The following is a 113054-nucleotide window of genomic DNA, read 5'->3' on the forward strand; positions in this document are numbered from 1 at the left end:
CCCTTATTCGGATTGGTGGTCATAGCACAAGCGAAACACCCGGTCCCTTCCCGAACCCGGCCGTTAAGCGCTGTCGCGCCAATGGTACTGCGTCTTAAGACGTGGGAGAGTAGGTCGCCGCCAGTCCTAATAAGCGCTCTAATTCCTCTCTATAGCGATCAATATCCCAATATATGTCGGTAAGCTCCAGGTTGCAGCTAGATGGTTGTCGACCTCTCATGCCGTTGCGCAGATCCCGTGCGCGCACTCCCCCCACACAGCCCTCCGGAAACCTATCCTCCCTCTTGGGACGGCTCTTTTTCTGGCCGAAAATATCCCGGGGCAGGGCAGCCTCAGCCAGGCCGCCGGCAGGCCACACAGCCGTCCCTGAAACCCTCTGAATCCCATGAATGTGCAGCCGCCGCCTTATCCCCTCCCGGAGACGCAAGCCACCACCGCTGCCCTCCAAAAAACCGATCACGCACACCCTGACTTGCTCACAAAGCTAGACGCACTCCGCGGTCGACGGTGACGAATATCAGTTTCATGATAGATATTATGAAGAGGGAAGGACGGTCCGATCGCCATTTGAAGCCCCGGGCGCATGGTGGCCAAGGGCAATGGTCGCAGCTCGGGGATTGCCTAGCCTTACGGCTAGCAGTTCCTGGCAAGTCTTAAAGGGAAAATGGTAGCGGAGGAGGGACTTGAACCCCCGACACGCGGATTATGATTCCGCTGCTCTAACCAACTGAGCTACTCCGCCATGGGTGCACGCGATTTAGGGGAGACAGCGGAGGGGGTCAAGCGGGAATTTGTCATTTTCGACAATGTTTTTTCGCTCCGTATCTTCGGCAGCCTCTGGGCGTCATGCGGCATTTGCCGCCCTGTCTGCAACACGCCAGATGAAGTCGGCGCAAAGTTCGGGCGCGGTGATCGGCAGCATGTGGCCGCGCCCCGGCACGGCTTCATAATGCAGGCCAAAGGCGGTCATCACCTTGCCCTGGCTTTCTGGCGGCAGCAGGTTGTCTTCAGCGCCGAACAAGACCCCGCCGGGGGTCTTCAGCTCGTTCGCATAGCGCTGCTCCTGCGACAGGATGTTGCCGACCGCTTCCATATAGTCCGCCGAGGCGGCGATAAAACCCTTGGGTCGAAGCCCCAGGGCGCCGCCACCGCGAGCGAGGAAATCCTCGGGCCAGGTTTCCGGGCGAAACACCTCGGTCAAAACGGTGACGGCGGTGCGTTGTGCCAGTGGGGCCGCGATGGTGTGGCCAATCAGGTGCCGCAGTGGCACAGAACTGACGTCAAGCCCGCGGAAGGCATTCATTTCATCGGGCTGGCGGTGTGTGAGCGGGCTGATCAGCGCCAGCGCTGCGGTGCGTTCCGGGCGCTCCAGCGCCATGGCGAGCGCTACGGCCCCACCCAGAGAATGGCCGACAAGAACCGGGTTTTCAATTTGCAGCGCATCGAGACATTCATGAATCATTCGGGCCTGTTCCGGCAAGGCGGCGAGCTTGTCGTGATCGCGTTCGGAATACCCGCAACCGGGCCGGTCCAGGACGATAACACGCCATTGCTTTTCCAGCAGGGGGGCAATGCCATAGGTGAAATGTTGCAACTGCCCGGACAACCCGTGGATCAGTACCACCGGTGGGGCATCGCGCGGTCCGAGGTCCAGATAGTGGATCGCGCCGCCGCGAACCGGCTGCATCTGTCCCAGACGTGGCACCATTTTTTCGGCCTTGCGGCTGAGCGCGGCGGTCCAGATGCAGCCGCCGAGCAGCAGCAGCGCGAAGATGGCGAGTGGAATTAACAGGATGCTCAGGGCAAAGGACATGGGCTTCGAGATCCTTTCTGCGGGAGGCGTGGGCCGTGGGACGCGGTGAGCAAGTCCGACGTCGATCTGTGGGGGCGGTTGCGCCGATGGCGAGACGAGGGGCAGAGCGTGTTCGTTTGTCTGGCGGTCATTTCCGGCCTGCAGGCGGCTCGCTCGGGGACAAGCCTCTGCATGGCTCCATACTGTCCGGAGGGAATATCACCGACCTCTTGGAGCCGGCTGGCGATACCTGTGCTCCTGTCCCCGATCGCCGCGAGAATCGCGATATCGGGGGCCGCCGCGCGGACGTGTTCGCATCGCCAGGAGCTGGTCACGAAAGGCGTTGCTGACGATGAGAATATCGCTCGGAAGGGCTCCGTCATCCTGGGTTGCTTTCTCTGCGCCATGCACAACCTTACCGCTAAATCCCTTTGTGGGAAGCCGGATTCGGCATTGTGGTGAACCAGAGACTTATTCTGCCTCGAGAGCGCTCAGGTCGGGGCGCGGCAGCCAGTCCAGCAGGCGAAAGACCGCCGCGCGGCAGGCGGGGCCGGGCCAGTCGGCGGGAAAGAACGCTGTGGGCAGGTCGGGTTGCCGCAGCACGACCCGGCGCCAGCGATGGACGATCAGCATCCGCAGCGTGGCAGTCTGCAGCGGAGAGAGATCGGCGGCAGACGCCGGCAACAGCCGTTCCGCCTGGCTCAGGGCAGTGAGCAACCCCTGCGCCGCGTCAAAAAGTTCAGGCGGGCAGACCCGGGTTCGCACCCAGTCAGGCACGGCATCGGGGCAGCAGCTCAGGACCAGCAACTCTTTGCAATCCTCGGGCAGGGGGCCCGACCCCAGTGCCACGGTGCGGCTCAGGCTGAAATAATCCCGTGTCGGTAGAAGGTCGTCCAGCGGGATTTGGCCGGCGCTGTCTTCGGCGATCAGCAGATGCCAGTCCTTTGCGGCCGGGGGGGCGGGGGTATAGATGCGGGGACTGACCTCAGCGCTGCGGGCGCGGCCGAAATCGGTCAGGAAATGTTCGCTGACGCGCCCCTGGCGGGCGCTGTCGATCCAGCCGTCCTTGCGCAGCCGGTGCAGCGCCACGCGGATCGCCTCGGGTTTGATGCCGGTCGGCATGATGATCCGCGACAGCGCGCCGCCGCTCAGCCGGTCGCCGGGGGCCTGCGCCAGATCACCGAATAACGAGACGATGATCGACCAGACCCGCTGGTTTTGCGGGTCGGTGAGGGTCTGGATGGCGGAGGCAAACCAATTGTCAGGCGTATCTTTCATGCGCGACAGATTAGCGGTGCCGCCGCGCCGCCACCATCCTCAAATCGCCCGGGCTCTGACCGGGCGCACCGCGTCAGAAGGCGTTCATCGTCAGCAATTCGTATTCCGCGACCTGTTCGTCATTCTGATTGGTCAGTGTCACGGTCCATCGCACTTCACCGTATTCCTCGGTGCGCGGTGTCTTCTGCTTGACCGTCAGCCGCACCTTGATGCTGTCGCCCGGCACCACCGGTTTCATGAACCGCAGGGAATCGAGCCCGGTATTGGCCAGCACCGGCCCTTCGGTCGGCTCGACGAACAGCCCGGCCGCGAAGCTGAGCAGCAGATAGCCATGCGCCACCCGGCCGGGGAAGAACGGGTTCCGTTTCGCCGCCTCTTCATCCATGTGGGCATAGAAGGTGTCCCCGGTGAATTCGGCGAAATGTTCGATGTCCTGCACCGACACGACGCGCGGGGCACTGTGCAATGTTTCGCCGATGGCAAGCTCGCCATAGTGGCGGGTGAAGGGATGCGCCGGCCCCTTGATCTCGGTCGCGCCGGGCACCCATTTGTTGCCGATCGCCGCGAGCATGTCGGGGGAGCCCTGGATCGCGGTGCGCTGCATGTAATGCATGACGCCGCGAATGCCGCCCATCTCCTCGCCGCCGCCGGCGCGGCCGGGGCCGCCATGGATCATATGGGGCAGGGGAGAGCCGTGGCCGGTCGATTCCTTCATCGACACCCGGTCGTTGATATAGATGCGCCCGTGATAGGCCGCAGCCCCCAGCACCACCTGCCGCGCGACGGCTGGATCATGGGTGATCAGCGAGGCGACCAGCGATCCCTGGCCGCGTTTGGCGATGTCGATGGCGTGGTCCAGATCGCGATAGCCCATGATGGTCGACACCGGGCCGAAGGCCTCGGTATCATGCACGCGCTCGGCGCGGTCGGGATCGGCGCAATGGAACAGCATCGGCGGCAGGAAGGCGCCGGCATCGGCCCCCTCGACGGTGAAGTTTTCCGGGTCGCCGAACACCCGCTCGGCCTCCGCCCCGATCAGGGCGACCTTGGCCAGCACGTCGGCCTTCTGCCCGGCCGAGACCAGCGCGCCCATGCGGGTGCCCTCCAGCCGCGGATCGCCGATCACCACTTTCGACAGCCGCTCGCGCAGCGCCTCGATCACCGCGCCGACCTGCGCCTCGGGCGCCAGGATGCGGCGGATCGCGGTGCATTTCTGCCCCGCCTTGACGGTCATCTCGCGGCTGACCTCCTTGATGAACAGATCGAACTCCGGCGTGCCCGGAACCGCGTCGGGGCCGAGGATCGAGGCGTTCAGACTGTCCTGTTCGGCGACGAAACGGACTGAATTTTCAAGGATGTTCCTGTTCGACCGCAGCATCAGCGCGGTTTCGGCGGAACCGGTGAAGCTGACCACATCCTGCATGCCCAGCCGGTCGAGCATGTCGCCCAGCCCCCCGGTGACGAGCTGCAGCGCGCCCTCGGGCAAAAGGCCGCTTTCATGCATCAGCCGCACCGCCAGTTCGGTGACATAGCAGCTGTTGGTGGCGGGCTTCACGATCGCCGGCACACCTGCCAGCAGGGTGGGGGCCAGCTTTTCCAGCATGCCCCAGACCGGGAAGTTGAAGGCGTTGATATGAACCGCAACGCCCTGCAGCGAGGTGCAGATATGCTGCCCCAGGAACTGGCCGGTGCGGCCCAGCACCTCGACCCCGCCGTCGAGATAGATGGTATCATCCGGCATCTCGCGCCGGCCTTTCGAGGCGAAGACATAAAGCGTGCCGATGCCGCCATCGATGTCGATCAGATGGTCGGACTGGGTGGCGCCGGTGTCGAAGGAGATATCGTAAAGCGCCTGCTTGTGGCGGTTCAGATGTTGCCCCAGCGCTTTCAGCATGCGGGCGCGTTGATGAAAGGTCATCGCCCGCAGGGCCGGGCCGCCCTTGCCGCGCGCATAATCCAGCATGCCTTGCACGTCGAGCGCGTCGTTGCCTGCCTCGGCGATCACCGCGCCGGTGATGGCGCTGCTGATCCTATGCGCCCCGGCGCCGGGCGCCACCCATTCGCCGGCGGCAAAGCTGGCGATCTGTTGAATGCTCATGACGGTCCTCCCGTTCTCGTCCCTCAGCGCCGCGCTTCTCAAGGCGGCGATCCCTCGATTCAATATATTGACCGTCCGGTCGGTTTATGCAAGAAATTTGTCCAGGGAGAGGCCCGCATCCGGTTCGGATCGCGGGTGTTGCATGGAGAGACAAGGGGTGAGGAGAGGATGTCAGACACGATTCTGACCACGGATCACGGCACTTGGGTCGAGATCACGCTGAACCGGCCGGAACGGCTGAACAGTTTCACCGAAGAGATGCACCATGCCCTGCGCATCGCGCTGGAAGCCGCGCGGGACGGTGGCAAACGGGCGGTGCTGCTGACCGGCGCCGGGCGTGGCTTTTGCGCCGGCCAGGATCTGGGCGACCGCGATCCGCGCAAGATGGATGGGCCGCCCGATCTGGGCCACACCGTGCGGACCTTCTATGCGCCGCTGGTCAATCTGATCCGGTCGCTGCATTTCCCGGTGATCTGTGCGGTCAACGGTGTCGCCGCCGGTGCTGGTGCCAATCTGGCGCTGGCCTGCGACATGGTTCTGGCCGCCGAGAGCGCCAGGTTCATCCAGTCCTTTTCCAAGGTCGGTCTGATCCCGGACACGGGGGGGAGCTGGCACCTGCCCCGCCTGCTGGGGGAGGCGCGCGCCAAGGGGCTGGCCTTTACCGCCCAGACCCTGAGCGCCCGGAAGGCCGAGGATTGGGGACTGATCTGGAAGGCGCTGCCCGACGATCAACTGATGGCAGAGGCCCGCGCCTTGGCCGAAGGCTTTGCCAACGGCCCGACGCTGGGGCTGGGGCTGACCAAACACTGCATCCAGGCCGCCGCGACCGATACGCTGAGCCAGCATCTGGAACTTGAGGCCGATGCGATGAAGACCTGCGGCGAAAGCGCCGATTACGCCGAGGGCGTCGCCGCGTTTCTGGACAAGCGCGTGCCCGTGTTCCGGGGGGAATGAGGATGACACCGCAAGAGCGCGCCGAAAGATCGGCCAAGGCGATGTGGGCCGAGGATCATGCTTCGCAATGGGCGGGGATGTCCGTTGTTTCTGTGGCGGAGGGCCGCGCGGTCCTGGAGCTCACTGTCGCGCGGCATCATTGCAACGGCCACGGCATATGCCATGGCGGGGTGATCTTCATGCTGGCCGACAGTGCCTTTGCCTTCGCCTGCAACAGCAGAAATCAGGCCACCGTGGCGCAGCACAATCTGATCAGCTTTCTCTCCCCGGGGCGGCTGGGGGACAGGCTGACGGCCACCGCCGAGGAAATCAGCCTGACCGGACGCAGTGGAATGTATGACGTGAAGGTCACCAGCCAGACCGGGCAGGTGATCGCCGAATTTCGCGGCATGTCCCGCGCCATCAAGGGGCAGCTTTTCGACGAGGACGCCGCAAGCTGACCGCCCGCCGGTGGAGGAGCCGGCAGGGCATCAGGACAAGAGTTTAGGCGAGGAGGACGCCATGAAGGATCTCACCCCCAACAAAACCGATCTGGACCCGATCGAAATCGCCTCACGCGATGAAATCGAGACGTTGCAGCTTGATCGGCTGAAATGGTCACTGCGCCATGCCTATGACAATGTGCCGATGTACCGCGCGCGCTTCGATGCCGCCGGGGTGCACCCGGATGATTTGAAACAGCTTTCCGATCTGGCGAAGTTCCCCTTCACCTACAAGAATGACCTGCGTGATCATTACCCCTTCGGTCTGTTCGCGGTGCCGCGGGAGCAGATCGTGCGGCTGCATGCTTCATCGGGCACCACCGGCAAGCCGACCGTGGTGGGCTATACCCAGCGCGATATCGACAATTGGGCCGATCTGGTGGCCCGCTCGCTGCGCGCCTCGGGGCTCAGGCGGGGCGACATCGTGCATAATGCCTATGGCTATGGGCTGTTCACCGGCGGGCTTGGCGCGCATTACGGCATCGAGCGGCTCGGCGCCACGGTGGTGCCGATGAGCGGCGGGCAAACCGAAAAGCAGGTGAGCCTGATCAATGATTTCCAGCCCGATGGGATCATGGTGACGCCGTCTTACATGCTCAACATCCTAGAACAATTTCACAAGGCGGGGCTGGACCCGCGCGCCTCTTCGCTGTCGGTGGGCATCTTCGGGGCGGAACCCTGGACCGACGCCATGCGCAAGGAGGTCGAAGACGCCTTCGACATGCACGCGGTCGATATCTATGGCCTGTCCGAGATCATGGGGCCGGGTGTCGCCAACGAATGCGTCGAGACCAAGGATGGCCCGGTGATCTGGGAGGATCACTTCTATCCCGAGATCATCAACCCCGAGACCGGTGAGCCGGTGGCGGATGGCGAGATGGGTGAGCTGGTCTTCACCACGCTGACCAAGGAAGGTTTGCCGATGATCCGCTATCGCACCCGCGACCTGACCCGGCTGCTGCCGGGGACCGCGCGGTCGATGCGGCGGATGGCCAAGATCACAGGCCGGTCGGACGACATGATGATCCTGCGCGGCGTCAATGTCTTTCCCACCCAGATCGAGGAACAGGTGATCGCCACGGGCGGGCTGACCAATCATTTCCAGATCGAACTCTATCGCTCTGGCCGTATGGATGCCATGCGCGTCCATGTCGAGGCGGCGACCGACAGCACTGACGAGATGTCTAAAACCGCGGCTGCCCGCATGCTCTACAAACGGATCAAGGATGTGGTAGGGATTTCGACCGAAATCGACGTCCGCAATCCGGGTGAGGTTGAACGATCCCAGGGGAAAGCGGTACGGGTCGTCGATAACCGCCTGAAGGAGTGAACATTGGCCAGAACCATCGCCAAGGACCACGATCACAAACGCACCCAGATCCTCAAGGCGGCGGCCAAGGTCTTTGCCGAGGAGGGGTTCGATCGAGCCTCGATGACCAAGCTGGCCAAGGAATGCGGCATCTCAAAGGCCAATATCTACCACTATTATGACAGCAAGGATGCGATCCTCTACGACATTCTGGACAGCTACCTGTCCAGTCTGCGCGACCGTATCCTTGCAGTCGATACCGAGGGGCTGAGCCCCCAGGACCGGTTGCGCCGGGTGCTGCGCGAAATCCTGCGCGCCTATCAGGGGGCGGATCACGAACATCAGGTTCAGATCAGCGCCCTGTCCGCTCTGCCGGAGGAACAGCAGGATCAGATGCGGGCCTATCAGCGGGATATGGTCAAATTCATGGGGCAATGCCTGCATGATCTGGCGCCGGATGTTTTCTCGGCTCATCCCGAGAAATTGCGGGGGGCCACGATGTCGGTCTATGGCATGCTGAACTGGTATTTCATGTGGAATTCCGGGGCTGAGGAGCAGGAAAGAGACGATTACGCCAATCTCGTTTGCGACCTGACCCTGCATGGTGTCCCTGGTCTCTGAGTGGGGGCGGCGCGGGGGCGGCGGCTGTGCAACGGGCAATTTGATAAAAAGTCTGCGTCCGGGATGGGGCGATTGGCGGGTTACCTCTCGCTTTTTCGTCCGCAGAGGGCTTATCGTTCGGATCAGACCAGGACGGTCGATTCAGATTGGACCGTGAGGCCCGTACAACGATTGAAGGAAGGCTCTCCCATGACCCTTAAACCGAATTCGCCGGAGGCGCGCGACGCCGCCTATCACATGCACAGCTATACCAACGCCCGGGCGCTGGAAAAGGACGGCCCGCTGGTGCTGGAGAGTGGCGAAGGTATCCGTGTCACCGACAACACCGGCAAGACCTATATCGAGGGCATGGCCGGCCTGTGGAGCGTGGCGGTCGGTTTCAACGAAAAGCGTCTGGTCGATGTGGCTGCTGCGCAGATGAGCAAGCTGCCCTATTACCACAACTTCACCGCGCGGTCGCATGGTCCGGTCATCGACCTGGCTGAAAAGCTGATCAGCATAGCGCCGGTGCCGATGAGCAAGGTGTTTTTCACCAACTCCGGTTCCGAGGCCAATGATACCATCGTCAAGCTGATCTGGTATCGCTCGAACGCAATGGGCAAGCCCGAGAAGAAGAAGATCATCTCGCGCAACCGGGGCTATCACGGTGTGACCGCGCTGTCGGCTTCGCTGACCGGCCTGGTGAACAACCACCGCTCCTTCGACCTGCCGTTCCCGGGCATTCTGCACACCACTTGCCCGCATTACTGGAAAGAGGGCCAGGAGGGTGAGACCGAGGAACAGTTCGCGTCCCGCTGCGCCGCCGATCTGGAGGCGATGATCCTGGCCGAAGGGCCCGACACCGTCGCCGCCTTCATCGGCGAGCCGGTGATGGGCGCGGGTGGTGTCGTGGTGCCGCCGGCGACCTATTGGGAGAAAATCCAAGAGGTTCTGGCGAAATACGACATCCTGCTGATCGCCGACGAGGTGATCTGTGGCTTCGGCCGGACCGGCAAAATGTTCGGCACCGAAACCTTTGGGATCAAGCCGGACATCATGACGATGTCCAAGCAGATCACTTCGTCCTACTTCCCGTTCTCGGCGCTAATGATGAATGATCGCGTCTATGACCCGATCGCCGATGAAAGCAACAAGATCGGGGTTCTGGGCCATGGCTATACCGGGGCCGCGCACCCGGTCGGCGCCGCCATCGCGCTGGAGAACCTGAAGATCATCGAAGAACGCGGCCTGGTCGACAATGCCGCCGCCATGGGGGCGATCCTGCGCAAGGGGCTGGATGATCTGACCTCGAACCCGCTGGTCGGCGAATCCCGTGGCGTTGGCCTGATCGCTGCGCTGGAGCTGGTCGCTCCCGAAGGGTCGGACCTCACTGTCGGTCAGCTTGGCGCCAAGATGTCTGGCTATATGATGGAAAACGGCCTGATTTCGCGCGCGATCGGCGATGCAACGGCCTTCTGCCCGCCGATGATCATCACCGAGGCTGAAGTGAAGGAAATGCTGGACATCACCAGCAAGAGCCTGGAGCAACTGACCGCCGAACTCATCGGCTGATCCGGCGCTCCCGGTCATTCATCAGGCGGCTTCGGTTCCCGGAGCCGCCTTTTTCATGCCCACCGGATCACTTGCCCAGCTTGTCGGCGAAGAAACGGGTCAGGTTTTCCCAGGACCGGCGGCTTGCGGCCGCGCTGAAGGCCATGCCGGGGGCATTAGCGGCGGGGTTGGTGAAGGCGTGGCCTGTGTGGCCGAAGGCCAGCAATTGCCAGTCGGGACAGATCTCGGTCATCTCGGCGGCGAAGGCTTTCACCGCCTCGGGCGGTGCCAGCGGATCGTCCCAGCCATGACAAGCCAGCACCGCCGCTTTCATCTGCTGTCGCGGCATCGGTGGTGCATCGAACAGCCCGTGCAGCGACACGGCGGCGCGCAGGTCGGCTCCGGTGCGGGCCAGGTCGAGCGTGATCTTGCCGCCGAAGCAATAGCCCATGGCGCCGATCCGGGCCGGATCGACCATCGGCAGGCTTTTGATTTCGTCGAAGGCAGCGGTGATGCGCTTGGCGATCAGCGGCCGGTCGGCGTTCAGCGCCCGCATCCATTCGCTCGCCTGCTCGGGCCCGCTGGCCTGGGCACCCTCGCCGTAATAGTCGACCGCCAGCACGACATAGCCGAGCACGGCAAGCTCCTCGGCGCGTTCGACCTCGAAATTGCCAAGGCCGCCGAAGGCGGGGATGACCAGAATGCCGGGCCGCTGGCCGCTGCCGTCCTCGTCATAGACGAGCCGGCCGATGAACTGGGTGTCGCCGTCGGAATAGGTATGGGGTGTGCTGATGATCATGGGAATGGCCCTCGCCTGTGGTCTGGTTCGGGGGAACCTTAGAAATCACCGGGGCGGGGGCAAGGGGGATCGCTCGCCCAGCCCCAGCGATCGCGATAGGGGCCGGGCGTCATCGTGTTGGGTGCCTGTCGATCAGGCCGGTGCGTTCAGCCCCAGCCGCACCAGAACCGCGTGGGTCTCGGCCTCCCAACGCGCCTTCAGCTCGGCGTTGGGGACATGGCGCAGCCCCATCGCCCTGAGGCTGTCGGCCTTGGCCGAAGCGGTGGCGCCGAAGCTTGCGGCGACGCGCGGCCACCAATAGGCGAGGCTCGCCTCGATCTCCGCAGTCTCGCCGTTGGCGATCAGCTTGGCGATCCCTTCCTCGGCCAGCTCGGCATGGTGCGCCTCGACCGGGGCGATGGCGCGGAAGGCCTCGGCCAGTGGCTGATAGGAGAGCTGGGCGAAATCTGCCATCTGCACTGCTACCGCGCGGCTCATCAGCAGGTTCATGGTGACCGCATCGGTCCAGCCCATCAGCGGATAGTTGAAAACCGCCAGCCGCATATCGTGTTCGCCGCGCGTCGCGCCGATGTCGGCCTCGCGCGTCAGCCGTGCGGTCCAGGGGTGATGGGTGGCGTAGCGGTCGGTGTCGGCGCCGAAATCCCCCATGATCCGCAGCACCTGGCCAGCATGATCGGTCTTTTCCAGCACGATCCTGGCCGCCGCGATCCGTTCCTTGATGCCGGGCCCCTGGTTGATGATATCGGCAAAGCCGGCGGCCCCCGCCAGTTCGCTGTCGACGAAACTTGCCATCAGCTTCATCAGCTCGGCGCGATAGCGCGGCGGCACGTTGGCGGGATTGCTCAGTACCCCGCCCTGGGCCAGATACTCCTCGATCCGCATCTCTTCGGTCATGGTCTCACCTCCCTCGGTCTCGGGGTTACTGGTCGTAATCGACAATGACGCGGTCGGTCAGCGGATAGGACTGGCACGACAGGACATAGCCCTTCTCGACCTCGTAATCCTCCAGCGCGTGGTTGGCGATCATCTCGACCTCGCCCTCCAGCACTCGGCAGCGGCAGGTGGAGCAGACCCCGGCCTTGCAGGCATAGGGCGCATCCATCGCGTTTTGCAGCGCGGCATCGAGGATCGAGGTATCCTTGCCCATGGTCACGGTCTGGGTGGCGCCATCGAGCGTGATCGCCGCCGTGGTCTGGTTGGCACTTCTGATGGCCTCCTTGCTGACAATCTTGCGCGCCAACCGGCCCGGCTGGGCCGAGGCGAACAGCTCGAACTTGATCTGCGCGTCGCTCAGCCCGTGATCGCGCAGCGCCGCGGCGATGCCCAGCATCATCGGTTCAGGCCCGCAGATGAAGGCGGTGTCCACGTTTTCGATATCGATCCAGTGCTTGAACAGCTCGCCGCATTTCTCCCGCGTCACCAGCCCGGTGAACAGGTCGATCTCCTGCGCGTCGCTCTCAAGGATATGGATGACGTTCAGCCGGCCCATATAGAGGTTCTTCAGATCCTCCAGCTCCTCGCGGAACATGATCGTGTTCACGCCCTTGTTGGCATAGACCAGCGTGAAGGCGGATTTCGGTTCGCGCGCCAGCACGGTTTTCAGGATCGACAGCACCGGCGTGATGCCCGAGCCGCCGGCAAAGCCCAGATATTGCCGCCCGGCGCCTGCATCCAGGGGCGTGTGGAAGCCGCCCATTGGCGACATCGCCTGCAGCCTGTCGCCGACCTTCAGATCCTCATTGGCCCAGGTCGAAAAGGCGCCGCCGTCGACCCGCTTGATGCCGACCTGCAAGACGCCTTCATCCTTGCCGGCGCAGATCGAATAGCTGCGCCTGAGCTCCTCGCCATCGAAATCGCGGCGGAAGGTCAGATATTGGCCTTGGATGAAGTCAAAGGCGGCCTCGTCGCCGGCCTGCGGTTTCAGCGTGACGACCACCGCGTCGCGGATGGTCTTGTGAATATCGGTGACGGTCAGGTCATGAAAACGCGCCATCTGCTTCTCCTCAGATGCACTTGAAATAGTCGAAGGGTTCCAGGCAGTCCCGGCAGCGCCAGGTCGCCTTGCAGGGGGTCGATCCGAACTGGCTGACCTTCTCCACATGGGTCGATCCGCAATGCGGGCAGCGCTCGGGGCCGCTGGCGGGCTGCGGCGGGGCGATGCCGTATGCCTCCAGCTTGGCGCGGCCCGCCTCGCTCAGCCACTCGGTGGTCCAGGCGGGAGAGAGCTGGCGCTTCAGCTCGATTTTCTCGATCCCGTGGCCGCGCAGGGCGGTTTCGATGTCGAGGTTGATGATCGTGGTCGCCGGGCAGCCGGAATAGGTGGGCGTGACGGTGACGACCAGCGTGTCACCTTGCCAGTCCACATCGCGGATGATGCCCAGATCGGTCAGTGAGATCACCGGGATCTCGGGGTCGGGCACCTGGCCCAGCCAGTCCCAGATCTGCTGAACGCTGGGGCGGTCCTGCGTTTGGCTCATGGGGGTCTCCTCCTGCGGCGGGGCCTTTGCCCCGCCTGCCGTTTCCGCCCCCGCGTGGATGCGGGGCGCGGAGTGTTCCGAATGAACCGGCCTTACCAGCGGGCATCGGGATAGGCGCGTTGCAACCACTGCATCTGGGTCAGCAGATGGCCCAGATGTTCGCTGTGCATCCGCCCGTCGCGGCCACCCTTATGGGCGAAATGGCTGTCGGGAATGATCAGCGTCGCTTCCTTCAGCACGCGCCCCAGCAGCGCGTCATACTCCGGGCGCAGGCTGGCGGGATCGGGGGCGATCCCCTCTTCCGCCATGGCCTGATCCACCGCGTCGGCGACGAACATTTCACCCACGTAGGGCCAAAGGTAATCCAGTGCCGCCTGCATGCGGGCATGGCTTTCCTCGGTGCCGTCCCCCAGCGACACCACCGTGTCGGCAGAGCGTTCCAGGTGATAGGCGGCCTCCTTGCTGGCCTTCTCGGCGATCTCGGCGACACGGGGCTCCGAGGATGTCATCAGCCGGCCTAGAAGGATCGTGTGCCAGGCGTCGAACAGGAACTGCCGCATCAGGGTGCGGCCGAAATCGCCATTCGGCATCTCGACCAGCAGGAGGTTGCGGAAATCCCAGGCGTCGCGGTGAAAGGCGAGCTTGTCGGCATCGCGGCCTTCGCCCTCTACCTCACCGGCGAGCCCGAGCCAGAGCTGGGTCTGGCCGATCAGGTCCAGCGCGGTATTGGCCAGCGCGATGTCCTCCTCCAGGACCGGTGCGTGACCGCACCATTCGCTGACCCGGTGGCCGAGGATCAGGGTATTGTCCCCCATCCGGCAGAGAAATTCGAAAAGGGCCTGATCGCGGGTCATCACATCGCCCCCACGTCTTCGGGGATGTCGAAGAAGGTCGGGTGACGATAGACCTTCGATTCGCTCGGCTCGTAAAGCGGGCCCTTGTCGCTGGGCGAGGAGGCCGCAATATGGCGCGCTTCGACCACCCAGATGCTCACGCCCTCATTGCGGCGGGTATAGACGTCACGGGCGTTCTTGATCGCCATTTCGGCGTCGGGCGCGTGCAGGCTGCCGACATGGCGGTGGCTCATGCCGTGCTGGCCGCGAATGAAGACTTCCCAAAGGGGCCATTCGTTTTTCATGGGTCAAACTCCTCCTCGCCCCGGACGCGCGCAGGCGCCGGGTGATGGCTCAGGGCTGGGCCGGGCGGCCCGTCACCGGATTATTCCGCCGCGACCTTGGTGGCCGCTTTCTTGCGGGCATGGGCCAGCATGGCGTCGCGCACCCATTGGCCTTCTGCCCAGGCTTCGCGCCGGGCGGTCAGCCGGTCGACGTTGCAGGGGCCGTTGCCCTTCAGAACGTCATAGAACTCCGACCAGTCGGGTTCCGAGAAATCGTAATGCCCGCGCTCCTCGTTCCATGTCAGGTGGTCGTCGGGAACGGTGAGGCCCAGATAGTCCGCCTGAGGCACGGTCTGGTCGACGAACTTCTGGCGAAGCTCGTCGTTGGTGTTCATCTTGATCTTCCAGGCCATCGACTGGGCGGAATGGACTGAATCCTTGTCGGAGGGGCCGAACATCATCAGCGACGGATACCAGAAGCGATTGAGCGCATCCTGCGCCATCTTCTTCTGCGCCGGGGTGCCCTGCGCCATCTTCATCATGATGTCGTAGCCCTGCCGCTGGTGGAAGCTTTCCTCCTTGCAGATGCGGATCATCGCGCGGGAGTAGGGGCCGAAAGACGTCCGTTGCAGCGGCACCTGGTTCATAATGGCGGCGCCATCGACCAGCCAGCCCACCGCGCCCATATCGGCCCAAGTCAGGGTGGGATAGTTGAAGATGGAGCTGTATTTCATCTTGCCCGACAAGAGCTGTTCGGTCAGCTCGTCGCGGCTGACCCCCAGCGTTTCCGCCGCGCAATAGAGGTAGAGGCCGTGGCCGGCCTCATCCTGGACCTTGGCCAGCAGGATCGCCTTGCGCTCCAGCGTGGGGGCGCGGGTGATCCAGTTGCCTTCGGGCAGTTGCCCGACGATCTCGGAATGCGCATGCTGCCCGATCTGGCGGATCAGCGTCTTGCGATAGTCCTCGGGCATCCAGTCCTTGGGCTCGATCTTCTCGTTCGCATCGACGCGGGCCTGAAACCGGCGCTCCTCCTCGGTCATCTCCTCGGGGGATTTGACGCCGGTTCCGGCGGTCTTGATCATCTGGGCATACATGCCGTTCTCCTCCCGTTTGGGCGTCTCTCCTCAGACGCGTTCGAGTATCAGAGCCGCCCCCTGACCGACCCCCACGCACATGGTGCAAAGCGCATAGCGCCCGCCGGTGCGTTGAAGCTGATAGGCCGCCGTCATCACCAGCCGCGCCCCGGACATGCCGAGCGGGTGGCCGATGGCGATGGCGCCGCCGTTGGGGTTCACATGGACGGCATCATCCGCCACCCCGAGTTCGCGCAGGGTGGCAAGGCCCTGGCTGGCGAAGGCTTCGTTCAGTTCGATCACGTCCATCTGGTCGATGGTCAGACCGGCGCGGGCCAGAACCTTGCGGGTCGCGGGCACCGGGCCGATGCCCATGACGCGCGGCGCGACACCGGCGGCGGACATCGCCACCACGCGGGCGATCGGGGTCAGGCCGTTCTTGGCCGCCGCCGTCTCATTCGCCAGCAAAAGCGCAGCGGCACCATCGTTGACGCCGGAGGCATTGCCGGCGGTCACCGTCAGATCGGGGCCATTGACGCCCTTGAGCTTGGCCAGTTGTTCGGCGGTGGTGCCGGGGCGCGGGTGTTCGTCGGTGTCGACGGTCACCGGATCGCCCTTGCGCTGGGGAATAACGACCGGTGTGATCTCCTCCTTGAACACACCGGCGGCCTGCGCCGCAGCCCAGCGGGCCTGGCTGCGGGCGGCGAAAGCATCCTGATCTTCGCGGCCGATATTGTAATCGGCGGCAACGTTGTCTGCGGTCTCCGGCATCGAATCGACACCATATTGCGCCTTCATCTTCGGGTTGACGAAGCGCCAGCCGATGGTGGTGTCATAGACGGCATTCGACCGCGAAAAGGCGCTGGTCGCCTTCGGCATCACGAAGGGCGCGCGCGACATGCTTTCAACACCGCCGGCAATCGCCATGTCGTAATCACCGGCGCGGATCGCCCGGGCGGCGGCGCCCACCGCATCCATGCCAGAGGCACAAAGCCGGTTGATTGTGCTGCCCGGAACCTCGATCGGCAGACCGGCCAGCAGGGCGGCCATTCGGCCGACGTTGCGATTGTCTTCGCCCGCCTGGTTGGCATCGCCGAAGATCACCTCATCCAGGCCGGCCCAATCGACCTGCGGGTTGCGCGCCATCAGAGCGGCAATCGGGATCGCGGCCAGGTCATCGGTGCGCACCTGGGACAGAGCGCCGCCATAGCGGCCGATCGGGGTGCGCTGCGCGTCGCAGATGAAGGCATCCATTCGTTCTTCTCTCCAGTCTTCCATCTTCATAAGGCGACCGATTGGTCGGGTATTATGCTCGGACGCGATTCGAGGCAAGAAAAATGTAACGAAGTTTCCTGCTTCTGGATATTTTCGTAACGAAACATCCCTTCGCGCCGGCTGACAGCACCAGTTGTGCGGCTCTGTGCCTTTTTCGGCAAGGTGAAGGTTGCGGTGGCGGCCGGGGGGTGATGCAATTTGCCGGCGCGCCCCTTAGATCGAAGCGGGGACGGGGCCGGAAAGCCAAAGGTGAAAAGGGGCACTATGAAAGCGATAGTCCTGATCCGCGCTGCCCTGGTGCTGCTGTTGGTGCCGGCCTTGGCTTCCGCTCCGCGGGCCGAGGACGCGGAGCAGCCGGTAGCAGCGGGCGGCCAGGCGCTGGCGGCCGATCCGGGCTTTGCACGGCTGCGCTATAGCATCGCGAATGATCCCGACTGGGCGCTTGATCGGGTGGCGGCGCTGCTGGCGGCCCTGCAAAAGGACGATACGGCCGATGCGCGGGTGATCTTCGATCTCTATACCCTGGCCGCCAATCTGATGATCGAGGGCGGCAGCGTGGCGCAGGCGGCGCAGGTTCTGGCCCAGCTTGCCGATTTCAGCGCCGCCCTGCGGGATGAGGTCGGGCGCGATCCGATCCCGCTTTATGCCCAGGCGGCAGCGTTGCTGGAGGACACCGGCCAGCTTCAGGCCGCGCGGGAGACGCTGGTGACGCTACTGGCCGAACAACGGGCCGGTGGCCTCGCTGCCAAGGATGTCGCCCCGACGCGTGCGGCACTATCCCGGGTCGACCAGGCGCTGGGCGGTGTTCGGGGGGATGTCCCGGTGCCGCCGCAGGGGGGTGTTCCTGAGCTGACGCGGCTGTTCTATGCCACAGACCGGGCCCAGAGCGATGCAAGCCTGCCGCAGACCTTTTATGGCAAAGAGCGCGGCGATGCAGCGCTTGGGGTGGCTGGGGTCCTGGTGCCCGAACCGGTGGCGTTGGGGTATGCGGTACTGCGCCAGGTCGAACCGCTGGCGGCGGCTGTCTTCTACGACCGGCTGGAACAAGCGTTGGCGGCACGCCCGGAGGCAGAGATCCTGGTTTATGTCCATGGCGCCGGCATGACCTTCGAAGAGGCGGCGCGCCGTGCCGCCGGCCTTGCCCGGGCGTTGCACTTCGATGGGGTGCCGGTGCTCTATTCCTGGGCCTCGGGGGGATCGGTGGTGGACTATGTCGGTGACAGCGCCGCGGTAGAGCTGTCCGGGCCGCGGCTGGGGCGGTTCCTTGACGGGCTGCTTCAGCATGCCGGCGGCAGGCGCATCCATCTGGTGGCGCGCGGCCTGGGTGCACGGCCGGCGCTGCAGGCACTGACCCTGTTGGCGGCGGCGGAACCGGGCCAAAAGGACTTGCTGGGGCAGGTAGTTTTCGTTGCTCCCGATGTCGATGCCGGCGCGTTCCTTGAACGCGTACCGCTTATCCGGCCACTTGTTCAGCGCCTGACGCTCTATACCTCGGACCGGGAGCGAACCCTGGATGTGGCGCGCGGGCTCTACGGCGATGCACTCAGGGCCGGGGATGGTGGCGGGGTGAGCCTGGTCGATGCGGCGATGGACAGTCTCGATGTCTCGGGGTGGGGGCGTGATCCGCTGCGCCCGGTGACCGGGGCACCAGCGCTGACCGATCTGGCCGCGCTGATCCGGCGCGATGCGCCGCCCTCCGCTCGCTGCGGTTTGACAGCCTCCCCCGGCGGGGCGGGCGACGGGCTGGTCTGGGAGGTGTCGGAAGAAATGATCGGCGTTTGCGGCGATCCCGCCTGGCCGGCGCTTCTGGCCGCCTTGCCGGCACCGGGGGGCAGCGCGTCCTGGCAGCAGGTCCTGCGCGATCACCTGTCCGATCCGGATCGCCGTTCCCGGCTGGAACCGGCGTTGCGGCATCTGATCGGCGACTAGAAGGTTTCGGGCAGAGCAAGGCCATGGCCCGCTCCGCCCGAAATCAGCAAGTTGGAATAGTGCGATGGATCAGGCAGAAAGCCGGTCGGCGAAAACGTGCTCGACAATGCGATCGCGCCGGATACCGCGCGCGGCCAGTTCCTTATCGCTCAGCGATTGCAGAAATTTGACCTGATCTTGGCGTGAATTCGCTTCGGCGACGCGTTCCATCCAAGCCCAGATGCCATGGCCGAGGGCCACGATGGGGCGGGTGAACGAGAAACCGGCAGACGGTTGGCTGGTGGTATGTGCCATTTGAACCCTCATGGTGACGTAACTGGTTGTCCCTCCCATGCGCCCATATTTGGTCAATCCTGCTGACATGAGTAGGGGGAGATGCCGCATGTCTGCCTTGCGATTTCTGCAGTGCAGCATGCGTGGCCCGCTCCGGACGCTGCAAGAAATGGCGGCAAGAAAAAGGCCCTGCCGAAGCGACAGGGCCAAGTGACTCGGGCGGGCCGAGGGGAGACATTTCGGTGAAAGAGAGATTGCCTTGGATCAGCTCCAAAGCGAGTCATGCATGACAAAACGGGCAATATCGGCACGTTTCAGCCCGCGATCGGCCAGTTCAGCGTCGCTGAGCTTGGAAATCTCGACCACCTGACGGCTTTGTGACGGAGACTCGGAACTGCTGCCGAACAGCTCGGTCAGGATGGAGTAGAGGCTGGGGAAGGGGGCGGACAGGGCCGCCGGAGTGGTTGAATGGGCCATTTGGCTCCTCCTCATGGAACGGTGTTTCTGCAGTTGCATTGTCAATTATGCTGCGACTGCATTGTGTGCCAGAGGGGCTGGGGCATATCCCGTCTGCGCATTGTGCATGACTGGGGCGTGACTGGGGCATGGTTGGCGCCGGGCGGCGGCGGTGCGGGCCGGGACCCGCGCCACCGCCTGCGGTCTCAATCGGCGCGGAATTGCGGATCGACCGGCACCTGCAGCCCGGTGGCCAGCGCGTTGGTCTGGCTCGCCATCCCGACCACGGCCAGCAATTCGCCATACATCTCGGGGCTCATCCCCTTCGCCCGCGCAGCGGCACTGTGGGAATGGACGCAGTATTCACAGCCATTGGCGATCGAAACCGCGACATAGAGCATTTCCTTGACCACCGGATCCAGTGCCCCGGGGCCCATCACCGCCTTCAACCGGTCCCAGGTGGCGCGCAAAAGCGCCGGATCATGCGCCAGGGCGCGCCAGAAGTTGTTGATGTCATCGGTGCCGCGGGTGGCGCGGATGTCGTCGAATACGGCGCGAGCCTCTGGGCCGGCTTCGGTATCGCTCAGCAGTTTGACGGTGGCCATGGGGGTCTCCTCTTTGTGTCGCCCAGGAGGCTAGCACCGCCGCGTGGCCGTCGCCATGCGCCCGATTGCGCGCGTGACGCGCTTGCCTTCCGCGCGGCCAGAATTCAGGATGCGCCGAGCGTAACGAGAGAGCCGGGGTACCCCCATGACCGAGCAGACCGAACTTCCCGACATCGCCGCCGAATGCCTCGGCATCAAAGTGCCGGCCTCGCGCTTTCTTCACGACAAGCGGATCGAGCGGATCAATGCCGCCGAATACGAGGGGCTCGAAATGGCCGGCGCGTTGCATGTGGTCGGCGAAGGTGATGTGGTGCTGGAAATCGGTGCCGGTATCGGTCTGGTCGGCGCGGTGATCGCCGCCAATGCGAAACCGCGCCTGGTGCGCTCGTTCGAGGCCAATCCCGAATTGATCCCGGCGATCGAGGCGCTCTATGCCGCCAACGGTCTGGGGGATCGGATCTCGGTGCAAAACAAGGTTCTGGTCAGCGCGCCGGATCGGCCCGAGACGATGACCTTTCACATTCACAACAGTTATCTCGGCTCCTCTCTGATCGCGCCGGAAAACCGTGAAACCCGCAGGGTCGAGGTGCCCACCGTCAGTTTTCACGATGTCTGCGCCGATCTGAAACCGACGGTGCTGGTGATGGATATCGAGGGCGGTGAACGCGATATCCTGCTGCACGCCGATCTCAGCCCGTTCCGCGCCATGGTGCTGGAATTCCATCCCAACGCCTATGGCGTCGGCGGTATGCGCGAGTGCAAGAATGTCCTGCGCGAGGCCGGGTTCGAGAGGGTGGCCGAAAAATCGACCCGCACGGTCTGGACCTGCGTGCGCGAGCCCGCTCAGGTGGCATAATTCGCGCCTGGTCTTTTTCTGGCCCTAAATATCTCCGCCGGAGGCAGCGCCCGGAACGGGCGCTTCCGCTCCGGGACGACGGGCCGGTCCCGCGTCGGCAACGGGACGCGAGACGGAGAGGGATTTTATCATGAAATCAATGCTCAAATACCCCGTTCCGCAATAATATTTCGTCCGAGGCCTTTGGTCTTGATCTTGCTTGCCGCTTGCGCCTAGTCTGCCTCACCAAAGTGGAATGAAGTTCCGCATTGCGAAATTGGTCTTGGGGGGAGTGCCGGCCGGGCAGCGCAGGGGCCTGAAGTGACGCGATGTCCTGCGTCACGGGTTTGCGCCACCGTCATTTTCACCGTTAGAAGTCCGATAGAACGGGAATGGAACCGGCACAAGCTCGGCATGCGGGCCGCCGGTCACAAGGAGGGGAGGGACGGATGTCCGAGGTCATCAGTTACGAGAAAATTGGCGATATCGCGGTTCTGGCGGCGAACAACCCGCCGGTGAACGCGTTGGGTCTGGCGGTGCGCCAGGGTCTGGTGGACGGTATCGAGCGCGCCGAGAAAGAAGGCGCCAGGGCGGTGCTGATCTATGGCGAAGGCCGCACCTTCTTCGCCGGCGCCGACATCCGCGAATTCGGCAAGCCGCCGGTCGGCCCCTTCCTGCCGGACGTCTGCTCCCGCATCGAATCCTCGCCGCTGATCGTCGTTTCCGCCCTGCACGGCACCGCGCTGGGCGGCGGGCTGGAAATCGCTCTGGCCTCGCATTACCGAATCGCCGTGCCGAAGGCCCGCATGGGCCTGCCCGAGGTTCTGATCGGCGTCATGCCGGGCGCCGGTGGCACCCAGCGCCTGCCGCGGCTGATCGGCATCGACAAGTCGCTCGACGTGATCACCTCGGGCCGTCAGGTCGGTGCCAAGGAGGCGCTGAAGCTGGGCATCCTCGACAAGATCGTCGATGGCGAGCCGCGCGAGATCGGCCTGGCCTATGCGCAGGAGCTGATTGATGCCAATGCCCCGCGTCGCCCGGTCAGCGAAATGCCGGCACCCGCGCCGGTCGATTTCGACGCGCTCTATGACGCCGTGCTGAAGAAGGGCCGCGGCCTGCTGGCCCCCGCCGTCGCCGTGCGCGGCATCCAGGCCTGCTGTGAGCTGCCCTTTGACGAAGGCATGAAGCGCGAGCGTGAGTTGTTCGCCCAACTGATGAACACCGATCAGCGCCAGGGCCTGATTCATGCCTTCTTCGCCGAACGCGCCGTAGGAAAACTGCCTGAACTGGAAGGCGTCGCGCCGCGCGCGCTGAACGCCATCGGCGTGATCGGCGGCGGGACCATGGGGGCGGGTATCGCCACTTCGGCGCTGCTGTCAGGGCTCAAGATCACGCTGATCGAGATGAGCCCGAAGGCGGCCGAGGCTGCCAAGGGCCGCATCGCCGGCAATCTGCAGGGCGCGCTGAAGCGCGGCAAGATTTCCCCGGAGACATTCGAGGAACTGACGGAAAAGGCGCTGACGCTGGCCACCGATTACGCAGCGCTGAAAGACGCCGATCTGGTGATCGAGGCGGTCTTCGAAGAGATGAGCGTGAAGAAGGACGTTTTCACCAAGCTCGATGCCATCTGCAAGCCGGGTGCCGTGCTGGCCTCGAACACCTCTTATCTCGATATCAACGAGATCGCCGCCGTCACCTCGCGCCCGGCGGATGTGATCGGGCTGCATTTCTTCTCGCCCGCGCATGTGATGAAGCTTCTCGAGATCGTCGTTGCCGACAAGACCGCGGCGGATGTCGTCGCCACCGGCTTCGCGCTTGGGGGCAAGATGGGCAAGGTTTCGGTGCGCGCCGGGGTCTGCGACGGTTTCATCGGCAACCGGATCCTCAGCACCTATCGCACCTGCGCCGATTACATGATCCTCGATGGTGCCTCACCCTATCAGATCGACAAGGCGCTTGAGGAGTTCGGGTTCGCCATGGGGCCCTATGCGGTGGCCGACCTGGCCGGCTTGGATATCGGCTGGGCGGTGCGCAAGCGCAAGCGGGCCGAGGGCATGAACCCGCAGGCGCGCGACTTCACCTATGCCGACAAGCTCTGTGAAGACGGGCATTTCGGCCAGAAGACCGGCATGGGCTATTACGACTATTCAGCCGGGCCGAAATCCCGGGTGCCGAACCCCGAGGTCATGCCGCTGATCGAGGCTGATCGCGCCGCCCAGGGCATCACGCCCCGGGTTTTCACCGACGAGGAGATCGTGCGCCGCTATATGGCCGCGATGGTGAACGAGGCCGCCAAGGTGGTGGGCGAGGGGATCGCCAAGCGTCCGCTCGATGTCGATGTGACGCTGCTCTATGGCTATGGCTTCCCGCGCTATCGCGGCGGCCCGCTGAAATGGGCCGACATGCAGGGCCTGCCGGCGCTGCTGGACGACATCACGTCCTGGGCCGAGGCCGATGGCTATTTCTGGGCGCCGGCCCCGCTGCTGGAGCAGCTTGTCGCCGAGGGACGCAGTTTCGACGACCTGAACCGGGATTGAAGAACAAAGACGGACATATCGGACTGAGGAGGAGAAGTTCCGATGAAACAAGCAGTGATCGTATCGGCGGCCCGTACCGGGCTCGCCAAATCCTTCCGTGGGTCGTTCAACGCGACCCACGGCGCCACCATGGGCGGCCATGCCGTTCAGGCCGCCGTGGCGCGTGCCGGCCTTGACGGCGGGGAGGTTGAGGATTGCATCATCGGCTGCGGTACGCCCGAAGCCGAGACCGGCAGCAATGTCGCCCGCCAGATCGCCCTGCGCGCCGGCCTGCCGGTGACCGCCTCGGGGATGACCGTGAACCGGTTCTGCTCCTCCGGGTTGCAAACCATCGCTCTGGCGGCCAATGCCATCGTTGCGGGCGACGCCGGCCCGATGGTCGCGGGTGGGGTCGAAAGCATCTCCATGGTGCAGCCGAAGGCGCGCCATGCACCCGAGCAATGGCTGATGGAGCATAAGCCCGCCGTCTATATGACGATGATCGAAACCGCCGATATCGTTGCCGATCGCTATGGTATCAGCCGCGAGGCGCAGGATGAATATGGCCTGCGCAGTCAGCAGCGGATCGCCAAGGCGCAGGCTGCCGGTCTGTTCGATGACGAAATCGTGCCGATGCAGGCGACCATGGCGGTCAAGGACAAGGAAACCGGCGAGATTTCCTTCAAGGAAGTCACCGTCGATCGCGACGAATGTAACCGTCCCACCACCACGCTGGAAGGTCTCGCCGGGCTGGAACCGGTGCGCGGCGCCGGCAAGTTCATCACTGCCGGCAACGCCAGCCAGCTCTCCGATGGCGCCGCCGCCGTGGTGCTGATGGAGGCCAAGGAGGCCGAGAAGCGCGGGCTTGATCCGATGGGCGCTTTCAAGGGCTTTGCCGTCGCCGGTTGCGAGCCCGACGAAATGGGCATCGGACCGGTCTTTGCCGTGCCGCGTCTGCTGGAACGCCATGGGCTTACTGTCGACGATATCGACCTGTGGGAACTGAACGAGGCTTTCGCCTCCCAGGCGCTCTATTGCCGCGACCGGCTGGGGATCGACGACGAGAAATGCAACGTCAACGGCGGTTCCATCGCCATCGGCCACCCCTTCGGCATGACCGGGGCGCGGATGACCGGCCACCTGATGCGTGAAGGCAAGCGGCGTGGCGCCAAGCTGGGCGTCGTCACCATGTGCATCGGCGGTGGCATGGGCGCCGCCGGCCTGTTCGAGATTTACTGAGGAGGATCACCATGGATCTGAGCTACTCCCCCGAGGAGCAGGCCTTTCGGGAAGAGGTGCGCGCCTTCTTGCGCGACGAGCTTCCCAAGGACCTGTCCGACAAGGTCCGCTCCGGCGCCGAACTCGGCAAGGCGGATATCGAACAGTGGCACGCGATTCTGAACAATCGCGGCTGGCTGGCGGCGAACTGGCCCAAGGAATTCGGCGGCGCCGAATGGAACGCGGTGCAGCGCCACATCTTCGAAGAAGAGGCTGCGCAGGCGAACGCGCCGCGCATCGTGCCCTTCGGCCTGTCGATGCTGGCGCCGGTGCTGATGAAATTCGGCAATCAGGCGCAGAAGGATTATTATCTGCCGCGCATCCTGAATGGTGATGACTGGTGGTGCCAGGGCTATTCGGAACCGGGCGCGGGCTCGGATCTGGCCAGCCTCAAGACCCGCGCGGTGCGCGAGGGCGACCATTACATCGTCAACGGTCAGAAGACCTGGACCACGCTGGGCCAGCACGCCAACAAGATCTTTTGTCTCGTGCGCACCAACCCGGACGTGAAACAGCAAGAAGGTATCTCCTTCCTGCTGATCGACATGGACACACCGGGCATCGAGGTGCGCCCGATCATCCTGCTCGACGGCACGCCCGAGGTGAACGAGGTCTTCTTCGACAACGTCAGGGTGCCTGCCGAGAACTTGGTCGGTGAAGAGAACAAGGGCTGGACCTACGCCAAGTATCTGCTGACGCATGAGCGCACCAATATCGCCGGCGTCGGGTTCTCTCGCGCTGGGCTCGATGCGCTGAAGCGGATCGCCAAGGTCGAGATGTCGGGTGGTCGCCCGCTGATCGAAGACCCGCATTTCGCCGCCCGTGTCGCCAAGGTCGAAATCGACCTGATGGCGATGTCCACCACCAATCTACGCATCATCTCCCAGGCCGCCGCCGGTCAGGCGCCGGGGGTGGAAAGCTCGATGCTCAAGGTCAAGGGCACCATCATCCGGCAGGAGATCAACGATCTGACCCGCCGCGCCGTGGGCCCCTATGCGCTGCCCTTCCCGTCGGAAGTCCTGGCAGGCAATAACGATCCGATCGGCCCCGATTATGCCGGACCGACGGCGGCGGAATATTTCAACAACCGCAAACTGTCGATCTTCGGCGGCTCGAACGAGATCCAGCGTGGCATCATCGCCAAAGTGAAGATGGGAGGCTGAGGGACATGGATTTCAACCTGACCGAAGAACGGCAGATGCTGCAGGACACCCTGCGCCGCTATCTGTCCGACAAATACACCACCGCCGCCCGCAACAAGATCCTCGACTCGGACGAGGGGATGAGCGCGGATATCTGGGCCGGTCTCGCCGAATTGGGGGTGATCGGGGCGCTGTTCTCTGAGGCTGAAGGCGGCTTCGGCGGCGCCGGCTTCGACATCACCACGGTGTTCGAGGAACTGGGCCGCGCCGGCGTGGTCGAACCGATGCTGGAAACCGCCGTTCTGGGTGGCCGGCTGCTGTCGGCGCTTGGCGACGACAGCCAGACCGCGCTGATCGAAGAGGTGATCGGCGGCAGCCTGCATCTGGCCTTCGCCCATGGCGAACCGACCAGCCGTTATGATCTGAACCGGGTCGCCACCACGGCCAAGACCGACGGCGGCGACATCGTGCTGACTGGACGCAAGGCGGTGGTCGCCAATGCCGAAGCCGCCGGTTACCTGATCGTCTCCGCCCGCGAAAGCGGCGCGGTGGATGACGAGGCTGGGATTTCCCTGTTCCTGGTGCCGGCCGGCACCTCTGGCGTGACCCTGCGGGGCTATCCGCTCTTCGCCGGCGGTCGTGCCGCCGAGGTGACGCTGGACGAGGTGCGGCTGCCGGCCTCCGCCCGTCTGGGGGCCGCCGGTGAAGCCTTTGCTGCCATTGCCGATGCGGTCGCCGCCGCCAATGTGGCGCTCTCCGCCGAGGCGCTTGGCGCCATGGTCACCGCGACCGAACTGACCCGGGGCTATCTGATGACGCGTCAGCAGTTCGGCCGGCCGATCGGCACCTTCCAGGCGCTGCAGCACCGGTTCTCCGACCTGCTGATAGAACTGGAACAGGCCCGGTCTGCGGTGATCAATGCCGCCGGCCATCTGGCCGACCCGCTGGCGGAACGCGATCGCCAGATCGCCGCCGCCCGCAACCTGATCGGTCGCGCTGGCCGTCTGGTCGCCGAAGAGGCGATCCAGATGCATGGCGGTATCGCCATGACTCAGGAATATGAGCTGGCCCATATCGCCAAGCGCATCGTGATGACGGATCATCGCTTCGGCGATACCGATTATCATCTGGAGCGGTTCATTGCCCTCAGCGCCGCAGCCTGATCGCCTCCCCGTCGCCCCCGTCTCCGCCGAAGAGGTGGAGCGGAACGGCAGCGGGGCGCAGGCGCTGATCGGCTATCACCTCGATCTGACCGGCGCCGATGGGGCCGGTCGGGTCATTCTCGATATCGAGGACCGCCACCTGAACCGCCACGGCAGCCTGCACGGCGGCATCGTCGCGATGATGCTGGATGCGGCCGGGGGCTTCGCGGTCTCGCGCGCCAGCGAAGGGGAGGGGTTGCCGAATGTGGCGACGGTGTCGCTCAATACCAATTACGTCGCGCCGGCGCGCGGCGGCCATCGGGTGACGGCGGTGGGCCATGTCACCGGCGGCGGTCGCAAGGTGGTGTTCGCCAGCGCCCAGTTGCTGGACCAGGACGGCACGCTGCTGGCCACCGCCTCGGGCGTGTTCCGCTGTATCCGCGCATGAGCGGGAAAGGATGACCATGACACGTATCGATGATCTGGGCGACCGGCTGGTCGTCGTCAACGGCAACGCCGCCCGCCGCGGCGCGCTGACGCCGGAGTTCCTGGAGGCGATCACCGAGGCGGCGGAGCGCGCCATCGCCCCGCGCATCAAGGCGGTGATCCTGAGTTCCGAGGGCGAATTCTTCTGCGCCGGCGGCGATCTCAACGTGCTGATCACCCGTCAGAGCATGGCCGAGGACGAACGCTGCGCCCAGATCGACCGGCTGCACGCCCGCATCCGCGCGATCCGCGCCTGCCCGGTGCCGGTGATCGCCGCCATCGAGGGCGGCGCGGCGGGCGCCGGCCTTTCCATCGCGCTGGCCTGCGACATGATCGTGGCGGCCGAGGATGCCAAGTTCACCGCCGCCTATGTCAAGGCCGGGCTGGTGCCCGATGGCGGGCTGACCGCCGCATTGGCGCGCATCCTGCCGCGTCCCCTGGCGATGGAGATGTGCCTGCTGGGCCGCCCGGTCACCGCCGACCGCATGGCGGCGCTGGGGGCGATCAACCTGGTCACCCCCAAGGGCGGTGCCGAGGCCGGCGCGATGGAATTGGCCGAGGTGTTGGCAAAGGGCCCGCGCAGCACGCAAGGCGCGATTCGTACCATGGTGGCGCGCGCCTATGACAGCACCGAGGCCGAGCAGCTCGATATCGAACGCGACGCCATGGGACGGGCCACCGGCAGCGCCGAGGCTGCCGAAGGCATCGCGGCCTTCCTGGAAAAACGCGCCCCCGACTGGCCATAACGCCGCCGCGTCGTCACGGCGGCGCCGTCTTTTTCTGGCTGAAAATATCCCGGGGGAGGCGCGGCGTCAGCCGTGGCGGGGGCAGAGCCCCCGTCCGTCGGTCAAGCGTAAACGCCGTTCGCCGCCTCGCGGATCGCGCGGATGTTCTGGCCGTAGATCTCGGGGGTTTCCACCGATCCGCCCTTGAACACTGCCGATCCCGCCACCAGCACGTCGGCACCGGCATCCGTCATCAAGGGGGCTGTGGTCGGGTCGATGCCGCCGTCGATCTCGATATGAATCGGGCGCGAGCCGATCATCCGGCTCAGCTCTTTCACCTTCTCGACCTGGGAATGGATGAACTTCTGGCCACCGAAACCGGGGTTCACCGTCATCACGCAGATCAGATCGACCATATCCAGCAGGTATTCCACCGCCGAGGCCGGGGTGCCCGGGTTCAGTGCGACACCTGCCTTGGCGCCATTGGCACGGATCGCCTGCAGGGTGCGGTGGATATGAGGGCCGGCCTCCACATGGGCGGTGATCACATCGGCGCCGGCCTCGGCGAAGGCCTCGATATAGGGATCGACCGGCGCGATCATCAGATGCACGTCCATCACCGTCTTGATATGCGGGCGGATCGCCTTGCACATCGCCGGGCCGAACGTCAGGTTCGGCACGAAATGCCCGTCCATCACATCGACGTGGACCCAATCGGCCCCCTGTGCCTCGATGGCTTGGATTTCCTGCCCGAAGTTTGCGAAATCGGCGGAGAGGATCGAAGGGGCAATCTTGATGGTGCGATCAAAGGACATGGCAGCGTCTCCGGGTTGTCTGCCCCGCATATAGGCGCCGGTGGCCGTCGCGCCTAGGGAAAAACGCCGCTTTCGCGGCGCTGGGTGCGTTACAAAAGTTTCACGCCCCTGACATATCGCGTTTGGACATTGAGGGTAGCACGGCGCCGACACGGACGGGGGTGGCTTGTGCTACGCATCGAAAAACTGACTAAGCGCTTCGGCGCCAATACGGCCGTCGATACGGCCAATCTGGATATCGACAAGCCGGTGATGATCGGAATCATCGGGCGTTCGGGGGCCGGCAAATCGACGCTGCTGAGGATGATCAACCGCCTTGCCGACGCGACCGAAGGGCGTATCCTGTTCGAAGGGCGTGATGTCACTCAGCTCACCGGCAAGGCCAAGCGCGCCTGGCAATCCGACTGTGCGATGATCTTCCAGCAGTTCAATCTGGTGCCGCGCATGGATGTGGTGTCCAACGTGCTGCACGGTACGCTGAACCGGCGGTCCACCTTTGCGACGATGTTCAACCTGTTCCCGATGGAAGACATCCATCGTGCCATCGACATTCTCGACCGTCTCGGCATTGCCGAACATGCCCCCAAGCGGGCTGAGGCACTGTCGGGTGGCCAGCAGCAACGCGTCGCCATCGCGCGGGCGCTGATGCAGGATCCGAAGATCATTCTGGCCGACGAACCGATCGCCTCGCTCGATCCGATGAACGCCCAGACGGTGATGGAGGCGCTGCGCCGCATCCATGAGGAAGACGGTCGCACCGTCATCGCCAACCTGCACACGCTGGACACCGCGCGGCGCTATTGCGACCGGGTGGTGGGCATGCGCGATGGCCGCATCGTCTTTGATGGGTTGCCGGAACAGCTCACCTCCGGGGTGGCGCGTGAAATCTATGGCGCCGGCGAAGAATTCTCCGAGGCGGCCACCTCGACCCAGATCGAGACCCTGGATGCCTCGACACATGCGCTTCGTCCAACACGAAGCGAAGCGCTGCTCTGACAACAGATCTTTACTTACGTCCCCGGCGCGCGGGCGTCGGGGTCTAATCCTCAGGAGTGTACGACCATGAAGAAACTGCTTGCGGCCCTCGTGGCCACCACCGCCTTGGCCGCGCCGGCCATGGCGCAGGAAATCACCGAATTCCGCATCGGTATCCTTGGCGGCGAAAACGCCCAGGACCGTATCAACAACAACGAATGCCTGCGCAAATACACTGAGGAAACTCTGGGCGTTCCCGCCAAGCTGTTTGCTCCGGCCGATTACAACGGTGTGATCCAGGGCCTGCTGGGCGGCACCATCGACATGGCGATCCTCGGCGCCTCGGGCTATGCCAAGACCTGGCTGTCGGACCCGGAAGCGGTCGAGCCGGTGCTGGTCAAGGTCAACACCGATGGCAGCTTCGGCTATTACTCGATCGGGTTCGCCCGCAAGGACAGCGGCATCACCTCGATCGCCGACCTGAAAGGCAAATCCTTCGGCTTTGGTGATCCGAACTCGACCTCGGGCTATCTGATCCCCTCGATCGAAATCCCGCAGATCGGCAAAGACATCACCATGGAGTCGGGTAAATACTTCGGTGAGGTGAAGTTCACCGGCGGTCACGAACAAACCATCGTCGCGGTCTATAACGGCGACATCGATGCCGGCGTGACCTGGGCCGACGGCTTGGGCGAATGGGAAGACGGCTATAACTCGGGCGCGCTGCGCAAGGCGGTCGATGCCGGTCTGGTCGACATGAACGAGCTGGTCCAAATCTGGCAATCCAAGCCGATCCCGGAAGGCCCGCTGGTGCTGCGCAAGGCGCTGCCGGCCGAGGTCAAGGCGAAGATGACCGCGCTGATGGATACGCTGGACGAGAAGGATAAGGAATGCTTCTACGGCGTCGCTTCGGGTGAGGCCAAGAGCTTCGATCCGATCACCCATGACGCTTACCTGAGCATCATCGAAGCCCGCAAGCTGAAGTCCAACTGAGACTGAGCTCTGACCTAGGCGGGGTCCGGCCTGTGCCGGGCCCCGTCCGTCTGAAAGGAACACCGCCATGGCAGATCTGACCGCAGGACCGGATCGTATCGACGAAATCCGTGCCTCCTATACCATGTTGACGCGGAAGAAGAGGATCTATGGCGGCATCTTGCTGGCGCTGTTCGTGGCGCTGATGGCGGCGGGGTTTCGGACCGCTGACATGCGCAACGCCGGCAGCTTCGGTGACGGTATCACCCATGTGTTCGACTATCCGGCCGAGGTTCTGGGCGAGGCGGTCGAGAAGGCGGCGCAATTGCCCGGCAATCTGCTGCGGTTCCTGCCGTCGCTGGTCGAGACGCTGAACATCGCCGCCGCCTCCACCCTGCTGGGGGCGATCGCCGGCATTGTGTTGTCGCTGCTCGCCACCCGGGGGCTGGCACGTTGGCCGGCGCTGATCCCGCTGTTCCGGCGGGTCATGGATATCCTGCGCGCGATCCCCGAAATCGTGATCGCCCTGGTGCTGATCTTTATCCTGGGTGGCGGTCCGGTGCCGGCGATGATCGCCATCGCGCTGCATACCGTCGGCGCGCTTGGCAAGCTGTTTTCCGAGGTGAACGAAAACGCCTCTCTGAAGCCGGTGGAAGGGCTGCAATCGGTCGGCGCTACTTGGCCGCAGCGGATGATCCTGGGGGTGATCCCGCAGGTCGGGCCGAATTATGTCAGCTATGCGCTGCTGCGGTTCGAGATCAACATTCGCGCCTCGGCCATCCTCGGTTTCGTCGGCGCCGGCGGCATCGGTTATGATCTGCGCAACGCCATGTCCTGGGGCCAGGGCCGCTACGACGAGGCGGCGGCGATCTTTGTCCTGCTGTTCCTGACCATCGTTCTGGTCGATCAGCTTTCCGGCTATTTCCGCGACCGGTTGACTCATGGAGCCCGCGCATGACCACCTTTTCCACCGATCTGGGCGGCACCCAGGGAACCGCGGCGCTCAAGGCGCAGGCCGACCGATTGTTCCAGCGCAAGCGTCTGTTGAACTTCGGCCTGCCGGCAGTGGTGCTGGCCTATCTGACCTATGTCTTCTTCGCCTTCGATGTGCCCGGGCTTTATGGCCGCGCAAGTCTGGAGCATGCCAGGACGTTGGTGGCCGACAGCTATAGTTACAAGACCCATGTGACCCGGGACGCGCGCAGCGCTGAGGTCACGGTCGCCATAGAGGGTGAGCGCAAGGGCACCTATCCCGCGGGCATGTCGCCCGATTGGGTCGCGCGGGGAGAACCCGGCGGCACCACGGTGATCGAACTCGGCCATGGCAACGAGGTCCGCTTTCTACCCGGTAACCGGGTCGAATACGATGTGCCAGGCTATGGGCTGATCCAGGTGGTTTCCAGCCGCGCCGGAGGGGTGGAGGTGACGTTGCCCGCCGGGCCGGTGCCGTCCTGGATCAGCGCGTCGAAAAGCCGGCTGGCGGTGACGACCGATGCGGGCCGGCTGAATGTCACCCGCACCAAGGCCGAGGTGTTCCGCTATTTCACTGGTTGGGAATTGTTCTGGTTCACCCTCGACAGCCCCTATTACGGCATGGGGCCGCTGACGCTGTTGCGCCATGCGTTCAATGGCGAGGCCGGGGCAATCTGGGATGGGTTCTGGCACAATAACATGTGGCACCATGGTGAAGTCGCCTGGGCGCTGTTCGAAACCCTCCTGATGGCTTTCCTGGGCACCTTTGGCGCTGCGGTCGTGGCATTGCCGCTGGCCTTCCTGGCGGCGCGGAACTTTACGCCGCTGCGCGTGGTGCGCTTCGCGATGCGCCGGCTGTTCGATTTCGTGCGCGGCGTCGACGGGCTGATCTGGACCATCGTCCTGGCTCGTGCCTTCGGGCCCGGTCCGCTGACGGGGGCGCTTGCCATCCTGGTGACCGACAGTGGCACCTTCGGCAAGATCTTCTCCGAGGCGCTGGAGAATGTGGACGACAAGCAGATTGAGGGCGTCTCCTCCACCGGTGCCAAGCCGGTGCAACGCTATCGCTTCGGGGTGATCCCGCAGATCACCCCCGTGCTGCTGAGCCAGCTTCTGTATTTCTTCGAATCCAACACCCGCAGCGCCACCATCATCGGTGCTATCACCGGTGGCGGGATCGGTCTGCTGCTGACCCAGGCGATCATCACCCAGAAGGATTGGGAAGAGGTCTCCTATTACATCGTGCTGATCGTGATCATGGTCATGGCGTTGGACTGGTTCTCGGGCTGGGTGCGGCGCAAGCTGATTACGGGAGACGAGGGCGGCCACTGAGGTCGCCCCGCATCGCCCCCCGGCGGGCGCATTGGGACATAACAGAAAGGGCAGGCCATGGTTGGGCCGAAGCTGAGTGCCAGGGGGCCCCTGGTGCATGAGGATTGCGTGATCTCCAACAGCGACCTGGGCCGCTTCGTCGAGATCGGCGCCCGTACGCGGATGTCGAATTCTACGATGGGGGATTATTCCTATTGCGACCGCGATTGCGATATCGCCAATACGCAGGTGGGCAAATTCGCCAATATCGCCAGCGCGGTGCGGATCGGGGCCACCGATCACCCGCTGGACCGGGCAAGCCTGCATCATTTCATGTATCGCTCGGCCGATTACTGGCCGGATGCGGATCATGATGCCGATTGGTTCGCGGCGCGGGCAGCGCGGGTGGCCCATATCGGCCATGACACCTGGATCGGCCATGGTGCCCAGATCAAGCCAGAGGTGACCATTGGCCATGGCGCCGTCGTGGCTTCGGGCGCGGTGGTGACCAAGGATGTCGCGCCTTACACCATCGTGACCGGCATCCCGGCGCAGCCGCTGCGCCACCGCCAGCCGCCCGAGATCGCCGAACGGCTGATCGCGCTGACCTGGTGGGATTGGGATCACGACCGGCTGCGTGAAACGCTGAAGGATTTCCGAAGCCTTGGCGCCGAGGCGTTCCTGGACAAATACGAGGGTTGAACGCGGTTCAGATCCCGTCGACCGTCAGCGTCACCCGGTCCCCCGCGAACCAGGTGCAGCCATATTCCACCGGCTCCCCTTTGGCGTCGATATTGAGGCCGACCGTGCGCAGGATCGGCGCCCCCTCGGCGATTCTCAGGTGCAGCGCCTGGGTGGCATTGGCAAGCTTGGCGGTGATCCGGGTGGTCGCGCGGGTGTAATCCTCGACGCCGCACCGGATCAGCGCCTGGGTGACTGAATGGGTTTCGCTCAGGGCTGCGTGGAGGTCGGGAAAGCGGTCGGCGGGAAAGGTGCTGCGGAACAACGCTATGGGGGCGCCATCGGCCAGCGACAGCCCGTCATAGACCAGAACCGCGGCCCCGGTGGGTAGGTTCAGCGCCTGCGCCTCGCGGGTGTCGGCGGCCCGGGTGCCGAGCGCCAGCAACCGTTTCGTCGGGGTCTGTCCGCCGGCGGCGACGCTCTGGTGAAAGCGGACGCGCTTGCCGATGGGATAGTCGGTGGGGCGCGCTGCGACAAAGACGCCGGCGCCGCGACGGGCGTGCACCAGCCCCTGATCTGCCATCTCGGCCAGCGCCCGGCGCACGGTGTGGCGGTTGACGCCGAATTTGGCGGCAAGCTGCGCCTCGGTCGGGAGCTGGTCGCCGGTTTGATAGCGCGCCTCGGCGATATCCGCCGTCAATGCCAGCGCGATGGATTTCCAAAGGGGGGTGCGGGCCATGTCACCAAATTTTCACAACACAAGGAATTGCGCGCAGGCGCGGCGACGTCTAATATTTGTATAGTTGTATAGATCAATTAGACAACCGGGCCAAGAGGCTTTCATGGCGAATGATGAAAAAAACACTGTCGCGGACGAGGCGCGGCGCGGCTGGATGGGGCTTCTGTCCAGGGCGCCCGAAGCGCGACTGATGGAGTTGTGGCAGGCCTATGGGCCTCAGCCCGGCTTTGACTGGTTGCGGCGGCCCGAGGTCGGCGCGGTGATGGTGCGCGGCCGAATGGGCGGCACCGGCGCGCCCTTCAACCTGGGCGAGATGACGGTGACCCGCTGTTCGTTGGCGTTGGCGGATGGCACGGTGGGGCACGCCTATGTGCAGGGGCGTGGCAAGACTAAGGCCGAGGTTGCGGCGTTGATCGACGCGCTGATGCAGACGCCGGCAGCGGCGGCGCTGCGGGTGGCCGTGCTCGACCCGCTGGCCGAGGCGATGGCCGAGGCCAAGCGCGACCGCGCCGCCAAATCGGCCGCCACCAAGGTGGATTTCTTCACAATGGTCAGGGGAGAGGATTGATGGCTGTACCTGCACAGGCCGCCTTTGGCGGTGGTTTCGCCGATCCGGCGATCGAGGCCGCCCGCGCCTTTCGGGCGGCGATGAACGTGATGGCGAAACCGGGCGAGATTCGCACGCTTGACACCGCAGTACCGCCGGCGCCGCTGTCGGCTGCGGCGGGCACGTTGTTGCTGACGCTCTGCGATCCGGAAACCGGGGTCTATCTGGCCGGTCCTTGCGATACGGCAGAGCTGCGCGGCTGGTTGGCCTTTCATACCGGTGCGCCGGTGGTTGCGGCGGCCGAGGCCGATTTCGCGGTGGGTACATGGGACGATCTGCAGCCGCTCGATCAGTTCAGGATCGGCGAGGCGGAATATCCCGACCGTTCCGCCACTCTGATCGTCGAGGTCGCGGCGCTGCAGCCCGAAGGCGCCGCCCTGCGCGGCCCGGGGATCAAGGATGTCGCGCATCTGTCGCTGCCCGACCTGACGGCGTTTCAGGGCAATGCCATGCTCTATCCCCTCGGGCTCGATTTCTTCTTTACCTGCGGCGGCCAAGTGGCGGCCTTGCCGCGCAGCACCCAAGTGGCGGAGGGCTGAACGATGTATGTTGCAGTCAAGGGTGGCGAACGTGCCATCGAGAACGCCCACGCCTGGCTGGCGGAAGAACGCCGCGGCGACACCTCGGTCGCCGAGCTGTCTGTTGCCCAGATCCGCGAACAGTTGGCGCTGGGGGTGAACCGGGTGATGGCCGAAGGTTCGCTTTACGATCCCGATCTGGCGGCGCTGGCGATCAAGCAGGCGCGCGGCGATCTGATCGAGGCGATCTTCCTGATCCGAGCCTATCGCACCACCCTGCCGCGCTTTGGTGCCACACTGCCGGTGGAGACGGGCAAGATGGCCTGTGACCGGCGCATCTCGGCCACCTTCAAGGATGCCCCGGGCGGCCAGGTTCTGGGGCCGACCTTCGATTACACCCATAGGCTGCTGGATTTCAAACTGGCGGCTGAGGGGGAGGTGGCCGAAGCCCCGCGGGCCGAACCGCGCGAAGAGGCGACGCCGCATATCACCGAATTCCTCCAGGGCGAGGATATCATCCAGCGCGAACCGGAAAGCGAGGCGGTGCCGGGCGATCTGACCCGCCAACCGATGTCCTTTCCGGCCGGGCGCGACATCCGGCTGCAATCGCTGACCCGTGGCGACGAGGGCTTCATCCTCGGCATGGCCTATTCGACCCAGCGCGGCTATGCCCGCAACCACGCCTTTGTCGGGGAGCTGAGGATCGGCACCGTGGCGGTCGAGCTGGATGTCCCGGAGCTGGGCTTCGCCATCGAGATCGGCGAGGTCGAGCTGACCGAATGCGAGACGGTGAACCAGTTCAAGGGATCGAAGACTGAACCGCCGCAATTCACCCGCGGTTATGGGCTGGTGTTCGGCCAGACCGAACGCAAGGCGATCGCCATGGCGCTGGTCGATCGGGCGCTGCGTTGGCGAGAGCTGGGCGAGGATTTCCTGGGCGCCGCAGCGCAGGACGAGGAGTTCGTGCTGAGCCATTCGGACAATATCCAGGCGACCGGGTTTCTGGAGCATATCAAGCTGCCCCATTACGTCGATTTCCAATCCGAGCTGGAGCTGGTGCGCAAACTGCGCCGCGAGGCCGGGGAGGATGAGGCGCGGGAGGCGGCAGAGTGACCGCGGTTGTTTTCGATATCGGCAACGTGCTGGTCGAATGGGATCCGTACCGCGCCTGGGAGGACAAGCTGCCCGACCGCGACGCGATTGCGGCCTTCATGGCTCGGGTCGATTTCCCGGCCCTTAACCTGCGCGGCGATCGTGGCGAAAGCTTTGCCGCGCTGGCGGCAGAGGTCGCGGACCCCGAGGATGGCGCGCTGCTCGCGGCCTATCTGGACGGCTATCACCGTACCATCGCGGCCAAGATTGAAGGCTCCTGGGGGCTGCTCAATCGCCTGCGGGCGTCCGGGGTGGCGACCCATGCGATCACCAACTGGTCGCAGGAAACCTGGCCGATTGGCCTGTCTGTGCATCCCGAATTGGCCGAGGTTTTCGGCGTGACCATCGTGTCGGGGCGGGAAAAGCTGCTGAAACCGGACCCGGCGATCTTTCGGGCGTTGCTGGACCGCACCGGGCTGGCAGCCGGCGATTGCCTGTTCGTCGACGATTCTCCGCGCAATGTCGACGGCGCCCGCGCTGTCGGCATGGACGCGGTTCACTTCACCTCTCCCCAAGCGCTGGAAAACGCGCTGACCGAAAGGGGGCTTCTATGAGCGACTACAACTTCGCCTATCTGGACGAACAGACCAAGCGGATGATCCGCCGGGCGATCCTGAAGGGGCTGGCGGTGCCGGGCTATCAGGTGCCCTTCGCCTCGCGCGAGATGCCGATGCCCTATGGCTGGGGCACCGGGGGCGTGCAGGTCTCGGCGGCGGCGCTGACGCCTGAGGATACTTTCAAGGTGATTGACCAGGGGTCGGACGACACCACCAATGCGGTGTCGATCCGCAAGTTCTTCGAGAAGACCGCCGGTGTGGCGGTGACCGAGGAGACGGAAAAGGCGACAGTCATCCAGACCCGTCACCGCATCCCGGAGGCGGCGCTGACCGAGGATCAGATCCTGGTCTATCAGGTGCCGATCCCGGAACCTCTGAGGTTCCTGGAACCGCGTGAGACCGAGACACGCAAGATGCATAGTCTGGAAGAATACGGGCTGATGCATGTGAAGCTCTATGAGGACATCAGCCAGCACGGCGCCATCGCGACCTCTTACGCCTATCCGGTGAAAGTGGCCGATCGTTATGTGATGGACCCCTCGCCGATCCCCAAGTTCGATAATCCCAAGCTCGAGATGGCGGCGATCCAGCTGTTCGGGGCGGGGCGGGAGCAGCGCATTTATGCGGTGCCGCCCTATACCCCGGTGGTGAGCCTCGATTTCGAGGATTACCCCTTCGAGGCGACCAAGGCGGATCATCCCTGCGATCTTTGCGGTGCCGAGGACAGCTATCTTGACGAGGTGATCCTCGACGATGCCGGCAACCGGATGTTCGTGTGCTCGGACAGTGACTATTGCCGCTGTCGCCGAGAGGCGGGCCACGTGGGGCGGCTGGGCGTGGAGACGGCGGCATGAGCGGAGATGCAAAATTCTTTGAAGAATTTTGCCAAGAGATTTCGAAAACTCTTGGTGCTAACCCCAAGGTCGGGGAGGAACTCGAATGACGCCTTTGTTGCAGGTCCGCGATGTGGCCAAGATGTACGGTGCCCGCATCGGCTGCACCGATGTGAGCTTTGATCTCTATCCCGGTGAGGTGATGGGGATCGTCGGTGAAAGCGGCTCGGGCAAGTCGACGCTCTTGAATTGTCTGGCGGGGCACATCGCGCCGGATCGCGGCCAGGTGATCTTCGACACCCGTGCCGACGGGCCGGTCGATACCGTCACCATGTCGGAACCGGCGCGCCGGATGCTGGGGCGCACCGACTGGGCCTTTGTGCATCAGCATGCCCGTGACGGGTTGAGGATGAACGTCAGCGCCGGCGGCAATATCGGCGAGCGGCTGATGGCGGTGGGCGCACGGCATTACGGCGATATCCGCGCCCGTGCGGTCGATTGGCTCGACCGGGTGGAGATTTCCGAGACCCGGGTGGACGATCGCCCCAGCGCCTTCTCGGGGGGCATGCAGCAGCGGCTGCAGATCGCCCGCAACCTGGTGACCGATCCGCGGCTGGTGTTCATGGACGAGCCCACCGGCGGGCTGGATGTGAGCGTCCAGGCCCGGTTGCTGGATCTGCTGCGCGGACTGGTGAGGCAGATGGGGCTGAGCGCGCTGATCGTCACCCATGATCTGGCGGTGGTGCGGCTGTTGGCCGACCGGCTGATGGTAATGAAGGACGGGCATGTGGTCGAAGCCGGGCTGACCGATCAGGTGCTGGACGATCCCCAGCACGCCTATACGCAGCTTCTGGTTTCCTCGGTATTGCAGGTGTGAGGCGCAAGAGATGAATACTTCTGCACAGATGAACAGCCCGATGATCGCCTTGGCCGGCGTCGGCAAGAGTTTCGTGCTGCACAATCAGGGCAGCGCGGTGATCCCGGTGATGGAGGACGCGGCGCTGGAGGTTCTGCCCGGCGACTGCGTGGCGCTGACCGGCGCATCGGGGGCGGGGAAATCAACTCTGATGCGGATGATCTATGGCAATTATCGCGCCAACCAGGGGCAGATCCTGGTCGGCGGTGTCGATGTGGCCCGCGCCGAGCCGCGCGAGATCATCGCGCTGCGGCGCGAAGTCCTGGGTTATGTCAGCCAGTTTCTGCGGGTGGTGCCGCGGGTGCCGACGCTGGATGTGGTGGCCGAGCCACTGCTGGCGCTTGGCATGGCGGAGGAGCGGGCGCGGGCGCGGGCGGCGGAGCTTCTGGGGCGGCTCAACATCCCCGAACGGCTATGGAGCCTTAGCCCCACCACCTTCTCGGGCGGTGAACAGCAGCGGGTCAATATCGCGCGCGGCTTCGCACATGACTATCCGGCGCTGCTGCTGGACGAGCCGACCGCCAGCCTCGACCCGGTGAACCGCGAGGTGGTGCTGGAGCTGATCGAGGCCGCCAAGGCGCGTGGAGCTGCTATCGTCGGCATCTTCCACGATGCCGAGGCGCGGGCGCGGGTCTGTGACCGGGCGGTCGATGTCTCGGGTTTCACCCCGAAGGTGGCGGCATGAGCGACAGGCGCGCCCCCGCGCCGGTGATCGCGGTGGTCGGCCCCTCCGGGGTCGGCAAGGACAGCGTGATGGAGGCGCTGGTCGCGCGGCAGCCGGGCTATTGCATCCAGCGGCGGGTGATCACCCGACCGGAGGAAGCGGGGGGCGAGGCCTTCACCGGCGTCGATCTTGTGGCCTTCGAGCGGATGGAGGCGGCGGGCGGTTTTGCGTTGAGCTGGCGCGCCCATGGGCTGGCCTATGGCATCCCGGCCGGGATCGAGGCCTTGCGCGCCGGCGCGCAAGGCGTTCTGGTGAACCTGTCGCGTGGGGTTCTGAGCGAGGCACAGGCGCGGTTTCCCGGCTTGATCGTGCTATCGCTGAGCGCCGATCCCGAGGTGCTGGCGCAGCGTCTGGCCGCGCGTGGCCGTGAGGATGCCGAAGATCGCGCCCGCCGGCTGACACGGGCTGCGGCGCCACTGCCCGAGGGGCTGCGCCGAGTTGTCACGCTGGACAACAGCGGTGCGCTGGAGGCGACAGTGACTGCCGCCTTGGCCCTGCTTCAGCCAGAGAGCGCGTAGCGGTGGATCAGATGGAAGCGGCCGGTGTCATCCTCGCCCATCAGGGCGAGATCTGGGATCGCGAAGGGCGCGGGCAGAAGCGGGCCCAGATCGCGGGCGAGCGCATCCTCGACTGCCGGCAGATCGCCTTTCGCCAGCTTGCCGGTCAGGGTGATGTGAAAGCGGAACTCCTCCATCACGTAGGGATAGCCCCAGCGCAGCAGGTTTTCCTCCTGAGCGGGGCTGAGCCCGGCGGCGCGGCGGCGGGCCAGTTCCGACTCGGGGGCCGGGGCGCGGAAGCGGTCGAGCACCTCGACCGCGCGGGCGGCCAATACGCTCAGTGCGGTTTGATCGCCGCTTGGGCGCAGCGCCAGGAACCGGCCAAGCCGCGACAGCACCAGCCCGTCGAAGGCCAAAGGCGCAAGCGTGGCGCAGAGATCGGCGCAGGCCGCCTCGAGCCCATCTCGGGTCATGCCCTCGGCCAGGCGGAATGGCGGCTTGATGGTGGCATGCAGCCCGTATTTGCGCGGCGTCGCGGTGATCTCGGCCACCGGCCGCGGCAGGCCTGCCACCTGCGGATGCGGCGCCCCGGCGCCCGTCTCCATATCCCAGCCCAGCCATCGGGTGGCGAACCGGCTCCAATCCGCCGCGACGGGCGGAGCGTAATAGATGGCGTAACGTTTGAATTCCATGTCGGCCTCGGCTGGCATCCTGTCCCCCAGAGAATGCGATGATCAGATGACAGAAGAATTACATCTTGCCAATGCCTTGCTGGTCCTGCCCGACGACGTGGTGCAGGGCAGCGTGAAACTGGTCGACGGCCGGATCGCCGCCATCGACAGCGGCACCTCGGTGCCCGCGGGCGCGGTGGACTGTGAGGGCGATTACATCGCCCCGGGCTTGATCGAGCTGCACACCGACAACTTGGAACGCCATATCCAGCCGCGCCCCAAGGTCGACTGGCCGCATGCGGCGGCGATGCTGGCGCATGACGCCGAACTGGCCGGCACCGGCATCACCACCGTCTTCGATGCGATGCGGGTGGGCTCGATCCCCAACGGCAAGGGGCGGTACATGAAATACGCCCGGCAGCTTGCGACCGAGCTGATGGAGCTGCGCGCCGCCGACATGCTGAAGATCAGCCATTTCCTGCACCTGCGGTCCGAGGTCTGTTCGGAAACCCTGCTGGAGGAGCTGGCGGAATTCGGTGAGGCCGACCGGGTGCGTCTGGTCAGCCTGATGGACCACACGCCGGGGCAGCGGCAGTTCCGCGATATCTCCAAGCTGGAACAATACATGAAGGGCAAGCACGCGATGAGCGATGACGATTTCCTTCAGCATGTCGCCCAGCTCAAGGCGCTGCGCGACCGGCTGGGGGAGGCGCATGAGCAGGGGGTCGTGGCCGAGGCGGCGCGGTTCGGTGCGGTGCTGGCGAGCCATGATGACACCACGGCGGAGCAGGTGGCGACCTCGGCCTCCTATGGCATCCGCCTGGCCGAATTCCCCACCACGGTGGAGGCGGCACGGGCGTGTCACGACCATGGCATCAAGGTGATCATGGGGGCGCCGAACCTGGTGCGGGGCGGCTCGCATTCCGGCAATGTCGCGGCGGCCGAATTGGCCGAGCTGGGGCTTCTGGACATCGTATCGTCGGATTACGTCCCGGCGGCGCTGTTGCTGTCCGCGGTGCGGTTGGGGGAGATGTGGGGCGATCTGGCGCGTGGGATCGCGACGGTAACGCGCACTCCGGCGGCTGCTGCCGGGCTCGAGGATCGCGGTGAGCTGGTGGCGGGCAAACGGGCCGACCTGATCCGCTTCCGCCTGCGCGGCGAAACTCCGGCGCTGCAATCCGTTTGGGTGCAGGGGCGTCGGGTGGCGTAATCTGAACGCGCCCCTTTCGGGGCGCGTGCCTCCGGCGGGGATATTTCGAGCCAGAAAAAGGCAGGGGCGGCGAGAGCCTGTTGGCCGCCCCGCCAATTCGGCGCTTGGGGTCAGGCGCGATAGAACATGTAACGGTCGGGCGCGATGGTTTCAGGGCCCTGAAGCTGGTCGAAGCCAACCAGCGGCTGGCCCGAGACGATTAGTCCGCCGGGGGCCATGATCCGGGCGATCAGCGGTGACAGCCGCGCTGCCTCGGCCACATCCTTCTCCTTGATGCCGAAGCCGAAGTCGTAATGCGCCAACGCGATCTTGTGGCCGCTGTCGGCCAGTTTGTTCAGCATCGGTTCGGCTTCTCCTTGCAGGAAGTCCGCCTCGGGTGGGGTGCAGGAGGGGTGGCATTGCAGCACCCGGTCGATCACCCAGATGCGGCGATCGGGAAGGATTTCGCGCAGGTGATCATAGGTGCGGCCATTGCCGAGGCCGAGGTCGACCACATCGCCGGGCAGGGGGCCGATCTGTTCGGCGGCCCAGTTCAGCCCGTCGCGTTGCGCGGCAAGGCGGCGCAGCATGGAATCCAGTCGGCTCATTCTTCGGTCTCCGGGTCTTTGGGGGCGGTCCAGGGCGTGATCGGGCCTTGCATCAGTCGCACCAGTAGGGCGGTGGTGAAGTCCCAGATGGCCGCGTCATGGACCAGATGATGGGTGAGAATGCCGTAAGGTTCGTCCGCGTCGGCGCGGCCCTCGCGGCGGTCGGTGAGCTGGCGGGCAATCTGGTCGATCAGCCGCTCGGGCGCGGCGAGCGAGCGGCTGCCGCGCCAGTCGATCGGGTCGAGATGGGTGTTGATCTGGCTGAGCCCCGGGGCGGCGAGGGGCGTCTTGCGCGGGGTGAAGGTGGAGATCATCCGGTAACCGAGCGCCGGCAGGGTGGCGGTGATCTCGGGCGCGATGCGGTTCCAGGGCGGCACGAAGAGGGGCGGCAGGGCGGGGCCGAAGAGGGTTTGCAGCCGGGCCAGCCCATCGCGCGCCTCGGCCGCCATGTCGGGCAGCGGGCGGTGGGCGCCGAATTCGGCCTTCTTCTCGCCTGCGGGGGCGTGGCTCTGATGTGCCCAGCCATGGACCACGGGGATCAGATGCGGCGGCAGTTCCTGGGCCAGCGCCGGGCTGACCCGGGCCGGGATCACCGCGAGGTGGACGGGCAGGCCGACCTTTGCCGCGAGGGCGGCGAGCTGGTCGAGCTGCGGCGTGGGGGCGATGGCATCATCGTCACGCCACCAGAGCGGCAGGGTCAGCCCCTGATCGCGCCAGCGGTCGAGTTCCTGATCGAGCGGGGTCCAGTCCGGGGTCATGTGCCTGCCTTTGCCATCTGATGGGCGATTGCCACGGATCGGGCGGCGCCGTCAAATTGCAGCGTGGTATCGTGGCGCGGGCCGGCGGCGATGACGGTGGCGAGCGCGTCGATCAGGCGGGTGGGTGTCAGTTCGGCGGCGGGCAGCACCTTGATCCCCGGCAGGGTGGCGAGGCTCGCCGCCCTGAGCCCCTGTTCGACCTCTTTCCCGGCGTCGAAGGGGATCAGCACCGCGGGGGGGCCGGCCTGCAGCAGATCCATCGCGGTGTTATAGCCGCACATGCTGACCGAGGCCGCCGCCAGCGGTAGCATCTGGCGGAAATCGGGGCGCGCCGGTTCAACCTTTGCATTGGCCGGGGCCTCGGCCCGCAGGGCGGCGATCCGGTCCAAGTCATGGCCGCCGACCAGCAGGCGCCAGGCCAGATCGGGGGTCAGCCGCGCCGCGGCGAGGGCCGCGTGAAAGATCGGATCGCCCACCGCGCCACCGCCGGCGCTGACCAGGATCTCCCCCGTGCCTGCATCCTCCGGATGGGGCCGTGGCGCGGGTGGTGCGACATAGCCGGTATAGCGCAGTTTTGCCGCCAGCGCCGGCGTCACCGGCCAGCTTCGGTCCAGTGTGGTGGCGGTCGGATCGGAATGGACCAGCACGGCGTCATAGAATTCGGTCACGATCGCCTCGGCGCGGTCGGCCTTCTTCGGTTTCGAGGGCGGGGCGAGGATATCGCGGATCGAAGACAGGATGACAGGCCGGCGGCGCAGGTCACGGCTGGTCTCGAGCAGGGTCAGGAATTCTTCCGACAGGCTGCGGCGCCCGAAGGGGAACAGCTCGGTGATCAGCACATCGGGGGCGAAACTGGCAAGCGCGCGGCGCAGCCCGGTCAGGCGGGCCTCAAGATATCCGGCACTGGCCTCCTGGTCCCGGTCGTCGAGCAGCCGGGTGAAATTCACCCCGTCCGAGGCCAGGGGCGGCAGTTGCAGCCAGCCGAGGCCCGCGCGGTCCAGATGCGGCGCCGGGCGTCCGCCGGAGACGATCAGAACCTCATCCCCCGCCGCGTGAAAGGCCCGGCCCAGCGTCAGCGCGCGGGACAGATGCCCGGTGCCGAGCAGATGGGTGACGGTGATCATCACCTTCATGCCGCGCCCTCCGCCGGGATCAGCCGGATCGGCTCGCCTTCGGGAGTGAGGGTTTCGCCCTCAAGCCGCAGGACATAGAGCCGGTTGCGCTTGATCCTGAAGGGGGCGGGGCCGGAGAAATCCCAGCCATGGGCGCGCGCCAGCAATACCCGCATCACCCCGATGTGGCAGACCGCCAGCGCGCTGCGATCAAGACGGGCCAGCCAGGGCTTGAGCCGGGTCCAGAGATTGCGCGGGGTTTCGCCCCCCGGCGCGTGATAATCCCAGCCCCACTCCTCGATATGGCGAAAGCCGCTGCCGGGGGTGGCGAGCAGATCGAGCCCGCGCTGCCCCTCCCAATCGCCCCAGTTCATCTCGACCAGTTCGGGGGCGAGGCGGGGGGCGCGGCGGGCCACCAGCTCGGCGGTCTCGGCAGCGCGTTTCAGCGGGCTGGACCAGAGTTCGGCGGCGGCCCAGTCGTTCGGCAGGCGCAGGGCGGCAAGGCACGTGCGCGCCTCGTCGTCCAGCGGGATGTCGCTGGCGCCCTGGATGCGGCCCTGGCGGTTCCAGTCGGTGTGGCCGTGGCGGAGGAGGGCGAGGCGGATCATGCGGGGGCGTCCAGCAGCGGGGCCACGGCGGACCAGAAGCAGTCGGTCGCCGCCGGTTGCAGGTGGGTGCGAGCGATCATCGCGCGGGCCTCTGCCCCCCGGGCGCGGCGCAGCGCGGGATCGTCCAGTAGGTGGCCCAGGGTGCGGGCCAGCGCCTCCGGGCCGGCCTCGGGCGTCGGGTAATCACCGGGCAGCAGCACGTCGCGCACCCCGGGGCGGTCCTGGGCGACCACCGGCAGGCCGGCAGCTTGCGCTTCGAGATAAACCATTCCGAAGGCTTCGTTCACACCGGGCCAGACAAACAGGCCGGCGTGGGCATAGGCCTTGGTCAGCGCCTTGCGGTCGAGCTGGCCCAGAAAGCGAACGCGGTCGCCGAAGCGGGCCATCAGCGCCGTGACCTCGGCCCGCGCCGGGCCGTCGCCGGCGATGTCCAACTGCCAGTCGCTGCGCAGATAGCCGAGCGTTTCCGCCAGGATGGTATAGGAGGCGAGCTTGTCGCCCGCCCGCATCATGCCCGCCGTCAGCATCGGCCCCTCGCAGGCAGAGGCCGGCGGCAGGGTGTCGGTGGGCAGGAAGGGCGGCAGGGGGATCAGTCGCTGGCCGGGGGCACGGTGACGCTCCAGCGTGATCAGGTCGTTTGCGGTGAGATAGAAGATCACCTGCGCGGCATCGCAGGCGGCCTCTGCTGCCCGGGCGAAGTCGGCCCAGGGGCCGGTCAGCCGTTTTCTTGCGCGGGTCGATTCGAGCTGGACGTAAGGCAGTTTGAGGGCGGCGCAGACCGCCGGGCCGATCAGGTCGGGCGCCTTGTAGTAATTGTGGTACGTTACCCAGAGCGCCGGGCGGTCGCGCCCCAAGTCCTGGGTCAGCCGGGCAACCTCGGACTTTGCTTGCTGGTGCAGGGTCCTTTGGCGGGCCGGATCGCCGGCCTTTTCATGCAGCTTGAGGGTCGAGACCACATCAACCCGCGCGCCCTTCGCTCCGATGGCGGCAATCAGGTTGCGCGCCATTTCCCGGTCGCCCGAAGGGGTCGGGTCCTCCGGCGGTTTCATTGGCGCGTAAAAGGCGATGCGGGTCATGGGGTGCCGAGCATGCGGTGCAGTTTCGCCGCCAAACGGTCTATGCCGGGCTGCATGGTGAATTCTGCGAGGAGCCTGTCGCGGGCGGCCCCGGCCATGCGGGCGGCCAGCGCCGGATCGCGGGCCAGCGTGGTGATCGCCTGGGCCAGCGCCTCGGGGTCGTCCTCGGCCAGCAGGCCATGGGTGCCGCTGTCGATGAACTCCGGGATCGCGGCGACGGCGGTGGAAATGATCGGCAGAAGCTGCGAGGCGGCTTCCATCAGCACGTTGGGCAGCCCGTCGCGATCGCCGTCCTGGGCGATACGGCTGGGCAGGACGAAGATATCTGCCGCACGCATCGCGGCAATCACTTCGGGCTGGTCACAGGCCCCGCGCCAGTCGATCCGGTCGGCGATGCGGAAGGTTTCGGCCTTGGCCGCCAGCCGGGGGCCAAGGTCTCCGCCGCCGATATGGGTCCAGTGCCAGTCGATATCGTCGGGCAAGAGGGCGAGGGCGGCGATCAGCCGGTCGAACCCCTTCTTCTCGACCAGCCGGCCCACCGACAGCAGGCGCAGGGGTGCCCCGGGGGCGCGCAGGGCCCGCTCCGGGGGGGCCGGAAAGCGCGACAGGTCGAGCCCGTGATAGATCAGATCGACCTTGGCCGGATCGCCCGCCAGATCGCGCAGATGCCGCGCGCCATAGGCGGTGCAGGTGGCCCCGAAGGTGGCGGCATGGGGGCCTGCCAGTTTCTCGCGCTTTTCCCACTCGGGCGAGGTCCAGATATCCTTGGCATGGGCCGAATAGCTCCAGGGCAATCCGCGCATGATCGCGGCATAGCGGGCGACCGAGCTCGGCGTATGCAGAAAATGGGAATAGAGGCCGCGAGTGCCTTCGGGCAATTCGGCGGCCAGAACGCAGGCTTGGCCGAAGCGGCGGATGCGGTTGTGGGTTTCATCCCGGCGCAGATCGGCGCGCCAGAGCGCATGGGCCTCGGCATAGCCGGGCAGGGTGCGGGCGATCTCGCGGGCATGGGCGACGCGGGCGGGATCGTCATAGAGGTATTCCGGCAGATAGCGCACCTTCGCCTGCAGCCGGTCGTGCAGCGGGTGGCGTTTCTTGTCGGTCGGGTGGCGCAGTGACCAGATGTCGAACCTCAGACCGGCCTCTTCCAGCGCGACGAGTTCCTGGGCGATGAAGGTTTCCGACAGCCGCGGCCAGCCCTTCACCACGATGGCGAGCGGCGGGGGCATGTCGGTCATTCGGCGGCCTGTCCGGGATGTTGATGCAGCAGTGCGTTGACCCGCCTTGTGATATAGTCGAGCCCGTCAAGCAGACCCGACAGTCGGCTGTTGGCCATCGCCTGAGACGGCAGCAGCTGGTTTGGCAGATCGCGGATGGCGCGGATCATTGCCGCAGTCGTCAGGCCATCACGGCCGTCTTCCAGCATCCGCACCAGCCCCAGTTCCTCGGCGCGGGAGGCGCGCAGCCATTGTTCCAACCGGGGGGTGGTGCGTGGCACGATCACCGCGCGGCGATCGAAGGACAAAACCTCGCAGAAGGTATTATAGCCGCCCATGCAGACCACGCCCTGGGCATTGGCGAACAGCGGTTCGATCCGCGATTCAAAACCCACGGCGCTGACACGCCCGCCCAGACGGGCCACTCGGGTTTCGAAATCCTCCCGCGTTTCGCCCGACAGGAACGGGCCGTAGACGATCACCGCATGCGGGGCGAGAGTTGGATCGCTTTCATAGGCCGACAACACCAGGTCGACCATGAATTCGCCATCGCCGCCGCCGCCGGGGGTGATCAGGATATAGGGCCCTTCCATCGGAGGGGGCGCGCTCTGGCCCAGATCGCGGCGCAGATAACCGGTCCAGTGCATGCGTGCCCGCACCGCGGGGCCCAGCGGCAGCTCAGCGACCGGATCATAGAACTCGCGCAGGCCATAGACCCAGATTTCATCGTAATAGCTGCGCGTGGCCTCGATTGCGCCCTTGCGCTCCCATTCCGCCGCGAGCAGTGCAGGATCGTCCAGCACGTCGCGCAGACCCAGCACCAGCTGCGCCCGGCCGGCGGCCCGCAGGGCGTCCAGCGTCGGCAGCAGCTCTCCGCGAAAACCGGTAGGCTCCTTGTCGACGATCAGGATGTCGGGATCGTATTGCCGGGCCGAGGTTTCGATCAGTGCCGCGCGAAGCTCGGTGATTTCTTCGATATCCATGCCGAGTGTCTGGGCCACATAGGAGCCGTCGCTGCGCTTGGTGACACCGGGCAGGCGGACATGATCGACCCGGTGGGGAAAGGCGAACCGTCCGGCGACCGGCGAACCGGTCAGGATCAATGCCGAGGCCTCGGGATCGGCCCGCGTGATGGCACCTGCCAATGCGCGCGACCGGCGCAGATGCCCGAGGCCAAAGGTGTCGTGGCTGTAAAGCATCACGCGCGGCGCGCGGTCTTTGCGCGGTCGCTGGCCCTGATATGTCGCGCCTTTCGTCATGGTCGTCACAGCCTCAGGTCCGCACCTGATTTGCCGAAAATCCCCTTGATATCATACAGAACCGCCCCCGGTTTCCCTAGTGCGCGAATGGCGGCGGCCCCCATGTCAGTGAATTCCTTGTGGGCGACGGCCACGATAATGGCATCATAGACACCCGTTTCCGGCGTGGCGATAGGGGTGATCCCATATTCATGCGCGATGCTGTCGGCATCGACCCAGGGGTCATAGACATCGGGGCGCATCGAATAGGCTTCAAGTTCGGTGACGATATCGGCGACGCGGGTATTGCGGGTGTCGGCGCAGTTTTCCTTGAAGGTGAACCCCATCACCAGAACCCGTGCCTGGGCCAGATTGGCGCCGCGCGCCAACAGTGCCTTGATCAGCTCGTGGCTGACGTGCTTGCCCATCTGGTCGTTGATCCGGCGACCGGCCAGGATCACCTCGGGGCGATAGCCCAGCTGTTCGGCGCGATAGGTCAGGTAATAGGGATCGACGCCGATGCAGTGCCCGCCGACCAGACCGGGGCGGAAGGGCAGGAAATTCCACTTGGTCCCTGCCGCCTCAAGTACTTCCAGCGTGTCGAGCCCGAGACGCGAGAAGATCAGCGAGAATTCGTTGACGAGCGCGATGTTCAGATCGCGCTGGGTGTTCTCGATCACCTTGGCGGCCTCAGCCGTCATGATCGAACCGGCCCGGTGCAGCCCGGCCTTGACCACTGGCGCATAGATCGCCTCGACCCGGTCGAGTGTGTCTTCGTCCTGAGCGGAGATGATCTTGACCACATCTTGCAGCGAATGTTCGGCATCGCCCGGGTTCACCCGTTCCGGCGAATAGGCCAGCTTGATGTCGTCATAAAGCACAAGCCCCGAGAGTGCGGCCAGAACCGGGCCGCAGACGTCTTCGGTGACGCCGGGGTAGACGGTGCTTTCCACAACCACCATTGCATCCTTGTGCAAATAGGGGGCGATGGTGCGGCAGGCCGCGCGCAGCGGCTCCAGATCCGGGGTCTTGGCATCGGTGATCGGTGTGGGCACCGCGATGATGAAGGCGGTGCAGCCTTCCAGATCGGCCGGGTCGTCGGCAAACCGGGTGCCGGCCGCCCGCAGCGACGCGCCAGAGACCTCACCGTTGCGGTCATGGCCCTGCCTGAGGGCCGCAATATGGGTGCTGTCGGTATCGAAGCCGACGGTATCGAGGCCGGCCCGCGCCAGCGCCACCGCTAGCGGCAGCCCGACATAGCCGAGACCGAGCACCGCGATCCTGTCTTGATTGCCTTGCTTGGCCATAGCCCGTCTCTCGTTCCGCATGGCCGCGCGAGCCCAAGCCCGGGCGGACAGCTCCGTACTAGTGAAATCGGGTCTGATTGCAAATAGGTTTCTGCGGCGCCGCAAATTCCCGAACGAGAGGTTTGCCTCCAAAAACATGCTCCTGTAGCCTTCAACGCAACCAGAAGATCGCAGGGGCGGACAGGATGATGCATATGGTCTTGCGAGGGATGCTCGCGCTTTGGCTTCTGGTGTTTATGCCGCTGCCGGGGATTGCGCAGTCGCTGTTGCCGACCCCCGGAATAAAGGCGTCCACGCCTGCGAAAACGGTCGAGGAGACTGCCGCTGAGGCCAATCTGGCCGATGCGTTGAAACAGGCGGCAGAGGCTGGTGTCAGCGTGGTGGTGGTCAATGCCGATGGGCAGCAGATAACCAGCGGCGGCGGAAGTACGCCGATGGCCTCCTCTGCCGGGGCGGGGGCGGCCATTGCCGGCGCTGGAGGCGGTGCCGCCGGCGAACCGCGCACGATGTCCGGCGATTCCTCGATGATGAAAGCGCAAGAGCGCATCAGGGAATTTCGCGAAACCCTGGATGGCCGCCTGAAGGCCCTGCCCACCTCGCTGAACGAAGTTGCCTATATTCTACGCGCCACCAGCCCTGACGGACGTATCGCGACCTATGTGGAGGTGTTCTTCCGGAGCGTTCTCTTCATCCTGCTGAGCTACGGCTTCATCAGCTGGGCCTATGGGTGGAATGTGGCGCGGCGCTTTATCGTGCCATTGGTGAAGGAAGCCCCCGATGGGTATCTCGAAAAGATGCCCTTTCTGGTCTACCGCTTTCTCGCGGGGCTGATCGGCACCGTACTCAGCCTGGCGCTGGCGCTTCTGATGATCGTCATCGTCTTTGGCTACAGCGACGACCTGTCTGTGCAATTCACCGTGACGGCGATCTTCGCGACGGTTTTCGCGGTGCGCACCGTGTCGGACTTGTGGCGCATGATCCTGTCGCCGTTCCTGCGCCAGTACCGGATCCCGCGCTTTACCGACCGGGAGGCGCGGCGGCTGTATTATTGGGCCTCGGGATTGACGGCCTATAACATCGTGGCCGGCGTCTTCAGTACCTGGATCAGGGATTTCGGGCTGAATTACAACGTCTATGCGCTGTTGTTCGGGGCGTTGTCGCTGGTGGGGGCAGTGGGCAATCTGCTGATGCTGGCCTTCAATGGCGGGGCCATCGGGCGGGCGATCCGGAACGGCCGTTCCCAGGCCGAGATCACCTGGCTGACCCGCATGCTTGTGACGCTCTGGGCGCCGGTATTGGCCGGTTATTTCATCTTCACCTGGCTGCGGCTTGCCTATCAGCTTGTGCTGGAGCTGCCTATGGGGCTGCCGCCGATTGTTTCCGCCTATGCCAGTTTCGTGGCGATCCTGATCGTCTATGCGGCGATCAACTATGCCATCGAACATTACTTCGCTCGCTCCCATTCGCGCGAGGCGCTGAACGAGGAACTGACCGAGGCCGAGATCGCCGAGGGGGAGGAGGGGCCCGCAGCCTGGCTGCGGGCGCATCGCCCGGTGATCAAGACCTATGAGCAGCTTGCCCGGCAGGTATCGGGCATCCTGGCCTTTGTCGCCGGCTTCTATGCGCTGGTGCTGATCTGGGACGCCAACAGCCGGCTGCGCAAGATGCCGGCGGTGGAAAGCCTGCTCGATGTGATGGTGATCCTGTTCATCGGCTATATCGTCTATCACCTGTTCCGGATCTGGATCGACACCCGCATCGCCGAAGAGGTCGGCGATGGTGAGGAGGCCGAGATGGGCGACGAAGGCGGCATGGCGGGGGCCAGCAGGCTGGCGACGCTGCTGCCGCTGTTCCGCGGCGCCATCCTGGCGGTGGTGGTGGTTTCCATCGTGCTGATCGCGCTGATGGAACTGGGGGTCAACGTGAGCCCGCTGTTCGCCGGTGCTGGTGTCGTCGGCCTGGCGGTGGGCTTCGGGTCGCAGACGCTGGTGCGCGATATTTTCTCGGGCGCGTTCTTCCTGATCGACGATGCGTTCCGCAAGGGCGAATATATCGACATCGGCGATGTGAAGGGCACGGTTGAAAAGATATCGGTCCGTTCGTTCCAGTTGCGCCACCATCTGGGGGCGCTGCACACCATTCCTTTCGGCGAGATCAAGGTTCTGACCAACTATTCCCGCGACTGGGTGATCATGAAGCTGCCGCTCAGGGTCACTTACGATACCGACGTGGAAAAGGTCCGCAAGCTGATCAAGAAGCTGGGCGAACGGCTGCTGGAGGATCCGGTGATCGGCGAGAACTTCATTCAGCCGCTGAAATCCCAGGGCGTGATCGAGATGCAGGACAGCGCCATGATCATTCGGGTCAAATTCATGACCAAGCCGGGCGATCAGTTCCTGGTGCGCAAGCGGGTCTATGAGGAGATCCGAGAGCTTTTCGCGCGCGAGGGGGTCAAGTTCGCCCATCGCGAGGTTACCGTGCGGTTGGCCGATGGCGAGACCAAGGACCTGACGCACGATCAGCGCGAAGCGGTGGCCGGGGCGGTGCAACGGGCGATCGACGACGGTGATCTGGATTACGGCGGTGGCAGCCATGGCGACGACCGCTAGGCGCGGTCGCCGCCCTCGTCACATCAGGGTGATATGATCGGCAAGCTGTTTGCGCAGGGCCTGGGCCTCTGTCCGCGCCACATGCAGGCGCAGCGCGTCTTGCCTGCGGCAGAGGATCACCTCCAGCCCGAAGGCCTGCCGCACCGCGGAGCGTGAGGGCAGGGCGTCGGAAATCTCCGCCCCGCGCCGGATCAGTTCCATCGCGCGCGGGCCGGTGATCTCGAAGATCGTGAGCCCGTCGGTGATATCGGACACCGCTTGTTGCCCGTCCCAACCATCGGTGCGGGCGGGCCCGTTGACCTCAAGCACCCGGTCGCGACGCAGGCAAAGGGTATAGCTGTCGCCCGCCGCCCGATCCGGCCAGCCGGCGGCCCCGGGCGTGCGGGCCAGGATATCCGGCGCGCTGATCAGGGTCTGGCGATCGGGGATGATCCGACTAATCGTCACCCCCGGCCCGGCGAGGGGGGCCGAGAAGTTCTGTGGCACGTCCCACTTGTGGCTGTCATCACGCATTCAAACGCTCTCCCTCAGGATCCAGCGCGCAGGGCGCCGAGACGGTCGCGGTGGCGGTCTGGCCCATGTGGCGCAGGGTGACCCGTTCTCCCATCCGCTCGCTGCCATGCTCCAGCAGCGCCAGTGCGATGGGGCGGTTCAACGTCGGGCTGAAATAGCTCGACGTGACGAAGCCGATTGACCGTGGCTTGGGCCCCGTCGTCACGATATGGGCGCCGGTGGCAAGAGGCAGTGCGCCCTCTGGCAGGGTCAGCCCCACCAGTTGCCGACGGTCCGGCGCATTGGCGGTGTCGCTGTGCAGCGCCCGATCGCCGACGAAGGCGGCTTTCTTCTTCTGCCGGGGGACGCCAAAGCCCAGATCATGCGGCATGGTTTCGCCATCGGTGTCCTTGCCGACCATGATAAATCCTTTCTCGGCGCGCAGCACCGAGAGCGCCTCGACCCCGACGGGTCGCAGGTCATGCGGGGCGCCGGCGGCCATGATCGCCTGCCAAAGCGCCCCGGCCTTTCCGGCGCGCAGCGACAGCTCGTAACTGGCATCGCCGGTAAAGCTGACCCGGGCGATGCGCAGGGGGGCACCGTCGAACTGCCCCTCGCGCAGGGTCATATGCGGGAAATCGTCCAGATCGACCCCGGTGTCGAGCGCCGCCACGATCTGCTGCGCCTTCGGGCCGGTGAGGGTGAGCGTCGCCCAATGCGGCGTGGTGTCATGCACGAAGATGCGGTCGGGATCGTTGCCATCCTGGCGCCAGCTTTCCAGCATCAGCTCCACACTGGCAACATGAGAGGAAGAACAGGAGATCAGGAAGCGATCCGGCCCCAGCCGGGCGACCACCCCGTCATCCAGGATCAACCCGTTTTCCCTGAGCATGAAGCCATAGCGAATATGGCCGGGCCTCAGGGTGGAGATGGTGTTGTAATAGATGAAGTTGACGAAGGCCGCCGCATCGGGGCCCATCACCTCGATCTTGCCCAAGGGGGAGCCGTCAAAGACGCCGGCGGCCTGTCGGGCGGCCAGAACCTCGGCCCTGATGGCGGTCTCCTGATCGGGGCCGTACCAGCCGGGACGCAGCCAGCCGCCATATTCGCACATGGCGCCGCCGGCCTGGCGATGCTGGGCCTCAAGCTCCAGCCGTTTCAGCGGATTGACGAGCTGGCCGCGGCGGGTGCCGTGATAAAGCTCCATCGGCACCGGCACGAAGGGCGGGCGGAAGGTGGTGGTGCCGACCTCGGGGATCGGCCGGCCCTGGATCGCTGCCATGGCCGCAAGGCCTGCCATGTTCGAGGTCTTGCCCTGATCGGCCGCCATGCCCAGCGTGGTATAGCGTTTCAGATGTTCGACCGAGACATAGTTTTCCCGCGCCGCCAGTTCGACATCCTTTAGGGTGACGTCATGCTGGAAGTCGATCCACTGCCGTCCCTTGGCGCCGGGCTGCGGCCAGAGCGGTTTGATGCGATAGCCGGTTGCAACGGTTTCGGGTGCATTGCCAAGGGCTGCCGCGCGGGCCTCGGCCAGCGCGGGGTCCAGATCGAAGGTGCCATTCGCCGCGCCTGCCGCCACCATGCCCTGAGGCGCCGCGCCGGGGACGAAGGCGGCCTTCTCGGCACTCCAGTCCAGCTTGCCGCCGGCATGGCGCCAGAGGTGGACTGTGGGCGTCAGCCCGCCGGAGGCCAGAATGGTGTCGCAGTCGATCTTGCGGCCACCGATCTGCACGCCACTCAGCCTCTTGCCGTCAAGCGCGCGCAGGGTGCCCTCGTCCGGGTCGGCCTCAATCACCTCGGCCCCGGCAGCGCGCAGATGGGCGACGATGGGGGTGGATTGCGAATTGTTGGACAGCACCGCGATCTTGCGACCCACCAGCACACCATAGCGGCCCAGAAATTCTGCCGCGCCCTGCAGCGACATCACCCCGGGGCGGTCGTTGTCGGCGAAGGTGATCGGGCGATCCATGGCGCCGGTCGCCATCAGGATGCGCCGCGCCCGCATCCGCCAGAGCCGGGGGGCGCGGGCGAAACCGCGATCCTCGGCCAGGGCAGCGAGCCCGTGGTCGTAGATGCCATAGACGGTGGTGGAGCTGAGGATCCGGCCGCCGGCGGCGCGGATCGCCGCCTCTTGCGTTGCTACCCATTGGCGGGGCTCTTCGCCCTCGACGGGCTCATCGCCCTGATAGAGCCCGCCGCCCAGGGTGGCGTGATCGTCGACCAGCACCACCGCTTGCCCGGCTTCGGCCGCCGCCCGCGCCGCCGCCAGCCCGGCCGCGCCGCCGCCGGCGACGAGCAGGTCGCAGTGATCGTGGAGCTGATCGGCGACATAGCCCTCGATCACCTTGCCGTCGACGGCGCCGAGCCCGGCCATCTTGCGGATCGAGGGTTCGAACAGATGCCAGTCGGGCCACATGAAGGTCTTGTAATAGAACCCCGCGCCCAGCCAGCGGTGGAACAGATCGAGCCCGCCCTTGATGTCGCTTTCGGCATTGGGCCAGGCGTTCACCGCCCGCGCCTCCATCCCATCCACAAGCGGGGTGGTGGTGGCCGGGCAGTTCGGCAGCTCATCGCCCTTGAGCGTCACGTTGAAGACGGCATTCGGATCGTCGAACCAGGCCCCCCAGACGCCGCGCGGCCGGTGGTATTTGAACGACCGGCCCATCACCCGCACGCCGCTGGCCAGCAGCGCCGAGGCCAGCGTATCGCCCGGATGGCCGGTGAAATCGCGCCCGTCGAAACGAAAGCGCAAAAGCGTGCTGCGGTCGATCAGACCGCCCTTGGAAATACGCGTGCCGCTCATTCCGCGGCCTCCCCAGCGGAGGCGCGCAGCGATGTGCTGCCCAGAACATTCATCGTCACGCTGTCGCGCTCCATCACGAACAGCTCGCGGCAGGTTTGATGCATCCAGATCTCGCGCACGCGGCCCTTTTCGTTCCTGGTGTCGTAAAGATAGGCGGCCCAATCCTCGGCGCTGATCTGGCTGGAAGTGTCGGGACGGAACTTGCCCGGTTCGGCCATATAGTGAAACTCGCGTTCATTGCGTAGACCGCAGAAGGGGCAGGGGAAAAGCTGCATGTCCGGTCCTTTCTAATGCGAGATGCCCGAGGCCGCGCCTTCGTCGATCAGCCGGCCCTTGGTGAAACGGCTGAGATCGAAGGGGCGCGACAGCTCGTGATGTTCTCCGGTCGCCAGGATATGGGCCAGCATATAGCCGCCCGCCGGGATCGCCTTGAAGCCGCCGGTGCCCCAGCCGCAATCAAGATAGAGCCCATCGACCCCGGAGGGCCCGATGATCGGAGAGCTGTCAGGGGTGACATCGACGATGCCGCCCCAGTGGCGCAAGAGTTTGACCTTGGACAGCATCGGCACCATCTCGCACAGCCCGCCCAGCACGGTTTCATGCACCGGCAGGTTGCCGCGCTGGCCGTAGGAGGGTATGCGGTCGAGCCCGCCGCCGATCACCAGCCCGCCCTTGTCGGATTGGCTGAAATAGGTGCCATAGGCCGGCGAGAAGGCGACCGTGTCCATCACCGGCTTCAGCGGTTCCGAGACGAAGGCCTGCAGCGCGTAGGAATGGATCGGCAGCTTGTAGCCCGCCATCTGCGCCAGCACCGAGGAATGGCCGGCGACCGCAGCGCCGATCCGGTTGGCGCGGATTTCGCCCCGGGTGGTGGCGACACCGGTGGCACGGCCGGCCTCGACGATCACGTCGGTGACCTCGCAATTCTGGATGATGTCGACGCCGAAGCTGTCGGCGCCGCGGGCAAAGCCCCAGACCACCGCGTCATGCCGGGCGGTGCCGCCGCGCGGCTGATACATCGCCCCATGGATCGGATAGCGCGCCTCGCGGCCGAAGTTCAGGATCGGCGCCAGCTTGCGCACGCCCTCGGTCTCCAGCAGTTGCGAGTCGATGCCGTTGATCTGCATCGCGTTGACCTGACGTGCGGCCATCTCCATCTCGGCTTCGGAATGGGTCAGCACCATCATGCCGCGTTGCGAGAACATGATGTTATAGTTCAGATCGCGTGACAGCCCTTCGTAAAGCCGCACCGACAGGTCATAAAGCGCGGCGCTTTCGGGATAGTAGTAATCGGATCGCACCACCGTCGTGTTGCGGCCGCTGTTGCCGCCGCCGATCCAGCCCTTTTCCAGCAGGGCGACATTTTTCACCCCGTGGTTCTTGGCCAGATAATAGGCCGTCGCCAGCCCGTGGCCGCCACCGCCGATGATGATGACATCGTATTTCGGTTTCGGTTTGGGTGACCGCCAGGCGGGGGTCCAGCCACGCTGGCCGCGCAGGCCCTCGCGGAACAGGTTCAGGGCGGAATAGGTCTTGTTCATGGCAATCCGGCGATGCGAAGCTTTGGCTTCCGGGACGTTCCTGGTGCGACTATAGAGGGACTCTGCTTTATGTTCAATAATGTACTTAATTTGACTATGGGGGGCGTGCCCAGTGACTGAAGCGGGGCAGGAACCTCCTGAAACGGAAGGCAAACGTCGCGGGCGGGGGCCGGGGCGGACCAGTCGAGAGGACTGGTTGAAGGTGGCACTGGATACGCTGGTTTCTGAGGGGATCGACCGGGTGCGGGTGCTGGATCTGGCGCGCAAGCTCGAATGCGCGCGATCGAGCTTCTATTGGTATTTCAAGAACCGGGCCGAGCTGCTGGAAGACCTGCTGGGGCATTGGCAACAGCGCAATACAGATCTTCTGATCGCCGCCGCCGACTGCGAGGCGACGACGATTAACTTCGCGGTCGGGCAGTTGATTGCGGATTGGGCGGCACCGGGGCAGTTCGACATCCCGCTCGACCTGGCGGTGCGTGACTGGGCGCGGCGGTCGGGGATGGTGCGCCGGGCGGTCGACCAATCAGATGCGCGGCGGATCGAGGCCTTTGCCGCGATGTTCCGCCGCTATGATTACTCTGTCTCGGAGGCCGAGGTTCGCGCCCAGATCCTCTATTTTCACCAGTTCGGCTATGATGCGCTCGACCGGCGGGAGAGCTGGGACGAACGGCTGCGGCGCAGCCGTGATTATCTCTATTGCCTGACCGGTCGGCAGGCCTCGGACGCCGAAGTGCAGGCGCTGTCCGATCAGGTGCGGGCCAATCTGGCGCAGCATGAGACCGGCCGCAGCCGGCGCCGACCGGGTCAGGACTGATAGGGATCGAGCGAGTCGCGCAGCCCGTCGCCGAGGAAGTTGAAGGCCAGCACCACCACGATGATCGGCAGCATCGGGATCGCCGTCCACCAGTAGATTTCGACATTGGCAAGGTTCTGTGCGTCGTTCAGCATCACCCCCCAGCTTACGGCTGGGGCCCGTAGGCCGAGACCCAGGAAGGACAGCGCGGTTTCGCCCAGGATCATCGCGGGGATCGAGAGTGTGGCGGAGGCGATCAGGTGCGACATGAAATTGGGCAGCAGGTGCTTGCGGATCACCCGGCCCGAGCTTGCCCCCATCATCTCGGCGGCGCGGACGTATTCCTCTTCCCGCAGGGACAGGAACTTGGCCCGAACAGACCGCGCCAGCCCGGGCCAGTCGAGAATGCCCAGGATGATCGAGATGATGAAGAAGACCGACACCGGCCCCCAGTTCGATGGCACCGCCGCCGACAGCGCCAGCCACAGCGGTAGTTCTGGCAGCGAGCGCAGGATTTCGATCACCCGATTGATCACCCAGTCGATCTTGCCGCCGAAATAGCCGGCGATCGAGCCGAAGCTGATCCCCAGCAGGAAGGACACGGTGATGCCGATCAGCCCCACCGTCAGCGACAGTTGCGCGCCGTAAAGGATGCGGCTGAACACATCCCGTCCCAGTCGGTCAGATCCCCACAGAAACACTGTCGCCCCTTCGGGGGCGCAAAACAGGTGGGTTTTGCTGGGGATCAGTCCGGCCAGTCGGTAGGAGCCTCCGCGGCAGAAGAACTTCAGCGGCATCGGTCGGCTGGTGTCGGGCACGATCTTCCACTGGAAGGTTTCCAGGTCGGGTTCGGATTTGGTGGGATAGACGTAGGGGCCGACAAAACGGCCCTCGTGCCACAGGTGCACCGATTGCGGCGGAGCATAGAGATGCTCGGACATCCGTTCGTTCGGCGTATAGGGGGCGATGAAGCCGGCGAAAGGTAGCATCAGATAGCTGAGCAGCAGGAAGATGCCCGAGATCAGCCCAAGCTTGTGCTGTCTGAACTTGCGCCAGATCAGCAGCCAGTTGGGGGCGTCCAGATCGCGGCGTTCGATCTGGTGCAGGCTTTCATTCGGATCATAGGGGGCGTCGTCGACAAAGCGTCCATCGGGTAGTCTGGTCATGCGTCGCGCCCCTCGTAGCGGATACGCGGATCGAGCAGGACCAGCAGCACGTCGGAAATCATCGTGCCCACCAGCGTCAGGAGCGCCACGAACATCAGCACGAAGCCCGACAGGAACTGGTCCTGGGTCTTCAGGGCGGTCAGCAGGGTGGGGCCGATGGTCTGCAGTCCCAGCACAACCGAGACCAGCACCGATCCCGAGACCATCGAGGGCAGCAGGTTGCCGATGTCGGCGACGAAGGGGTTGAAGGCCATGCGCAGCGGGTATTTCGCCAGCATTCGCGGCGGGCTCATCCCCTTGGCGATGGCGGTTTCGACATAGGGTTTACCCAGTTCATCCAGCAGGTTGGCACGCAGCCGCTGCATCATCGCCGCCGCGCCCGATGTCCCGATCACGAAGGTCGGAACGATCAGGTGGATCAGGATCGACCGCGCCTTGTCCCAGCTCATCGGCAGGCCTTCGAACCGCGGATCCATCAGCCCGCCGATCGGCAGGTTCAGGTGCTTGTGGCCATAATAGAACAGGATCAGTGCCAGCAGGAAGTTCGGTGTCGCCAGTCCCAGATAACCGAAAAAGGCTGATGTGTAATCCACCCATGTCCGCGACCGGGCCGCTGCCAGAACGCCGAGCGGCAATGCCACCAGATAGACGAAGAGCACCGCGGCGAGGTTGACCAGCACTGTCAGCCACAGGCTTTCTCCGACGATGTCGGACACTGGACGATCGAATTCGAAGGACCAGCCGAAATTGCCCTGGATCAGGCCGGAAAATCCGTTGGGGCCGGGCATCATCCCGACCCAGATCATATATTGCTCCCACAGCGGTCGGTCGAGCGCATATTCGTGACGCAGGAACTCGGCCTTGGCGACGCCGGATTCCTGGCCGCTGGCGCGCAATTCCGTGATCTGGTTTGACAGGTAGTCGCCCGGTGGCAGGTTGATGATCAGGAAAATCAGCGCCGAGACGACCAGTAGCGTCAGCAGCATGGTCGCGAAACGATAGATCGCATAGCGCAGAAGGATCATGACGGGGTCCGATCAGCCGGCATCGGCGAAAAAGAATTCATCGGGCCGGTGGATGCCGAAATGCGCGCCCGGATCCCAGGTCCAGAGGGCCTTTTCCGGCACGTTGCGCAGTCGCTTGTTCACCACAATGGGTTGCGGTGCTTCGGCCAGCAGGCCGATGCCGTAAATCTGATCCGCATGAATCCTGAGCATCTCGCGCCAGGCGTCGTCGCGCTGGGCGTCGTCCTCGGCGCGGTCCCATTGCTTCAGCAGCTCCATCAGCCGTTGCGCGGGTTCCATGTCGGGCGGCTCGCCGGCGGCGCCGTTGGTCTGATAGAATTGCCCCCATTTCGGCCAGGCGAAGAATACCTGATCGGTGGGGGCCAGATAGGAGGGCGAGGTATAGGGTTGCGGGATGCCATTGTCCCAGCCGAACCAGACCGCCGCCATGGTCGTGCCGGCGAAGACCCGGTTATAGAGGATGTCGCGATCCAGCGGCCGCATGATCAGCTTGACCCCGATCTCGCGCCAGGTATCGGTGATGATCTGCAGCGCGTTTTCGACCTCTTGCCGTTCGCCTGCCGTTTCGATCACCAGTTCCATGCGTCGCCCGTCGGGCAGCTTGCGGATGCCGTCCCGGTCGCGTTGATCCAGCCCGGCTTCGTCCAGAAGCGCATTGGCGCCGGTCGGATCGTAGCTCGCCCAGGCGGCGCGGTTGGCCTCGTCGAAGAAGGGGCTTTGCGGCAGAACCGTCATCGCGCCGGGCTTGGCCAAACGGAAATAGAGCGCCTGGTTGATGGTGTTGCGGTCGATCCCCAGCGATAGCGCGCGGCGTACCCGCACATCGCGCAGCACCCCGCGCCAGACATCATCGTTATAGTTCAGGTTGGGGTATATCGCGATCTGCGAGGCGACGCCGGTGGGCCACAGCAGGGTGCGATAATTGCCGCCGTCGGTCTCGCCCTTGCGCAGGATCGAGATGTCGCGAAAATCGAGACCGCGGCCCTGCAGATCGGTTTCGCCTGCATTGGCCTTGGCGGCGACCAGGCCGGGGGCGACGATCTCCATTTCGACCACGTCGATATAGGGCAGTTGCACGCCCGCCGTGTCGACCCGGTGGAAATAGGGATTGCGCACGAAGACCTGGCGGATCTTTTTGCCCTCTGTCGCGTTCATCCAGGGCTGCAGCGTCGGCAGCGCGCTGTTGTCGAACTTGTACATGTTGTCGAGCTTGTTGTGCAGCGCGGCCCAGCTTTTGACCCGGGCGTCGTCGACCGCTTCGGCAAGCGCTTCGATGTCGGCGTATTTCTGGTGATATCGCTTCAGGAAATGCGCAGGCCGGAATATGAACGGCGGGCGCGCCTCGGCCAGGGTCTCGATAAAGCTGGGATTGGGCTGATCCCATTCATAGATCACCGTGACCTCGTCGGGAAAGCTGACGCGCGGCAGCTCGTCCCCGACGCGCAGGAAATCCGGCGGGCCGGAGGGGCTGAGCGAACGGTTGTTGGCAACGTCCTGCCACCAATAGGCGAAGTCGGCCGAAGTAAAGGGATGGCCGTCGGACCATCTGTGCCCCGGGCGCAGCCGCAGGGTGAATTTGCGGTTGGCGTCGACTTCGTAGCTTTCGAGGAGATCTGCCTTGAGCTGATAGGTCTCGTCATAGCCGACCAGCCGGGCATAGCCATAGACCACCATCTGGCGGATGTCCTTGCTGCGGGTCACCATGGTGCGCAGCGTGCCGCCTGGGATGCCGATCTGGCGGCCCTTGGCCTCGAGATCCACCACAAGGGGAACCTTGGGCAGGCGGTCCTGCACCGGGGGCAGGGCGCCGCTGCTGACCTCGTCTTGCCAGAAGGTGTTTTCCTGCAGCGGCGGGACGGCCAGCGCGGCCAGCGGGATCATCACACCTGCAAAGGCGGCCGAGGACAGCAGAAAGGCGCGGCGGGATCGGTCAAAGGGGCAGTCAGACATGGCAACGTACCTTGTGGCCGGGTTCGAATTCGGTAAGCGACGGTATCACGCTGGCCGAAAAACGGAAGGCTTCCGGCCAGCTTTCCGGCGATCCTGCGCCAAGCGCCACCAGTTTCAGGTTGATCGGTCTGTCGATGTCGGCCAGCGGCTGGGCTGCGATCAGGGCCTTGGTGTAGGGGTGTTGGGGGTTGTGGAACAGCACCTCGGGCGGGGCCTGCTCGACCACCAGCCCCTGGCGCATCACCGCCACCTCGTCGGCGATCCGGGCAACCACGGCCAGATCGTGGCTGATGAACAAATAGCTCAGGTTCATGCGGTCGCGGATATCCTCCAGCAGGCTGAGGATCTGCTCCTGCACGCTGACATCGAGTGCCGAGGTCGGTTCGTCACAGACGATCAGCGACGGGTCGAGCATCATCGCCCGCGCGATCGACAGCCGTTGGCGCTGGCCACCGGAAAAGGCATGCGGGAAACGCTGCAGCATGTCCGCGTCCAGACCGACCTGCCGCAGCATCTCGGCGGCGCGGTCTCGGCGTTCCGCCCCGGTGCCGATCCGGTGGATCTCCAGCGGTTCTGTCAGCGCGTCGACCACCCGCATGCGCGGCGAGAGCGAGGAATAGGGATCCTGGAACACCATCTGTGCCTCGCGCTGGAATGCCATGCGCTGAGGGCGGGTCATGGCATGAACTGCGATCGGGTCGCCGGTGGCAGGGAGAAACCAGACCGCGCCGCCCGGGTCGGGCAGTTCGGCCCCCAGCGCGATCCGGGCCGCAGTGGTCTTGCCCGAACCGCTTTCTCCGACGATCGCCAGGGTCTTGCCGCGCGGCAGGTGCAGGTCGATGCCGCGGCAGGCCTTCACTTCGATATCGGGCCGCCAGGCCGGCCCGCCACGCAGGACATAGGTCTTCGACACCGCCTTCATGTCGAGGATCAGGTCGCGTTCGGGCGGGCGCTGCGGGCAGGGGGCCGCGTCGGGGATGGCGGGGGCAGCTTCGAACAACTGCCGGGTGTAGGGGTGGGCGGGGGCCTTCAGCAGGGCCGTCGCAGGGCCGGCTTCCATGACCCGCCCGCGATGCATCACCACCACCTGCTCGGCCATGTTGGCGACCACCCCCAGATCGTGGGTCACCAGGATCAGCCCCATGCCGGTTTCCTGCTGCAGCTCCTTGATCAGCCCCAGGACCTGCGCCTGTGTCGTCACATCGAGTGCGGTGGTCGGTTCGTCCGCGATCAGCAGATCGGGTTTGGCGACCATGGCCATTGCGATCATCGCCCGCTGCCGCATGCCGCCGGACAATTCGAACGGATAAGACCGATAGGCGCGTTCGGGATCCGGGAAACCGACCCGCTCGAAGGTTTCCAGTACCGTCTTGCGTGCCTGGGATTCACTGGCATGCCGGTGCAGCCACAGAACCTCGCTCACCTGGTTGCCGATCCGGTGCAGCGGCGAGAGCGAACGCATCGGCTCCTGGAAGACCATCGACACCTGATTACCGCGCACATCGCGCATCCGGCGTTCGCTGAGCGTCGTCAGATCGGTCACATGCCCGCCACAGGACAGGGCGATATGCCCGCTGCGGATCCGGGCGTTGCGCGGCAGGATCCGCAGCACCGCACGGCAAGTCACCGTTTTGCCGGACCCGGATTCCCCGACCAGCGCCAGCGTTTCGCCCGGGTCGAGGCTGAAGCTGACGTCCCGCACCACCGGCTCGAAGTCGCCGAAGCCGATGCTCAGGTTTTCGACGGTTAAAAGCGGCGTCATTCAGGCCCGCCTCTGCCGCCGCAGATGGTGCGAATTCAAGGTCATGGTCCCAACCGGTGTTTCGGCACACCATCGCGTGTGTATGGTTCTCTAGTCAAACCCCAATTAGCCCCGCCGCGACAGGCGGAGGGATTGGGCTGCAAGCCGGCTACACATTACGCGATCTATTTGGCATGAGTATGACAAACCGCAGGTGGCACAGGAGCCCAGCATGAGCAGATTGGATCTTTTCATCGACCGGATGGTGTCGCAGCGCGCGTGCCTGGACTTTGCCATCGCCCAGACCGCGGCGATGCCCGGGCCAGTATTCGAACTGGGGCTGGGCAACGGGCGCACCTATCACCACATGCGCGAGAAGATCGAAGGCCGCGATATCTATGTCTTCGAGCGCGCCATCGCCTCGCATCCCGATTCGACCCCGGCTGCAGAATTCGCCTTGCTTGGGGATGTGATGGAGACGCTGCCCGCCGCGCTGGAGCGGTTCGGCCCCACCGCCAGCCTGATCCACGCCGATCTGGGCGGGCACAATCGGGCCAAGAACGATGCATTCGCGCGCCGGGTCTCGCCGCTGATCGAGCCGCTGCTGGCCGAGGGCGGGCTGATGGTCTCCTCCGACCGGATGTATTTCGAGGGGCTGCAAGAGCTGCCGCTGCCCGAGGGCGCGGTCGAGGGGCGCTGTTTCATTTATCGCAAATGACCTGGGTGCGGCGCCTGTCCTTCGGCGCCGCATCATCCTTCCGCCGGCGCGGGGCGATCTTTGCTGCGACGCAGCGCCACCCTTGCCGTATGGGAGCCGAGCGGATTTAACTAATCTGTCACCCTCGGACTTTAGTCCCGTGGGAGCCAGCTCAGGAGGATCGGGTCTTGACCATGCCGCCCATTCAGAACGTGCCCTTCGATCAGCTCGAGATCGGGATGGAGGCGGCGCACAGCCGCGTCCTGCGGGCGGAGGATCTGTTCATTTATGCCAGCGCCTCGGGCAACATGAACCCGATGCATCTGCCGGAGGAGGATGGCGATGGCGACGGTCAGCCGGAGGCCATCGCGCCGGGCATGTGGGTGGCCTCGCTGATCTCGGCGGTGCTGGGGTGCGAATTGCCCGGGCCGGGCACGCTTTACAAATCGCAGACGCTGCGCTTTGTCGATCAGGCTCATGCCGGCGATGAGCTGACGGTCAAGGTCCGGCTGACCGGCAAGGGGCCCGACCGGCTTGCCAGCTTCGACACCTGGGTCGAAAAGGCTGATGGCACCCGGGTTCTGGAAGGAGAGGCGCAGGTGATCGCGCCGGAACGGCCGATCACCTTCCGGCCGGAGGAAATGCCGGGGCTGACCCTGCAGCGCCACGTGCATTTCGACCAGCTTCTGGCCCGCGCTGAGCCGCTGAAGGCGGTGCCCACCGCCGTCGTCGCCCCCGAGAAGGGCGAGGCGTTGGCCGGCGCCATCCTGGCGGCGGAACATACGCTGATCGAACCGGTGCTGGTCGGTCATGCCCTGCGCATCGCCGAGGCGGCGGAAGAGAAGGGGATCGACCTGTCTCCTTACAGGCTGGTCGATATCCGCGACCATGCCCTTGCCGCGCAGGAGGCCGTGCGCATGGTCCACGCCCGCGAGGCGGCGGCGATCATGAAGGGCGATCTGCACACCGACGTGCTGCTGCACGAGATCGTCAAGCGCGACGGCGGGTTGCGCAGGGGGGGACGGCGGCTCAGCCATGTCTTCGTGATGGATGTGCCCGGGCTCGACCATCTGCTGATGGTCACCGACGCTGCGATCAACATTGCCCCCGATCTGGCCGCCAAGGCCGATATCATCCAGAACGCCATCGACCTGGCCCATGGGCTGGGCATCGAGCAGCCGAAGGTCGGGGTGCTGTCGGCGGTAGAGGTGGTGAACCCCGCCATCCCTTCGACGCTGGACGCCGCCATCCTGTCGAAGATGGCCGAGCGCGGTCAGATCACCGGCGGGCTGGTCGACGGGCCGCTGGCGATGGATAATGCCGTCAATATCGCTGCCGCCGCGACCAAGGGCATCCAGTCGCTGGTCGCGGGGCGGGCTGAAATCCTGGTCGCGCCGAACCTCGAAAGCGGCAACATGCTGGCCAAGGAACTGACCTTTCTCGCCCATGCCGAGGCGGGCGGCGTGGTGATGGGCGCGAAATGCCCGATCATCCTGACCAGCCGGGCCGATGATGACAAGGCGCGGCTGGTGTCCTGCGCGGTGGCGCTGCTGGCCGCACATGATGCAGGTCTGATGGATGGGGCTGAGGCATGAGTGCGATCCTGACGCTGAACGCTGGTAGTTCGTCCCTGAAATTCGGGGTTTACCAGGTGGCAGAGGAACCCGGCCTGTTGCTCAAGGGGCAAGTCGAGAATCTGGGGCCTCTGGCGCGGATGAAGCTGCAGGGCGGCGAGGCATGGGACATCGGTCCGGCCGATCACGCCGTGGCCCTGCATGAGATCCTCAAGGCGATCGAACCGGCGCTGGACGGGCGGGTGGTGATGGGCGTGGGGCATCGCATCGTTCACGGAGGCAAAACCTATGGCGACCCGTTGATCCTGACCGAAGAGATTCTGGCCAAGCTGCGCACGCTCGAACCGCTGGCGCCGCTGCACCAGCCGCACAATCTGGCGGCGGTCTATGCGGCGCAGAAGGAATTTCCCGAATCGGTACAGATCGCCTGTTTCGACACCTCCTTCCATCGGCACCACCCGTTCGTGAACGACACCTATGCGCTGCCTTACAAATATTACGAACAGGGGGTGCGCCGGTACGGTTTCCACGGCCTGAGCTATGATTACATCACCTCTTGCCTGCGCCGCGACTGGCCCGAGCTTTACAAGGGCCGGGTGGTGGTGGCGCATCTCGGCAACGGTGCCTCGATGTGTGCCATCAAGGGCGGGCAAAGCGTCAGCTCGACCATGGGGTTCTCGGCGCTTGACGGTCTGCCGATGGGCACCCGTTGCGGTCAGCTCGATCCCGGGGTGATCCTCTATTTCATGGCGCAGGGCATGGATGCGAACGAGATTTCGAACATGCTCTACAATGACAGCGGGCTGAAGGGGCTGTCGGGCATCAGCCATGACATGCGCACCCTGCTGGAAAGCGAGGATCCTCATGCGGCGCAGGCGATCGACTATTACGTCTTCCGCATTAAACGGGAGCTTGGGGCGCTGTCGACGGTGATGGGCGGACTGGACGGGCTGGTCTTTTCCGGCGGCATCGGAGAGCACGCCGCCCCGATCCGCGCCCGCGTGGTGGGCGAGATGGAATTCATGGGGTTGTCGCTGAACGCCGAGGCGAACGCGGCCGGAGAAACCCGCATTGGCACCGGTCCGGTGGAGGTTCTGGTTATCCCGACCGACGAGGAGCGGGTGATTGCCCGCGCGGTCGCGGATGCGCTCCTGGTCTGAGGTGAGGGGCGCCCGGCCCCTCTCTTTATCTTTACCCCGTCGCTAGGCACGCTTATAAGGCGGCGCATGAGCCTTCTGCGCATCATTATTATTCGAATTACTGTCCCGGCGCTCTGATCCAGACGAGCCGCCGGGCAAAGGTGCTTGAGCCATCGCACCGACTACAGAAATTCCCCGATCAGATCACGACGAAGGACGCCGCCCCATGTGCGCCGAAACCCCCGACTACAAAGACACGCTGAACCTGCCCAAGACCGATTTTCCGATGCGCGCGGGCCTGCCCAAACGCGAGCCCGAATGGCTGGCGCGCTGGGAGAAGATGGATATCTATGGTCGCCTGCGCGACAAGGCCGTCAAGGCCGAGGGCACGGTCGAGGCGCGGACCCCCTTCACCCTGCATGACGGCCCGCCCTACGCCAACGGCCACCTGCACATCGGTCACGCGCTGAACAAGACCATCAAGGACATGATTGTGCGGTCGCATCAGATGATGGGGCACGAAAGCCGCTATGTTCCCGGCTGGGATTGTCACGGTCTGCCGATCGAATGGAAGATCGAGGAACAGTATCGCGCCAAGGGCAAGGACAAGGATGACGTCCCGGTCATCGACTTCCGCCAGGAATGCCGCAAGTTCGCCGAAGGCTGGGTCGATATCCAGCGCGAGGAATTCAAGCGGCTGGGCATCTCCGGCAATTGGGACAATCCCTATCTGACAATGGATTTCCACGCCGAGCGGGTGATCGCCGAGGAATTCATGAAATTCCTGATGAACGGCACGCTCTATCAGGGCTCGAAACCCGTGATGTGGTCGCCGATCGAGGAAACCGCCCTAGCCGAGGCCGAGGTCGAATATCACGACAAGGAAAGCTTTACCGTCTGGGTGAAGTTCAAGGTGGCCGAGCCTGCCGCCAGCGCGCTCGCCGGTGCCTATGTGGTGATCTGGACCACCACCCCCTGGACCATGCCGTCGAACAAGGCCGTGGTCTATGGCTCGGATATCGCCTATGGCCTCTACGAGATCACCGGCACGCCTGACGAAAGCTGGGCCAAGGTTGGTGACAAATACATCCTGGCCGACAAGCTCGCCGCCGATGTGATGACCCGCGCGCGGCTGGATGACACAATGTACACCCGCCTGCGCGATGTGCCCGTGTCCGAGCTCGAAGGCCTGAAGCTGACACACCCGCTGGCCGGCGTCGAAGGTTCCAATGGCGAATGGGACGACCTGCGCGATTTCCGCGCCGCCCCCTTCGTCACCGATACCGAAGGCACCGGTTTCGTCCATTGCGCGCCCAGCCACGGGATGGAGGAATTCGAACTTTACCGCGATCTCGGCATGCTCGATCAGGTCATCACCTATAATGTGATGGAAGACGGTTCGCTGCGCGCCGATATGCCCTTCTTCGGCGGCACCCGTATCCTCAAGCAGAACGGCAAGGAGGGCGACGCCAACAAGACCATCATCGACAAGCTGGCCGAGGTCGGCGGTCTCTTGGCGCGCGGCAAGATCAAGCACTCCTATCCGCACAGCTGGCGGTCGAAGGCGCCGGTGATCTATCGCAACACGCCGCAATGGTTCGCCGCCATCGACCGCGAGATCGGCGATGGCCGGGACACCTATGGCACCACCATCCGCAGCCGGGCGCTGACCTCGATCGACGAGCTGGTGAAATTCACCCCGCAGAGCGGGCGCAACCGGCTGTATTCGATGATCGAAAGCCGGCCCGATTGGGTGCTGTCGCGGCAACGTGCCTGGGGCGTTCCGCTGACCTGCTTCATCAAGAAGGGCGCGCTGCCGACCGACCCCGACTTCCTGCTGCGCGATGCGGCGGTGAACGCCCGCGTCGCCGAGGCCTTCGAGACCGAGGGCGCCGATGCCTGGTACAAGGAGGGCGCCAAGGCGCGGTTCATCGCCGATGCCGCCGATCCTGAGGCCTATGATCAGGTCTTCGACGTGCTCGACGTCTGGTTCGACAGCGGCTCGACCCATGCCTTCGTGCTGCGCGACCGCGAGGACGGCACCGTCGACGGCATCGCCGATGTCTATATGGAGGGCACCGACCAGCACCGCGGCTGGTTCCACTCCTCGCTGCTGCAGGCCTGCGGTACCATCGGTCGCGCCCCCTATCGCAACGTGGTCACTCACGGCATGACGCTGGACGAGAAGGGGCTGAAAATGTCCAAGTCCATCGGGAATACCATCGTGCCGGAGGAGGTGATCAAGCAATACGGCGCGGACATCCTGCGGCTCTGGGTGGCGCAGAGCGACTATACTGTCGACCAGCGGATCGGGCCGGAGATCCTGAAAGGCGTCGCCGACAGCTATCGCCGTCTGCGCAACACCCTGCGGTTCATGCTGGGCTCGCTCGGGGATTTCGCCGAGGCCGATCGGGTGGCACCCGAGGATATGCCCGAGCTGGAACGCTGGGTGCTGCATCGTCTGGCCGAGCTGGACAAGCAGGTGCGCGACGGCTACGCCGGCTTCGACTTCCAAACGGTGTTCCAGTCGGTTTTCACCTTCGCGACGGTGGAACTCAGCGCCTTCTACTTCGATATCCGCAAGGACGCGCTTTATTGCGACGGCGACACCGCGCGCCGCCGCGCCGCGTTGACGGTGCTCGACGCGCTGTTCCACCGGCTCACCACCTGGTTGGCCCCGATCCTGGTCTTCACCATGGAAGAGGTCTGGCTGGAACGCTTCCCCGGGGATGACAGCTCGGTCCATCTGGTCGATTTCCCGGAAACCCCGGAGGAATGGTTCGATGCGGAGCTGGCGGCGAAATGGGCCGGCATCCGCAAGGTGCGCCGGGTGGTCACCGCCGCGTTGGAAATCCAGCGCTCGGAAAAGGTGATCGGCGCCAGCCTCGAGGCCGCCCCGGTGGTTCATGTCGAAGACGCGGGGCTGCTGGCGGCGCTGCAATCGGTGGATTTCGCCGATATCTGCATTACCTCGGCCCTGACGCTTACCGCCGATCCCGAACCGCAGGAGGCCTTCCGCCTGCCCGAGATCGAGGGCGTGGGTGTGGTCTTTGAAAAGGCCGACGGCGAGAAATGTCAGCGCTGCTGGAAAATTCTGCCCGATGTCGGTCATCACGGTCATGCCGGGGTCTGCGCCCGCTGTGATGCGGCACTGAGCTGAAGCCTGTTCCTGGCGCGCTCCTGACGGGGCGTGCCAGGTCGCTTGGCCCGGGGCCCTCGCTCTCTTTCGGCAGAAAAGACGCAGACAGGCTGCTTGGTGTCGCGGCTTTGGGCTTTTTCTGGCTGAAAATATCCCGGGGAGGGCGCGCCCTGTGCGCGCCCCGGGGCAGCGCCCCGTCCGCGCTCAGAACCGGGTGCGCCGGATCAGAACCATTGCCCCGGTTCCATTAGTCCCAGATCCATCAGTTGCCGTGAATGCCACTCGAAGGGAGTGGAATTGTGCCAGCGGAAGGTGGGGATGTCATAGGTCGATCCCGGATTGGTCTTCAATGCCTTGGCGGTGCGGAAGGAACAGATCGCCGCGGTCAGATTGTGGTGCCAGGGGCAGGAATAGGTGTTGTATTCCTGATCGTTGAAGGTGTGATCGGGCAGCAGCCGCAGCCCCGGCGCGGCGCGGAACAGCGCGATGCGGTCGATCTTGCGGCTGGTCTTCGGAATATGTTCCTCGTACCGCCAGCGCAGCCCGCCGAAGAAATCGAGCTGCCGCTCGCGCGGATGGCCGGTGGCGGTATCGGGGCGGGCCAGGGCGTAATATCCGGACCGGTCCAGATGGGCGCGATCCAGTGATACGGCATTGGGGCTGGCGCCCAGATCGTCGGCATAGAGGTCGATGACATAGGTCAGCATCGCGTCGCGGCGTTCCTCGGTGTGGAAGGCCAGCATCTCGCCGACTGTCCTGCTCTCGCTGAAGGGGTAGAACAGGTATTCGGCGTTATAGCAGTAATAGAGCCAGCATCCCGGGGCAGCCTCGATCACCCGGTTGATCGTGTCGAAGACGCGCGCGGGCGGACAGTTGTCGAGGCGCACCCGGTGCACGGCTTCTTCAAGATCGGCGGGCAGGGTGAAGCTGTCGGGCATCAGGGCGACGACGGTGGGAAAGCCGCATTGCAGGTGATGGCGCAGGGTGGTGTCGACCTCGGTATCGTCCTCGACGAAGATCAGCGCCACCGGCCCCTTGGTCAGCAGCGGTTTTCCCTTCTCCAGAAACGCGTCAAGCGATATGTATTTCATGGCTTTTGTTCATCCGCCTTTGGCGCCGGCGCCGGGCCTTGGCGGCCTCGCTGGCGTTTTGCGGCAGATTCGGGTATTCCGCCCGCCATTGCAAGCCGACTGGCCTGTCCCTATGACGGGCCTCTCCCCGATCTTTTGCGAGATACCGACCGATGACCGCGCCGAAAAAACTCTTCATCAAGACTTATGGCTGCCAGATGAACGTCTATGACAGCGAGCGTATGGCCGAGGCTCTGGGCGGGCAGGGCTATATCGAGACGCAAAGCGCCGAAGACGCCGATATGATCCTGCTGAACACCTGCCACATCCGGGAGAAGGCGGCGGAGAAGGTCTATTCCGAACTCGGGCGGTTTCGCGGGCTGAAGGCGGCCAATCCGGATCTGAAGATCGGGGTCGCCGGTTGCGTCGCCCAGGCCGAGGGCGAGGAGATCATGCGCCGCCAGCCGCTGGTCGATCTGGTGGTGGGGCCGCAATCCTATCACCGCCTGCCGGAGATGGAGGCGAAGACGCGCGCGGGCGAAAAGGCGCTCGACACCGATTTCCCCGAGGAAGACAAGTTCGAGAAACTGAAAGCGCGGCCCAAGGCGAAACGCGGGCCAACCGCCTTCCTGACCGTGCAGGAGGGCTGTGACAAGTTCTGCGCCTTCTGCGTGGTGCCCTATACCCGTGGTGCCGAGGTGTCGCGCCCGGTCGATCGCATCCTGACCGAGGCGCGCGATCTGGTCGAACGCGGCGTGCGCGAGATCACGCTGCTGGGGCAGAACGTCAACGCCTATCACGGTGCCGGCCCCGATGGCGACTGGTCGCTGGCGCGGTTGATCTGGGCCCTGAACGACGTCGACGGGCTGGAGCGGATTCGGTTCACCACCAGCCACCCCAACGATATGGCTGACGATCTGATCGAGGCGCATGCCGACTGTCCCAAGCTGATGCCCTATCTGCACCTGCCGGTGCAATCGGGCAGCGATCGCATCCTCAAGCGGATGAACCGCTCGCATACCGCCGAAAGCTATCTCAGGCTGATCGAGCGGCTGCGCGCGGCGCGGCCCGATCTGCATATGTCGGGCGATTTCATCGTCGGCTTTCCGGAAGAGACCGAACAGGATTTCCAGGACACTTTGGCGCTGGTCGAGGCGGTGCAATACGGCTCTGCCTTCTCGTTCAAGTATTCCACCCGCCCCGGCACGCCGGCGGCGGAGCGTCCGCAGGTTGACGAAGCCGAGAAGGATGATCGGCTGCAGCGGCTGCAGGCGCTGCTGACCCGCCAGCAACGGGCACTGCAGGATGCCATGGTCGGCCGCGAGGTTGGGGTGCTGTTCGAGAAACCGGGGCGTTTGCCCGGGCAGATGGTCGGCAAGTCCGACTATCTGCATGCGGTGCATGTGGACAGTGATGTCGTCGTCCCGGGCGATCTGGCGCGGGTCCGGATCCTGTCGTCGGGCCCCAATTCTCTGGCGGGGGAGGTTCTTCCGCGTTGAGCGATTGCTCTGCCTGGGCGATACGGCCCGGGTGGGGCAGCTGCGGTTCCGGCGATTCGTTTGCCCGGGCGGGAGGGTTAAGTGACGGGGCGGAGCGTTTGTTCCGCTGGGTGAACATGTTCGGGTGATGCCCTGAAATTGTTTCCCATTTAAACCTAAACTTTGTCGAAAAGTTGCCTGGGTTGCGTCCTAGACTATGATGATGAAAAGCTTTCGACCGATCTCAACAGGCTGTTGGCAGGGGTGCGGCGAAGCAGTAACGCAACAGTTCCTGATTCCGGAGTAATCGAATGAAACGAGTGATGATCGCCGCCGCCCTGCTGGGCGCTTTGGCCTCGCAAGCCTCTGCCGAAGCCTACAAGCTGACCGCCGACGGAAATACCCTGATCGTGAGCTGTTTTCGCGGCCCCTGGAAGGATGTGATCTGGGATCGCCCGAATGCGAACTTCATCGATAGCCTGGTCGATTTCGGCTATGACTATCCGACCGCCCAGGCGATCGCTCAGCGCATCTGCCGCGATGAGCGTCTGGTCGACAACCTGGAAGGCATGAAGCAGGAGATGATTCGCATCTATAACGAGGCGCCGCAGCTTCACGGGAACAAGCGGCTTCAGCGCTGAGCTTGTGCAGGTCGGCAGCATGGCGGGTCAACTCCTGACCTGATCGCCGCGTTCTGTCATTCTGTCTGGCCGTCCTTCCGGGGGCGGCCTTTGCCGTTTCTGTACCTGTCGTGCGGGTGTTGAAGTGGGCAGCGCAGTTTCTGCCGCAGTTGGTGTGGTGAAAAAGCCCACACTGTGATGACGCCACTACATATGGTGGTTTTTTCTTCACAAAATACGAAATTTTACCTACCCTTCTCTCAGTTGCACCCCGTCTGATCCTGGTCTGCGGGGCGTGTGTCATTTTGGGGGTATTTGAGGTGATGAAACTTTCAAGGATCGGTCGAGCCGTCAGGGCCGTCATCGCGGCGGCGGCTCTGGTCGTCGCCGGCGTGGCCGGAGTTCAGGCTCAGTCCGCTCCCTCCACTGCCGTGGTGGGGGAGCGATATGTGCCCACGATCTGGGTCGACCCGGATGGATGCGAGCATTGGGTGATGGATGATGGCGCCGAGGGCTATATGTCCGCGCATGTGCGGCGCGATGGCTCTCCGGTCTGTCGCCGTGGCAATCTGTGTGGGTCGTTGCCGGCGGATCAGTTCTTCGCCACGGACAAATATTCGATTAACACCGCCGGTCAGAAGCGTCTGCGTGAATTCTTCCGCGATGCCGGGGCGCGCGGCTATATCATCACCGGTCATACCGATAGCCGGGCCTCGGATGCCTATAATATGCGTCTGTCGCAGAACCGCGCCAATGCGGTGGCCCGGGTTGCCCGCAGTGCCGGGGCCAATGTGGTCGAGGTGCGTGGCTATGGGGAACGCGATCCTCGGGTGCCGAACACCAGCGCCGCCAATATGGCGCAGAACCGCCGCGTCGAAATCATCTGCGTGCAGTGAGGAGAGAGAGCATGACCCTGGTGAAATCCCTTGCGCTTCTTGCTGCGTTCGGAACCCTTGCTGCCTGTGAGGCTACCGACAAGACCCGCGACCGCAACATGTTCGACCACAAGGACCTGAGCCGCCTGAAGGCTGGCATCTGGGTTGATCCGGAGGGCTGTCAGCACTGGATCATCGACGACGGCGTCGAAGGGTATATGGACCTGCGCCGGACGCCGGACGGCAAGCCTGTGTGTTCCGACGATTTCCAGAAGAATACCGTTACCGGCCCGTTCAAGGAGGGCTCCTGGGTGCCGGACATCATCTGAGGCTGGCCGAGCCCCGGTTCAGGGCCGCCCTTTGGGCGGCCTTTTTCATCTCAAATAGGCGAAAATCTCCGGCAGCCGCTTGCGCGCCCGACGCGATCTTGGCAGGCTAATCCTATACGCCCGAGACGAGGAGAGCGGATTGGCCATTGGCGCCCTGACCCCACCGCAAACCGATACGGCCCCGCAACGCGAGGTGCTTATCGAATTTCCCGACAATCGCCTGCTGATCGACCTTTGCGGCGAACATGACCGCAACTTGGCCGAAATCGAACGATTGTTGTCCGTGCAGATCGTTCGTCGCGGCAATCTCCTGGCGATATTGGGCGAAGAGGCCGGCCAGGCCGAGGCCGCCCGGGTTCTTCAGGCGCTTTATGACCGGCTGGAGAGCGGTCGGGCGATTGAGGCCGGAGACATGCAGCGCGAGATTCGCATGGGGCCTGCGACCGAGGACGCGGGTCTTGGCGATGGCGATCAATTGGAGATGTTCAAGGGCGGCACCTTCGAGATCAAGACGCGCAAGAAGCCGGTTGAGCCGCGCACCCAGGCGCAGAAATCCTATGTGCAATCGCTGTTCGAATACGAGCTGGCCTTCGGCATCGGCCCGGCGGGCACCGGCAAGACCTATCTTGCCGTCGCAGTCGGCGTCAGCATGTTCATCAGCGGGCTTGTCGACAGGATCATCCTGGCGCGCCCGGCGGTGGAGGCGGGCGAAAAGCTGGGTTATCTGCCGGGCGACATGAAGGAGAAGGTCGATCCCTATATGCAGCCGCTCTATGATGCGCTGAACGACTTCCTGCCGGGCAAGCAGCTTGCCAAGCTGATGGAGGAGAAGCGGATCGAGATCGCGCCACTGGCCTTCATGCGCGGTCGCACCCTGTCGAACGCCTTCATCGTGCTGGACGAGGCACAGAATGCCACCACCATGCAGATGAAGATGTTCCTGACCCGCCTGGGCGAAGGATCGCGTATGGTGATTACCGGCGACCGCAGCCAGGTCGATCTGCCGCGGGGCGTGCCCTCGGGGCTGGCCGATGCCGAACGGTTGCTGGGCAAGGTTCCGGGCATCAGCTTCAACTATTTCACCGCCGACGATGTGGTGCGCCATCCGCTGGTCGCGGCCATCATCAAGGCCTACGAGGCGGATGTGTGATGTCCCTCCCGGGCCCTGTTCCGAGACAGGGGGACGCAGTCGCGTCTTGGCCCGACGTCAGGAGAGGGCTGGCTCCCTCCGGCCCGCTGGCATAAAGCGCTGCCATGACCATTGAGCTCGATATAGAAGATCTCGCCTGGGCGGCGCTTGATCTCGGGGCGCTGGCGGATCGCGCGGCGGCGGCGACGCTGGCCCGGATCGGCCTCGACCCCGAGATGTGCGAGATCGCGATCCTTGCCTGCGACGATGCCCGTATCGCCGTGCTGAATGCCGATTTCCGCGGCAAGCCCACCCCGACCAACGTGCTGAGTTGGCCGGCCGAGGATCTGGCGGCCGAGGAACCCGGCGGCGTGCCCGATCTGCCGGAGGCCGATTTCACCGGCGAGATCGCGCTTGGCGATATCGCCATCGCCTACGGCACCTGCGCGCGCGAGGCGGAGGAACAGGGCAAGAGCCTGGCCGATCACTGTACCCATCTGATCGTCCACGGCATCCTTCATCTTCTTGGCTACGATCACATCCGTGACCCGGACGCCACTTTGATGGAGGGTTTGGAGATTGAAATACTTGGCACGATGGGTCTCGATGACCCATATAATGACTTCGACGGGCCCTAGGGCTCTTTTCGGATAGGACCAATGGGCGACGACGACTCTTCTAACGCAGCGCAACGCGCGCATCAGGATAGCGATATCACCAACGATCCCGGCGACAGGCCGGGGATTCTAGGGCGTATTCTGGAAGTCTTCTCGGGAGGAGAGGAGGTGGCGGCAGAACCGGCGCCGGGGCATCAGCCCGTGGCCACAGCCCATCACCGACCGCATGGGATGATCAACCTGCGGCGGATGCGGGTCGAGGATGTGGCGATTCCCACTGCCGAGATCGTGGCGGTTCCCAGCACCATCTCTATGGAGGATCTGGTCAATGTGTTCCGTGAAAGCGGCATGACCCGAATCCCGGTCTATGAGGGGACGCTCGATACGCCGCTGGGATTCGTTCACCTCAAGGATCTGGCGTTGAGCCATGGGTTCAACGGTGATCACGAGGCCGAGTTCGATCTGAAATCAATGCTGCGGCCGCTTCTCTTCGTGCCGCCCTCGATGCCGATTGGCGTCCTGTTGCAGAAGATGCAGTCGGAACGGCGTCACATGGCGCTGGTGATCGACGAATATGGCGGTGTCGACGGTCTGCTGACCATCGAGGATCTGATCGAACAGGTGGTGGGCGAGATCGAGGACGAGCACGACACCGACGAAGACAAGCTTTGGGTGAAGGAAAAGCCGGGTGTCTATATCGCCCAGGCCCGTGCGCCGCTTGAGGATTTCGAGGCCGAGATCGGCCGGTCGCTGACCAGCCACGAGGATGTCGACGAGGAAGAGATCGATACGCTCGGCGGGCTGGTCTTCATGCTCTCGGGCCGAGTGCCGGCGCGGGGCGAGGTGGTGGTGCATCCCGACGGGCCGGAATTCGAGGTGATCGACGCCGATCCGCGCCGGATCAAGCGGCTGCGCGTGCGGCTGCCGGATATCGCGGCGGAATGACCAGACTCGCCCGTCTGGCGCGTCGGCCGCTTTGGCAGCGGTTGATCGTCGCGGCGCTTGTTGGTGCGCTCGGCGCGCTGGGTCTGGCGCCCTTCGGTCTCTGGCCCATTGCGCTTCTCGCTCTGGCGGCGCTGCCGGCGCTGGCGCTGGCAGCGGCCAGGCCCCGTGCGGCGGCGCTGACCGGCTGGGCCTTTGCCACCGGCTGGTTTGCCAATGCGCTAGTCTGGATCGTCGATCCCTTTCTGGTCGAGCCCGAGGTCTATGGCTGGATGGCGCCCTTTGCGCTGATCTTCATGGCCGGGGGGTTGGCGTTGTTCTGGGGGCTGGCCTTCTGGGTTGCCTTCCGCCTTGCCCGGCAGCCGGGGGCGCGGGTCGCCAGCTTGATCGTGGCGCTGTCGCTGGCCGAATTCGGCCGCGCCTATCTGCTGACCGGTTTTCCCTGGGCGGCGCTGGCGCAGATCTGGGTCGATACCCCGGTGGCGCAGCTTCTGGCCTGGATCGGTCCGCATGGTCTGGCGCTGCTGACGCTTGTGGCGGCCTTTTGGCCCGGTTTCGCTTTGGTCTCTGACCGGGGGCGGTTGGTGTCTGCGGTGCCGCTCGGGCTGATCGGAGGGGCGGCGCTGGCCTTCGCGCAGCTCCCTGACGGGGCGCTCACCGATCACACGGTGCGGGTGGTGCAGCCGAATGCGCGGCAGGATCAGAAATGGGATCCGAAGTGGATGCCGGTCTTCTTTCGCCGTCAGATCGAGTTCACCAAGGCTGGCCCGCGTCCGGATCTGGTGGTATGGCCCGAAAGCTCGGTGCCGGTCTGGCTGAACGAGGCCGGCCCTACCTTCGAACGCATCGCCGAGGCCGCGCGGGGGGCCGATGTGGTGCTGGGTATCCAGAGATACGAGGGCACGCGGGTTTACAATTCGCTGGTGCATCTTGATGGGCAGGGGCAACTGGATGGCCTCTATGACAAGCATCATCTGGTGCCCTTCGGGGAATATATGCCGCTGGGCGATCTCGCGGATCGTTTCGGTCTGCATGGGTTCGCCGCCCAGGCCGGGCAGGGATACAGCCCCGGGCCGGGGCCAGCGCTGATGGGGCTCGGGGCGTTCGGTCCTGCCTTGCCGCTGATCTGTTACGAGGCTGTGTTCCCGCAGGACGTGAATGCCGCCCCCACCCGGCCGCGCTTTTTGCTGCAGATCACCAATGATGCCTGGTTCGGCACCTGGTCGGGGCCCTATCAGCATCTGGCGCAGGCGCGGATGCGCGCGATCGAACAGGGCTTGCCGATGGTCCGGGCGGCCAATACCGGCATTTCGGCGGTGATCGGTCCGCGGGGCCGAATCCTGAGTTCGATCCCGCTGGGGCAGGCGGGCTATGTGGACGCCAAGCTGCCCGAGCCGCTGCCGCCCACGATTTATGCGCGCAGCGGTGATTGGCCGGTGTTCCTGCTGCTCTTGCTGGCTGCGATCGGGCTCGGGGGGATGCAAAGCCGCAAACAAACCTCTAAATAGCAATTGACCGGTTTGCGCCTCAGGCGTAACCGGGTCTGAAGGTTCGTCACAACGGCTTCCTGGCGTGGCGGATGTAACTCGAATGGAGCACTTCCCATGTCCCGCAAGAACTATACTTTCACCTCCGAATCCGTTTCGGAGGGGCACCCCGACAAGGTCTGTGACCGGATCTCAGATGCGGTTCTCGACGCGTTCCTGGCTGAAGAGCCCGAAGCGCGCGTGGCCTGCGAAACCTTTGCGACCTCCGGCATGGTCGTCATCGGTGGCGAGGTGGGGCTGAAAGACGAAGACCTTCTGAAGAAATACATGGGCAGCATTGGCCAGATCGCCCGCGACTGTATCAAGGACATCGGCTATGAGCAGGAGAAGTTCCACTGGAACACCTGCCATGTGCTGAATTTCCTGCACGAGCAGTCGGCCCATATCGCGCAGGGTGTCGATGCCGCCGACAACAAGGACGAAGGTGCTGGCGATCAGGGCATCATGTTCGGCTATGCCACTGACGAGACGCCGGCGCTGATGCCGGCGCCGATCCAGTACAGCCATGCCATCCTGCGCCGGCTGGCCGAGGTGCGCAAATCCGGGGTCGAACCGACCCTGCGCCCGGATGCCAAAAGCCAGCTTTCGGTGGTCTACGAGGACGGCAAACCGGTCCGCGTCAGCTCGATCGTGCTGTCGACCCAGCATGAGAGCGAAAGCCAGACCAGCGACGATATCCGTCAGATCGTGGAGCCTTATGTCCGCGAAGTGCTGCCCTCGGGCTGGATCACCGAGGAAACCGAATGGTGGGTGAACCCCACGGGGACCTTCGTGATCGGCGGGCCCGATGGCGACGCCGGCCTGACCGGCCGCAAGATCATCGTCGATACCTATGGCGGTGCGGCCCCCCACGGCGGCGGCGCCTTCTCGGGCAAGGACCCGACCAAGGTGGACCGCTCGGCCGCCTATGCGGCACGCTATCTGGCGAAGAACGTGGTGGCGGCAGGGCTGGCGCATAAATGCACCCTGCAGCTGTCTTATGCCATCGGCGTCAGCAAGCCGCTGTCGATCTATGTCGATACCCACGGCACGGGCGCAGTGCCTGACGAGGTGATCGAAAAGGCCGTGGCACAGTCCATGGACCTGAGCCCGCGCGGCATCCGTCAGCACCTGCAATTGAACAAGCCGATCTATCAGCGCACCGCGGCTTACGGCCATTTCGGCCGCGATCCCGAGGCCGATGGCGGCTTCAGCTGGGAAAAGACCGATCTGGTCGAGACGCTGAAAAAGGCGGTCTGAGATCGCGCGATCGCACCGAAATTGTCAGAGGCGGGCCCGAGGGTCCGCCTTTTTCGTGTTGGCGTCCAGGGTCATGGACAGTCGCGCTGTCGGGGCCTAGACAGGCAAGGATACCGGGGCCGAGGGGGGGAGCGTCCATGTTCCGTGCTGCAATCGCCAGTTTGCTGATGGGCCTGCCGGTCGGGGCCCTGGCGCAGCAGGATGCCCCGGGGTGGGCCAAATTCAGCATTGAGGGCGTTACCCTGATCTATGACACCGAAACCACGATCGAGGGGGACGAGGCCGAGATTACCTATGAAGATATCGACCGGCTGCGCGCGCTTCTGCGCGAGGACGACGGGATCAAGGTTCTCGAGCTGAACAGCACCGGCGGCGGCGTTTTCGCCAGCGAGGAAATGGCGCGGATCGTGATCGACTTCGGGCTCGATACCGTGGTGTCGGGGGCCTGTGTCAGCTCGTGCGTCAATGTCTTTCTGGCCGGCAAGTCGCGGCGGATGATGCTGGGATCGAAGATCGGCTTTCACCGGCGCAGCTGGTCGCCGGCGGCAGTGAAGGATTATTACGAAAGCCAGCGCGAGTCCTATGGCTGGGGGACGCCTTATGATTTCGCCTCCTGGGTCTATGAGGATACGCAGGCGGAAACCTACAAGCATCTGGCCTATATGCTGTCGCGCGGGGTGGACCCGGCCTTTGCCATCCGCACCAAGTCGGTGCCCAATGACGATGAATGGTATCCGTCGCGGCTGGAATTGCTTCAGGCGGGTGTGCTGACCGATTGAGGCGGGGGCAGAGGTCTGTTCGCGCCTGTTGCCCCGACTCGGCAACGGGGGTAAATGCGCGGCCATGAGCACAAGCACCCCTGAACGCCCCTTTCGTAATTTCTATGGCCGGGTTCACGGCAAGACCCTGAAAAAGAACCAGCGCGTCTATCTGGACGAAGATCTGGCCCCGTTGTCGCCCGGGCCGGTCAGTTGGGACGAGAACCCGGAACGCAGCCTGCTGGACCTCGATGCGCGGTTCGGCGGCAAGCCGGTCTGGCTTGAGGTCGGATTTGGTGGCGGTGAACACATGGTACATCAGGCGGTGCAGAACCCCGATGTCGCCATCATCGGCGCAGAGCCCTTCATCAACGGCGTGGCCATGCTGCTGGGCAAGATCCGCAAGGCCGGCGCCGATAATGTCGCCGTCCACCCCGGAGATGCGCGCGATCTGATGGACGTGTTGCCCGATCAGTCGATCAGTCGGGCCTTTCTGCTCTATCCCGATCCCTGGCCGAAGAAGCGGCACCACCGGCGCCGTTTCGTGACTCAGGAGCACCTCGAGCCGCTGGCCCGGGTGCTGAAGCCGGGTGCGATTTTCCGGGTTGCGACCGATATTCCCGATTACGTTCGCCAGACGCTGGAAGAGGTGCCGAAAGCCGGATTCGAATGGCTGGCCGAACGTCCTGCCGACTGGCGCGCGCCATGGGATGACTGGATCTCAACCCGTTACGAGCAGAAGGCGCTGCGCGAAGGCCGCACTCCGCATTACCTGACCTTCCGTCGCCGCTGAGGCGATGGATCTCTGCCGCGGCTTGGGATACCCAATCGGGCAAGAGATGCGCCCAGCAAGGAAGGCCCGAACATGTCTGGACATGGCACCCCGATCCCGATGACCTCCCGCACCGCCGGGGTGCTTTCCGGCGTGGCAGAGGTGCCCGGCGACAAGTCGATCTCGCACCGGGCGCTGATCCTTGGCGCCATGGCGGTGGGCGAGACCACGATCACCGGTCTGCTGGAGGGCGAGGATGTGCTCGACACCGCCAAGGCGATGCGCGCCTTCGGGGCCGAGGTGACGCGGGACGACGATGGCACCTGGCATGTCCATGGTGTCGGTGTCGGCGGTTTCGCCGAACCCGATCAGGTGATTGACTGCGGCAATTCCGGCACCGGGGTGCGGCTGATCATGGGGGCGATGGCCACCTGCCCGATCTCCGCCACCTTCACGGGGGATGCCAGTCTCAACAAGCGGCCAATGGCGCGGGTGACCGATCCGCTGGCGCTGTTCGGGGCCCGCGCGGTGGGGCGCGCCGGTGGTCGGCTGCCGATGACCATCGTCGGCGCCGCCGATCCGGTGCCGGTCAATTACACCGTTCCGGTGCCTTCGGCGCAGGTCAAATCCGCGGTGCTTCTGGCCGGACTCAACGCGCCGGGCCAGACCGTGGTGATCGAAAAGGAGGCCACCCGTGACCATACCGAACGGATGTTGGCGGGCTTCGGCGCCACCGTCACGACGGAAGAGACCAACGAGGGCCGCGTCATCACCCTGACCGGCCAGCCCGAGCTGACGCCGCAGGCGATTGCGGTGCCGCGCGATCCCTCCAGCGCTGCCTTTCCTGTCTGCGCCGCACTGATCGTGCCGGGCTCTGACGTGCTGGTGCCGGGGATCGGGCTGAACCCGACGCGGGCGGGCCTTTTCACCACGCTGCGCGAAATGGGCGCGGATCTGAGCTATGAGAACGAACGCGAAGAGGGGGGTGAGCCGGTCGCCGATCTGCGTGCGCGCTTCTCTCCCGCGATGAAGGGGGTCACCGTGCCGGCGCATCGTGCCGCGTCGATGATCGACGAATATCCGATCCTCTGCGCGGTGGCTGCCAATGCCGAGGGCCGCACGACGATGGAGGGCGTTCGCGAACTGCGGGTGAAGGAATCCGACCGCATTGCCGCCATGGCTGACGGGCTGCGCGCCTGCGGTGTGACGGTCGAGGATGGCGATGATTGGATGGAGATCGTGGGTATGGGGCCGGGCAATGTGCCGGGCGGCGCGACCTGCGCCAGCCATCTTGATCACCGGATCGCCATGTCCTTCCTGGTGCTGGGCATGTCCACACTCGCGCCGGTCAGTGTCGATGACGGCGCGCCGATCGCCACCTCCTTCCCCATTTTCGAGCCGCTGATGGCGGCCCTGGGCGCCAAGATCGAGCGGATCGCGATGTGAGTGTCAGGCAGATCGCATATTGGACGCTATGTGCCGTTGCGATGGCCGTCTATGTCGCGATGGCCTGCTGGACATTGCCGGCGATCGCAACTGATGCGGCAGAGTTGGCCCCCTTCGATCTGCGCTTTAGGGGGTATTCGGCGGCAGAGGCGCGCGCTTTTCTCGCCATGCTGGGCGATGATGGCCGGGAGCTTTATCTGGGGCCGCAGCGCTGGCTGGATCTGGCCTATCCCGCCTTGCTGGCCGCCGTGCTGATTGGGGCGTTGCGCGCGCTTGTGCGGCCGCGCTGGTTGTATGTCGCCCTGAGCCTTGTGGCCGTGGCCGGAATGCTGGCCGATTACATCGAAAATCTGCGCGTCGCCGCGTTGCTGACAGCCGTGGGCGCGGTGTCGGATGCGATGATCGCGGCAGCCAGCCACGCCACCCAGGCCAAAGCATTGCTGACGTCGGTGGTGCTGCTGGCTGTTGCGGCCGGGCTGGCGCGCGCCATCTGGATCAAATGGAGAGCAAGATGACCGAACCTTTCACTGTGGCCATCGACGGCCCCGCCGCCGCCGGCAAGGGAACAATCTCGAAAGCCGTAGCGGAGCGTTTCGGCTTTGCCCATCTCGATACCGGGCTTCTGTATCGGGCGGTCGGGGCCAAGATGTTGCTGGGGGTGGAGCCCATCGAGGCGGCGCAGACCCTCAAGGCCGAAGACTTGCAGGCGCCCGATCTGCGCTCTGCCGAGGTGGCAGAGGCCGCCAGCAAGGTTGCGGTGATCCCCGAGGTCCGGGCCGCGTTGGTCGATTTCCAGTGCGCCTTCGCCCGGCGCGCCGGCGGTGCGGTGCTTGACGGACGTGACATCGGCACGGTGATCTGTCCGGAAGCGGAGGTGAAGCTTTTCGTCACAGCCAGCCCCGAGGTGCGCGCCCATCGTCGTTACCTTGAGCTGATGGCCAAGGGGGCGGACACCACCGAGGATGCGGTTTTGGCCGATGTGGTCGCCCGTGATGCCCGCGACAGGGAGCGAGCGACGGCGCCGCTGCGCGCGGCGGCGGATGCGGTGTTCCTCGATACCTCTCACATGGATATCGATTCGGCTGTTGAGGCGGCAGCCCGTGCGATCGAGGCGAAGCGCGGCGAAAGGGGCTGATCAGATGCGGCAGACGACCATGGGCAAGGGCGGTCCGACGATTTCCGCCTTCGGCATCGGCGCGATGTCCTTCTCGAATTTCTACGGGCCGACGAACGAGGCCGAAAGCCATGCGATTCTGGATGCGGCGATAGAGCTGGGCGTCACTCATATCGACACCTCGAACATCTATGGCATGGGCGGGTCCGAAACGGTGATCGGCACTTTCTTCAAGGCCAATCCGGGTGCCCGCGACCAGTTCCACATCGCCACCAAGGCCGGGATCACCACGGACGCCGATGGCAAGCGCTGTTTCAAGAACTCACTCGCGCATATCGAGACAGAGCTTGATGGCTCTCTTGCCCGGATGGGTATCGACTGCGTTGATCTGATGTATATCCACCGCCGCCAGGCTGACATGCCGATCGAGGAGGCGACCGAGAACCTCGCCGCCTTGGTCAAGAAGGGCAAGGCCAAGTCCATCGGCTTTTCCGAAATCGCCCCCTCCAGCCTGCGGCGGGCGGCGGCGGTGCATCCGATCGCGGCGGTGCAGTCGGAATATTCGCTGTCGACCCGGGCGCCAGAGCTGGGGCTGGTGCAGGCCTGCGCTGAACTAGGCACTGCGCTGGTGGCGTTTTCGCCGGTCGGCCGGTCGTTGCTGACCGACACGCCGATCCCGCGCGAGGTGATCCCGCAGCTTGGCTTCACCTCCTCCAACCCGCGCTTTCAGGAGCCGAACCTGAGCTTCAACCTGGCGATCACCGACAAGTTCCGCGCCTTGGCGGCCGAGATGGGCACCAGCGCCGCAGCGCTGTCGATCGCCTGGCTGATCCATCAGGGCGATCACGTGATCCCGATCCCCGGCACCCGCTCGGTGGCGCATTTTCGCGAATTGGTGGCGGGCTGCGATCTGCAACTGACGGCGTCTGATCTGGCGCGGATCGAAGAGGTGCTGCCGGTCGGCTGGTGCTATGGTGATCGCTATAACGATGCCCAGTGGATGGGGCCGGAACGGTTCTGCTGATCATCGCGCAAGGCGGGCCTCAAACCTGCCGTGCAGGGAAACGCTGCCCGGGCGGGTGATCCGGGCAGCGCTGTCTCAGGCCTAAATCTGTGCCCGCAGCACTCGGCGCAGGATTTTGCCCGCGGCGGATTTCGGGATTTCCGGCACGATCTCCATCCGGCGGATCTGCTTGTAGTGCGACAGCCGCCCTTCGAGATACCCCTGCAGCGTCTCCAGCGTCGGCGTGGCGCCGGGGGCGGGGACGACGAAGGCCATAGGGATTTCGCCGGCATCGGGATCGGGCACGCCGATCACCGCCACATCGGCGATCTCGTGATGGGTGAGGATTTCCGCCTCGACTTCGGCCGGGGCGACCTGGAAGCCCTTGTATTTGATCAGCTCTTTCAGCCGGTCGGTGATATAGAGGTATCCGTCCTCGTCGAAATGGCCGATGTCGCCGGTGCGCATCCAGCCACCGTCGACCACGGTTTCCGCCGTTGCCTTCGGATTGTTGAGATACCCCTTCATCACCTGCGGGCCCCTGACCCACAATTCGCCATCCTCGCCCAGCGGCAGATCGTGGCCGGTGTCAGGATCGACGATGCGGCATTCGGTGTTCGACACGGTCACGCCCGAGGCGCCGGGTTTGCCATGGCCCTGCGGCGACACATGGCTGACCGGGCTCAGTTCGGTCATGCCATAGCCTTGGGTGGCATTGGTGCCCAGCCGTTTGCCCATTGCCTCGGCCACATCGGCGCCCAGCGGCGCGGCGGCAGAGTTCACCTGTTCGATGAAGGACAGATCGTATTTTTCGACCAGCGGATGCTTGGCCAGCGCAAGCGCCACTGGCGGGACGATCCACAGCCGTGGCGTCTGATATTTGGTGATCAGGTCGAGGAAGAGCTCAAGATCGAAGCGCGGCATGGTCACCAGTCCGGCGCCGGCGGCCAGGTAGATGTTCATCAGCACTTCCAGCCCGTAGATGTGGAAGAAGGGCAGGAAGGCTACCGTCATTTCCTCTTGCTTTACATCGGCGGGCACCAGCGACTGGTCGATGTTCACGGTCAGGTTGCGGTGGGTCAGCATCACCCCCTTGGGCAGCCCGGTGGTGCCCGAGGAATAGGGCAGGGCGACGATATGTTCCTCGACATCGACGGGGGCCTGCTGCTCCAGCGGCGCGCCCATGACATCTTTCAGCGCGGTCACGCCCTCAGCTTCGCCGATGACGATGATTTCCTGCACCCTGGTGCCTTCGGCGGCTTCGCGCGCGGTCTCCAGGAACGGGGCGACCACCACCAGAATCTCGGCATTCGAATCGAGAAGCTGGTGCTTGACCTCATGCACGGTATAGGTGGGGTTGACCGTGGTGATCGTGTCGCCGGCCCAGGCCGCGCCATGGAACACGACGCAATATTCGGGGATGTTCGGGGCCATCAGCGCCAGCACGCGGTTCGGGGCAAAGCCGCGCTGGGTTAATCCGCCGGCCAGGGATTTCACCGCTGCGATGAATTGGGCCCCGGTCATTTCTCGCCCGGTTGGCCCGTCGACCAGTATGGTCCGTTCGGGCACGATACCCTCGAATACACGCTGGGTTACGGTCTTGTCTGTCAGTGCGACGTCCGCAAAGCGGCTTTTGATAATAGTCATGTAATCTCCTCCCGCGGGCATCACTACACAGCGAAAGGGGATTTCCAAGCTGTTTTCGGAACAGGGTTCCGCAACGACAAGTGGCTGCCCCAGGCGTCGCGCGCTTGCTTGTTTTTCTTGCGCGAAGGGCCGCAAACCCCTATAGAGCGGCTGTCAACAAGGGCGGACAACGCTTGCAGAGCAAAGGGATCGAGCAGGGTCGGCAGCAACCGGCCCTCTTTGTTTTGCGGGTCCGTCCCGACCAACGAAACCTCAAGACCGGCGGAGACAACCGCACGGCCGGAAAAACCAAACGTTAGGAAACCAGAGACCACATGGCTCAAAACACATCCATGGAGGAGTTCGAAGCCCTCCTGAACGAAAGCTTCGAAATGGACACGCCCGAAGAGGGGTCCGTTGTCAAAGGTAAGGTCATCGCCATCGAGGCAGGCCAAGCCATCATCGACGTAGGCTACAAGATGGAAGGCCGCGTCGATCTGAAAGAATTCGCAAATCCTGGTGAAGCCCCCGATATCGCCGTTGGCGATGAGGTCGAGGTCTATCTGCGCTCCGCAGAGAATGCTCGTGGCGAAGCCGTGATTTCCCGTGAGATGGCCCGCCGCGAAGAAGCCTGGGACCGTCTGGAAAAAGCCTATGCCGACGACGCCCGCGTCGAAGGTGCGATCTTTGGCCGTGTCAAAGGCGGTTTCACCGTCGATCTGGGCGGTGCCGTGGCCTTCCTGCCCGGCTCCCAAGTCGATGTCCGCCCGGTGCGCGACGCAGGCCCGCTGATGGGGCTGAAACAGCCGTTCCAAATCCTGAAAATGGACCGTCGTCGTGGCAACATCGTTGTGTCGCGTCGTGCCATCCTGGAAGAATCGCGTGCTGAACAACGTGCCGAAGTCATCTCGAACCTGACCGAAGGTCAGACCGTCGAGGGCGTGGTCAAGAACATCACCGAATATGGTGCGTTCGTTGATCTGGGCGGCGTTGACGGCCTGCTGCACGTCACCGATATGGCTTGGCGCCGTGTCAACCACCCGTCGGAAATCCTGTCGATCGGCGAGACCGTCAAGGTTCAGGTCATCAAGATCAACAAGGAAACCCATCGTATCAGCTTGGGCATGAAGCAGCTGCAGGAAGATCCGTGGGATCTGGTCGGCGCCAAATACCCGCTGGGCTCGGTCCACAAGGGTCGTGTCACCAACATCACCGACTACGGCGCGTTCGTCGAGCTGGAGCCGGGTGTCGAAGGTCTGGTGCACGTGTCCGAAATGTCCTGGACCAAGAAGAACGTCCACCCCGGCAAGATCGTTTCGACCAGCCAGGAAGTCGACGTCATGGTTCTGGAAATCGACGCCGCCAAGCGTCGCGTTTCGCTGGGCCTGAAGCAGACCATGCGCAACCCGTGGGAAGTGTTCTCGGAAACCCACCCCGAGGGCACCGAGGTCGAAGGCGAAGTCAAGAACATCACCGAATTCGGTCTGTTCATCGGCCTCGACGGCGACATCGACGGCATGGTTCACCTGTCCGACCTGTCCTGGGACGAACGTGGCGAAGACGCGATCCAGCACTACAAGAAGGGCGACATCGTCAAGGCCGTCGTCTCGGAAGTGGATGTGGACAAAGAGCGTATCTCGCTGTCGATCAAAGCCCTGGGCGGTGACAAGTTCGCCGAAGCCGTGGGCGGCGTGAAGCGCGGTTCGATCATCACCGTCAACGTCACCGCGATCGAAGATGGCGGTATCGAAGTGGAATATGAAGGCATGAAGTCCTTCATCCGCCGCTCCGACCTGTCGCGTGATCGTGCCGAACAGCGCCCCGAGCGGTTCTCGGTCGGTGACAAGGTCGACGTGCGCGTCACCAACATCGACAGCAAGACCCGTCGTCTGGGCCTGTCGATCAAGGCACGCGAGATCGCCGAAGAGAAAGAGGCCGTGGAACAATACGGTTCCTCCGACTCGGGCGCATCGCTGGGCGATATCCTGGGCGCCGCGCTGAAGGGCGGCGACAACTGATCACCCGCTGTCCGACACGGACAGCGATTGTGACTGACAGGCAGGCCCCGGGCGAAACGTCCGGGGCCTGTTTTCGTGCCTACCCTGAGGGCGGTGCTGCGATTCGCTGGTTGCCGGTGCGGGGCGCCGATACCTGCTTCGGACAGGGCGAGAAACGCAAACTGACCAGCGATCAATGGCCGACAGGCCCGCTGGTGAGCCGAAATTGTCCCTATAATTCCAATAGTTCCGGTTTCCGTAGGGGGGGATTGGTTCTATACTCCGTGCAACGTCAGTGAAAGAACGTCTCGCAACCATGTGCCTTGGGAGGGCCACGCATGATCCGGTCGGAACTGATTCAGAAAATTGCCGATGAAAACCCGCATCTGTATCAGCGCGATGTCGAGCGTATCGTGAACACCGTGTTCGAAGAGGTGACCGAGGCGATGGCACGCGGTGACCGTGTCGAGCTGCGCGGCTTTGGTGCGTTTTCGGTGAAAAAGCGCGATGCGCGGGTTGGTCGCAATCCCAGAACCGGCGAAACCGTGCAAGTTGAGGAAAAATCCGTCCCCTTCTTCAAGACTGGCAAGCTGTTGCGGGACCGGCTGAACGGAAAAGAAGACTGATGCGCTACCTTCGTTATGCGATCCTCGCGATTTTGGGGATCGGCCTGATTTCCATCTCCATGGCCAACCGGGAGGCTGTGTCCCTGCAGCTTCTGCCGTCGGATATCGCCGATCTTATCGGCTGGAACCTGAATGCCTCGTTGCCGCTGTTCCTGGTGGTTTGGGGTGGTGTGGCCGTGGGCGTGGTGATCGGCTTTTTCTGGGAATGGCTGCGTGAGCACAAACATCGCCGCGACGCCACCCGCAGCGGCCGCGAGCTTCGCAAGCTCGAACGTGAGGTGACCCGGCTGAAGCAGGACAAGACCAAGGGCCAGGACGAGGTTCTGGCGCTGCTGGACGACGCCTGAGGCTGATATGAACATGGAAATCCGGGTGAAGATCTGCGGGCTGCGCAGCGCTGCAGACGTTCAGGTCGCGGCCGAGGCCGGCGCGGTCTATGGCGGGTTTGTCTTCTTTCCCAAGTCGCCACGCAACCTGACGGTGGAAGAGGCCGCGCCGCTGGCGCTGGCGGCCCCCCTGGGACTGTGCAAGGTCGCGCTGGTGGTCGATCCGGACAATGACAGCCTCGATCGTATCCTGGCGGCGGTGCCGATCGACATGCTGCAGCTTCATGGCCATGAAAGCCCGCAGCGGGTGGCCGAGATTCGCGCGCGCTATGGCCTGCCGGTGATGAAGGCGGTGGGGGTCTCCGGACCAGAGGATTTGCCGCAGATCGACATCTATTCCCAGGTGGCCGATCAGCTTCTGATCGACGCCAAGCCGCCGAAGGATGCGGTCCTGCCGGGCGGCAACGGCTTGTCATTCGACTGGCAACTTCTGGCGCGCCGCAAATATTGGCAGCGGCCCTGGATGCTGGCCGGTGGGCTGACGCCCGACAATGTGGCCGAGGCCTGCCGGATGACCGGGGCGCGGCAGGTCGATGTGTCCTCCGGCGTGGAAAGCGCGCCAGGGGTGAAGGACGCGGACAAGATCCGCGCCTTTGTCGAAGCGGCGCGCGGCGTGACTGGTGCCAAGGGCGCCCCGCCAAAGCTGGTCTGAGTGCCTCCTGTCGTCCGTGCGACACAAATTTCTTCGAAGAAATTTGCCAAGATTTCTGGAAAAGTCTTGGTGGGGGGCGGGAGCGCGCTGCTGGGTTGAATCCACTGGAAATCGCGGCCGGTGCCTTCTATGCAAGGCGCAGACCACAGAAGGGGCGATTTCATGGCCAACGACCTTATCAATTCCTTCATGTCCGGCCCGGATGAGGACGGCCGTTTCGGCATTTTCGGCGGGCGCTTCGTCTCTGAGACGCTGATGCCGCTGATCCTCGATCTCGAAGCCGAATACGAGCGCGCCAAGACCGATCCCGATTTCTGGGCCGAGATGGACGATCTGTGGAAATATTATGTCGGTCGTCCTTCGCCGCTCTATCACGCCTCGCGGCTGAGCGAGGAATTGGGCGGCGCCAAGATCTATCTCAAGCGCGAAGAGCTGAACCACACCGGCGCGCATAAGATCAACAACGTACTGGGCCAGATCCTGTTGGCGCGGCGTATGGGCAAGACCCGCATCATCGCTGAAACCGGCGCAGGCCAGCATGGTGTGGCCACTGCCACAGTCTGCGCCAAGTTCGGGCTGAAGTGCATCGTCTACATGGGCGCCACCGATGTGGAACGTCAGGCGCCGAACGTTTTCCGCATGCGGTTGCTGGGCGCCGAAGTGGTTCCCGTCACTTCCGGGCGGGGCACGTTGAAGGATGCGATGAACGACGCCATGCGCGACTGGGTGACAAATGTGCATGACACCTTCTATTGCATCGGCACCGTGGCGGGCCCGCACCCCTATCCGGCGATGGTGCGTGATTTCCAGTCGATCATCGGCAAGGAAACCCGCTGGCAGCTTGAAGAGCAGGAAGGCGAAGGCCGTTTGCCTGACACCATCGTCGCCGCCGTCGGGGGTGGGTCGAACGCCATGGGGCTGTTCTATCCCTTCCTCGATGACCCTTCGGTCAACATCATCGGGGTCGAGGCCGGCGGCCATGGCGTTGATGACCGGATGGAGCATTGCGCCAGCCTGACCGGTGGCCGCCCTGGCGTGCTGCATGGTAACCGCACCTATCTGCTGCAGGACGAGGACGGTCAGATCCTCGAAGGCCATTCGATCTCGGCCGGGCTCGATTACCCGGGGATCGGGCCCGAACATTCTTGGCTGCACGACACCGGGCGCGCCAGCTATGTCTCGATCACAGACATGGAGGCGTTGGAGGCCTTCCAGGTGCTTTGCCGCACCGAGGGGATCATTCCGGCGCTGGAATCGAGCCATGCGGTTGCCCATGTGATCAAGATCGCTCCGGATCTGCCGAAGGATCATATCATCGTCATCAACCTCTCGGGGCGAGGCGACAAGGATATCTATACGGTGGCGAAATTCCTGGGCTTCGACATGTCGGATACCGAAGGCCGCACCGCTGACTGAGAAGGGGGGCGAATGGCTCGCTTCCTCTTGTCGACTACGAAAAAAGGCGCCCGATGAGGGGCGCCTTTTGTTTTGTCTGTCTACGCGGTCGGTCAGGATTCCAGCAGGACGGTCTCAAAGCCTTCGAACTGCGGGTGCCCCATGATCGGGCTTTGGCCTTCGCGCTTGCCGACGTTCTTATGTGCATCGCGGAATTGTTCGGAATTGGTCCAGGCCTCGAAATCATCCTTGGTTTCCCAAAGTGTGTGGCTGGAATAAAGTGTGTGATCCTCGCCCTCCGCCCCCTTAAGCAGGCGGAATTCGCGAAAGCCCTTCATCTCGTTCAGGCGGCCTTCGCGGTCTTTCCAAATCTGTTCGAAATCGGCTTCGCGACCGGGTCGGATCTTGAAGCGGTTCATGGCGATAAAGCTCATAGCGTGCCCTCGTCTGGCAGAATGTCACGGGAAACGGGCTGGCGAGGGCGGGCAAAAGGCCGCGCGGGCTGGCTGATCGCGGGCAATAGAAAGGAAAACCCTGGTCTGGTCAATGCGATGTCGCCGCCGCGTTAGCCCTGGCGGGTGGCGTGTTCGAACAGGGTGGCAAGGGGCACAACCTCCAGCGCACGGCGATGGGTGGCCTCCAACGAGACCTGCGGCGCGCAACCTTCGTCATGGGCTTGCAGAAAGCGCGCCGCGCAGAGGCACCAGCGATCCCCGGCCTTGAGACCGGAAAAGTCATATTCCGGGCGCGGCGTGGTCAGGTCGTTGCCGACATATTTCGAATAGGCGAGGAATTCGTCGGTCATGATGGCGCAGACGGTATGGCTGCCGGCATCTTCGGCGCAGGTGTTGCAATGGCCGTCACGGAAATAGCCGGTCAGCGGTGCCACCGAACAGGGCGCCAGCGGGCCGCCCAGAACGTTTACGGGATCGTCCTGTATCATGTCGTTCTCCTAAAGGCTGCGGGCGATCTTGCGGAACACCTCGACATTATCGTCGATGGTGCCGGGCGTCTCGAAATCGGGATCGGCTGCGGTCACCACGATCATGACGCCACGGGGCTGGTCGAAATACAGATATTGCCCATAGATGCCGATGGCCATGAACTCCCCATCGTGGGCCCCTTTGGGCACCCACCACTGATAGCCATAGCCGAGCTTGCCGTGCGCAGTTGGCGCCGAAGGCAGGATCGAAGCGACGATCCAGTCGGCGGGAACGATCTGATGCCCGTCATAGGCTCCGCCCTGCAGGATCATCCGCCCGAAGCGGGCATAATCGCGGGTGGTGAAGTTCAGCCCGCCCAGCACGAAGGCGGTGCCGGTGCCGTCGGTCAGATAGAGTCCATCCTGCTCCAACCCCAGCGGTGCGATGATCTTTTCCGATAGCAGATCGGGGATCGTGCGGCCGGTGGCGCCCCTGATCACCATGCCGATCGCATGGGTGTCGATCGAGACATAGCGCCAGTTTGCCCCGGGATCGGCAATGCGCCGTGTGAAGGAGGCGGTGAACGCGTCCAGTGATCCGCCGAGGGCAACGACCCGGCCCATCCGGTTGATATCGGAATCGGGGTCGAAATAATCCTCGTCGAAAGCCACGCCCGAGGTCATGTTCAGCACGTTGCGGATGCTGGTGCCGTCATAGGCGCTGCCGATCAGGCTCGGGACGTATTTCACCACCGGATCGTCGAGCGAGCCGATGGTGCCCTCGGCGATCAGGGCGCCCAGCAGGACCGAGAGATAGCTTTTTGCCAGTGACCAGGAAATGCGGCGATCCTCCGGCTCGGTGCCCTGATAATAGCCTTCGTGACGGATTTGTCCGTCCTGCAATACCAGGAGCGAGGTCAGGCGGCGGTCGTCTATCCAGCTTTCGGTGCCCTCGGGCAGGGTCATTTGCTGGCCCTTGTCCAGTGTCACCACCGGTCCGCTGCCGCGTGATACCGGCACGGTGTGGAACCCGCGCTCCATATGAGAGAAGTTCTGTACGATCCTGCTCTCATCGAACAGGGTCTTCACCGTCCAGAGCCGCATCAGATCGTCGCGTTTCCAGAAGCCCACCACCAGCGCGGCGAGGACAAAGGCCAGAAGCAGACGGCCGAGCCAGATCAACGGGGAGCGCATCGCTGGTGCTCCCTTCTAAAGGCCTGTCCAGCGGATCCAGCGACCGTGGAAATCCGCCCGGCCAAGCGTCAGGGTGATATCCCCGGGCCAGAGCCTGAGGGTGATCGCGGCTCCGGTGCCGCCGTCGGCTTCCATTCCCAGCCAGGCCAGTGGGCTGTCGGAGCTGGCGCGGGTGCCGGCGGCTTCGATCAGCGCGCGACCGCGGGTCTGGGCAGCGGCGGGGAAATACTGCCAGGCGACGGTGTGATAGATCAGGTGAAGTTGGCCCGGGCGCGGCATCTCAAGCCGGGCCGCCAGCCAGTCGATGGCATCGGAGCGGTCGACCGGAGCCGCCTGCGCGGCGATGGCGGCGCGGGTCAGCTCGAGGCGATGTGGCTGATCGGCCCAAAGATAGGCCGAAAGCCGCAGCGCATCGGCAGTGTCATGCGGGTCGAGCGGGTTCAGGTCGACCCCGCGCCGGTCGGCCACAGTGAAGGGCGCGGGGGCGGGGAAGGGGCCATCCCACTCCGGGCTGAGGGTCAGTGCCGGGGCGTCGGGACCAAGCCGGCCCGCAGGCGTCTTCAGTGCGAAACGGTCGAACATCAGGTTCAGCCCGCCGCTGGCGCCCAGTTCGGATACGGCGAAGGGCAGCGGATGGCGCGCGGCGATCTCATGCGCGGCGGCGATCAGCACGGCGGCGCGGCGCACCTCATTGGTCTGGGGGGCGTTCTTCATCCAGTCGGCGAAAAAGGCCTGATGCCGTTCGATGGCCGCCAGCACGGTGTCGATCAATGCGGCGTCGGCGACCTGATGCGGCGGGTAGACGGCGGCGAGATCGGCATCCTCGTCACGCAGCACCAGCGCGTGCAACCCGCCCGCGATCCTCAGCGGCAGCGAGGCACCGCTGGGCCCCAGATCGACATCCTCCCAACCCTCGCAGAGCTGGCCCAGGGCGCTGCCGGCGGGCCAGCGATCGGCCAGCCCAGTCAGCAGTCGCGCCATGAAGGGGGAATCGAGATTGGCGCAGGCCCGGGCCTGTGCGCGCAGAACCGGAGGCATTCTCATTTGAACTTATCCATAAGCTTTTCCATCGCGCTGCGATTGTCCTCAGGCCCGGTCGCGGCGGTCGCGGCCTTCTGGGACACGGCGGGTTTCGGTGCCGAGGGGCGTGGTGGTGTGGTCCTGAGCGCGACGGCCGTGGAGAATTTCGAGCCTTCGCCGCGGGCCAGCGCATCGGCGCCATCGGAGATGCCGCACAGCAGATTGTCGAGCCATTCTTCCTCGGCCTTGGCGAAGTCATGCAACACATAGCCCGAGACTGCCTCTTTCCGGCCAGGGTGGCCGATGCCAAGGCGGACGCGGCGATACTCTTCGCCGATATGGCTGTGGATCGACCTGAGCCCGTTGTGCCCGGCGTGCCCGCCGCCCTGCTTCAGTTTCAGCTTGCCGGGGGCGAGGTCGAGCTCATCGTGAAAGACAGTCACATCCGCGGGCGTCAGCTTGTAGAACCGCATCGCTTCCCCCACCGACTGGCCGGAGAGGTTCATGAAGGTTTCGGGCTTCAGCAGCAGCACCTTGTCTCCGCCCAGCCGGCCCTCGGTGATCTGGCCCTGGAACTTGGCCTTCCAGGGCCCAAAGCCGTGATCCGCGGCAATGCGGTCGACGGCCATGAAACCGATGTTGTGACGAGTATGGGCGTATTTTGCCCCGGGATTGCCGAGACCGACAAAAAGTTGCATGGGGTCCCCTTCGCGGATTGGGCGGGTCGGGGCCTTTCTGCCCTGAAACGGCTGCGAAATCCAGAGCGGGAAGGGGGCGGTGGTCGCCGCCCCCTGCGGTGCTCGGGTCGTGTCAGGCGATCAGCAGATCATCGGCGATCTGGCTGATGTCGGACAGGCCGTGAAAGATCAGCTTGTTCCCGTCCCCGAAATCCAGCGCCTCGCGGTCGCCGATGGTCGTGCCGAACAGATCGACCACCTCGGCGCCGGTCAGGCCGGTGCCGAAGCCCAGGGCCGCAGCGTCCAGCCGGAGGGTGTCGATATCGTCCTGAAAGTCGAGGATACGGTCGACCCCGGAATTGCCGAAGACAAATGTGTCGCGTCCGGCGCCCCCGGTCAGGCGATCCCGGCCCGCGCCTCCGTCCAACTCGTCCGCACCGGCATTGCCGTTCAGGATGTCGCGCCCCGCACCGCCAAACAGCTTGTCCTGCCCGGCGCCGCCGCTCAGCTTGTCGTTCCCCTTGCCGCCGAACAGAACATCGTTGCCTCCGCGTCCCTCAAGCCGGTCGTTGCCGTCGAACCCGCCCAGCTTGTCGCGGACGCTGCCGCCCTTCAGGATGTCGTCGTCGGAGAAAACCGTTTTCATCAGGGCGAAATTGTCGGCGTTGTTCTTGGTTGCGGAGACATCGTAGAAATCGCGCGCCGCAAGGTTCAGCCCGGTCACGCGGGCGCTGTAATCCGCTTCGGTTTCGCTGATTGCGGTGATCATGCCGCTATAGGGGGTTTCAAGCGTTACTCCGTTGAAGGTGATCGGCCGATAACTCAGGCCGCTACCGGAATAGATATCGGGTGCTTGCTCGATATCCGGCAGGCCGGGATAGCTGGGGAATTCGTAGGTGACCGTGAAACCGGAGGGGCCGGTATCCTCGACCGAATAGAAGCCCGAGAAATGAACCGACAGAAATCCCAATGCGCCATGGGCCTGATCGGTGGGCGTAGTTCCGGTAAATATGACTTTGACCATATCAATAGCTTTCTGGTTGGTGAAAAAAAATGGGAATATGGAAAAAGCCTAGCGTTGCCCGGATGTCTGTCAAGAGAGACGATCGGGGTTGACGGCATGCAGTCGCGCCGGTGGCTGGCTGGCCAGGCAGCGATCCGGTGGCCGGCAAAGCGGGCCGTCCCGGGAACGATCAGATCGCCCCAACGAAAAACGGGGCCCCGAAGGACCCCGTTTCCCAATTTGCAGTACGATGCGGAATTATTCTTCCGCGCCGCCTTCTGCTTCTTCCTCGTTCTCGGCAGAGCGCAGGCCCGAGGGGGCAGAGATGGTTGCAATCACGAAATCGCGGTCGATGGTCGGCTTGGCGCCGGCCGGCAGATCGACGCCGGAAATGGTGATCGAATCGTGGACGTCCTTGCCGGCCAGATCGACGACGATCTTTTCCGGGATGTCGCCAGCGGTCACGACCAGTTCGACATCGGGGCGCACCACGGTCAGAACGCCACCCTTCTTGATGCCGGGGGCTTCTTCCTCGTTGATGAATTCAACCGGGATGTGCAGGTTGATCTTCGAGGTGCGGCGCAGGCGCATCAGGTCGAGGTGGGTCGGCAGATCCTTGACCACATCGCGTTGCACGTCGCGGCAGATCACGCGAACGTCTTCGCGGCCTTCGATTTTCAGGTTCCACAGGGTGGACTTGAATTTGCCCGCCTTCAGCTTCTTCAGCAGGACGTTGAAGGGGATCTGGATCGCGATCGGGTCTTCGTCACCGCCGAAGACAACGCCCGGCACCATGCCGTTGCGGCGTGCCTGACGAGCGGCGCCCTTGCCTGTCCCCGTCCGTTCCAGAGCTTCGAGATCAGGAATCTCACCAGCCATGTCGTATTCTCCAATGTAAGGGCGGGGCTCCTCCAAGGCTGTAGCCCCGCGTGAAGCCGCGCCTATAGACGGATTTTGCCAAAAAGGAAAGGGGGCTTCGGGATTTCCCGATGCTCCCCCGTTTGAGATCACCCGCTGCCGGTTCAGTCCTGCCAGCGGCCGCTGAAATCTTCGGGGATCAGCAGGTTGTGGCGGCCAAGCCCGGCGATGCTGCGTTCGCCGCACAGCGCCATGGTGGTGTCCATCTCCTTGCGCAGGATCTCGAGCGCAGTGGTCACGCCCTTCTGTCCCATGGCGCCCAGCCCATAGACGAAGGCGCGCCCGATCATGGTGCCACTGGCACCCATGGCCATGGCCTTGAGGATGTCCTGACCCGAGCGGATGCCGCTGTCGAGGAAGACCTCGATATCACCGCCCACCGCGTCGAGGATCGCCGGCAGCATGCGGATCGAACTGAGCGCGCCGTCGAGCTGTCGGCCGCCGTGGTTCGATACCACGATGGCATCGGCGCCGAGTTTGACGGCCATCTTGGCGTCTTCGGGATCGAGGATCCCCTTCAGGATCACCTTGCCGCCCCATTGCTCCATCAGCTTGGCGATCTTGCCCCAGTCGAGTGTCGGGTCGAATTGTTCAGCCGTCCAGGCGCCCAGTTGCGAGGCATCGGAAATGCCCTGCACGTGGCCAACGATATTGCCGAAATTACGCCGTTTGGCGCCCAGCATCTCGATGCCCCAGCGCCATTTGGTCGCCAGGTTGGCAATGGTCTTCGGGGTCAGTTTGGGCGGGGCGGAGAGGCCGTTCTTCAGATCCTTGTGCCGCTGGCCGAGGATCTGCAGGTCGAGCGTTATCACCAGCGCGGAACACTTGGCGTCCTTGGCGCGCTGGATCAGCCGGCGCACGTAATCTTCGTCCTTCATGGTGTAAAGCTGGAACCAGAAGGGCGCGCGAGTATATTCGGCCACGTCCTCGATCGAGTTGATGGACATGGTCGACAACGTGAAGGGCACGCCGAAATCAAGGGCGGCCTTGGCGGCCTTCATCTCTCCATCCGCGTGCTGCATCCCGGTCAGCCCGACCGGGGAAAGGGCAACCGGCATCGCCACTTTCTGGCCGATCATCTCAGCCGCGGTGGAGCGGCCGGACATGTCGACCGCCACCCGCTGGCGCAGGCGGATGTCCTGAAAGTCGGTGGTGTTGTCGCGGAAGGTCTGTTCGGTCCAGCTGCCGCTTTCGGCGTAGTCATAGAACATCCGCGGCACGCGACGTTCGTAGATGCGCTTGAGGTCCTGAATATTGGTGATCACCGTCATGGCGCCGGCCCTTTCGCCCTGGGATTGGTCAGGTTTTGGTACCAATGCCGGTGCGATTAAACAATCTGCCAATTTGCAAAAGGGCACGCCGGGGCGGGGGATTGCGGCTCTGGGGGGGGCAGAGGTGACCACCAGCAAGGCTTGAGGCCATCGGGCCCGATCGGGGGCGGATGACGCTCAGGCGCCAGGGATTCAATCAGAAGGATGGGCCGCGGTGGCGGACTGTTGCGGCATTCCCCTGAGGCGGCGGCGACCGGCGGAGTAGGCCCCCGTCGCCCCCCCCTCCGTGTCAGGCGCGATGCGCGCCATCCGCCAGGGTTTTAACATAGGCCAGGACCTCATCCACCGGTTTGCCGCTGGCGATCTGCGACACGATGGCCGAGCCCACCACGGCGCCGTCGGCGACGCCGGCGATGGCCTGGGCGGTGTCCGGTGTCTTGATACCGAAGCCCACGATCACCGGCAGATCGGTTTGCCCCTTGATGCGGGCGACCTCGGGGGCGACATCGCCGGCCTGCGCCGAACCCGCTCCGGTGATGCCGGTGATCGAGACGTAATAAACGAAGCCTGAGGTGTTCTGCAGCACCTTCGGCAGCCGCTTGTCGTCTGTCGTGGGGGTGGCGAGGCGGATGAAGTTCAGCCCGGCCTCCTGCGCCGGCAGGCACAGTTCGGCGTCTTCCTCAGGGGGCAGGTCGACCACGATCAGCCCGTCGACACCGGCGGCCTTGGCTGCGTCGAGAAAGGCGGGAACGCCCATTGAATAGATCGGGTTGTAATATCCCATCAGCACGATCGGGGTGGTGTTGTCGGTTTTGCGGAACTCGGTGGCGAGCGCGAGGGTCTTCTTCAGCGTCATGCCCGCGTCGAGCGCGCGCTGGCCAGCGGCCTGGATGGTGGGCCCGTCCGCCATCGGATCGGTAAAGGGCAGGCCCAGTTCGATCACGTCGACGCCGGCACCGGGTAGGCCCTTGACGATTTCAAGCGAGGTCGCCTCATCCGGGTCGCCCGCCATCACATAGGCGACAAAGGCCTTTTTGCCCTGCGCCTTCAGCGCGGCGAATTTGGCGTCGATGCGGGTCATGGCTGGCCTCCGTCTGTGGGTCGGGCTTGGTTTGGCGAATACGCAGGGGGAAATCAATGCCAAAGGCCGGGTGGGGTGGACGAAATCCGGAGCGGGTTTCATCCTGTTTTCCGTGTGGGAAAGCGGTGGGGCATGCTTTTGGTCGGAGTTGCCCGGAAAACTGCATCGGACATCGCCGGCTTCCGGGCCGGAAACCGGCGATGTCCGAAGACGTCGCCCGTTGCAGAGTGGGCTCTGACCGCATAGAAGGCGCCGAAACCGATGATGCGGAGGGCCGAGATGGGCTTCAAGATGGGGATCGTGGGGCTGCCCAACGTGGGCAAGTCCACTCTGTTCAATGCGCTGACCAAGACGGCCGCCGCGCAGGCGGCGAATTTCCCGTTCTGCACGATCGAGCCCAACGTGGGTGAGGTCGCGGTGCCCGACGCGCGGCTCGACAAACTGGCCGAGGTGGCGGGCTCGAAGACCATCATTCCGACCCGGATGACCTTTGTCGACATCGCGGGCCTGGTGAAGGGCGCCTCGAAGGGCGAGGGCCTTGGTAACCAGTTCCTTGCCAATATCCGCGAGGTCGACGCGATCGCCCACGTCCTGCGCTGTTTCGAGGATGGCGACATCACCCATGTCGAGGGCCGGGTCGATCCGGTCGCCGATGCCGAGACCATCGAGACCGAGCTGATGCTGGCCGATCTCGAATCCATCGAGAAACGCCGCGCCAACCTGGTGCGCAAGCTGAAGGGCAACGACAAGGAAGCCCAGCAGCAGGATCGCCTTCTGGCCGCCGCCCAGGCCGCCATCGAGGACGGCAAGCCCGCCCGCACCGTCGAGGTCGATGCCGAGGACGCCCGCGCCTGGAAGCTGTTGCAACTGCTGACCACCAAGCCGGTCCTTTATGTTTGCAACGTCGCCGAGGAAGACGCCGCCGAGGGCAACGCCTTTTCCGCCGCCGTCGCCAAGATGGCCGCGGAACAGGGCAACGCCCATGTGGTGATCTCCGCCCGGATCGAGGAGGAGATCAGCCAGCTCGACGCCGAAGAGGCCGAGATGTTCCTGGGCGAGATGGGGCTGGAAGAGCCGGGGCTCGACCGGCTGATCCGTGCCGGCTATGAGCTGTTGCATCTGGAAACCTATTTCACCGTTGGCCCGAAAGAGGCCCGCGCCTGGACCATCCGCGCCGGGACCTCGGCGCCGCAGGCCGCTGGTGTGATCCACGGCGATTTCGAAAAGGGCTTCATCCGCGCCGAGACCATTGCCTATGACGATTTCGTCACCTGTGGCGGCGAGACGGGCGCCAAGGAGGCCGGCAAGATGCGGGCAGAGGGCAAGGGATACATCGTCAAGGACGGCGATGTGATGCACTTCCTGTTCAACACCTGATCCGTCACGATCCGATCGTGACCGCCCCGCGCGCCAACGTCTGGCGGCGGGGCTTTTGCGTGATCTCCCGGGCTTCTCCGCTTGCTGGGCGGATCGCGAGAACAGCCTTGGTGGTCTCGAATAAGTTCGAATTAGACGGTCCCTGGCACCCCGGGCCGAGTGAAACAGCTTGTCTGACCCCGGGGCGGGAGAAGCTTGTTTCCATCACGTAGGTTCACCGCCTCTGGCAGGGGAGTGGATCGGCACCATCGGCCAGGATCCCGACCCGAGATTGCATTGCGCTCAGGAAGGGGCGCGCGGCCGGAGCTGGTGACGCGCGCCGGACCGCGCCGCCGGTTCAAAGCTACGCCGCGCCGTCAGGTTTTCATCGGGTGGGGCGGTCGGGTGTTCTGTCAGGGAAATCGCTTTTTCATGTGTTTTTGGCCTTGTTCTTCCGCGCGGATGACTGATAGACGGGTCGACGGAGACGTGGCCGAGTGGTCGAAGGCGCTCCCCTGCTAAGGGAGTAGGCCCGGAAGGGTCTCGTGGGTTCGAATCCCATCGTCTCCGCCACCCACCATTGAAATCATTGATAAATTTGGCGAAGTCGGCGCGATGTTCATCTCGCAGTCCGTCAACTTATTTGCGCTTTGATGCGCCGAAGTGCATGTGGTGTTGGACGCGAATACATGCAGGACCAGCGACGTGGTCAGAAGGTCCGCGAAGATTCGGATAAACACGGCCTCTTGCTCGAGAGCTTCCTGCGGCGGTGGCGCGTTTTGTCGACCGTGGGCTGCCGTCGCGGCGTATCACCGCAAACCACCGCGATTGATGAACGTCATCCCGCTCAAAATCCGTTTGTGAGAGCGGCGGCTTTTCTGCGGAAAAGGGCAGGGGTTTATTTTTGCTTCAGTGACCCGGAAAAGCTGTCTCATGTTCAACGTCTCTTTCAGAGGCGGCGAACATGGCCTTCGCCCAAATTCAATGGAGGCCGAGCCTGGAAGACAGGGGGGGGCGGTCATGACCCGCGCCTGCGCGGATGGGGCTTCACGTTATGAGCGAGCGTGATAGACTGGCATGACTACAGAGGGGAGGGCCCGGCTCGGTCACCCCTCTGAGCGGGCAGAGCTCCCGGAAGGCGCAGAAATTTCCTGCGATTCAATGGATTATATGGCCTGAGTCCTGCACGATGTGGGGAGAGGCTTGAAAATATTGGCTAACGAAGACACCATGACATCCTCTTCTCTTCTCGAAATCAGGAAACGTGCCGTCACATTGCGGGCGCAGGGGCAATTTCTTGAAGCCGCAGAAACCTATGCTTTTGTGGCGGAAAGGCTTCCGTCAAGTAACGCCGGCCTGTTCGCCGCCTATGCGCTGCGCGATGCCGGAAAGCTCGAACAAGCCCGCCAGGCATTCGAAGCTTATGCAGAGGGGCATCCTGAGGACTTTGACGGTTGGGTGGGGCTTGGGACCTTCCTCAAGCGTCATGGACATTACGAAGCGGCGAGGGAGCCGTTGCGGCGTGCTCTGGCCATCCGGGAGGATGTGCCCGTCCGCAACGCCTATATTGCATCGCTCTGGCGTACAGGCGCCTTTGACCAGGCCCAAAAAGAGGGGCTGAAAAACCTGCAGAGAAAGCAGGAGCTGGCATTCGAGACGTTTTCGAACTCTCCCTTTAAGAACTACAAGCTGGCTGAAGGTGGGCGCGGGTTCGATCCCGAAAACCGCGAGAAAAACATCATTGCGTTCTCGCTTTGGGGCGATCGTCCCGAATATGTGACCGGCGCAATCGTGAATGCCCAGATCGCGCAGCATATTTATGTGCGCTGGACGCCTCGGTTCTATTGCGACACGACGGTTCCACATGATGCGCGCGAGGCTTTGAAAGCCTATGGTGCGCAGGTGGTTCTGATGACAAAGCCTGAACATGCCAGAATTCGGCCCATGTGGCGCTTTCTGGCTGCGGATGATCCCGATATCAATGTCTTCGTGTGTCGTGACTCGGATTCACGGCTGAATGCGAAGGAACTTCTTGCCGTCCACGATTGGGTCGAGTCCGGGAAGCGGTTTCATGTCATGAGGGACCACATCTATCATCATGAATTGATACTCGCCGGTATGTGGGGCGGGACGGCGGGCGTTTTGCCGAACCTGGGTGATTGGCTGAACAGTGCCTCTGCGTATTTCGATAACCGGTTCGGCGATCAGGCCTTCCTGGCGGATATGATCTGGCCGCTGATCCAGGGCGATGTGCGGATACATGACACGGCCTACGGTTTTCCCGATGGTACAGCGTTTCCCCGGGGCTATGACCTTCCTGGCTTGATCCATGTGGGGGGGGCGACGAAAACGATGCCGCATTGGTCAAAGTACGTTCAGATGCCGAAGCCCGAGCAGGCATGACCCAGGTTTTGTTATCTTGTTCTTTCGATTTCAGATTGAGACCTGTTTCTGGCGCGCTCAGGGGCAAGAGCAGCACGAAGGCCAGTAAACAATGGACAACCGTATCTGGGATGGTCGGCAGAATTGCCGGAGACGGGTCTTTCCGCCGATCCTGAGGGGCAGGACCTCGTGATTTTTGGGGGGAGGTCAGGCCGTTGCGTCCGAATGCTTCCGTGCGTGGGCAGGATATATTGTCCTCACCCCCAATGAGATCGTGGACTACGCACTTTCGACCGACAGGTCCGTCATCTGCCCCGCGCGCCCCGACAAGGCCGCTGCCGAGGGCATGACTTTTGTTCTGGACGCGATCGGCATCAGAGCCGGAGAGATTCATCCTGAACTCGATCCACCAGATGCCGGGACTGAACTCCTACTGCCAGCTCATGCTCTGACGGCTCTATAAATCGTCACAGCATGGTTCCCGTCGGGCCTAGACGGTGGTCTCCGCAATGAGGGGGATGAACGGGAAAGGCCCGCCCGACGAGAGCCCGCCCGACGAGAGCCCGCCGGATGACGGCGGTAGCGGGGAGCCTGGGGCGCGCGCTTTGGGTCGGGTGCAAATAGGGCCCGGGATAAAGGCCAAATCATCGCGGATTTCACCGGAATCGGACGGGTCCACGGAAGCAGGTCAGATGTGGAACCTGCCCGCGCTACCGCGTTTGCCGCCAGGCCGGGGCGCGTTCAGGCCGGTGCAGGTGATCGCTGTCCTCGCAGGGGGGAGAGGCCGGCGGTCAGGCTGTCTCTTCCAGTGGGATGACATCGACGGCCTGATGGCTTTCCTGGCCGCCGGCCGAGCGGATGGCGCCGCGGACCGGGGCCACATCGCCATAGTCGCGGCCATGACCGACAGTGATGTAATCGGTGCAGGCGTATTGGTCGTTGGTGGGATCAAATTCGATCCAGCCCATTTCCTGCCCGACCCAGGCGCGTACCCAGGCGTGCATCGCGTCTGCGCCTTCCAGCCGTGGCTGGCCCGGCGGTGGAAAAGTCCGCAGAAAGCCCGAGACATAGCCGGCAGGGATGCCGATGCCGCGCAAGGCGGCGATCATGATATGGGTGAAATCCTGACAGACCCCATGCCGGTTGGCGAAGGCCTCGGCCGGGGGGGTATCGACGGTGGTTGCCTCCGGATCGAAGCTCATGTCGCGGTTCAGCGCATGGCCCACGGCCTCGACCGCCTGCATTGCGGTCATCCCCGGACGTAGCAGGGCCCGGGCGTATTTCGTCGTTTCGATCATCGGCCCGACCATCTGCGAGGCGGCGCTGAAGTGATGCGGGGAGTCGGGAGCCAGGGAATGCTGTCCGGCCAGGTCCTGTGCCAGAGCCGCGAGTGGGGGCGACAGATCGAAAGGTTGCGGCGCAGCTATTCGTTCGACCTGAGCACTCAGGCTCAGCTCAACGGCCTCGATCGGCTGGTGCCAGGCCACGATGCTGGTGGCATTGCCGAAGAAATCCACCCGGTCGTGACGTTCGTCCGGTCGCGGCGTGACCTCAAGCAGGCGTCGGGGCACCCGCTGCAGGCCGGGCATGTCCGAAGGCAGTAGTCGCAGGATGTTGCGGGCCCGGTCCGAGGTCGCTTTGTAGCTGTAGCCGATCGTCAGCTTGATATCGTAGAGCATCGGATCACCGCAGATAAGAGGTGGAAAGTCGGTCGGAAATCACCGCCAGCTCGTCGCGCAGGCGCCACAGGCGTTCGGTGGTGATCTCGGCCGGGTTGGCGCAGGCGATTTCGGCCTCGAGCGGCAGGATCGCGCGCAACAGGTGCGACGGTCGGCCATGCACCTGGGCTCCGGGCAGCGCCTCGGCCAGTTGCCGCAGGCGCCGGATCATGAACAGCAGCGCCCGCGGATTGTCAGCGTCGAGCGCCAGCAGATCGACCACGGTGTCGCGGTTGGTCTCGACCCGGAACCGCCGCTGATGGGTGATCACACTGTCGCCCACCTCGACCGCCAGGTCGAGCGAGCCCTGCGGCGCCTCTTCGGCGGTGAAGACCGCCAGCAGCGAGGCCATGGCATCCGCCCGTTCCAGCGCGCGGCCGAGGCTGAGGAAATGCCAGCCGGAAAACCGGTACATGTTTTCATGCACCAGGCCGGTGATGCCGGCGATCTTGCGTACCAGAACCGACATGGCGCGGGCGCAGTCGTCGCCGGGCTGTGCGGTGCCGGTCATCCGGCTGGTGGTTTTCAGCAGGTCGTTCAGCGCGGCCCAGCCATCGGTGGAAAACCGGTCGCGCACCTTGCCGGCGCAGGCCCGGGCCGAGGCGATCCGGCCGATCAGCGCCTCGGGGATGGTCTGCGACAGATCGAACCCATAACCCTTGAGGTAGCTGCGCAGCGCCTTCAGCCGGGGATCGTTGCGGTTGTCGGTCTCGGCCAGGCGCAGGTGATAGGCGCGGATCAGCCGGACGGCATCCTCGGTTCGTTCCAGATAACGGCCCAGCCAATAGAGGTTATCCGCCGCCCGTGCCGGCAGGATACCGGGGGCGGCCCGGCGGTAATCGCGCCCCTCGGGCTGGCTGGGCACGTTGCGGTGGACCGGGCGGTCCGAGACCACCCAGACATCGGCGACCGAGCCGCCGCGCTGCATCGCAAGCGCAGTGGTATCCTCGGGGCGACCGATGCGGGCATAGCCGCCCTTCATGAACTGCCAGCCGGTTTCGGTCCGGGCGGCGAAGACGCGTACTGTCATCGGGCAGGGCACTACCCGGCCGCTGCCACTGCTGCCGTCGGCCTCGATTTCTTCTTCCCAGGCGGGGGTGGTCGACAGGGTGACCGCTTCCTGGCCGACCAGCCGGTCGCCGGCGCGTTCCAGCCATTCGGCGATCGACCCGGCTGCCTCGCCCTTGAACTGACCGCCGAGCGCTATGGTGGCGCCCAGATCGAACGGCAGGTCGACCGAATCCGCCGGACCGATCAACATGTTCTGGGCATTGTCGCGCACCCAGGTGCGTTCGGGGGCGCCGCCGCACCACCAGGTGGCAATATTGGGCAGCTTGAGCGGCTGGCCCATCAGCACCTCGGATATCCGCGGCAGGAAGGCCATCATCGCCCGCATTTCCAAGATGCCTGACCCCAGCGCGTTCGCCATGGCGAGATTACCGGCACGCACCGCTTCCATCAGCCCCGGCGTGCCGATGTGAGAACTGTGATCGAACTCCAACGGGTCGGCAAAGCTGGCGTCGATTCGGCGCCAGAGCATGCCCAGGGGTTTCGGCCCCTCGATGGTGCGCACCATCGCTTCACCGTTCTCGACCAGCAGATCCTCACCCTCAAGCAGCATCATGCCGAGATAGCGGGCGATATAGGTATGTTCGTAATAGGTATCGTTCGAAGGCCCCGGCGTCAGGATGCCGCCGGTGCGCGGCGTTTCGAACCGGGGCGAGGCCAGCGTCTCCATCGCGTCGCGGAAACTGCTGAAGAAGCCGGCGAGCTTGTGGATATAGGCGCGCGGGAAGCGTTCGGGAAAAATCCGTCCGGTCGCCATCCGGTTTTCCAAGGCAAAGCCCGCGCCCGAGGGCGCTTGGGTCCGGTCGCCCAGCACGAACCACGACCCGTCAGGCGACCGGCCGATCTCGAAGGCGAGGAAATGCAGATAATGCCCGCCGCGCGGAGGTACGCCCACCATCGGGCGCAGCCAATGCGGCGACCGCGCCACCAGTTCCGCCGGCAGATGATTGTCGGCAACAAGCTGCGCGGGGCCATAGAGATCGGCCATCACCAGTTCGAGCAGATCGGCGCGCTGCGTCAGCCCCGCGCAGATCTGGGTCCACTCGTCTTCGTGCAGGATCACCGGGATATGGCTCAGCGGCCAGTCTCGCTCCACCAGGGGGTCGGTGGAATACTGGCGAAAGAAGACGCCGGCATCGCGCAGATACTGGTTGCCTTTCTCGAACCGCGTGCGCACCTCCTCGGGGCTGAGCCGTGCGAAGCGATCCACGAAACGGCGCCAGACCGGTCGCATCTTGCCGTTCTCGTCGAACAACTCGTCGGCTACACCGGGATGCTGCCGGTAATCGGCGAAAAAATCCGGCGCGAAGATGTCTTGCTGGGCACCAGGGGGCATGATGATCTCTCAGTGGTCCCATTCAGAAAATCAAGGCAGTCCGATGGGCCTTCGCAGGTCCAGCGTCAAGGGAAATTCCGGGTGCGGCACCTCAGGCGCCGGCACGTAATTGCCCGCACTATGCCCGAAGGGTTCGAACCGCGCCAGCCGCCGCGCCTCGGCTTCGTTGCCATTGACCGGGAAGGTGTCATAGCTGCGCCCGCCCGGATGGGCGACGTGATAGGTGCAGCCGGCGATCGCCCGACCGGTCCAATCGTCGTAAATGTCAAAAGTTAAGGGCGCGTTGATCGGCAAGGTCGGATGCAGCGCCTCGGGCGGCTGCCAGGCCTTGAACCGGACGCCGGCGACCGATGTGCCGGCGTCCTGCGTGCGGGCCAGCGGCACCGGACGACGGTTGCACATGACGCGATAGCGATCCTGATGCAGCGAGGTCAGCTTGACCTGCAGTCGTTCGACCGAGCTGTCGGTATAGCGCACGGTGCCGCCGATGGCGCCGGTCTCGCCCAGCACGTGCCAGGGTTCCAAGGCCTGGCGCAGCTCCAGATGCGTGCCCTCGACCTCGATCTGGCCGCAGAAGGGGAAACGGAATTCGGATTGCGCCACGAACCATTCCGGGTCCATCTCGAACCCGTGGTGTTTCAGATCGGAGAGCACCGACATGAAGTCTTCCCAGATGAAATGCGGCAGCATGAACCGATCGTGCAGAACCGTACCCCAACGCACCGGGCGGCCTTCGACCGGAGCGGCCCAGCAGCGCGCAATGATGGCGCGCAGCAGCAACTGCTGGGCCAGCGACATGCGCGGTTCGGGCGGCATCTCGAAGCCGCGGAACTCCACCAGCCCCAGCCGACCGGTGGGCCCGTCGGGGGAATAGAGCTTGTCGATACAGATCTCGGCCCGGTGGGTGTTGCCGGTGACGTCGATCAGAATGTTTCTCAGCAGCCGGTCGGTCAGCCAGGGTGGGGTCTGCATATCCGGGCTGATCTGGCTCAGTGCGATTTCCAGCTCGTAAAGGCTATCGTGGCGCGCCTCGTCGATCCGCGGCGCCTGGGATGTCGGGCCGATGAAGAGACCGGAGAAGAGATAGGACAGAGACGGATGGCGCTGCCATGTCAGGATCAGCGATTTCAGCAGATCGGGGCGGCGCAGGAACGGGCTGTCATTCGGCGTCTCGCCGCCCACCACCACATGGTTGCCGCCGCCGGTGCCGGTATGACGGCCGTCGATCATGAACTTGTCGGCACCAAGACGGGAGAGCCGCGCCTCTTCATAGATCGCCTCGGTGGTGGCGACACAATCCTCCCAGCTATAGGCGGGGTGGATGTTCACCTCGATCACACCCGGATCGGGGGCGACGCGGATCACGTTCAATCGCGGATCATGCGGCGGGGCGTAGCCTTCGATATGGATCGGCAATTGCAGATCCGCCGCCGTCTCTTCGGCCGTGGCGAGCAGGTCGAGGTAATCCTCCAGGGTCTCGCAGGGTGGCATGAACAGGCAAAGCCGGCCGTCGCGGGGTTCGATCGCGATGGCGGTGCGCACGGCGCCGCCGGCGGGGTCGATGCCCTGCGCCATGATCTGCTGCCGCTCAGCCGTCTCGGATTGCGCCTCGGACACCGGCTGGAGGTGGCCCGCGCTGACATCGGGCATCAGTTCGGCCTGTTCGGTGGCCTCGCGCGCGGCGCGGGCCGCCTCCTCGGCGGCAAGCCGGTCGATCTCCGCCTGAATGCGTCTGCGCCGTTCGTCCATCGCGACGTGGAAATCCGGCAAGGGCGCGCGCTCCACCGTGGGATCGGTGGGATAGGAATAGGGATAGGCCGAGGGCGCCACATAGGGCAGAGATCCCAGTGGCAAACGGAAACCCACTGGGCTGTCGCCGGGGATCAGGAACAGATGCCCGCGCCGGCCACGCCAGAGTTCAGACTGCCAACGTCGGCCCGAGGCGCGCGACTGCCAGGCCTGAATCGGCAGGATATAGCCTGCCGGTTCCGTCAGACCTCGTTCGAACACCCGGGCGAAACGCGCGCGATCCTCCGGGTTCTTCAGCTTGGAGTTCTCGGGCGCCACATTCGGCGGCAGCATCGCCTCCTTCAGGATCCATTCGCCCGGATCTTCGTAGGCCGGCTGGGCACAGTCTGGATCGACGCCGAGGTTTTCGGCGAATTTCGTCATGAAGGCCCCGGCATCCTCGGCGGTGGCCGGCGCCGGCAGGTTCTCCCGGGCGATCAGGTCGGGGTTCTTCCACACCGGCTTGCCGTCGCGCCGCCAATACAGCGAGAAGGTCCAGCGCGGCAGGCTTTCGCCGGGATACCATTTGCCCTGACCGTAATGCAGGAACCCACCAGGGGCGAAACGGTCACGCAGCCGGCGGATCAGCTCATCCGCCAGCCCGCGTTTCTGCGGCCCCACTGCGGCGGTGTTCCACTCGTCGCTTTCGAAATCGTCGATCGACACGAAGGTTGGCTCGCCCCCCATGGTCAGGCGCACATCGCCGGCGATCAGCGCAGCATCGACCTTTTGGCCGAGCGCATTCAGCCGCTCCCAGGCGTCATCGGAAAACGGTTTGGTGATGCGCGGATGTTCCGCCACGCGCACCACCTGCATGTCGAAATCGAAGCTCACTTCGGGGGTGCCGACTGCCGAAAACCCGCCGGCGATGGGCGCGGCGTTGCGGTAATGCGGCGTTGCGGCCAGTGGGATATGGCTTTCCCCGGTCAAGAGGCCTGAGGTCGGATCCAGCCCGATCCAGCCGGCACCGGGAATGAAGACCTCGCACCAGGCGTGCAGATCGGTGAAATCGTGATCGGTGCCGGACGGACCGTCGAGCGCCTGAACATCCGGTTTCAGCTGGATCAGATAGCCCGAGACGAAGCGCGCGGCAAAGCCCAGGTGTCGCAGCACCTGCACCAGCAGCCAGCTTGAATCGCGGCAGGACCCCGATTGTTTCTCAAGCGTCTCGTCCGGGGTCTGCACCCCGGGCTCCATCCGGATGGTGTAGTTGACGTGATTGGCGATCCGGGCGTTCAGCGCCACCAGGAAATCCACCGTCCGCATCTTCTTGAAGTCGATCGAGCCGATGAATTGCGCCAGCAACGGGCCTTCGGGCTCGGGCGTGCGATAGATCACCAGATCGTCCTTCAGATCATCCGGATAGTCGAAAGGCCAGTATTCCGCGCTTTCCTCGACGAAGAAGTCGAAAGGGTTATAGACGGTCATGTCGGCGACCAGATCGACCTCGATCCTGAATTCGGTCACCGGCTCGGGAAAGACGAAGCGGGCCTGCCAGTTGCCATAAGGGTCTTGCTGGTGATTGACGAAGTGATCGGCCGGCGTGACCTTCAACGAATGAGAGATCACCCGAGTGCGCGAATGCGGCGCCGGGCGCAGGCGGATGATCTGCGGGCCCAGCGTCACCGGACGGTCGTATGTGTAATGGGTGACGTGGTGGATGGATGCGTAAATCGCCATGATGCCTCGTTCTGTCCCTGCGCCGGCGGGTGGGTTTCGCCCCGCTCTTCCCCGAGAATAGAAACCAGTGGGGACCGCTTCCTAGAGGCAGGCTAATGCCAACCCCGCACAGGGACGTAAAAAAACATCGCGATTGAGTATTTTTTCGGCAGTTTGTCGATCCCTCTGCTGCACGACGCCGAAAGGGGGGGCGTAAATCGGCTGGTCGGCAGACCTCTGGGGATGTTCGCGACGCCGTCATGCGGGCATGGCTCCGCTGGCGTCGTGATCAGGCCAGGACCTCGGCATCAATGGGGCGTAGGCTGATCGATCCGACCGGGTCCGCCCCTGCACGCAGCAGCCCGGGGGCATGGTTCGATAGACGCCGGGGCACCGGCAAAGCCGTTACGCGGATCGACGATCTCGGGCAGCCAGTCGTTGCCGGAGAACGGGGGCGGGCCTGCGTGGCGCTGCGTAAATTTGATGCTGTCCTTTTTGCAGATCGTCGAGATTTTTTCCATTTTCCCGTGTCACTCTGGAACTCAATCGCGCGGCGTGGGCAAACTCGCGCCAGAGCGAGCAACCGGCGGGGCGATAGGGGAATGACTGAATTGATGACCACAACGGCCCCGGCTGACCCGGGCCCTTTTGCCCGCACTCTTGATGAGCTTAGCCAGCGCGCACGTGACGAGATCACCTATCTTGGCGAGGATACTCCGAACTGGGTGCCGCCGCGTCCGGGCAGCGATGTCGATGTTTTGGTGGTTGGCGGTGGCCAAAGCGGCATGGCGGTGGCCTTTCTTCTGCGTCGGGCGGGGATCGGCCGGGTGCGGATCGTCGATGCCGCGCCTCGGGGGCAGGAAGGCGTCTGGTTGACGACGGCGCGGATGCAGACGCTCAGAAGCACCAAGACCCTGCCGGGCCCCGAGCTGGGCATCGCTGCGCTGAGTTTTCGGGCCTGGTTCGAAACCGTTCATGGCCGGCGGGCCTATGCGCTGCTGGAGCGCGCCAGCCGTGCAGATTGGGCGACCTATCTGGCCTGGTATCGGCATACGCTGGGCATCGAGGTCGTGAATGATACCAAAGTCACCGCGATCCGGCCCGGCCCCTCGGGACTGGA

The 113054-nt window shown here is 64.3% G+C and carries 103 protein-coding genes, 2 tRNA genes, 1 rRNA gene and 1 riboswitch (1 of these 107 running past the window's edge); of the genes, 58 read left to right on the plus strand and 48 right to left on the minus strand.

All coding sequences use genetic code 11. The annotated features are described in order from the left end of the window. Window positions 1–11 precede the first annotated feature (11 nt). Window positions 12–126 (plus strand): 5S ribosomal RNA (gene rrf / locus G455_RS0111100). Window positions 127–665: 539 nt separating this feature from the next. Here rrf and G455_RS0111105 read toward each other — a convergent pair. The 4 genes from G455_RS0111105 to paaZ form a co-directional block, all read right to left on the minus strand. After that, window positions 666–742: transfer RNA gene (locus tag G455_RS0111105), tRNA-Met, on the minus strand. 102 nt (window positions 743–844) lie between these two features. Continuing rightward, a complete protein-coding gene (locus G455_RS0111110) occupies window positions 845–1813 on the minus strand; it encodes an alpha/beta fold hydrolase (RefSeq protein ID WP_028093775.1) in 969 nt (322 codons plus the stop codon). 450 nt (window positions 1814–2263) lie between these two features. Next, window positions 2264–3070 (minus strand): PaaX family transcriptional regulator C-terminal domain-containing protein, encoded by an 807-nt coding sequence (locus tag G455_RS0111115; protein WP_028093776.1) that lies wholly within the window; start codon window positions 3068–3070, stop codon window positions 2264–2266. Between the two features lie 73 nt (window positions 3071–3143). Further along, the gene (gene paaZ, locus G455_RS0111120) at window positions 3144–5168 is read right to left on the minus strand and encodes a phenylacetic acid degradation bifunctional protein PaaZ (protein WP_028093777.1); all 2025 of its coding nucleotides are present in this window, start codon (window positions 5166–5168) and stop codon (window positions 3144–3146) included. A 168-nt stretch (window positions 5169–5336) separates the two neighbouring features. Here paaZ and paaG point away from each other — a divergent pair, with 168 nt between their 5' ends. From paaG to G455_RS0111145, 5 genes are all read left to right on the plus strand, one after another. Next, window positions 5337–6122 (plus strand): 2-(1,2-epoxy-1,2-dihydrophenyl)acetyl-CoA isomerase PaaG, encoded by a 786-nt coding sequence (gene paaG / locus G455_RS0111125; protein WP_028093778.1) that lies wholly within the window; start codon window positions 5337–5339, stop codon window positions 6120–6122. Window positions 6123–6124: 2 nt separating this feature from the next. Further along, a complete protein-coding gene (paaI, locus tag G455_RS0111130; protein WP_028093779.1) occupies window positions 6125–6562 on the plus strand; it encodes a hydroxyphenylacetyl-CoA thioesterase PaaI in 438 nt (145 codons plus the stop codon). Window positions 6563–6623: 61 nt separating this feature from the next. Continuing rightward, window positions 6624–7934, plus strand: coding sequence for a phenylacetate--CoA ligase PaaK (gene paaK, locus G455_RS0111135; protein ID WP_028093780.1), 1311 nt, complete (start codon window positions 6624–6626; stop codon window positions 7932–7934). Window positions 7935–7937: 3 nt separating this feature from the next. After that, window positions 7938–8534, plus strand: a complete 597-nt coding sequence (locus tag G455_RS0111140) for a TetR/AcrR family transcriptional regulator (protein WP_028093781.1) — start codon at window positions 7938–7940, stop codon at window positions 8532–8534. 189 nt (window positions 8535–8723) lie between these two features. Next, entirely contained in the window at window positions 8724–10085 is a 1362-nt protein-coding gene (locus tag G455_RS0111145) for an aspartate aminotransferase family protein (RefSeq protein ID WP_028093782.1), read from the plus strand. 67 nt (window positions 10086–10152) lie between these two features. On the opposite strand, the gene G455_RS0111150 is transcribed toward G455_RS0111145, so the two are convergent. From G455_RS0111150 to pcaF, 8 genes are all read right to left on the minus strand, one after another. Then, the gene (locus G455_RS0111150) at window positions 10153–10863 is read right to left on the minus strand and encodes a dienelactone hydrolase family protein (protein WP_028093783.1); all 711 of its coding nucleotides are present in this window, start codon (window positions 10861–10863) and stop codon (window positions 10153–10155) included. 132 nt (window positions 10864–10995) lie between these two features. Next, the gene (locus tag G455_RS0111155) at window positions 10996–11757 is read right to left on the minus strand and encodes a Phenylacetic acid catabolic protein (protein ID WP_028093784.1); all 762 of its coding nucleotides are present in this window, start codon (window positions 11755–11757) and stop codon (window positions 10996–10998) included. 25 nt (window positions 11758–11782) lie between these two features. Continuing rightward, on the minus strand, window positions 11783–12856 hold the full coding sequence (locus G455_RS0111160; protein ID WP_028093785.1) for a 2Fe-2S iron-sulfur cluster-binding protein: 1074 nt from the start codon (window positions 12854–12856) through the stop codon (window positions 11783–11785). A 10-nt stretch (window positions 12857–12866) separates the two neighbouring features. Continuing rightward, window positions 12867–13340 (minus strand): 1,2-phenylacetyl-CoA epoxidase subunit PaaD, encoded by a 474-nt coding sequence (gene paaD / locus G455_RS0111165; protein WP_028093786.1) that lies wholly within the window; start codon window positions 13338–13340, stop codon window positions 12867–12869. A gap of 92 nt (window positions 13341–13432) precedes the next feature. Beyond that, a complete protein-coding gene (gene paaC / locus G455_RS0111170; RefSeq protein ID WP_028093787.1) occupies window positions 13433–14194 on the minus strand; it encodes a 1,2-phenylacetyl-CoA epoxidase subunit PaaC in 762 nt (253 codons plus the stop codon). Then, window positions 14194–14478 (minus strand): 1,2-phenylacetyl-CoA epoxidase subunit PaaB, encoded by a 285-nt coding sequence (paaB, locus tag G455_RS0111175; protein WP_028093788.1) that lies wholly within the window; start codon window positions 14476–14478, stop codon window positions 14194–14196. Before paaB ends, paaC begins: the two co-directional genes overlap by 1 nt. An 80-nt stretch (window positions 14479–14558) precedes the next feature. Then, window positions 14559–15551 carry a 1,2-phenylacetyl-CoA epoxidase subunit PaaA gene (paaA, locus tag G455_RS0111180; protein ID WP_028093789.1) on the minus strand — a complete coding sequence of 331 codons (993 nt, stop codon included), beginning with the start codon at window positions 15549–15551 and terminating at the stop codon, window positions 14559–14561. 30 nt (window positions 15552–15581) lie between these two features. Beyond that, window positions 15582–16784, minus strand: a complete 1203-nt coding sequence (pcaF, locus tag G455_RS0111185; protein WP_028093790.1) for a 3-oxoadipyl-CoA thiolase — start codon at window positions 16782–16784, stop codon at window positions 15582–15584. A gap of 285 nt (window positions 16785–17069) precedes the next feature. Between pcaF and G455_RS0111190 the strand changes: the two genes are divergently transcribed. After that, window positions 17070–18734: an alpha/beta hydrolase gene (locus G455_RS0111190; protein WP_028093791.1), complete on the plus strand. Its 1665-nt coding sequence runs from the start codon at window positions 17070–17072 to the stop codon at window positions 18732–18734. Between the two features lie 69 nt (window positions 18735–18803). On the opposite strand, the gene G455_RS23860 is transcribed toward G455_RS0111190, so the two are convergent. The 3 genes from G455_RS23860 to G455_RS0111205 form a co-directional block, all read right to left on the minus strand. Then, window positions 18804–19028, minus strand: coding sequence for a hypothetical protein (locus G455_RS23860; protein ID WP_035366614.1), 225 nt, complete (start codon window positions 19026–19028; stop codon window positions 18804–18806). 243 nt (window positions 19029–19271) lie between these two features. After that, window positions 19272–19484, minus strand: coding sequence for a DUF1127 domain-containing protein (locus tag G455_RS0111200; RefSeq protein ID WP_028093792.1), 213 nt, complete (start codon window positions 19482–19484; stop codon window positions 19272–19274). A gap of 185 nt (window positions 19485–19669) precedes the next feature. Next, a complete protein-coding gene (locus G455_RS0111205; protein WP_028093793.1) occupies window positions 19670–20068 on the minus strand; it encodes a carboxymuconolactone decarboxylase family protein in 399 nt (132 codons plus the stop codon). Window positions 20069–20213: 145 nt separating this feature from the next. Here G455_RS0111205 and G455_RS0111210 point away from each other — a divergent pair, with 145 nt between their 5' ends. The 7 genes from G455_RS0111210 (at window position 20214) to G455_RS0111240 (ending at window position 28213) form a co-directional block, all read left to right on the plus strand. Further along, window positions 20214–20924, plus strand: coding sequence for an FkbM family methyltransferase (locus tag G455_RS0111210; protein ID WP_028093794.1), 711 nt, complete (start codon window positions 20214–20216; stop codon window positions 20922–20924). A gap of 428 nt (window positions 20925–21352) precedes the next feature. Beyond that, window positions 21353–23440, plus strand: coding sequence for an FAD-dependent oxidoreductase (locus G455_RS0111215; RefSeq protein ID WP_028093795.1), 2088 nt, complete (start codon window positions 21353–21355; stop codon window positions 23438–23440). 42 nt (window positions 23441–23482) lie between these two features. Beyond that, the gene (locus G455_RS0111220; protein WP_028093796.1) at window positions 23483–24658 is read left to right on the plus strand and encodes an acetyl-CoA C-acyltransferase; all 1176 of its coding nucleotides are present in this window, start codon (window positions 23483–23485) and stop codon (window positions 24656–24658) included. Window positions 24659–24669: 11 nt separating this feature from the next. After that, the gene (locus tag G455_RS0111225; protein ID WP_028093797.1) at window positions 24670–25860 is read left to right on the plus strand and encodes an acyl-CoA dehydrogenase family protein; all 1191 of its coding nucleotides are present in this window, start codon (window positions 24670–24672) and stop codon (window positions 25858–25860) included. Window positions 25861–25865: 5 nt separating this feature from the next. Next, window positions 25866–27002: an acyl-CoA dehydrogenase family protein gene (locus tag G455_RS0111230; RefSeq protein ID WP_028093798.1), complete on the plus strand. Its 1137-nt coding sequence runs from the start codon at window positions 25866–25868 to the stop codon at window positions 27000–27002. Continuing rightward, entirely contained in the window at window positions 26980–27429 is a 450-nt protein-coding gene (locus G455_RS0111235; RefSeq protein WP_229861773.1) for a PaaI family thioesterase, read from the plus strand. The genes G455_RS0111230 and G455_RS0111235 overlap by 23 nt, the downstream gene beginning before the upstream one ends. Before the next feature lie 10 nt (window positions 27430–27439). After that, window positions 27440–28213 (plus strand): oxepin-CoA hydrolase, alternative type, encoded by a 774-nt coding sequence (locus G455_RS0111240; protein ID WP_028093800.1) that lies wholly within the window; start codon window positions 27440–27442, stop codon window positions 28211–28213. Between the two features lie 101 nt (window positions 28214–28314). On the opposite strand, the gene rpe is transcribed toward G455_RS0111240, so the two are convergent. Next, the gene (gene rpe / locus G455_RS0111245; protein WP_028093801.1) at window positions 28315–29007 is read right to left on the minus strand and encodes a ribulose-phosphate 3-epimerase; all 693 of its coding nucleotides are present in this window, start codon (window positions 29005–29007) and stop codon (window positions 28315–28317) included. A gap of 168 nt (window positions 29008–29175) precedes the next feature. Between rpe and phnC the strand changes: the two genes are divergently transcribed. From phnC to G455_RS0111270, 5 genes are all read left to right on the plus strand, one after another. Then, window positions 29176–30003 (plus strand): phosphonate ABC transporter ATP-binding protein, encoded by an 828-nt coding sequence (phnC, locus tag G455_RS0111250; RefSeq protein ID WP_028093802.1) that lies wholly within the window; start codon window positions 29176–29178, stop codon window positions 30001–30003. A gap of 66 nt (window positions 30004–30069) precedes the next feature. Beyond that, complete coding sequence (gene phnD, locus G455_RS0111255) at window positions 30070–30975, plus strand: phosphonate ABC transporter substrate-binding protein (protein ID WP_028093803.1); 906 nt, start codon at window positions 30070–30072, stop codon at window positions 30973–30975. A 67-nt stretch (window positions 30976–31042) separates the two neighbouring features. Beyond that, window positions 31043–31912 (plus strand): phosphonate ABC transporter, permease protein PhnE, encoded by an 870-nt coding sequence (gene phnE, locus G455_RS0111260; RefSeq protein WP_028093804.1) that lies wholly within the window; start codon window positions 31043–31045, stop codon window positions 31910–31912. Next, a complete protein-coding gene (gene phnE, locus G455_RS0111265) occupies window positions 31909–33258 on the plus strand; it encodes a phosphonate ABC transporter, permease protein PhnE (protein WP_028093805.1) in 1350 nt (449 codons plus the stop codon). The genes phnE (G455_RS0111260) and phnE (G455_RS0111265) overlap by 4 nt, the downstream gene beginning before the upstream one ends. Window positions 33259–33315: 57 nt before the next feature. Beyond that, complete coding sequence (locus tag G455_RS0111270) at window positions 33316–33939, plus strand: LbetaH domain-containing protein (protein ID WP_028093806.1); 624 nt, start codon at window positions 33316–33318, stop codon at window positions 33937–33939. A 7-nt stretch (window positions 33940–33946) separates the two neighbouring features. Here G455_RS0111270 and phnF read toward each other — a convergent pair whose 3' ends face one another. Further along, on the minus strand, window positions 33947–34657 hold the full coding sequence (gene phnF / locus G455_RS0111275; protein ID WP_028093807.1) for a phosphonate metabolism transcriptional regulator PhnF: 711 nt from the start codon (window positions 34655–34657) through the stop codon (window positions 33947–33949). 103 nt (window positions 34658–34760) lie between these two features. On the opposite strand from phnF, the gene phnG reads away from it, so the two are divergent. From phnG to phnN, 8 genes are all read left to right on the plus strand, one after another. After that, complete coding sequence (phnG, locus tag G455_RS0111280; protein ID WP_028093808.1) at window positions 34761–35225, plus strand: phosphonate C-P lyase system protein PhnG; 465 nt, start codon at window positions 34761–34763, stop codon at window positions 35223–35225. After that, window positions 35225–35803 carry a phosphonate C-P lyase system protein PhnH gene (phnH, locus tag G455_RS0111285; protein WP_028093809.1) on the plus strand — a complete coding sequence of 193 codons (579 nt, stop codon included), beginning with the start codon at window positions 35225–35227 and terminating at the stop codon, window positions 35801–35803. The genes phnG and phnH overlap by 1 nt, the downstream gene beginning before the upstream one ends. A 3-nt stretch (window positions 35804–35806) precedes the next feature. After that, complete coding sequence (locus tag G455_RS0111290; RefSeq protein WP_028093810.1) at window positions 35807–36895, plus strand: carbon-phosphorus lyase complex subunit PhnI; 1089 nt, start codon at window positions 35807–35809, stop codon at window positions 36893–36895. Beyond that, window positions 36892–37488 (plus strand): HAD family hydrolase, encoded by a 597-nt coding sequence (locus tag G455_RS0111295; protein WP_028093811.1) that lies wholly within the window; start codon window positions 36892–36894, stop codon window positions 37486–37488. The genes G455_RS0111290 and G455_RS0111295 overlap by 4 nt, the downstream gene beginning before the upstream one ends. Continuing rightward, complete coding sequence (locus G455_RS0111300; RefSeq protein ID WP_028093812.1) at window positions 37485–38345, plus strand: alpha-D-ribose 1-methylphosphonate 5-phosphate C-P-lyase PhnJ; 861 nt, start codon at window positions 37485–37487, stop codon at window positions 38343–38345. Before G455_RS0111295 ends, G455_RS0111300 begins: the two co-directional genes overlap by 4 nt. Window positions 38346–38430: 85 nt before the next feature. After that, a complete protein-coding gene (gene phnK / locus G455_RS0111305; RefSeq protein WP_028093813.1) occupies window positions 38431–39201 on the plus strand; it encodes a phosphonate C-P lyase system protein PhnK in 771 nt (256 codons plus the stop codon). A 40-nt stretch (window positions 39202–39241) separates the two neighbouring features. Beyond that, window positions 39242–39925: a phosphonate C-P lyase system protein PhnL gene (gene phnL / locus G455_RS0111310; protein WP_028093814.1), complete on the plus strand. Its 684-nt coding sequence runs from the start codon at window positions 39242–39244 to the stop codon at window positions 39923–39925. Continuing rightward, entirely contained in the window at window positions 39922–40482 is a 561-nt protein-coding gene (phnN, locus tag G455_RS0111315) for a phosphonate metabolism protein/1,5-bisphosphokinase (PRPP-forming) PhnN (RefSeq protein ID WP_028093815.1), read from the plus strand. The genes phnL and phnN overlap by 4 nt, the downstream gene beginning before the upstream one ends. Here phnN and G455_RS0111320 read toward each other — a convergent pair. Continuing rightward, on the minus strand, window positions 40464–41153 hold the full coding sequence (locus G455_RS0111320) for a DUF1045 domain-containing protein (protein ID WP_028093816.1): 690 nt from the start codon (window positions 41151–41153) through the stop codon (window positions 40464–40466). The two genes, phnN and G455_RS0111320, sit on opposite strands and share 19 nt — an antisense overlap. Window positions 41154–41199: 46 nt before the next feature. Between G455_RS0111320 and G455_RS0111325 the strand changes: the two genes are divergently transcribed. After that, entirely contained in the window at window positions 41200–42342 is a 1143-nt protein-coding gene (locus G455_RS0111325; protein WP_028093817.1) for an alpha-D-ribose 1-methylphosphonate 5-triphosphate diphosphatase, read from the plus strand. Window positions 42343–42452: 110 nt separating this feature from the next. Here the strand turns inward: G455_RS0111325 and G455_RS0111330 are convergent, their stop codons facing one another. The 8 genes from G455_RS0111330 to G455_RS0111365 are packed head-to-tail and all read right to left on the minus strand — an operon-like array spanning window position 42453 to window position 50245. Next, a complete protein-coding gene (locus tag G455_RS0111330) occupies window positions 42453–42929 on the minus strand; it encodes a class I SAM-dependent methyltransferase (RefSeq protein WP_028093818.1) in 477 nt (158 codons plus the stop codon). Continuing rightward, window positions 42926–43687, minus strand: a complete 762-nt coding sequence (locus G455_RS0111335; protein ID WP_028093819.1) for a polysaccharide deacetylase family protein — start codon at window positions 43685–43687, stop codon at window positions 42926–42928. Before G455_RS0111335 ends, G455_RS0111330 begins: the two co-directional genes overlap by 4 nt. Continuing rightward, window positions 43684–44820 (minus strand): glycosyltransferase family protein, encoded by a 1137-nt coding sequence (locus G455_RS0111340; protein ID WP_028093820.1) that lies wholly within the window; start codon window positions 44818–44820, stop codon window positions 43684–43686. The genes G455_RS0111335 and G455_RS0111340 overlap by 4 nt, the downstream gene beginning before the upstream one ends. After that, on the minus strand, window positions 44817–45407 hold the full coding sequence (locus G455_RS0111345) for a histidine phosphatase family protein (RefSeq protein ID WP_028093821.1): 591 nt from the start codon (window positions 45405–45407) through the stop codon (window positions 44817–44819). The genes G455_RS0111340 and G455_RS0111345 overlap by 4 nt, the downstream gene beginning before the upstream one ends. Further along, window positions 45404–46483, minus strand: coding sequence for a glycosyltransferase family 4 protein (locus tag G455_RS0111350; RefSeq protein WP_028093822.1), 1080 nt, complete (start codon window positions 46481–46483; stop codon window positions 45404–45406). The genes G455_RS0111345 and G455_RS0111350 overlap by 4 nt, the downstream gene beginning before the upstream one ends. Further along, a complete protein-coding gene (locus G455_RS0111355; protein WP_028093823.1) occupies window positions 46480–47721 on the minus strand; it encodes a glycosyltransferase family 4 protein in 1242 nt (413 codons plus the stop codon). The genes G455_RS0111350 and G455_RS0111355 overlap by 4 nt, the downstream gene beginning before the upstream one ends. After that, window positions 47718–48959, minus strand: a complete 1242-nt coding sequence (locus G455_RS0111360; protein ID WP_084437059.1) for a glycosyltransferase family protein — start codon at window positions 48957–48959, stop codon at window positions 47718–47720. The genes G455_RS0111355 and G455_RS0111360 overlap by 4 nt, the downstream gene beginning before the upstream one ends. 5 nt (window positions 48960–48964) lie before the next feature. Beyond that, window positions 48965–50245 carry a nucleotide sugar dehydrogenase gene (locus tag G455_RS0111365; protein ID WP_028093825.1) on the minus strand — a complete coding sequence of 427 codons (1281 nt, stop codon included), beginning with the start codon at window positions 50243–50245 and terminating at the stop codon, window positions 48965–48967. Window positions 50246–50430: 185 nt separating this feature from the next. On the opposite strand from G455_RS0111365, the gene G455_RS0111370 reads away from it, so the two are divergent. Beyond that, window positions 50431–52854, plus strand: a complete 2424-nt coding sequence (locus tag G455_RS0111370) for a mechanosensitive ion channel family protein (protein ID WP_028093826.1) — start codon at window positions 50431–50433, stop codon at window positions 52852–52854. Window positions 52855–52872: 18 nt separating this feature from the next. On the opposite strand, the gene G455_RS0111375 is transcribed toward G455_RS0111370, so the two are convergent. The 4 genes from G455_RS0111375 to G455_RS0111390 are packed head-to-tail and all read right to left on the minus strand — an operon-like array spanning window position 52873 to window position 57693. Then, a complete protein-coding gene (locus G455_RS0111375) occupies window positions 52873–53367 on the minus strand; it encodes a hypothetical protein (RefSeq protein ID WP_028093827.1) in 495 nt (164 codons plus the stop codon). After that, entirely contained in the window at window positions 53360–56152 is a 2793-nt protein-coding gene (locus tag G455_RS0111380; RefSeq protein ID WP_028093828.1) for a 2Fe-2S iron-sulfur cluster-binding protein, read from the minus strand. The genes G455_RS0111375 and G455_RS0111380 overlap by 8 nt, the downstream gene beginning before the upstream one ends. Then, window positions 56149–56427: a sarcosine oxidase subunit delta gene (locus G455_RS0111385; RefSeq protein WP_028093829.1), complete on the minus strand. Its 279-nt coding sequence runs from the start codon at window positions 56425–56427 to the stop codon at window positions 56149–56151. The genes G455_RS0111380 and G455_RS0111385 overlap by 4 nt, the downstream gene beginning before the upstream one ends. A 12-nt stretch (window positions 56428–56439) precedes the next feature. Next, window positions 56440–57693, minus strand: coding sequence for a sarcosine oxidase subunit beta family protein (locus G455_RS0111390; protein ID WP_028093830.1), 1254 nt, complete (start codon window positions 57691–57693; stop codon window positions 56440–56442). 202 nt (window positions 57694–57895) lie between these two features. On the opposite strand from G455_RS0111390, the gene G455_RS23865 reads away from it, so the two are divergent. Further along, window positions 57896–58510 (plus strand): TetR/AcrR family transcriptional regulator, encoded by a 615-nt coding sequence (locus tag G455_RS23865; protein WP_229861772.1) that lies wholly within the window; start codon window positions 57896–57898, stop codon window positions 58508–58510. Here G455_RS23865 and G455_RS0111400 read toward each other — a convergent pair. The 4 genes from G455_RS0111400 to G455_RS0111415 all read right to left on the minus strand — a co-directional run bounded on the left by G455_RS0111400 (window position 58501) and on the right by G455_RS0111415 (window position 64392). After that, window positions 58501–59655, minus strand: a complete 1155-nt coding sequence (locus G455_RS0111400) for an ABC transporter permease (RefSeq protein ID WP_028093831.1) — start codon at window positions 59653–59655, stop codon at window positions 58501–58503. The two genes, G455_RS23865 and G455_RS0111400, sit on opposite strands and share 10 nt — an antisense overlap. Then, on the minus strand, window positions 59652–60680 hold the full coding sequence (locus G455_RS0111405) for an ABC transporter permease (protein ID WP_028093832.1): 1029 nt from the start codon (window positions 60678–60680) through the stop codon (window positions 59652–59654). The genes G455_RS0111400 and G455_RS0111405 overlap by 4 nt, the downstream gene beginning before the upstream one ends. Window positions 60681–60692: 12 nt before the next feature. After that, window positions 60693–62561: an ABC transporter substrate-binding protein gene (locus G455_RS0111410; RefSeq protein ID WP_229861775.1), complete on the minus strand. Its 1869-nt coding sequence runs from the start codon at window positions 62559–62561 to the stop codon at window positions 60693–60695. A 61-nt stretch (window positions 62562–62622) separates the two neighbouring features. Further along, the gene (locus G455_RS0111415; RefSeq protein ID WP_028093834.1) at window positions 62623–64392 is read right to left on the minus strand and encodes an ABC transporter ATP-binding protein; all 1770 of its coding nucleotides are present in this window, start codon (window positions 64390–64392) and stop codon (window positions 62623–62625) included. Between the two features lie 211 nt (window positions 64393–64603). Between G455_RS0111415 and G455_RS0111420 the strand changes: the two genes are divergently transcribed. The 4 genes from G455_RS0111420 to ileS all read left to right on the plus strand — a co-directional run bounded on the left by G455_RS0111420 (window position 64604) and on the right by ileS (window position 70941). Beyond that, the gene (locus G455_RS0111420) at window positions 64604–65089 is read left to right on the plus strand and encodes a class I SAM-dependent methyltransferase (protein ID WP_028093835.1); all 486 of its coding nucleotides are present in this window, start codon (window positions 64604–64606) and stop codon (window positions 65087–65089) included. A 173-nt stretch (window positions 65090–65262) separates the two neighbouring features. After that, window positions 65263–66663 carry a bifunctional enoyl-CoA hydratase/phosphate acetyltransferase gene (locus G455_RS23870; RefSeq protein ID WP_035366618.1) on the plus strand — a complete coding sequence of 467 codons (1401 nt, stop codon included), beginning with the start codon at window positions 65263–65265 and terminating at the stop codon, window positions 66661–66663. Further along, the gene (locus tag G455_RS0111430) at window positions 66660–67802 is read left to right on the plus strand and encodes an acetate/propionate family kinase (protein WP_028093836.1); all 1143 of its coding nucleotides are present in this window, start codon (window positions 66660–66662) and stop codon (window positions 67800–67802) included. Before G455_RS23870 ends, G455_RS0111430 begins: the two co-directional genes overlap by 4 nt. Before the next feature lie 205 nt (window positions 67803–68007). Further along, window positions 68008–70941: an isoleucine--tRNA ligase gene (gene ileS / locus G455_RS0111435; protein ID WP_028093837.1), complete on the plus strand. Its 2934-nt coding sequence runs from the start codon at window positions 68008–68010 to the stop codon at window positions 70939–70941. A gap of 203 nt (window positions 70942–71144) precedes the next feature. Here ileS and G455_RS0111440 read toward each other — a convergent pair whose 3' ends face one another. Further along, window positions 71145–72011: a hypothetical protein gene (locus tag G455_RS0111440; RefSeq protein ID WP_028093838.1), complete on the minus strand. Its 867-nt coding sequence runs from the start codon at window positions 72009–72011 to the stop codon at window positions 71145–71147. 152 nt (window positions 72012–72163) lie between these two features. Here G455_RS0111440 and miaB point away from each other — a divergent pair, with 152 nt between their 5' ends. From miaB to G455_RS0111515, 15 genes are all read left to right on the plus strand, one after another. Beyond that, window positions 72164–73489 carry a tRNA (N6-isopentenyl adenosine(37)-C2)-methylthiotransferase MiaB gene (gene miaB, locus G455_RS0111445; RefSeq protein WP_028093839.1) on the plus strand — a complete coding sequence of 442 codons (1326 nt, stop codon included), beginning with the start codon at window positions 72164–72166 and terminating at the stop codon, window positions 73487–73489. Between the two features lie 290 nt (window positions 73490–73779). Next, window positions 73780–74109: a hypothetical protein gene (locus G455_RS0111450; protein WP_154664371.1), complete on the plus strand. Its 330-nt coding sequence runs from the start codon at window positions 73780–73782 to the stop codon at window positions 74107–74109. A gap of 302 nt (window positions 74110–74411) precedes the next feature. Further along, the gene (locus G455_RS0111455; protein WP_051312398.1) at window positions 74412–74984 is read left to right on the plus strand and encodes an OmpA family protein; all 573 of its coding nucleotides are present in this window, start codon (window positions 74412–74414) and stop codon (window positions 74982–74984) included. An 11-nt stretch (window positions 74985–74995) separates the two neighbouring features. After that, a complete protein-coding gene (locus G455_RS0111460; protein ID WP_028093842.1) occupies window positions 74996–75292 on the plus strand; it encodes a hypothetical protein in 297 nt (98 codons plus the stop codon). 139 nt (window positions 75293–75431) lie between these two features. Further along, window positions 75432–76442 carry a PhoH family protein gene (locus tag G455_RS0111465; RefSeq protein ID WP_028093843.1) on the plus strand — a complete coding sequence of 337 codons (1011 nt, stop codon included), beginning with the start codon at window positions 75432–75434 and terminating at the stop codon, window positions 76440–76442. Window positions 76443–76546: 104 nt separating this feature from the next. After that, complete coding sequence (ybeY, locus tag G455_RS0111470; protein ID WP_028093844.1) at window positions 76547–77059, plus strand: rRNA maturation RNase YbeY; 513 nt, start codon at window positions 76547–76549, stop codon at window positions 77057–77059. 21 nt (window positions 77060–77080) lie between these two features. Beyond that, window positions 77081–77983 (plus strand): hemolysin family protein, encoded by a 903-nt coding sequence (locus G455_RS0111475; protein ID WP_028093845.1) that lies wholly within the window; start codon window positions 77081–77083, stop codon window positions 77981–77983. Then, window positions 77980–79488, plus strand: coding sequence for an apolipoprotein N-acyltransferase (gene lnt, locus G455_RS0111480; protein ID WP_028093846.1), 1509 nt, complete (start codon window positions 77980–77982; stop codon window positions 79486–79488). Before G455_RS0111475 ends, lnt begins: the two co-directional genes overlap by 4 nt. Before the next feature lie 40 nt (window positions 79489–79528). After that, a riboswitch (SAM-SAH riboswitch) is annotated at window positions 79529–79578 on the plus strand. A gap of 6 nt (window positions 79579–79584) precedes the next feature. Further along, window positions 79585–80766, plus strand: a complete 1182-nt coding sequence (gene metK, locus G455_RS0111485) for a methionine adenosyltransferase (protein WP_028093847.1) — start codon at window positions 79585–79587, stop codon at window positions 80764–80766. Window positions 80767–80903: 137 nt separating this feature from the next. Beyond that, window positions 80904–81545, plus strand: a complete 642-nt coding sequence (locus G455_RS0111490) for a COG3904 family protein (RefSeq protein WP_028093848.1) — start codon at window positions 80904–80906, stop codon at window positions 81543–81545. Between the two features lie 64 nt (window positions 81546–81609). Further along, the gene (gene trmB / locus G455_RS0111495; protein ID WP_028093849.1) at window positions 81610–82317 is read left to right on the plus strand and encodes a tRNA (guanosine(46)-N7)-methyltransferase TrmB; all 708 of its coding nucleotides are present in this window, start codon (window positions 81610–81612) and stop codon (window positions 82315–82317) included. 72 nt (window positions 82318–82389) lie between these two features. Next, complete coding sequence (aroA, locus tag G455_RS0111500) at window positions 82390–83742, plus strand: 3-phosphoshikimate 1-carboxyvinyltransferase (RefSeq protein WP_028093850.1); 1353 nt, start codon at window positions 82390–82392, stop codon at window positions 83740–83742. After that, complete coding sequence (locus tag G455_RS25580) at window positions 83739–84257, plus strand: hypothetical protein (protein ID WP_154664372.1); 519 nt, start codon at window positions 83739–83741, stop codon at window positions 84255–84257. Before aroA ends, G455_RS25580 begins: the two co-directional genes overlap by 4 nt. After that, complete coding sequence (locus G455_RS0111510) at window positions 84254–84877, plus strand: (d)CMP kinase (protein WP_028093852.1); 624 nt, start codon at window positions 84254–84256, stop codon at window positions 84875–84877. The genes G455_RS25580 and G455_RS0111510 overlap by 4 nt, the downstream gene beginning before the upstream one ends. A 4-nt stretch (window positions 84878–84881) precedes the next feature. Further along, window positions 84882–85880 carry an aldo/keto reductase gene (locus G455_RS0111515; protein ID WP_028093853.1) on the plus strand — a complete coding sequence of 333 codons (999 nt, stop codon included), beginning with the start codon at window positions 84882–84884 and terminating at the stop codon, window positions 85878–85880. Window positions 85881–85961: 81 nt separating this feature from the next. Here G455_RS0111515 and G455_RS0111520 read toward each other — a convergent pair whose 3' ends face one another. After that, entirely contained in the window at window positions 85962–87506 is a 1545-nt protein-coding gene (locus G455_RS0111520; protein ID WP_028093854.1) for an AMP-binding protein, read from the minus strand. 314 nt (window positions 87507–87820) lie between these two features. Between G455_RS0111520 and rpsA the strand changes: the two genes are divergently transcribed. The 5 genes from rpsA (at window position 87821) to trpB (ending at window position 92562) form a co-directional block, all read left to right on the plus strand. After that, entirely contained in the window at window positions 87821–89503 is a 1683-nt protein-coding gene (gene rpsA / locus G455_RS0111525) for a 30S ribosomal protein S1 (protein WP_028093855.1), read from the plus strand. Window positions 89504–89820: 317 nt separating this feature from the next. Beyond that, a complete protein-coding gene (ihfB, locus tag G455_RS0111530) occupies window positions 89821–90108 on the plus strand; it encodes an integration host factor subunit beta (protein ID WP_028093856.1) in 288 nt (95 codons plus the stop codon). Next, window positions 90108–90455: a lipopolysaccharide assembly protein LapA domain-containing protein gene (locus G455_RS0111535; RefSeq protein ID WP_028093857.1), complete on the plus strand. Its 348-nt coding sequence runs from the start codon at window positions 90108–90110 to the stop codon at window positions 90453–90455. The genes ihfB and G455_RS0111535 overlap by 1 nt, the downstream gene beginning before the upstream one ends. 13 nt (window positions 90456–90468) lie before the next feature. Further along, the gene (locus G455_RS23880) at window positions 90469–91146 is read left to right on the plus strand and encodes a phosphoribosylanthranilate isomerase (protein WP_407636244.1); all 678 of its coding nucleotides are present in this window, start codon (window positions 90469–90471) and stop codon (window positions 91144–91146) included. 162 nt (window positions 91147–91308) lie between these two features. Continuing rightward, on the plus strand, window positions 91309–92562 hold the full coding sequence (gene trpB, locus G455_RS0111545; RefSeq protein WP_028093858.1) for a tryptophan synthase subunit beta: 1254 nt from the start codon (window positions 91309–91311) through the stop codon (window positions 92560–92562). A gap of 92 nt (window positions 92563–92654) precedes the next feature. Here trpB and G455_RS0111550 read toward each other — a convergent pair whose 3' ends face one another. The 9 genes from G455_RS0111550 to trpA all read right to left on the minus strand — a co-directional run bounded on the left by G455_RS0111550 (window position 92655) and on the right by trpA (window position 100627). Then, window positions 92655–92975, minus strand: a complete 321-nt coding sequence (locus G455_RS0111550; RefSeq protein ID WP_028093859.1) for an antibiotic biosynthesis monooxygenase family protein — start codon at window positions 92973–92975, stop codon at window positions 92655–92657. A gap of 131 nt (window positions 92976–93106) precedes the next feature. Then, window positions 93107–93484, minus strand: a complete 378-nt coding sequence (locus G455_RS0111555; RefSeq protein WP_028093860.1) for a DUF2237 family protein — start codon at window positions 93482–93484, stop codon at window positions 93107–93109. Window positions 93485–93493: 9 nt separating this feature from the next. Further along, window positions 93494–94657, minus strand: a complete 1164-nt coding sequence (locus G455_RS0111560; RefSeq protein ID WP_028093861.1) for a serine hydrolase domain-containing protein — start codon at window positions 94655–94657, stop codon at window positions 93494–93496. A 15-nt stretch (window positions 94658–94672) separates the two neighbouring features. Further along, window positions 94673–95701 carry a DUF2332 domain-containing protein gene (locus G455_RS0111565; RefSeq protein WP_028093862.1) on the minus strand — a complete coding sequence of 343 codons (1029 nt, stop codon included), beginning with the start codon at window positions 95699–95701 and terminating at the stop codon, window positions 94673–94675. Continuing rightward, complete coding sequence (gene pth / locus G455_RS0111570) at window positions 95698–96375, minus strand: aminoacyl-tRNA hydrolase (RefSeq protein ID WP_028093863.1); 678 nt, start codon at window positions 96373–96375, stop codon at window positions 95698–95700. The genes G455_RS0111565 and pth overlap by 4 nt, the downstream gene beginning before the upstream one ends. 112 nt (window positions 96376–96487) lie before the next feature. Next, the gene (locus tag G455_RS25585; protein WP_051312404.1) at window positions 96488–97378 is read right to left on the minus strand and encodes a calcium-binding protein; all 891 of its coding nucleotides are present in this window, start codon (window positions 97376–97378) and stop codon (window positions 96488–96490) included. Between the two features lie 237 nt (window positions 97379–97615). After that, window positions 97616–98236: a 50S ribosomal protein L25/general stress protein Ctc gene (locus G455_RS0111580; protein WP_028093864.1), complete on the minus strand. Its 621-nt coding sequence runs from the start codon at window positions 98234–98236 to the stop codon at window positions 97616–97618. Between the two features lie 143 nt (window positions 98237–98379). Then, complete coding sequence (locus G455_RS0111585; protein ID WP_028093865.1) at window positions 98380–99546, minus strand: alpha-hydroxy acid oxidase; 1167 nt, start codon at window positions 99544–99546, stop codon at window positions 98380–98382. A gap of 289 nt (window positions 99547–99835) precedes the next feature. Next, a complete protein-coding gene (gene trpA / locus G455_RS0111590) occupies window positions 99836–100627 on the minus strand; it encodes a tryptophan synthase subunit alpha (RefSeq protein WP_028093866.1) in 792 nt (263 codons plus the stop codon). Window positions 100628–100906: 279 nt separating this feature from the next. On the opposite strand from trpA, the gene ychF reads away from it, so the two are divergent. The 3 genes from ychF to G455_RS25590 all read left to right on the plus strand — a co-directional run bounded on the left by ychF (window position 100907) and on the right by G455_RS25590 (window position 104386). Further along, entirely contained in the window at window positions 100907–102004 is a 1098-nt protein-coding gene (gene ychF / locus G455_RS0111595; RefSeq protein WP_028093867.1) for a redox-regulated ATPase YchF, read from the plus strand. A gap of 462 nt (window positions 102005–102466) precedes the next feature. Beyond that, a tRNA-Ser gene (locus G455_RS0111600) sits at window positions 102467–102556 on the plus strand. Window positions 102557–103186: 630 nt separating this feature from the next. Continuing rightward, window positions 103187–104386 carry a tetratricopeptide repeat protein gene (locus G455_RS25590; RefSeq protein WP_154664373.1) on the plus strand — a complete coding sequence of 400 codons (1200 nt, stop codon included), beginning with the start codon at window positions 103187–103189 and terminating at the stop codon, window positions 104384–104386. A gap of 770 nt (window positions 104387–105156) precedes the next feature. On the opposite strand, the gene G455_RS0111615 is transcribed toward G455_RS25590, so the two are convergent. From G455_RS0111615 to G455_RS0111625, 3 genes are read right to left on the minus strand one after another with little or no spacing between them, the layout of a single operon-like run. After that, complete coding sequence (locus G455_RS0111615) at window positions 105157–106044, minus strand: transglutaminase family protein (protein WP_028093869.1); 888 nt, start codon at window positions 106042–106044, stop codon at window positions 105157–105159. 4 nt (window positions 106045–106048) lie between these two features. Continuing rightward, a complete protein-coding gene (locus tag G455_RS0111620) occupies window positions 106049–108487 on the minus strand; it encodes a circularly permuted type 2 ATP-grasp protein (RefSeq protein ID WP_028093870.1) in 2439 nt (812 codons plus the stop codon). Window positions 108488–108517: 30 nt separating this feature from the next. Continuing rightward, window positions 108518–111955: a transglutaminase family protein gene (locus G455_RS0111625; protein ID WP_028093871.1), complete on the minus strand. Its 3438-nt coding sequence runs from the start codon at window positions 111953–111955 to the stop codon at window positions 108518–108520. A gap of 581 nt (window positions 111956–112536) precedes the next feature. Here G455_RS0111625 and G455_RS23895 point away from each other — a divergent pair. Further along, window positions 112537–113054, plus strand: the 5' portion of a protein-coding gene (locus G455_RS23895; RefSeq protein ID WP_161629390.1) for an NAD(P)-binding domain-containing protein. Its footprint extends 937 nt past the window's final position; only the first 518 of its 1455 coding nucleotides appear in the window; it begins with the start codon at window positions 112537–112539; its stop codon lies beyond the right edge, outside the window.

Source organism: Pseudodonghicola xiamenensis DSM 18339 (assembly GCF_000429365.1).
Classification (GTDB): domain Bacteria; phylum Pseudomonadota; class Alphaproteobacteria; order Rhodobacterales; family Rhodobacteraceae; genus Pseudodonghicola; species Pseudodonghicola xiamenensis.

Excerpts from the sequence above, each read along its gene's own strand:
- G455_RS0111200 (WP_028093792.1), bottom strand. The coding sequence starts at position 19,484 with ATGGCCCATTCAACCACTCCGGCGGCCCTGTCCGCCCCCTTCCCCAGC.
- G455_RS0111555 (WP_028093860.1), bottom strand. The coding sequence starts at position 93,484 with ATGATACAGGACGATCCCGTAAACGTTCTGGGCGGCCCGCTGGCGCCC.
- G455_RS0111330 (WP_028093818.1), bottom strand. The coding sequence starts at position 42,929 with ATGAGCCGACTGGATTCCATGCTGCGCCGCCTTGCCGCGCAACGCGAC.
- paaC (WP_028093787.1), bottom strand. The coding sequence starts at position 14,194 with ATGACCCGCGATCAGGCCCTTTTCGAATTTCTCTGCCGGATGGGGGAC.
- trpB (WP_028093858.1), top strand. The coding sequence starts at position 91,309 with ATGGCCAACGACCTTATCAATTCCTTCATGTCCGGCCCGGATGAGGAC.
- G455_RS0111160 (WP_028093785.1), bottom strand. The coding sequence starts at position 12,856 with ATGGCGCGTTTTCATGACCTGACCGTCACCGATATTCACAAGACCATC.
- G455_RS0111380 (WP_028093828.1), bottom strand. The coding sequence starts at position 56,152 with ATGAGCGGCACGCGTATTTCCAAGGGCGGTCTGATCGACCGCAGCACG.
- phnL (WP_028093814.1), top strand. The coding sequence starts at position 39,242 with ATGATCGCCTTGGCCGGCGTCGGCAAGAGTTTCGTGCTGCACAATCAG.
- G455_RS0111415 (WP_028093834.1), bottom strand. The coding sequence starts at position 64,392 with ATGACGCCGCTTTTAACCGTCGAAAACCTGAGCATCGGCTTCGGCGAC.
- G455_RS0111370 (WP_028093826.1), top strand. The coding sequence starts at position 50,431 with ATGATGCATATGGTCTTGCGAGGGATGCTCGCGCTTTGGCTTCTGGTG.
- G455_RS0111230 (WP_028093798.1), top strand. The coding sequence starts at position 25,866 with ATGGATTTCAACCTGACCGAAGAACGGCAGATGCTGCAGGACACCCTG.
- G455_RS0111360 (WP_084437059.1), bottom strand. The coding sequence starts at position 48,959 with ATGACGAAAGGCGCGACATATCAGGGCCAGCGACCGCGCAAAGACCGC.
- G455_RS0111150 (WP_028093783.1), bottom strand. The coding sequence starts at position 10,863 with ATGATCATCAGCACACCCCATACCTATTCCGACGGCGACACCCAGTTC.
- G455_RS0111145 (WP_028093782.1), top strand. The coding sequence starts at position 8,724 with ATGACCCTTAAACCGAATTCGCCGGAGGCGCGCGACGCCGCCTATCAC.
- G455_RS0111205 (WP_028093793.1), bottom strand. The coding sequence starts at position 20,068 with ATGGCCACCGTCAAACTGCTGAGCGATACCGAAGCCGGCCCAGAGGCT.
- G455_RS0111225 (WP_028093797.1), top strand. The coding sequence starts at position 24,670 with ATGGATCTGAGCTACTCCCCCGAGGAGCAGGCCTTTCGGGAAGAGGTG.
- G455_RS0111335 (WP_028093819.1), bottom strand. The coding sequence starts at position 43,687 with ATGACCCCGGACTGGACCCCGCTCGATCAGGAACTCGACCGCTGGCGC.
- G455_RS0111355 (WP_028093823.1), bottom strand. The coding sequence starts at position 47,721 with ATGACCGACATGCCCCCGCCGCTCGCCATCGTGGTGAAGGGCTGGCCG.
- G455_RS0111390 (WP_028093830.1), bottom strand. The coding sequence starts at position 57,693 with ATGAACAAGACCTATTCCGCCCTGAACCTGTTCCGCGAGGGCCTGCGC.
- G455_RS0111535 (WP_028093857.1), top strand. The coding sequence starts at position 90,108 with ATGCGCTACCTTCGTTATGCGATCCTCGCGATTTTGGGGATCGGCCTG.
- G455_RS0111300 (WP_028093812.1), top strand. The coding sequence starts at position 37,485 with ATGAGCGACTACAACTTCGCCTATCTGGACGAACAGACCAAGCGGATG.
- G455_RS0111365 (WP_028093825.1), bottom strand. The coding sequence starts at position 50,245 with ATGGCCAAGCAAGGCAATCAAGACAGGATCGCGGTGCTCGGTCTCGGC.
- G455_RS0111615 (WP_028093869.1), bottom strand. The coding sequence starts at position 106,044 with ATGCTCTACGATATCAAGCTGACGATCGGCTACAGCTACAAAGCGACC.
- phnN (WP_028093815.1), top strand. The coding sequence starts at position 39,922 with ATGAGCGACAGGCGCGCCCCCGCGCCGGTGATCGCGGTGGTCGGCCCC.
- G455_RS0111430 (WP_028093836.1), top strand. The coding sequence starts at position 66,660 with ATGAGTGCGATCCTGACGCTGAACGCTGGTAGTTCGTCCCTGAAATTC.
- rpe (WP_028093801.1), bottom strand. The coding sequence starts at position 29,007 with ATGTCCTTTGATCGCACCATCAAGATTGCCCCTTCGATCCTCTCCGCC.
- G455_RS0111325 (WP_028093817.1), top strand. The coding sequence starts at position 41,200 with ATGACAGAAGAATTACATCTTGCCAATGCCTTGCTGGTCCTGCCCGAC.
- pcaF (WP_028093790.1), bottom strand. The coding sequence starts at position 16,784 with ATGGATGCCTTCATCTGCGACGCGCAGCGCACCCCGATCGGCCGCTAT.
- G455_RS0111550 (WP_028093859.1), bottom strand. The coding sequence starts at position 92,975 with ATGAGCTTTATCGCCATGAACCGCTTCAAGATCCGACCCGGTCGCGAA.
- paaG (WP_028093778.1), top strand. The coding sequence starts at position 5,337 with ATGTCAGACACGATTCTGACCACGGATCACGGCACTTGGGTCGAGATC.
- G455_RS0111190 (WP_028093791.1), top strand. The coding sequence starts at position 17,070 with ATGAAAGCGATAGTCCTGATCCGCGCTGCCCTGGTGCTGCTGTTGGTG.
- pth (WP_028093863.1), bottom strand. The coding sequence starts at position 96,375 with ATGCAACTTTTTGTCGGTCTCGGCAATCCCGGGGCAAAATACGCCCAT.
- paaI (WP_028093779.1), top strand. The coding sequence starts at position 6,125 with ATGACACCGCAAGAGCGCGCCGAAAGATCGGCCAAGGCGATGTGGGCC.
- phnE (WP_028093805.1), top strand. The coding sequence starts at position 31,909 with ATGACCACCTTTTCCACCGATCTGGGCGGCACCCAGGGAACCGCGGCG.
- G455_RS0111460 (WP_028093842.1), top strand. The coding sequence starts at position 74,996 with ATGACCCTGGTGAAATCCCTTGCGCTTCTTGCTGCGTTCGGAACCCTT.
- G455_RS0111385 (WP_028093829.1), bottom strand. The coding sequence starts at position 56,427 with ATGCAGCTTTTCCCCTGCCCCTTCTGCGGTCTACGCAATGAACGCGAG.
- G455_RS0111510 (WP_028093852.1), top strand. The coding sequence starts at position 84,254 with ATGACCGAACCTTTCACTGTGGCCATCGACGGCCCCGCCGCCGCCGGC.
- G455_RS23860 (WP_035366614.1), bottom strand. The coding sequence starts at position 19,028 with ATGGCACATACCACCAGCCAACCGTCTGCCGGTTTCTCGTTCACCCGC.
- ihfB (WP_028093856.1), top strand. The coding sequence starts at position 89,821 with ATGATCCGGTCGGAACTGATTCAGAAAATTGCCGATGAAAACCCGCAT.
- G455_RS0111270 (WP_028093806.1), top strand. The coding sequence starts at position 33,316 with ATGGTTGGGCCGAAGCTGAGTGCCAGGGGGCCCCTGGTGCATGAGGAT.
- G455_RS0111625 (WP_028093871.1), bottom strand. The coding sequence starts at position 111,955 with ATGGCGATTTACGCATCCATCCACCACGTCACCCATTACACATACGAC.
- miaB (WP_028093839.1), top strand. The coding sequence starts at position 72,164 with ATGACCGCGCCGAAAAAACTCTTCATCAAGACTTATGGCTGCCAGATG.
- G455_RS0111115 (WP_028093776.1), bottom strand. The coding sequence starts at position 3,070 with ATGAAAGATACGCCTGACAATTGGTTTGCCTCCGCCATCCAGACCCTC.
- G455_RS0111515 (WP_028093853.1), top strand. The coding sequence starts at position 84,882 with ATGCGGCAGACGACCATGGGCAAGGGCGGTCCGACGATTTCCGCCTTC.
- G455_RS0111220 (WP_028093796.1), top strand. The coding sequence starts at position 23,483 with ATGAAACAAGCAGTGATCGTATCGGCGGCCCGTACCGGGCTCGCCAAA.
- phnH (WP_028093809.1), top strand. The coding sequence starts at position 35,225 with ATGGCTGTACCTGCACAGGCCGCCTTTGGCGGTGGTTTCGCCGATCCG.
- paaZ (WP_028093777.1), bottom strand. The coding sequence starts at position 5,168 with ATGAGCATTCAACAGATCGCCAGCTTTGCCGCCGGCGAATGGGTGGCG.
- ybeY (WP_028093844.1), top strand. The coding sequence starts at position 76,547 with ATGACCATTGAGCTCGATATAGAAGATCTCGCCTGGGCGGCGCTTGAT.
- G455_RS0111340 (WP_028093820.1), bottom strand. The coding sequence starts at position 44,820 with ATGAAGGTGATGATCACCGTCACCCATCTGCTCGGCACCGGGCATCTG.
- phnE (WP_028093804.1), top strand. The coding sequence starts at position 31,043 with ATGGCAGATCTGACCGCAGGACCGGATCGTATCGACGAAATCCGTGCC.
- G455_RS0111490 (WP_028093848.1), top strand. The coding sequence starts at position 80,904 with ATGTTCCGTGCTGCAATCGCCAGTTTGCTGATGGGCCTGCCGGTCGGG.
- trmB (WP_028093849.1), top strand. The coding sequence starts at position 81,610 with ATGAGCACAAGCACCCCTGAACGCCCCTTTCGTAATTTCTATGGCCGG.
- G455_RS0111210 (WP_028093794.1), top strand. The coding sequence starts at position 20,214 with ATGACCGAGCAGACCGAACTTCCCGACATCGCCGCCGAATGCCTCGGC.
- G455_RS0111405 (WP_028093832.1), bottom strand. The coding sequence starts at position 60,680 with ATGATCCTTCTGCGCTATGCGATCTATCGTTTCGCGACCATGCTGCTG.
- G455_RS0111620 (WP_028093870.1), bottom strand. The coding sequence starts at position 108,487 with ATGCCCCCTGGTGCCCAGCAAGACATCTTCGCGCCGGATTTTTTCGCC.
- G455_RS0111420 (WP_028093835.1), top strand. The coding sequence starts at position 64,604 with ATGAGCAGATTGGATCTTTTCATCGACCGGATGGTGTCGCAGCGCGCG.
- metK (WP_028093847.1), top strand. The coding sequence starts at position 79,585 with ATGTCCCGCAAGAACTATACTTTCACCTCCGAATCCGTTTCGGAGGGG.
- trpA (WP_028093866.1), bottom strand. The coding sequence starts at position 100,627 with ATGACCCGCATCGACGCCAAATTCGCCGCGCTGAAGGCGCAGGGCAAA.
- phnD (WP_028093803.1), top strand. The coding sequence starts at position 30,070 with ATGAAGAAACTGCTTGCGGCCCTCGTGGCCACCACCGCCTTGGCCGCG.
- G455_RS0111110 (WP_028093775.1), bottom strand. The coding sequence starts at position 1,813 with ATGTCCTTTGCCCTGAGCATCCTGTTAATTCCACTCGCCATCTTCGCG.
- G455_RS0111560 (WP_028093861.1), bottom strand. The coding sequence starts at position 94,657 with ATGCGCTCCCCGTTGATCTGGCTCGGCCGTCTGCTTCTGGCCTTTGTC.
- aroA (WP_028093850.1), top strand. The coding sequence starts at position 82,390 with ATGTCTGGACATGGCACCCCGATCCCGATGACCTCCCGCACCGCCGGG.
- G455_RS0111345 (WP_028093821.1), bottom strand. The coding sequence starts at position 45,407 with ATGATCCGCCTCGCCCTCCTCCGCCACGGCCACACCGACTGGAACCGC.
- G455_RS25585 (WP_051312404.1), bottom strand. The coding sequence starts at position 97,378 with ATGGTCAAAGTCATATTTACCGGAACTACGCCCACCGATCAGGCCCAT.
- rpsA (WP_028093855.1), top strand. The coding sequence starts at position 87,821 with ATGGCTCAAAACACATCCATGGAGGAGTTCGAAGCCCTCCTGAACGAA.
- G455_RS0111565 (WP_028093862.1), bottom strand. The coding sequence starts at position 95,701 with ATGAGAATGCCTCCGGTTCTGCGCGCACAGGCCCGGGCCTGCGCCAAT.
- G455_RS0111475 (WP_028093845.1), top strand. The coding sequence starts at position 77,081 with ATGGGCGACGACGACTCTTCTAACGCAGCGCAACGCGCGCATCAGGAT.
- G455_RS0111375 (WP_028093827.1), bottom strand. The coding sequence starts at position 53,367 with ATGCGTGATGACAGCCACAAGTGGGACGTGCCACAGAACTTCTCGGCC.
- G455_RS0111585 (WP_028093865.1), bottom strand. The coding sequence starts at position 99,546 with ATGACGGTGATCACCAATATTCAGGACCTCAAGCGCATCTACGAACGT.
- G455_RS0111215 (WP_028093795.1), top strand. The coding sequence starts at position 21,353 with ATGTCCGAGGTCATCAGTTACGAGAAAATTGGCGATATCGCGGTTCTG.
- paaB (WP_028093788.1), bottom strand. The coding sequence starts at position 14,478 with ATGAAAAACGAATGGCCCCTTTGGGAAGTCTTCATTCGCGGCCAGCAC.
- G455_RS23880 (WP_407636244.1), top strand. The coding sequence starts at position 90,469 with ATGGAAATCCGGGTGAAGATCTGCGGGCTGCGCAGCGCTGCAGACGTT.
- G455_RS0111455 (WP_051312398.1), top strand. The coding sequence starts at position 74,412 with ATGAAACTTTCAAGGATCGGTCGAGCCGTCAGGGCCGTCATCGCGGCG.
- G455_RS0111240 (WP_028093800.1), top strand. The coding sequence starts at position 27,440 with ATGACCATGACACGTATCGATGATCTGGGCGACCGGCTGGTCGTCGTC.
- G455_RS23870 (WP_035366618.1), top strand. The coding sequence starts at position 65,263 with ATGCCGCCCATTCAGAACGTGCCCTTCGATCAGCTCGAGATCGGGATG.
- G455_RS0111320 (WP_028093816.1), bottom strand. The coding sequence starts at position 41,153 with ATGGAATTCAAACGTTACGCCATCTATTACGCTCCGCCCGTCGCGGCG.
- phnG (WP_028093808.1), top strand. The coding sequence starts at position 34,761 with ATGGCGAATGATGAAAAAAACACTGTCGCGGACGAGGCGCGGCGCGGC.
- G455_RS0111350 (WP_028093822.1), bottom strand. The coding sequence starts at position 46,483 with ATGACCCGCATCGCCTTTTACGCGCCAATGAAACCGCCGGAGGACCCG.
- ychF (WP_028093867.1), top strand. The coding sequence starts at position 100,907 with ATGGGCTTCAAGATGGGGATCGTGGGGCTGCCCAACGTGGGCAAGTCC.
- G455_RS0111400 (WP_028093831.1), bottom strand. The coding sequence starts at position 59,655 with ATGACCAGACTACCCGATGGACGCTTTGTCGACGACGCCCCCTATGAT.
- paaD (WP_028093786.1), bottom strand. The coding sequence starts at position 13,340 with ATGAGCCAAACGCAGGACCGCCCCAGCGTTCAGCAGATCTGGGACTGG.
- G455_RS0111155 (WP_028093784.1), bottom strand. The coding sequence starts at position 11,757 with ATGACCGAAGAGATGCGGATCGAGGAGTATCTGGCCCAGGGCGGGGTA.
- G455_RS0111440 (WP_028093838.1), bottom strand. The coding sequence starts at position 72,011 with ATGAAATACATATCGCTTGACGCGTTTCTGGAGAAGGGAAAACCGCTG.
- ileS (WP_028093837.1), top strand. The coding sequence starts at position 68,008 with ATGTGCGCCGAAACCCCCGACTACAAAGACACGCTGAACCTGCCCAAG.
- G455_RS0111410 (WP_229861775.1), bottom strand. The coding sequence starts at position 62,561 with ATGATCCCGCTGGCCGCGCTGGCCGTCCCGCCGCTGCAGGAAAACACC.
- lnt (WP_028093846.1), top strand. The coding sequence starts at position 77,980 with ATGACCAGACTCGCCCGTCTGGCGCGTCGGCCGCTTTGGCAGCGGTTG.
- G455_RS0111580 (WP_028093864.1), bottom strand. The coding sequence starts at position 98,236 with ATGGCTGGTGAGATTCCTGATCTCGAAGCTCTGGAACGGACGGGGACA.
- phnF (WP_028093807.1), bottom strand. The coding sequence starts at position 34,657 with ATGGCCCGCACCCCCCTTTGGAAATCCATCGCGCTGGCATTGACGGCG.
- paaK (WP_028093780.1), top strand. The coding sequence starts at position 6,624 with ATGAAGGATCTCACCCCCAACAAAACCGATCTGGACCCGATCGAAATC.
- paaA (WP_028093789.1), bottom strand. The coding sequence starts at position 15,551 with ATGTATGCCCAGATGATCAAGACCGCCGGAACCGGCGTCAAATCCCCC.
- G455_RS0111290 (WP_028093810.1), top strand. The coding sequence starts at position 35,807 with ATGTATGTTGCAGTCAAGGGTGGCGAACGTGCCATCGAGAACGCCCAC.
- G455_RS0111520 (WP_028093854.1), bottom strand. The coding sequence starts at position 87,506 with ATGACTATTATCAAAAGCCGCTTTGCGGACGTCGCACTGACAGACAAG.
- G455_RS0111450 (WP_154664371.1), top strand. The coding sequence starts at position 73,780 with ATGAAACGAGTGATGATCGCCGCCGCCCTGCTGGGCGCTTTGGCCTCG.
- phnK (WP_028093813.1), top strand. The coding sequence starts at position 38,431 with ATGACGCCTTTGTTGCAGGTCCGCGATGTGGCCAAGATGTACGGTGCC.